Source organism: Devosia sp. Soil_C_22 (genome assembly GCF_057657195.1).
Genome location: NZ_JBDGIY010000001.1, coordinates 1,014,546 through 1,126,344, shown reverse-complemented (window position 1 = coordinate 1,126,344; position 111,799 = coordinate 1,014,546). Strand labels below are relative to the sequence as shown.

The following is a 111,799-nucleotide window of genomic DNA, read 5'->3' as shown; positions in this document are numbered from 1 at the left end:
CTGCCGGCGATCAGGGTCAGCAGCGCATTGGCCAGCACCCCCAGCCAGAGCGCCAGCTCCCAGCCCGAGGTCCAACCCGTAATGCCGCCCTCGACCACCAACAGCTTTGGCCAGAAGCCGAGAAACGGCGGCACGCCCGCCACTGCGAGCATCAGCACGAAGAACAGTATCGAAGGCCACGCCGCGGCGGCATAGAGACCGCCCATCTTGCGCGTGTCGGTCTGGCCGGTCATGTGCTCGATCAGCCCGGCGAGCAGGTAAAGGCCGGTCATCGTCAGCATCGCATGCAGCACGTAGGCTGCGGCGCCGGCCAGCCCCGCCACATTGGCCAGCGCGAGCCCCGCGATGGTCACGCCGATCCCGCCGATGAGAAGGAAGCCCAGCGCCCGCCGGAGATTGGTCTCGGCGATCGCTCCCAGCGGCCCGAGCAGCATGGTCGCAACCGCAACCACCGCGAGGATCGGCTCGAGCACCTCGCGGCTGGCCGGCAGGAGCATCGCCAGCACGCGGATCAGCGCATAGACGCCGACCTTGGTGAGCAAGCCGGCCATCAGTGCCGCAATCGCGGCGGGCGGTGTATGGTAGCTCGCCGGCAGCCAGTTGTTCACCGGGAAAGCCGCGGCCTTCATGCCGAATGCAAGCAGCAGCAGTGCCGCAATCGCGGTCACCACTGCCGGATCAGCCGCAGGCGCGACCCGCACGATATCGGCCATGTTGAGGGTGCCGAGCGTGCCGTAGATCAATCCCAGCGCGGCAAGGAAGATCGTCGTCGCGAGGAAATTCAGGAAGCCGTACTTCACGGTGCCGTCGAGCTGGGCGTTGCGTCCGCCCAGCACCATCAGCCCGAAGCTCGCGATCAGCATCACCTCGAACCAGACATAGAGGTTGAACAGATCGCCGGTGAGGAACGATCCACTCACGCCGGCGAGCAGCAGCAGCACCAGCGGATAGACGCCATCGCGCCGCGCCCGGTCGGGCATTTCGGCGCGCAGGTGGACCAGCAGCACCAGCGTGACGAAGGCGGCCGCCAGCGCGAATACGGCGCTCGCAATATCGGCAGTGAAGCTGATGCCAAATGGGGGTAACCAGCGTCCCATGGTCATCGACACCGGACCGAGCTCGACCACGCGCTGCACCAGCATGCCGTTCGAGAGGGTGATCACCGCGACGATGCCGAGCGCCAGCCAGAACTGAGCCTCCTTTGCGTCACGGAGCATGAGCAGCAACCCGGCGCCTGACAGCCCCAGTGCGACCGGCAGGATTACCAGCCAGTCGATGGGGAAAGTCGCAAAATCCTGCAGCACGCCGGGCATCAGTAGCTCATCGGCGGTTGCGGCCGGTTGGGCGGCTCGGCAAGCCGCATCCGGTCAGTGTCATCGGCCTCGAGCGACTGGTAGGCGCGGTAGGTCAGCACCAGCAGAAAGCTGAACATGGCAAAGCCGATAACGATAGCGGTGAGGATCAGCGCCTGCGGCAGCGGGTTGGCGGCGCCCGCGAGCGGCGCCGTTGCGCCCTCCGGCACGATTGGGGGCACGGTGCGCCCAAGCCGGCCGGCGACAAGGATCAGCAGGTTCACGGCGTTGCCAAGCAGCACCAGCCCGAGCAGCATGCGGATCAGCGCCCGCGACAGCAGCAGGTAGATCGCGGCGGTAAAGAACACGCCCGACAGCGCGGCGATGACATGCTCCATCAGCTGTCCTCCTCGTCCACCGCGAGGGCCAGCGCAACGGCGCTCAGCGTGCCGAAGACAACGAAATAGACGCCGATGTCGAACACCATGGGCGTGGAGATCGCGACTTCCACCACATCGAAGTCGAACGTCGTCCACAGCCCGGTGAGGAAGGGGACATCGAAGGCCAGCGACAGCGCCCCGGAGAGCGCCGCAAGCACCACGCCAAAGCCGGCAAAGCTGATCGGATGCGCGCGCAGGGCCCGCCGCGCTTCGTCAACGCCCATCGCCATGGCGTAAATGGCCAGTGCCGAGGCTGCGATCAGCCCGCCGATGAAGCCGCCCCCCGGCTCGTTATGCCCGCGCAGCAGGACGAAGGCTGAAAAGACCAGCATCACGGCCGTCAGCAATGGCGCGATGGTGCGGAAGATCAGCGAATTCATGCCGCGACCTTCCGCGTACGCTTCTGCTTACGTGCCGGCCCCGGCGGAGCGGCTTCCGACACAACTGCTCGACGCTGCCGCGCGCCGCGTATCAGGGCGAGGATGGCGACACCCGCGGTCATCACCACGGCGATCTCCCCCAGCGTATCCAGTCCGCGGAAGTCGACGAGGATGACGTTGACCACGTTATGCCCGTGCGCCACCGGCACGCTGTTGGCATTGAAGAATTCGGAAAGGCGCAGGTCGAGAGGCCGGTCGAGCACGGCCCAGAGCAGGCCCGTAAGGCCGATGCCGCAGAGGAGGGCCAGCGCGCCGTCCCGGGCCCAGTCCTCGAACGGCCGTCCGTCGGCGCGGTCAAGGTCCAGCCGGGTCATGACCAGGGCGAGGATCACGACCGACAGGATTTCGACCATGAACTGGGTGAAGCCCAGGTCGGGCGCACCGACCAGGAGGAAGAGCATGGCAATGGCGAGCCCTTGCAGGCCGAGCGCAAGAATGGCGAACAGCCGGCTGCAGGCAAAGACCACCGTCACGACGCCGATCACGGCGAGCGCGACGACGCCCCATTCGTAGAAGGTCAGGTCCGGAGAACGTGGCCAGATCGCCCGGCCATCGAGCAGCCACAGCGGCAGTATGGCCGCGGCCGCCAGTAGGGCAAAGACGACGACGAGATAGAGTTCGAGCCGCCCATGCTGCACCAGCCGAGTCAGCGCGCCCGCAAGCTGCACCAGGCCGAAATAGGCGGCATCGAAGCCCTTGTCGAAGGTCCAGCCGATGCCGTCCTGCAGGCGCCGCAGCATGCCGCGCAGGCGATCGAGCTGCCAGAAGATCAACCCCGCCAGTATCCATGTCGCGACCGACAGCCAGAAGGGCAGCCCGAGAAGGTCGACCCCGAGTCCTAGATGCGTTTCGACCTCGTTGCCGAGGATGGCGGCACTGGCCGGGGCCACCAGCAACTCGCCGGTCTGGGCAATAAACAAGCCGAGCAGGATGCCCAGTGCGCCGAGCACGATCGGGCCAGCCAGCATGGCCACCGGCGCATCATGCGGCGTTATCGGGGTCGGCAACGTCTCGCCCATGAACGGCTTGATCAGGATGGCAAGCCCCACCGCGCCCAGCAGCGCGTTGCCGAGCACGAGCGCAGTGAGCGCGAGCAGCGGAACGAGGTCGCCCAGCGCGAGGCCGAGATACATCTCTTCCTTGGCGAAGAAGCCGAGCAACGGCGGCAGGCCGAACATCGCCGCCGAGGCCATGATCGTGCCGATAAAGGTCAGTGCCATGGGCTCGCGCAGCCCGCCGAGAGCGGTGATGTCGCGCGTACCGGTGCCGTGGTCGATGGCGCCGACCACAAGGAACAGCCCCGCCTTGTAGAGCGCATGCACGAGGAAATAGAGCACAGCCGCGGTGATCGCGATTTCCGTGCCCGCGCCGAGCAGCAGCATGAGCAGCCCGAGCGAGGCGATGGTAGTGTCGGCGAGCATGCGCTTCATGTCGGTCTGGCGTAGCGCCGCCACCGCGCCGAATAGCAGCGTCACGCCACCAAAGCCCATCAGCGTCAGGTTCCAGATCGCCTCTCCCCCGAGGTGCGGCGACAGCCGCGCAACGAGGTACACGCCCGCCTGCACCATGGTCGCAGAGTGCAGGTAAGCGGACACCGGCGTCGGCGCCTCCATGGCGTTGGGCAGCCAGAAGTGAAACGGCCACTGTGCCGACTTGGTAAAGGCGGCGAGCAGCATCAGCCCGACCAGCAGCGGGTAAGCGGCGCTCGTCTGCAAGCCGCCCGCCGCGCTCAGTTCCCAGCTGCCGGTCGTGGCGAAGATCACCACTCCACCGGCGAGCAGCGCCAGCCCGCCAATACCAGTCACCACCAGCGCCTGGACGGCGGCACGGCGCGCTGCCTGCCGCGTGTGATCGTAGCCGATCAGCAGGAACGAGGTGACCGAGGTCAGTTCCCAAAACCCGTACAGCGCCACGAGATTGTCGGCCAGCACCAGCCCCTGCATCGCGCCCATGAAGGCCAGCATGAAGCCGAGGAAACGCCCCTGCCCGTGTCCCTTCAGGTAGGCGCTCACATAGATCAGGATGAAGGTGCCGATGCCGGCAATGGTCAGCGCGAAGGTGAGGCTGAGCCCGTCGACGAGAAAGCTGAGGTTCAATCCCCAGGATGGCGCCCACGGCCACACGAGCGCTATCTCGGCGCCGGCCGAGATGTGTCCGACGAGGCCCCACAGCGCGACGAATCCCGCGCCGGGAACCAGTGCGACGATCCAGCCGGTGACATCGCCGGCCACCCGATGGATCAGCGGAACCAGCGCCGCCGCCACAAAGGGCAGCAGCACGACCAGCAGCACCGCCATGTCGGGGGTCGTCTCCACCCGGCTCCGCCTCCAGTGAGGATTCGATTGACGTTCAACTTACCGGCCCCCACCGGCCCCGCAAGGCAAACCGGCTGCGGCGATGGCGCGCACCACAGCTTTGTGACAAGCCGGCGCGATTGCGAAACGCCGCTGCAATCGCCATATCTGCGGCACAAGGAGATCCCCCAATGAGTGAGACCTTCAAGGTTCAAAAGACCGAGGACGAGTGGCGTGCGGCCCTTTCCCCGGAGTTGTATCGCGTCGCCCGCGAGCATGGCACGGAGCGGCCGTGGTCGCACATCTACAACACCGAGAAGCGCGACGGGGTCTATCACTGCGCCGCGTGCGGTGCCGAGCTCTTCACCGCCGACACCAAGTACGAGTCCGGCTCGGGCTGGCCCAGCTTCTTCGACGCCATCCAGGGCTCTGTCGGCCAGACCATCGACCGCTCGCACGGCATGGTCCGCGTCGAGGCGCACTGCAATAATTGCGGCGCCCATCTCGGCCATATCTTCCCGGACGGTCCGAACCCGACCGGCAACCGCTTCTGCATGAACGGCACCAGCCTGAAGTTCGAGCCGAAGGCCTGATACGTCGCTGAGGCGCCCAACCGGGCGCCTCTCTTCTTCCGCGCTCGCGCCGCCGGCGCTATGAAGCGCTACCCTCCCCTACAGAGCGTTTGCATGCCTACTCCCCCGATCGCAAAGCGCCGCCAGCATGCCGCGACCCATCACGGCATCACCCGGCAGGATCCCTACCACTGGCTGCGCGCCGAGAACTGGCAACAGGTGATGCAGGAGCCCGAGACGCTCCCGGCCGATATCCGCAGCTACATCGAGGCCGAGAACGCCTATTTCGCGGAAAGCTTCGAGACGCCGCACCAGCCGCTGCTCGACACGATCTTCAAGGAGATCAAGGGCCGCATCAAAGAGGACGACAGCGGCATCGCCTCGCCCGACGGGCCGTGGGCCTACAACTCGCGCATGGAAGAGGGCAAGCAGTATCCCATACTCGTCCGCACACCGCGCCATGGCGGAGCAGAACAGATCCTGCTCGATTGCAATGTCGAGGCGGGAGAGAGCTATTTCGGCTTCGGCGGTGGCGACCATGATCCGTCGCATCGCTGGCTGGCCTGGAGCGCCGATCTTGCGGGCAGCGAGTATTACACGCTGCATATCCGCGACCTCGAAACCGGCAAGGATACCGGCGAGGTCATCGAGGACATTGCCGGCGGCGGCGTGTGGTCGGCCGATTCCAGCGCGATCTACTATTCCGAGTATGACGACAATCACCGGCCGTTCCGCGTACGCCGGCACGTCATCGGCACGCCGCAGGCCGATGACGAGATCGTCTACGAGGAGAAGGATCCAGGCTTCTTCGTCGGCGTCGACGAGACGCTGTCGCGCAACTACATCGTCATCGACGCGCATGATCATCAGACCAGCGAGTTCTGGCTGATCGATGCCCGCACCGGCGATGCACCGGTCTGCATCTCGCCGCGGCTCACCGATCGCGAATACGACGTCGAGGATCGCGACGGCGTCTTCTACATCCTCACCAACGCCGATGGCGCCGAGGACTTCAAGATTGTCACCGTCTCCGCCGACAACCCGGCGGCCGAGAACTGGGTCGATCTCGTACCGCACCGGCCCGGCGTGCTCATCCTCGACATCATCCTGCTGCAGCACCACCTCGTCCGCCTCGAGCGCTTCGAGGGCCTGCCGCGCATGGTCGTGCGAACGCTCGCGAGCGGCGAAGAGTGGACGGTGAAGTTCGACGAGGAAGCCTATGCGCTGGGCATGGCGGCCGGTTACGAGTTCGACACGACGACCATCCGCTTCACCTATTCCTCGCCCACGACGCCGTCGCGGACCTACGACCTCGATCTCGTCACCCGCGAACGCACGCTGGTCAAGGAGCAGGAGGTCCCCTCCGGCCATAACCCGGACGACTACGAGACCCGCCGCATCTTCGCCGAGGCAGCCGATGGCGAACGCGTGCCGATCACCCTGCTCTATCGCAAGGGCCTCGCCCTCGATGGTGCCGCCCCTGTCCTGCTTTATGGCTACGGGGCCTACGGTATGGCGCTGCCGGCCGGCTTCTCCGTGAGCAAGCTCAGCCTCGTCGACCGTGGCTTCGTCCACGCCACCGCGCATGTCCGAGGCGGCATGGAAAAGGGTTATGCGTGGTATCGCAACGGCCGGCGCGACAAGAAGGCCAATACCTTCACCGATTTCATCGCCGCTGCGGAAACGCTGATCGCGCTTGGCTACACGTCCAAGGGCCGGATCGTCGCAGAAGGGGGGTCGGCGGGCGGCATGCTGATGGGCGCCATTGCCAACATGCGGCCGGACCTGTGGGCCGGCGTCATCGCCGAAGTGCCGTTCGTCGACGTGCTCAACACCATGCTCGACGAGACCCTACCGCTCACCCCGCCGGAATGGCCCGAATGGGGCAACCCCATCGCCGACCTCGACGCCTATAGCCGCATCGCCGGCTACGCCCCCTACGAGCAGGTCGAGGCCAAGGCCTATCCGCCGATCTTCGCGCTCGCCGGGCTCACCGATCCGCGCGTGACCTACTGGGAACCGGCCAAGTGGGTGGCCAAGCTCCGCGTCACCAAGACCGACACAAATCCGCTGTACCTCAAGACTCATATGGACGCCGGCCATGCCGGCGCATCCGGCCGCTTCGACCAGCTCAAGGAGACGGCGCTGAGCTATGCCTTTGCGCTTTCATGTGTCGGATTGGACTAATTCATCCCAAACCGGGAATTGTTGAGCAAAGCCAAAGGGCCTATATCGGGTCCGAGCCCAGCAGCTAACGCATAAGACCCAAATTGGAGGCATCCAGAATGGCATACGAACTTCCCCCGCTGCCCTACGCTTACGACGCGCTTGGCCCCTACATGAGCGCCGAGACGCTCGAATTCCACCACGACAAGCACCATCAGGCCTACGTGACCAACGCCAACAAGCTGGCCGAGGGCAAGGGTCTCGAAGTGTTGCCGCTCGAGGACCAGGTGAAGGAAGTGTTCGGCAAGGATCCGGGCCTCTTCAATAATCTCGGCCAGCACTATAACCACGTGCATTTCTGGAACTGGATGAAGCCCAATGGCGGCGGCGGCGCCTCCAAGGTCCCCGGCGACCTGCTGAAGGCGATCGATTCCGATCTCGGCGGCTTCGACAAGTTCCGCACCGATTTCATCGCGGCCGGCACCACCCAGTTCGGTTCGGGCTGGGCGTGGCTGTCGCTGAAGGATGGCAAGCTGCAGGTCACCAAGACCGCCAATGGCGAGTCGCCGCTGGTGCACGGCGCGGCGCACCCGCTGCTCGGCGTCGACGTGTGGGAGCACTCCTACTACATCGACTACCGCAACGCGCGTCCGAAGTATCTCGAGGCCTGGTTCGACAACCTGGTCAACTGGGACCATGTCGCGCTGATGTACGAAGAAGCCAAGTAAGCGGCTTTCCAGCACAAGCATCAAGGCCCGCTCCGGCGGGCCTTTTCTTTTGCGGGGCATCGGCCGCCCGCTTCCCCCCGGCGTCACACAATGGTAACGATTGTTTAACCATAACCCGGGAGCACGTCGTGGCCGAACCGTCGCGTACCATTGCCGTGCTTGTCGCCAATCCGGCGCTGAGCTCGGTGCTGTCGATGGTGCTGGCCTCGGTGCCGAGCTTTCGCGTGCGCCCGTTCGAATCCGAGCACGCGCTGGTCACCTACATGCGGCTCGCGCCGGTCGATGTGGTGGTCACCGATTTCGACGCCGCCAATGCGCGGGCCGACCGGGTGACGCGCGATCTGCGCGCCGACGAAACGATCCCCTATCGTGGCTACCAGGTGATTGCGCTGGCGAGCGAGGTCTCCCCTGAGACGAAAAATCTCTGCATCGCCTCGGGTATCGACGAAGTCATCGTCAAGCCGATGTCGCCGCGCTACCTGCTCGAACGCGTGCAGTCGCGGCTGGCACGGGCCACAGCCCGCACGGCAACGCGGCCGGTTCGTCGCACGGCACCGACGCTGCTACGCCCGGATTTCTCGCAGTACGGCAACGTCATCCCGCTGTGGACGCGCGATCGGCCACTGCCGCAGCACTGAGGCGGCTCAGGCCGTCACGTTCAGCGCCCAGGCGACCTTGTTCCACAGGTCCTCGACATTGTCGGTGAACACCACGATCCTGTCAGCGTGGTTCACCGAGTGGCTCAGCACGTCTGTTGCCATGCCGCGCACGGCCTCGAAGGCGCGGTGGTGGTTGAGCAGCACAACCGGCTTCCTGCCGGCCCCTGCCCCAGCCCGCACCCAGGTGCGATAGAGCGCGGCCGCCGAGGCGAGCGAGCCGGGCAGCCCGACAAGGGCCTGCGCCAGTTCGCCGACGCGCAGCAGGCGCAGCTCCGGGTCGTCGATGCGCTCGACCGGCACTTCGGTCAGTGCCGGCGGCGAGACGAACTCGGCATCGGCAACGATCAGAACGTCGCCGCCGGCAGCCCGGGCGCTGGTGATCAGCGGGATGGCTTCGAGCGCGCCGTCGGCGAGGCAGATCAGTCGTGCCCCGTGACGGGCGAGGATGGTCCCGGCCTGGGTCATGATCGGCGCGCGCTCTGCATCGCCCGGTCCCTTGTCCGAGGCGAACACGGCGAGCGCGGGCCGGGCAGAAGCGACGTTACCGGCCACGGGTAAGTCCGCCGAGAATACCACGCAGCAGCGCTTTGCCGATGCCGTTGGCCAGCGTACGGCTCAGCGAATTGATCGCGGCTTCGGTGGGGGTCTGGCGTGTCGAACGCCGCGGCTGCGCCGCCCGCTCGGCCTTCTCACGCGCCGCCGCTTCCTTGGCGTCGGCCTTGGCCTGGGCCTCGGCAGCTTGGGCCGCCTGGCGCTCGGCGGCCTTCTTGCTCAGTACCTCGAAGGCCGACTCGCGATCGACCATGGTGTCGTAGACTCCCGCCACCGGCGAATTGGCGATCACCGCGCGCCGCTCCTCCGGCAGCAAGGGCCCCGACTGCGCCGATGGCGGCCGGATCAGCGTGCGAGCAACCATGGACGGGATGCCCTTGTCTTCCAGTACGGAAACCAGTGCCTCGCCTATGCCGAGCTGGGTAATCACCTCTTCCGTCGAGAAATCTGGATTGGGCCGGAAGGAGTCGGCCGCCATGCGCACCGCCTTCTGCTCCTTTGGCGTGTAGGCGCGCAGTGCGTGCTGCACGCGGTTGCTCAGCTGCGCCAGCACCGCATCGGGAATATCGGCGGGGTTCTGGGTGACGAAATAAACGCCCACGCCCTTGGAGCGCACAAGTTTGACCACCTGCTCGACCTTGTCGACCAGCGCCTTGGGCGCGTCGTCGAACAGCAGGTGCGCCTCGTCGAAGAAGAAGACCAGCTTGGGCTTGTCCGGATCGCCTACCTCGGGCAGCACCTCGAACAGCTCGGAGAGCAGCCAGAGCAGGAATGTTGCGTAGAGGCGCGGGGCGCGCATCAGCTCGTCGGCGGCGAGGATGGACACATAGCCCTTGCCGTCGACGCTGGTCCGCATCAGGTCCTGAATATCGAGCGCGCGCTCGCCGAAGAACTGCTCGCCGCCCTGCTGCTCCAGCACCAGCAGCGCCCGCTGCACTGCGCCGACCGTGGCAGTCGCGACATTGCCATAGGTCGTCGAGATTTCCTGCGCGTTGTTGGAGATTTCGACCAGCAGGGCGCGCAGGTCCTTCAAGTCCAGCAACAGCAGGCCGTTGTCGTCGGCGAACTTGAAGGCGATGTTGAGCACGCCTTCCTGGGTGTCGTTGAGATCGAGGATGCGGCTCAGCAGCAGCGGCCCCATCTCCGAGATGGTGGTGCGCACCGGGTGGCCCTGGCGGCCGAAAAGGTCCCAGAAGATGGTCGGGAACTTCGCCGCCGCGTAATCGGTAAAGCCAATCTCCTCGGCCCGCTTGGTCTGCCAGTCGACCATCTTGCCCATGGCGGCGATGCCGGAGAGGTCGCCCTTGATGTCGGCGGCGAACACGGGGACGCCGGCGGCGGAGAACGCCTCGGCCATCACCTGCAGCGTCACGGTCTTGCCGGTGCCGGTGGCGCCCGTCACGAGGCCGTGCCGGTTCCCATATTTCAGTGCCAGGTATTCCGGGCGGGTGCTGGTGCCGAGATAGGCCTTGTCGGGAAGGAGCATGACGCCTCGCTTGGATTCGGTGGGCTGTTGGAAAGTGTATAGCGGCGGGGGCCGGGGGTGCCAAACGAAAGCGCCGCCATAGCTTCTGGGGACCAAGGCCCGAGGCACCTTCCCATTGGCCCTCAAGTCTCTACAGTCACTGCATGCGCCCGACCCGACGCCACATTCTCATCGGCCTTGCCGCCCTGCCGCTGGCATCGGCCGTGCGCGCGCAATCGCTCGAACTGCCGCCCGACAGCCTTGAGGACCAGAGCAGCGCCCTGCAGGAAGCGCTGTTGCAGGCTGCCGCCGAGCGCCGGCGCCTGTTCCTGCCCCCGGGCACCTATTACGCACAGAACCTGCAGGTGCCGGGGGGCATCACCATCGAGGGCGTGCCGGGAGCTTCCATTCTCGCCGCCGCCGGCGATGCGCCGGTGCTGAGAATTGCCGGCAGCGCTCGTGTCGGGCTCGAGGGCATCACGATCACGCGCGGCAACGGTGGCCCTGCCGGGGCCGACCGCGGCCTTGTCGAGATCGAGGCCAGCGACCACGTCGTCATCGCCAACTGCACCTTCGTGGGCGGCGCGTCGAACGGGCTCGTCGTGCGTGATGCTGCGGCCGACATCACGCATTGCGATTTCACCGGGCACGCGCTGGCCGCCATTTTCGCGGTGGACAGCCGCGGGCTCAACATCACCTCCAACAGCGTTGCCAAATGCGGCAATGGCGGCATCCTGATCTGGGGCAGCCAGCCGCGTCACGATGGCTCGATCATCACCGGCAACAGCATCACCACCATCGGCGCCACCAATGGCGGCAACGGCCAGAACGGCAACGGCATCAGCATATTCCGCTGCAACAACGTGATCGTTTCGACCAACCAGATCGCCGACTGCGCCTTCGCGGCGGTGCGCCTCAACTCGACGACCGATGTCAGCGTCAACGGCAATATCTGCCGCAACTCCGGCGATGTGGCGATCGTCTCGGAGTTTGCCTTCTCGGGTTCGGTGATCGCCGACAACATTGTCGATGGCGCCGCCGCGGGCATCGCGATCACCAATCTCAACGAAGGCGGCCGGCTCGCCACCTGCAGCGGCAACATCGTGCGCAACATCCGCGAACGCAGTGAGGCCAATCCGGAGCGCCAGCCCTTCGGCATTTATGTCGAAGCCGAAACCACGGTGTCCGGCAACACCATCGACAACGTGCCGGGCATCGGCATCATCGCGGGCAACAACACCTTCCTGCGCGATGTCGCCATCACCGGTAACGTGCTCTACGGCGTCCACACCGGCATCGCCGTGAGCGTCGCGCAGGGGCCGGCGCCCGGGCCGGTGCTCATCACCGACAACCTGATCACAGACCCGCTCGACAATGCCATCGTCGGCCTCGTCGGTGATGACATGGTCAGCACCGATCTTGTCCGCGACGCCGCAAAATTCCCGCACATCACACTGTCGGACAACCGGGTGACGCCGCAGTCCTAGCGGGACAAGCTGGCATAGCCTATGCTGGCGACACGTAATGGAGCGACAGATGACCAAACAGTATGTCGTCGAGGCCTTCTGGGACGACGAAGCCAAGATGTGGGTCGGTACCAGCAGCGACATTCCGGGTCTCACGACTGAAGCTCGCACCCTCGATGCACTGGTTGCCCGTGTGAATGCCGTCGCGCCAGAACTGCTGGACGACAACGCTCATCTGGTGCCCGGCGGCCGGGCGGACGACGAAAAAATCTCGATTCAGATTCTCTCCGACGTCGCCTCGCATGCCGCGTAATGGTCAAAGGCTACTACCTGCAGCTCGTCGCGGCGCTGAAAGGTGCTGGGTACCAGTTCAAGCGGCAAGGTAAAGGCGACCACGAGATCTGGTTTCATCCCGCAACGGGGAAATCCGTCACCGTGGACCGCAACTCGCTCTCGCGGCACTTGGCCAACGCGATCATGAAACAGGCTGGCATCGACCGTCAGTTTTGAGCAATTGCGCGCGCTGGGCGCCTAAAGCCCCGCCCCCGCCGCCAGCCGCAGCTCGCCCACGTCGAAGCCGCGCACGTTGCGCACGACCTGCCTGGCGAACTTCTCCAGCACCGCTTGCTGGGCTTCATCGGGGTCGGCGTGGCGCAGCAGCAGCTCGGCGACCAGCGCCTGGCTCGCCAGCATGTTGCCGTCGTCGACTTTAAGCGCATAGCCCCAGCCCTTGTCGCGGATGGCGCCGCATTGCACGCCCTCGGCTCCGCCCTTCTGCATCACCCGGCCAGCGAAGGCCTCCATGACCAGCGTATCAAGATGACCCGTGCCTGCGACCAGCAGCGGATGACTGGTGGCCGCGTCGAAGATGCGCCTCGCCGCGTTGGCGAGATTGTCCGGCAGCCCCTCGCCCGTCGCCATGCGAGCGAAGCCGCGGGCGAAGGCGGAGAGCGGCGCCGCCCAGGTCGGGATCGAGCAGCCGTCGGTGCCGCAGCGATCCTCGCTCAATGGAGCGTCGAGCACTGTCTCGATCGCGCGGCGGACGGCGACCTGTACCGGGTGCCCGCGGCTCACGTACTCATGCGTGTCGACGCCCAGCGCCCGCGCCACGCTCAGCATGCCCGAGTGCTTGCCCGAGCAGTTATTGTGCAGCTGGCTCGGCTCCGCCCCCGCCCGGCGCAACGCTTCGCGAGCCCGGGCATTGCTGGGCTGGTGCGCACCGCATTCGAGGTCGTTCGCCGTCAGCCCGACATGGCCGAGAAAGCCGGTGACGCCGAGCACGTGCACATCCTCGCCGTGATGCGACGCACAGGCGAGCGCCAGCTCCTCGTCGGTCAGGCCGAACTTCTCGATCGCGCCCGATGTCACCATTGCCAGCGCCTGCATCGACTTGATCGCCGAGCGCGGGAAGACCGGCCGCGAAATATCGCCCGCCGACGCGATGATGTTGCCGTCCGCGTCCGAAATGACGAAGGCCGCGCGGTGGCGGTTCTCGACGAAATTGCCGCGCGTCTGCTCGATGAGGATAGGGTTAGCGTCCACGACGGCCTCGGTTGGAAGAAGAGTCAGCTGTTCCTAGAAAGCTTGCGGCCCCCAAGTCAATCCGCTGGGGCGGCGCCGGGCTGGCAGCGTCGTTGCGCCCACGCTATGACATGGCCATGCCCAAGCCCAATCCGCGCCATCCGAAATTCCCCATCCCCTCCGGCCCCGAGCTCCGCGCGAAGGGCTGGCGGCAGGAGGCGCTGCTGCGCCTGCTCGAGAACGTGCTGAGCGTCGGCGAGGACCCCGAAAAGCTCATCGTCTACGCTGCGCTGGGTAAAGCAGCGCGCAACTGGGCCGCGCATCGGCAGATCGTCGAAACGCTGACCACCATGGACGAGGACCAGACCCTCATCATCCAGTCGGGCAAGCCGATCGGCCTGTTCAAGACGCATGCGAAGGCGCCGCTGGTCATCATGGCCAACTGCAACATCGTCGGCCAATGGGCCAAGGCGGAAGTGTTCTACGAGCTCGAAAAGAAGGGGCTGATTGCCTGGGGCGGGCTCACGGCCGGGGCGTGGCAGTATATCGGCAGCCAGGGCGTCATCCAGGGCACCTACGAGATCTTCATGCGCATCGCCGAAAAGCGCTTCGGCGGCTCGCTCGCCGGGCGGTTCATCCTCACCGCCGGCATGGGCGGCATGGGCGGGGCGCAACCGCTGGCCGGCCGCATGGCCGGCGCGGCAATCCTCGATGTCGACGTCGATCCCGCCCGCGCCGCGCGCCGCAAGGAGATCGGCTATCTCGAGCATATCGCGCCCGACCTCGACGCCGCGCTGGCCATGATCGACGCGGCAGTGAAGGACAGGCGCGCGACCTCGGTCGGCCTCGTCGCCAATGCCGCCGATATCTATCCCGAAATCCTGCGCCGTGGCATCGTGCCGGACATCGTCACCGACCAGACCAGCGCGCACGACCTCGTCTATGGCTATGTGCCCAAGGGCATGAGCCTCGAGGAAGTGCGCCGGCTGCGGGTCGATGGCCAGGGCCAGCTGATGGCCGCGAGCCGCGCCTCGATCGCCGATCATGTGCGCGCCATGCTCGGCTTCCAGCAGGCTGGCTCGGAGGTGTTCGACAACGGCAACCTGATCCGCACACAGGCAAAGCAGGCGGGGGTCGACAACGCCTTCGATATCCCGATCTTCACCGAGGCCTATCTGCGGCCGCTCTTTGCCCGCGCCATCGGTCCGTTCCGCTGGATGGCCCTGTCGGGCGAGCCGGAGGACATTTCCCGCATCGACGACCTGGTGCTCGAGATGTTCCCGGACAACCGGATCGTCACCAACTGGATCAGCCTCGCGCGCCAGCATATCCCATTCGAGGGCCTGCCGGCCCGCATTGCCTGGCTCGGCCATGGCGAGCGCACCGCGCTGGCGCTGCGGGTCAACGAACTCGTGCGCGACGGCACGCTCAAGGGACCGGTGGCGTTCAGCCGCGATCATCTCGATGCCGGTGCCATGGCGCATCCCAACATCATGACCGAGAACATGAAGGACGGCTCGGACGCCATCGCCGACTGGCCGCTGCTCGACGCCATGCTGCTCACCGCCTCGATGGCCGATCTCGTCGTCATCCACTCGGGCGGCGGCGGCTATGCGGGCTACATGACTTCTGCCGGCGTGACGCTGGTGGCCGATGGCACCGCAGCTGCCGACGAACGGCTCGACCACGCGCTGACCAACGACACCGGCCTGGGCGTCATGCGCTACGCCGACGCCGGCTACGAGGACTCCAGGGACGAGGCCGCAAGAACGGGCCTCAACTGGTTCGACCTGTCGAAGGGCTGAGGCCGACTTATCCCCGCGCTCTCCACGCGTGATAGTTTCGCCCTCACCTTTCCGATGCGAGGTGCCGACGGGGCATCGCGGGAAGGGCTGGGTCCAGGGGCGAGCCGTCGCGTCTGGGGTGGGCGGTTCCTGCATCGCTTCGCGGTGCCGAACACCAAAAATCCCTTCGCAATGGGCGGGGCGAAAGTCCCACCGACTACCAATGCCGGTAGACCGGCAGAACAGGGACGAAGTCCCGCCCATGCCGCACCTCAGGGAGCGGCAAGACTGGTGAGAAACCCGGGAGCCGAGGCTCGCCGGGCTTTCAGTGTTGCCTCAGTTCCGCGGCGCGCCCACCTTGGCCGCCTTCTCATCGTCCCACCACCACACGGTGGGGAAGCCGATCGAGAATTCCGGCAGCGGATCGGGATGGCTGAAGCGGTCCCAGCGCGCGATACGGGCGTGGCGCAGCGTATAGGTCGGCACGGTGAAGTGATGCGCCAGCAGCACGCGATCCAGCGCACGGGTCGCGGCAATCAGCGTCTCGCGATCGTCGGCGAAGATGATCTTGTCGATCAGCGCGTCGATGCCGGGATCCTTGATGCCGGCATGGTTGGAGCTGTCGTTCTGGTCGGCGGCGGCCGAGCCCCAGAAGTAGCGCTGCTCATTGCCCGGCGACAGCGACTGGGCCCAGCCGCTGTAGATCACATCGAAATCGCGGTTCTGCACCCGCTCGATGTACTGCGCCGAGTCGACCGGGCGGATGGTGACATTCATGCCCAGGCGCTTGAGGTTGGTGACGAGGGCCTGCGCGATCGGCTCGATGGTCGGGCCGTTGAGCAGGATCTCGAAGGCCACCGGCGCCCCCGTCGGGTCGAGCAACTGGTTGCCCTGCAGGGTGTAGCCAGCGGCGGTCAGCAACTGGTTGGCAGTGCGCAGGTTCTCGCGCAGCTTGGTCGGATCGCCCGACACGGGATTGGCATACTCGGTGGTGAATACCCGCTCGGGGACCTTGTCCTTCACCGAGTTGAGGATTTCCAGCTCCTCGCCCTCGGGCAGCCCGGACGAGGCGAACTCGGTGCCGAAGAAATACGAGTTGATGCGATCGTACTGGCCGAAGAAGCGCAGCTTGTCGAGCTCCTCGAAGTCGAAGGCGTAAAGCATGGCCTCGCGCAGCGCTTCGTTTTGGAACAGTGGCCGGCGCTGGTTCGGGATGAACCCGACGAGCACGCCACTGTCGCGGTAGGGGTTCTCGAACAGCTCCTTGATCACCCTGCCGTCGGTAACAGCGGGGAAGGTGTAGTCATTCTGCCAGCGCAGCGCGAGATTCTCGTCCCACCAGTCGAACTGGTCGCCCTTGAAGCCCTCGAACTGGGCCGTCGTATCGAGGAAATACTCGTAGCGCATGGTCTGGAAATTGTTCTGGCCGATGTTGGCCGGCTCCGCATGTCCCCAGTAGTCCGGATCGCGCTCGTAGGTGATCGAGCGACCGGCGGTAAAGGTGGCGAGCTTGTACGGACCCGAACCGAGCGGCGGCTCGAGCGTCGACTTGCCGATGTCGCGCGGCTGCCCGTTCGGGCTCGTCCCCTCCCACCAGTGCTTGGGCAGCACCAGCAGTTGCCCCATGATCAGCGGCAGCTCGCGATTGCCGGTCTGGTCGAAGCTGAAGGTCACCTCGCCCGGCGCGTTGGACGCCGCGCCGGTGACATTGGCGTAGTAGTTGGCCTGGTTCGGGTTGAGCTCGATGGCCTTGTTGAACGACCAGATCACGTCGTCGGTGGTGATCGGCTCGCCGTCGGCCCACTTGGCCCGCGGGTTCATCCGGAAGGTCACCGAGGAATAGTCGGCCGGGTAGCTGAAGGCTTCGGCGAGGTTGCCATACTGGGTATTGACCTCATCGAGCGAGGGCGAGGTCAGCGACTCGTAGATCAGACCGAGGCCATCGGCGGGCTCCCCTTGCGGCAGGAGCGGATTGAACGTGTCGAAGCTGCCCATCGAGCTCAACCGCACCGTGCCGCCCACCGGAGCATCGGGATTGACGTAGTCGAAGCGCTCGAAACCTTCGGGATATTTCGGCTCGCCGAAGAAGGCGCCGGCATGGTGCCAGACGGGCGTCTCGGCCGTCTCCTGGCCGATGGCGGGCGTGACGGCGAGAAGAGCCGCGAAAGCGAGGGAGGCGAGCGATTTGCGGTGCATGAGGAGCCTCGTTTCGATGTCGTTGGAATTGAGCTTACGGGCGATTTCAGCGGGAATCGAGCCTCACTCCGCGACCGCGCCGGGGCTCGCCTCGGACTTGAAGGCCGCCGCAATGAGGGCGCGGGTGTAATCGGACTGAGGATGCTCGAACAGGTCGGTGGCCGCGCCATGCTCGACCACCCTGCCGTTGCGCATGACGATCAGCCGGTTGGCGAGAGCCCGGACCACCCGCAGGTCGTGCGAGATGAAAAGATAGGTGAGGCCGTGCCGGGCCTGCAATTCGCGCAAGAGGTCGACCACCTGGGCCTGCACGCTCATGTCGAGCGCCGACGTCGGCTCGTCCAGAACCACGAATTTAGGCTCGAGCACCATGGCACGGGCAATCGAGATCCGCTGACGCTGCCCGCCGGAGAACTCGTGCGGGTAGCGGAAGCGCGTCGCCGGATCGAGCCCGACTTCGGTCAGGGCCTGCACTACTTTCGCGTCGATCTCGGCAACTGCGAGTTGCGGAAGGTGGACCGACAGCCCCTCGGCAACGATCTCGGCCACCGACATGCGCGGGCTGAGCGAGCCGAACGGGTCCTGGAAGACGATCTGCATGTCGCGCCGCAGCGGCCGCATCGCCTGCCATGAGAGGCCGGCGAGGTCGCGGCCGAGATAGACGATCCGTCCTTCCGAGCTGATCAGCCGAAGCAGCGCCCGCCCCAACGTGGTCTTCCCCGAGCCGGACTCGCCTACGACCCCAACGGTCTCACCACGCCGGATGGCGATATCGACATCGTCGACCGCCTTCACATGGCCCACGGTGCGGCGGAACAGGCCGCGCTTGACCGGGAACCACACCCGCAGCTTCTCCGCCGCGACGATGGTCTCGGCATCGGGCAGCGGGGCCGGCGGTGCGCCCCTCGGTTCGGCGGCGACGAGTTTCTTCGTATAGGCGTGCTGCGGCGCGGCGAAGAGCGTCTCGGTCGGGCCGGATTCGACGATCAGCCCTTCGGTCATCACATGGGTCACCTCGGCCATCTTGCGCACGATGCCGAGGTCGTGAGTGATGAACAGGATAGCCATGCCACGTTGCTTCTGCAGGTCCTGCAGCAGCGCGAGGATCTGCGCCTGCACGGTGACGTCGAGCGCCGTCGTGGGCTCGTCGGCGATCAGCAGTTTCGGTTCGTTCGCCAACGCCATGGCGATCATCACGCGCTGCCGTTGCCCGCCGGACAGCTGATGCGGAAAGTCGTCGAGCCGCGTCTCCGGGTCGGGGATGCCGACCTCGGTGAGCAGCTCGATCGTCCGCTTCCGCGCTGCTGCCTTGCGCAGCCCACGGTGCAGCATCAGCGCCTCGGTGACCTGTCGCTCCACCGTGTGCAGCGGGTTCAGCGAGCTCATCGGCTCTTGGAAGATCATCGAGATGTCGTTGCCGCGTACACCGCGAATGGCGCGGTCACCGGCAGCAAGCAAATCCTGCCCCTCGAACAGCACCCTGCCCTTCGGATGCGACGCTGCCGGGTAAGGCAGCAGCTTCAGGATCGACAGCGCCGTCACCGACTTGCCCGAGCCGCTTTCGCCCACCAGCGCCACCGTCTGGCCGGGCTGGATATCGAAGCTGACGCCGCGCACCGCATGCGACAGCCCATGCTCGGTGACGAAGTCGACATGCAGGTCGTCGACGCTGAGCAGGGGCTCGCTCATAGCCGACCCGCAAAAGTCTTGCGCGGATCGAAGGCGTCACGCACGGCCTCGCCGATGAAGACGAGCAGCGTCAGCAGCACCGAGATCGTGAAAAAGCCGGTGACGCCCAGCCACCAGGCCGAGAGATTGTCCTTGCCCTGCGCCAGCAGTTCACCCAGCGAGGGCGAGCCCACCGGCAGGCCGAAGCCGAGGAAATCGAGCGCGGTGAGCGTCGTCACCGAGCCAGCGAGGATGAACGGCATGAAGGTCAGGGTCGCCACCATGGCGTTCGGCAGCATATGCCCGACCATGATGCGCCAGTTGGAAACGCCGAGCGCCCGTGCCGCGGCGATATACTCGAAGTTGCGGGCCCGCAGGAACTCGGCCCGCACGATACCGACCAGCGCCGTCCACGAGAACAGCAGCAGGATGCCCAGCAGCACCCAGAAGCTGGGCGCGATCACGCTCGAGATGATCAGCAGCAGGTAAAGTGACGGGATGGCCGTCCATACCTCGATGACGCGCTGCGCCACCAGGTCGACCCAGCCGCCGAAATAGCCCTGCAAGGCCCCCGCAGCGACGCCGATGATCGAGGAGAAGATGGTCAGCGTCAGGCCGAACAGCACCGAGATGCGAAAGCCGTAGATCAGCCGCGCCAGCACATCGCGGCCCTGGTCGTCGGTGCCGATCCAGTGCCAGTTGCCGATGGTACAGGACGGGTCGTTGACGCCCTGCGGATAGAGCCCGCAACGCTCCTCGGCGGTCTGCAGCCAGCTCGGCTTGCTCGGCGCCGCGCCGGTTAGGGACTCGTCGACGGTCGAGTAGGAGTAGCGGACCGGCGGCCAGATCATCCAGCCATTGGCAGCGATCTCATCGGCGATGAAGGGATCGCGGTACACCGTTTCGGCGAGGAAACCGCCGAACTTGCTCTCGGGGTAGTTCACAAAGGCCGGAAAAAGCAACTCGCCGCGATAGCTCGCGATGATCGGCCGGTCATTGGCGATGACTTCGGCGAACAGCGTCAAGATGAATAGAACGAGGAAGATCCACAGCGACCACACCCCGCGCTTGTTGGCCTCGAAGATCTTCAGCCGGCGGCGGTTGATAGGTGAGAGCCGCGACGGGGCGGAGCGGGCCTGCTCGGCCGGCGCGAAGGCGATGAAGGGCGTCCGGATGCCCGCAAGCGTGGCGTGCATCAGACTTCCCGCTTCTCGAAGTCGATGCGCGGATCGACCCACATATACATCAGATCGGAGATGAGCCCGATGACGAGGCCGAGCAGCGAGAAGACGTAAAGCGTGGCAAACACCACCGAATAGTCGCGGTTGAGCACGGACTGGAAGCTCAGCAGGCCGAGCCCGTCGAGCGAGAAGATCGTCTCGATGAGCAGCGAGCCGCCGAAGAAGGCCGAGATGAACGCGGCCGGAAAGCTGGCAATGACCAGCAGCATGGCGTTGCGGAACACATGCCGATACAGCACCTGCCGCTCCGACAGACCCTTGGCCCGCGCGGTCACGACGTATTGCTTGCGGATCTCCTCGAGGAAGGAGTTCTTGGTCAGCAGCGTCACCGTGGCGAAGCCGCCGATCGCCATGGCGGTGATGGGCAGCGTGATGTGCCAGAGATAGTCGAGGATTTGCTGATACCAGGGCAGGCTGGCGAAATTCTCCGACGTGAGCCCGCGCAGCGGAAAGATGCTCCAGAAGCTGCCGCCGGCGAACAGTACGATCAGCAGCACCGCAACGAGGAAACCGGGCAGCGCATACCCGACGATGACGATCGACGAGGTCCAGACATCGAAGCGCGAGCCGTCGCGCAGCGCCTTCGCAATCCCCAGCGGGATCGACACGCCGTAGCCGAGCAACGTCATCCAGACACCAAGCGTGATCGAGACCGGCAGCTTTTCGATGATCAGGTCGACGACCGAGATGTCCCGGAAATAGCTCTGGCCGAAATCGAAGCGGATGTAGTTCCACATCATCGACAAGAAGCGTTCGAGCGGCGGCTTGTCGAAGCCGAACTGCTTCTCGATGCGCTCGATGATCTCCGGCCGGAGCCCCTGCGCGCCGCGATAGCGCGATGTCGTGGAGTTGGCCTCGGCCGTGTTCTGCGCCTGCCCGAGTTGCTGACCGGCGAAATCGCCGCCCTCGCTGCCGGTCACGCGTTCGGTTGCACTGACATTCTGCCCGCTCATCTGCGCGATCATCTGTTCGACCGGGCCGCCCGGCGCGAACTGCACGATGGCGAAGGAGATGACCATGATCCCGAGCAGGGTCGGGATCATCAGCAACAGGCGTCTCAGGATATAGGCGCCCAAGTGGCGGCTCCGGCATGCGGGTCAGTCGGTGCTAACAACGGGAGCAGTGTTGGCCGCATTGCGGCAAATCACCAAGCGTTGATTGGCCATTGGAGAGTCACCGGCCGGTGAACTCAACACCTATCTCGTCGCCGACGGCGAAAATGCGGTCGTGCCTCGCCGCATAGTCGGCGAACGAGCATCAGACGTGGTTCCGCCAGCTATGCTGCGGGTTGTAGTCGAGCATGCGCCGCGCCTTGTCGATCGAGAGCAGCGTGCCGTTCTGCGACAGCTCGCGCTTGTGCGGGACGCTGGGAAACACCTCGGCCATCAGCGACATGTTCGAGCGGCTCATCACCGTATCGGCATTGGCGATGATGAAAGCCTCGAAGCCCTTGAACTCGGCCTCGATGCCGCGGCGCACCGCCTGAGCCCCGTCGCGGGCATCGATATAGCCCCACAGGTTCCATTTGCGCAGCTTGGGATCGGCATCAAAGCCAGGGAACTTGGCGTAGTCCTCGACGTCCATGACGTTGGAGAAGCGCAGGCCCACCATCTTCAGACTCGGATCCCAGCGGCAATACTGCGCCGCCATGGTCTCGTCGAGGAGCTTTCCGAGCGAATAGGCCGTCTCGGGGCGCGGGAAATATTCCTCGTCCACCGGCACGTAGGGCGGCGGCGTCTCGAAGGGAAGGCCGAGCACGGTTTCACTCGAAGCAAAGACGACGCTCTTGATGCCGGCGAGGCGGCAGGCCTCGAACACGTTGTAGCTAGTCGGCACGTTGTTGCGCACCGTGGCGCTGTTGGCGAACAGGCCCGGCGCCGGGATCGCGGCGAGATGGACGACCGCATCGAATGGGCCGCGGCGTTCGTCGATCCCGCCAAGCACGGCTTGCGCCACCTGGCCGAAATCGGTGAGGTCGATGCGCACCGTCGGGCAGACGGGATCGCGCGGCAGCACCTGGTCGACGTTGAGGACGGAGTAGCCGTTCTGCACCAGGTCCTTGAGCACGGCGCGCCCAAGTTTACCGCTGCCGCCAGTGACCAGAACCTTGGGCATTCTCCGCCTCCCCGCATTGGATGAATGGCTGACCGTAGCACGCGGCGCATGAAGGTAAATCCGTAACTGGTGGCATCGCGCAGCGGACACCTGGGTTAACAGCACCTGAATGCCGGTCTCACCGCCCGTTCAAAGCCGGGCGATCACGCTGGGCAGCATCGAACCTGTCGTTCGAACGGCCCTGACCCGGCGCCGGGCACGCTCCCGACGCGGCCGGACTTGCAACCGTTCCGGAGATGGAAATGAACCTCAAGCTGCTCACTCTCACCCTCGTGGCCCTGACTGGCATCGGCATGGCCGGCCTTGGCGCAACGACTTCGGCCTACGCCCAGGACCGTCCCAACGACCCAAACTGTCGCATCAACTGCAACAATGATGACAATGACGACGACGATGACGGCGGCAACGAGTGCTACGACGACTGCGACGGGCCGACCATTCCGGGCAACAAGCACGGCCTCGTGGAATGTTCCTCCGACGTCGGGGGCCTCGGTCATGTGAGCGCCGCGCAGATCCGGCGCGTCAACGAGGATGTGCTGATCGTCACGGTGTGCGACGGCCGGAACCTGATGGCGCAGCAAAAGGGCGTCGAGAACATCCGCTGGGCGATCAAGCGCAACGCTGTCATGCGGCTCGAACTGGCGGACAACGGCTTTGACGTCGGCGATGTCGTCGGCATCTCGATCAGCCAGCCAGAGGATGCGGTGCTCTACGTGCACTCCAACTGAGCCATCACCAGGTTCGAATGCGGCAAGGCGGGTGCTTCGGCATCCGCCTTTTTGCCCTCCGGAGGCCGTCGCGATGAATGCTTTCTGAATAGCGGGCTCAGTGCCGGTTCAAAGCTGCGACGCCATAGTCGGGACAACAGATCGAAACACCCCGGCCCCGAGAGGACGCCAAAATGAACAAGAACCAGGAAAAAGTGCTGATCGCCGCCCTCGCCGGGCTCGTGATGGTCGGCGCCGCCGCTTTCGCCGTGCAGCCCGCGCTGGCCGCCGGCTACCATGTCGAGAGCCCCGCCAACATCGTGGGCGTCAAGAAGTGGGATACGCTCAACGTCCGCAAGTGGCCCGCCTCCTACTCGCAGAAGGTCGGCGAGTTCGAGCCCAAGAGCTCGGTGTGGGTGGAGCGCTGCATTATCGCCCCGCAGGGTGGCTCGGACTGGTGCCTCGTCGAACAGCAGGACACCAAGGGCTGGGTCAACGCCAAGTTCCTCAAGGTCCTCTACGACTGGGACATCTGAGCCCCAACCAGCTTGCCTGACCTCCTCCGCCTGCTCCGGCGCCGATCTCCAGCGGCGCCGGTTTTCTTTTTTGGGCTACTCCCAGCCCTTGCCGGCCTTCTTCTTCGGCGACACACCGGCGAGCGCGTACTTCGCCAGCTCGATGCCCATGGCCTTTTCGACCGAAGGGTAGACCGCCGGGTCGAGGACCGAGGAGGAGAGCGGGATGATCTTCTTGGGGACGTGCAGGATGAAGATAAACATGCCTTCGCGCAGCTGGCCGGCGCTGAGCGGGGTGCCGGCGGCGTCGAGGGTCGAGATCACGTCCGGGAAAGTGGCGAGACGGTTCCCGCCGGCATCGTCGATCGCCATGTATTCGTTCATGGTGTGGATGGTGATGGCCTTGTCGCCCTCCCCCACCACGAAGCGGCCGACGTCGAAGGCTTCCTTGGTGTAGACGAGATCCTTCCTGGTCACCGTGCCCTTGGCGAGGATGGTGCCGCCGGTGGTCTTGACGATGGCATCGATGACAGCCGAGCCGCCCTTCGTCTCCGCCTCGATGATCGCCTCGCCGAGCTGGAGCGCCAGCGAGATGCCGCCCAGCGCGGCGTTGCGGCGCACATATTTGGCGCGCAGCGGATTGCGGCAGGAGGCGATGAAGCCACCCGACTGGTCGGCGGCGGTGCGCAGGATCGGCGAGACCTTTGCGGTCGCGCCCTTCACCACCAGCTCGATGTAGCGGTTCTCGGCGCGGTTGCCGCCGACGGCGGTCTGGATCATCGGCTCGGGCGAGCCGGCCATGCCGATCGAGCCCATGTCGCCGGTGGGATGCGCGCGAATGTCGCCGACCGCGTCGACCACCTTGGTGCCGAGGATCGCGCCGGGCAGCCAGGCATTGAGGGTCGAGCTCTTGCCGTTCTGGCCGATGATCAGGCCGCTCAGCTTTTCACCAAGCGCGTCCTGCAGCAGCTCGACGGCCTTCACGTAATCGCGGCCCTGCATTTCCCACGGCGTGGTCGAGGCCGGCGCGCCGATGGCGGCGGCGGTCGCCACCCAGTCTTTGGGCTCGAGCTCCTCGATATCGACGAGTTCGGGCTTGCCGATCGATACGGCGGCATAGCCAAGCATGCGGCCATGATCAGCCCAGCCGCCACCGCCGGCGGCGTAGACGGAACCGCCCTTCACGGCCGGCTCCACATCCTTTTCGGTCAATACGCGACCCACGGCAGTACACTCCTATCGAGGCTGAACCCCTCACCCGTCCCGGCTTCGCCGGTCCACCCTCTCCCCGACGGGGAGAGGAATTCCCGACTGCGCAGTCGGCGTTCTATTCTTCTCCCCGTCGGGGAGAAGGTGGCGCGAAGCGCCGGATGAGGGGGTGGCGAGCACTACAGCTCCCGATCCAGCCTCTTCACCGCCTCCAGCAGCACCGCGGCGCCAAGCGCCACGTCTGCCGTTTCCGCATATTCGTCCGGCGTGTGGCTGCGGCCGCCGAGGCAGGGGATGAAGATCATCGCTGCCTTGGTGATCCGCGCCATCCAGGCTGTGTCGTGGCCGGCGCCCGAAGCCATGCGGCGATGGCGCGCGCCCACGGCCACGGCTGCCGCGTCGAGCGTATCAAGCACGAAGCCGTCGCAAGGCGTTGGGAAATTGTCGGAAATGGTCAATGGTGGCTGTATCGCGACGCCGGTCTCGGCCGAGGTGGCCTGGGCCAGCACGGCGAGCTCGGCGACGAAGCTCTCCATGTCCTCGCGGCGCTCGGCGCGGGCGTCGACGAGCAGCCGGGCGCGGGACGGCACGACATTGGCGGCGCCGGGTTCGATCGAGAATTCGCCGACCGTCGCGGCGAAGTGGAACTGGCCTTGTGCGAGGCGCGTGCCCAGCGCCTGGATACCCAGCACCAGCCGCGCGGCGGTGGTCAGCGCATCCTGGCGCGAGCCCATCGGGGTGGTGCCGGCATGGTCGGCGCGGCCATCGACAATGATTTCGATACGGGTGATGCCGGCGATGGCGGTGACGACGCCGACGTCGAGGTGACCGTCTTCCAGCACCGGGCCTTGCTCGATGTGAAGTTCGAGGAAGGCCTTGATGTCGGAGCGGATCTCGCTGATGCCGGGATGACCGCCCACCTCGGCGATGCCGTCGCGCAGGCTGATGCCCTCGGCGGTGCGATCGAGCCATTCGGGCGGGCGCTTGCCGATCATGCCGCGGCTGCCGATGCAGGAGACGCCGAAGATCGAGACTTCCTCGGCGAGGAAATCGACGATCTCGAGATCATGCTCGAGCTCGACCTTCTGGTCATGCAGAGCGCGGGCGACTTCGAGGGCGGCCGAAACGCCGGCGATGCCATCGAAGCGACCGCCATCGGGCACGGTGTCGGAATGCGAGCCCAGCATGATCGTGCCGCGGCCGGGTTTGGTGCCGGCGCGGGTGCCGATCAGGTTGCCGGAGGCATCGATGCGGGTGCGAAGGCCCGCCGCCTCGAAGCGAGTGGTGAGCCACTCGCGGCCCTTGAGGAAGATCGGGGTGAAGGCGCGGCGGGTGTAGGGGCGATCCGGGTCGGTGATTTCGGCGAGGGAGGCGATATCCTCGGCGATGCGGGATTCCTGGGTAGGGAGGTTGTGGGTCATGGTGAGATCTGTGCTTGTGGCACCCCCCTCCCGGCCTCCCCCACAAGGGGGGAGGTGAAGAGTCGAGCTTGTGGTTCAATCGCGCCCAGCACACTGGCAGGCACCTCCCCCCTTGTGGGGGAGGTTGGGAGGGGGGAGGCCAAAAGCACCATCCTCACGGCCGCACCCACCGCCCTGCCCCCGGCTCGGCGACGTGGGTGCCGTCGAACACCGGCTTGCCGCGCAGCCATGTCCCGGCCACCGTCCAAGGCAGCTCGATGCCATCGTAGGGCGACCAGCCGACCACGTTGTGGCCCGAGCGCGCGGCGTCGTACACGACCAGCCGATCCACCAGCACGGTGATGTCGGCGTCCTTGCCGGCTTCCAGCGCGCCCTTGTCCTTCAGCCGGAAATGCCGCGCCGGGTTCTCGGCCATCAGCTTGGCCGCCCAGGTCAGCGGCACGTTGCGCTGCAGCGCGACCTTGACGAACAGCGGCACCATCGCCTCCAGCCCCGGGACGCCGGAGGCGTTGGCGAGCATGTCGGGGTTGGTTTTCCTATCCTCGGACCAACTGACGTGGTCGGTGGAAACGAGCGTGACATTGCCAGCCACCACCTGCCGCCACAGCGCCTCGACCTCGTCGCGCGGGCGGATCGGCGGGTTGATCTTAGCCTTGCCGCCCAGCCGGCGGACGTCGTTCTCCTCGTCGAGCACGAGGTAGTGGATGCAGCACTCGATGGTGGCGGCAAAGCCCTGGGCGCGGTAGCTGGCGGCGATGTCGTAGCCGCGGCTCAGCGAGCAGTGGACGACATGCGCTTCGCAGCCGGTGGCGGCGCCGGTCTCGTAGATCTGGACCGTCGCCAGCAGTTCGGTGAGCGGCGGGCGGCTCATCGCGTGGGCGCGCCAGTCGGTGATGCCGGCGGCCTTCACCTTGGCGATGGCGGCAAGCACGCTCTCGTCATCCTCGTTGTGGACGCCGGCGGTGAGGCCGGTCTTGGCGACTTCGGCGAAGGCTTCGGCCAGCAGCGGCGGGTTGATGCGCGGGAAGCGTACCGGGTGGGTGCCGAAGGTGGAGAACTTGAAGGCGGCGACGCCGGCCTTGGCCTGTTCGGCGATCTTGCTCACCCCGTCCTCGGGGTTGATGGTGCCGTAGAGGGCAAAGTCCACCCGTGCCTGCGGCGTGGCGTGCGCGACTTTCCGCTGCACCGCCTCGGCCGAGCAGACGAGATTGCCCTCGTCATAGGGCATGTCGACAATGGTGGTGACGCCGCCCGCCGCCGCCGAGCGGGTCGACCAGATGAAATCCTCCTGGTTCTTCTGGCTCAGCGAGTGGGTCTGCGCGTCGATGGCCCCGGGCAGGATCAGGCCCGTGCCGAAATCGTGGCGCTCATGCGCGTGCGGCGGCGTGCCTTCGCCGACATGGATCACCTTGCCGTCGCGGACAGCGATATAGCCGCCCTCGATGACCATGGAGGGCAGCACCACTGTGCCGGAGAGGACGAGATCGAAATCGGACATTTTGGCTAGATCACTCCAGATACACCGGGGCTCACCCCGGCGAAGGCCGGGGCCCATCCTGAGGTCTTTCGGCGCGCGGAGGAAGTGGCGACATCTCAGGATGGATTCCGGCCTGCGCCGGAATGACATCGTGGATGTGGCGTCACGCCCGACTCCCCTGCCCCGTGCGCCGCATCAGCCGGCGTTCGAGGGCGGAGAGGGCGTCGTAGATCAGCACCGCGATCACCCCGACGACAAGCCCGCCCTGCGCGATGAAGGCGACGTTGTTGCTCAGCAGGCCGGCGATGATGACCTCGCCCAGAGTCGATGCCGCGACAGTCGACCCGATGGTGGCAGTGGCAACCGAAATGACCACCGACAGGCGGATGCCGGCAAGGATCACGGGCGTCGCGAGCGGCAGCTCGACGCCGAACAGGCGTTGGCGGTCGGTCATGCCGACGCCGCGTGCCGCTTCGGTGACCGCCGGGGGCAAGGTGGTGAGGCCGGTCAGGGCGTTTTCGAAGATCGGCAGGAGGCCATAGAGGAACAGCGCCACCAGCGTCGGCGCAGTGCCGAAGCCGAGCACCGGCACGGCGAGTGCCAGCACCGCGACCGGCGGAAAGGTCTGGCCGATATTGGCGATGGAGCGGCTGAGCGGCAGGAACTCCGTCCCGAACGGCCGCGTCACGAGCACGGCCAGCCCGACGGCGATGGCGGTCGCCAGCACGGTGGCGATGGCGACGATGGTGAGGTGGCTGAGCGTGAGATTGAGCAGCGAATTCTGCGTGTAGATGGCCGGCTGGTTGTTCTGGGTCAGCGGCTGGAACACCCAGGCAAAGCTCTGCGGCGTCACGACGAAAGCCACGAGCAGCGCGAGGACGACCAGCCGGATGATGAGCCCGCGGCTCATTGCGGCCGGGCTCCGAGCTTTTCGAGCGCGGCCATGGTCAGGCGGCCGACGACCTTGCCCGACGGATCGGCGACCGGCACGGCGTTCCGGCCGGACCACAGCGCTTCCTCGAGCCCGTCGCGCAGCGTCTGCTCGGTGGAAACCGGCGGGCCCGAGGCCTCGCCCGGCTCGACGAAATCACCGATGCGGCGCAACGCCAGGAGGCGGAAGGCGCGTTCGCCGCTGCCGAGCAGCTCGCCGACGAAATCGGTCGCCGGCTTCACCACGATCTCGGCGGGTGTCGCGTATTGCAGCAGCTTTCCCTTATCCATCACGGCGATGCGGGTGCCGAGGTGGATGGCCTCCTCCATGTCGTGGGTCACCAAGACGATGGTGGTGCCGAAGCGCTTCTGGATGGCGAGCAGGTCTTCCTGCGCCTTTGCCCGGATGATGGGATCGAGCGCGCCGAAGGGCTCGTCCATCAGCAGCACGCTGGGCTCGGCGGCCAGCGCCCGGGCGACGCCGACGCGCTGCTGCTGGCCGCCGGACAGGGCGTTCGGCATGCGGTCGCGGAACTGGCTGGCCGGCAGCTGGAACAGCTCGAGCAGCTCGTCGACCTTGCGGTCGATCCGGGCCTTATCCCAGCCCATCAGCACCGGCACGGTGGCGATGTTCTGCGCCACGGTGCGGTGCGGGAACAGGCCATGGCCCTGGATGGCGTAGCCGATGCCGCGGCGGAGGATATGCGCGGGCACGGCGCGGGTGTCCTTGCCGTCGATCAGCACGGTGCCCGAGGTCGGCTCGATCAGCCGGTTGATCATGCGCAGCAGCGTCGTCTTGCCCGAACCGGAGGTGCCGACGATCACGGCAAGTTCGCCGTCGTTGACGGTGAGCGACACGCTGTCGACGACGCGCAGCTCGAGATAATCCTTGGTCAGGCCCTGGATCTCAATCACGACGCTCTTCCCTGGGTGAGACCATTTCGACGATGGCATCGAGCACGACGGCGGCGGCGAAGGCGAGCGCCACGGTGGGCACGGCGCCGAGCAGCACGAGATCCATCGCGGTCTGGCCGACGCCCTGGAACACGAACACGCCGAAGCCGCCGCCACCGATCAGCGCGGCGATGGTGGCGAGCCCGATATTCTGCACCAGCACGATGCGGATACCGGTGAGGATGACCGGAAACGAGAGCGGCAGCTGCACGCGAGCGAGCCGCTGCCAATCGGTCATGCCCATGCCCTTGGCGGCATCGTCGGCGGCGGGTGGCACGCTTTCGAGGCCGACCACGGTGTTGGCGACGACCGGCAGCAGCGAATAGGCAAAGAGCGCCACCATGGCCGGCGCCGCGCCGATGCCGGAAATGCCGAGCGCGGCGGCGAGCGGCACGTTCGCAGCGACCCAGGCAAGCGGCGCGATCAGGAGGCCGAAGAGCGCGATCGAAGGGATGGTCTGAATGACGTTGAGCACGTTCAGCACCGGGCCGCGCCAGGTTGGGCTGCGCTGCAGGACGACGCCCAGCGGCACGCCGACGACGGTGGCGGCCACGAGCGAGCCGAGGGCGAGGGCGAGGTGCGTCTGCGCCTCGCGCCAGAACGTGTCGCCGCGATTGGCATATTCGCGCAGGATCGAGAGGTCGTTGAGCGTGCCCGTGCCGAGCAGGATTGCAAAGAAGGCGGCGACGGCGAGGAGGACGCCGATGCGGACCAGCGGGCTCAGCTTCAGCCGCACGATGGCGTCGGCGGCGAGAAGCGCGAAGGCAAAGATCAGCAGCCAGAAGCCGGAACCGGGCGAGACGCGGGCGATCTTGTCGCCGGGCGGCGTGAGGAAAGTGCCGGCATGGCCGATGGCGATGAACAGCGCGGCGAGGATGGCGAGGCTGGTGGCGAGACGCCCCAGCACCGGGGTCTTCAGCAGCGCGACGACGATGCAGGCGGCGATGGCGAGCGCGAGGAGCGCCGCTTCCCAGCCCGGGAGCGCGGCGAACAGGCTCTTGCTCTCACCCAGCACGATGCGGTTGGCGCGGAAGGCGGCGAAGGGCAGGAAGGCGGCAACACCGGCAATGGCGGCGATGAGCACGCCGAGCTTGTCGATGGGGATGCGGCGCGGGGCTGTCATGGCGATGTCGGTCATGGGGAAGACCCCTCATCCGGCGCTACGCGCCACCTTCTCCCCGACGGGGAGAAGAATCCCGAAGCGCCGGTGAAAGGCACCATTCCTCTCCCCGTCGGGGAGAGGGTGGATCGGCCGAAGGCCGAGACGGGTGAGGGGTCGAAGCCCCGATCGCTCATGGTCAACCCAAGCATTTCAAAACATTAGGGGTGGGCAGCCCCGCTGCCCACCCCCAAAATGCATGCGCTGCGAGCGGCTTACTTCAGGAAGCCGTTCTGGGTCAGCCAGTCGACGGCGACGTCCTTGGCGGCTTCGCCACCGACCTGGATGCGGCCGTTGAGCGTCTGCAGGGTCGCTAGGTCGAGCTTTTCGAATACCGGCTTCAGCAGCTCTTCGATCTGCGGATTGGCCTGCAGCACCGATTCACGGATGATCGGGGCGGGCTCGTAGACCGGCTGCACGCCCTTGTCGTCGGTCATGACCACGAGGCCCGAGGGAGCGATGCCGCCGTCGGTGCCGTAGACCATCGCGGCGTTGACGCCGTTGGTCTGCTGGGCGGCGGCCGCGATGGTCGCGGCGGTGTCGCCACCGGAGAGGGTCACCAGCTGCTCGGGCTTCAGGGTGAAGCCGTAGACTTCCTGGAATTTCGGCAGCGCGGCCGGAGAGGAGACGAACTCGGCCGAGGCGGCCAGCTTGAACTCGCCGCCGCCGGCGATATAGGCGCCGAGCTCGGTGAAGGTGGTCAGCTTGTTGGCGTCGGCGACATCCTTGCGGATGGCGACGGCCCAGGTGTTGTTGGCCGGCGCCGGGGTCAGCCAGACGATCTTGTTGGCGTCGTAGTCGAGCTTCTTGGCTTCGGCATAGGCCTTGGCGGCGTCGTTCCAGAGCGGATCGTCGGCCTTTTCGAAGAAGAACGCGGCGTTGCCGGTGTATTCGGGATAGATGTCGATCTCGCCGGCGGTGATCGCCTGGCGCACCACCGGGGTGCCGCCGAGCTGGATCTTCTCGGTCACGGCGACGCCGTTGGCCTGCAGCACCTGGCTGATGATGTTGCCGAGCAGACCGCCCTCGGTATCGATCTTACTCGAAACGACGACCTGCGCATTGGCAGCCGACACCGTGAAGGCCAGCGCCGCGACCGCGCCGAGCAGTTTGGTGGAAAGCATGACGGACTCCTTGTTGCTCCGGCGCACCAATGTCCCTGCGGCCGGAATTGTCGCCCAACCTATACGGCCGGCCGCGAAAAGTCATACCTCGCGATACTAAGCCACCGGCCCTAAAGCGAAAAACTCGTCCAGTTCGGGAAGGTCGGCGAGAGAAATCAATTCCGCCATGCTGCGATCCGAGCCCAGCTCGCTCTCGATGATCTCGACCTCGACCGAGAGCGGCCGGTCGACCTCGTAGTAGGCGGCGTGGCGGCGGACCTTTTCATAGACGAAGCCCGGTACGCCGCTCGGCCGATCGCCGTGGATATCCATGGCCTGGGCCGAGAGCAGGCCTTCGAGCGCGGCGAGGCGGCGCAGGGCGCGGACCTGGCGCTCGAAGCGCTCGACCACCAGCGGCAGGAAGGCCGCTTCGTCCTCGATGCCGGCGGCGACCACCATGGCCTGCGCGGAGACCGGCACCGACATTGACAGGGCGCGAGCAAACAGCTCGCCGGCAAGCTTGATGATCGGGCCGAAACCGGTAGCGATGGCGCCGGGCGGCACGAGGTTGATCGGCAGGTTGCGACGGGCGCCGTTCGACAGCAGCACACAGCGGTTGAACGAGTTTCTCGCGGTATGCGCCAGCGCCAGCTGCGCGGTCTGGAGATAGATGGTGACGTCGAGCGGGAGCGAACCGCCCGAAGTCAGCACCTGCCCGTCGACCACCACCGGATTGTCGTCTGTGCGGCCGGTGGCAGCGAGAATGCTGCGACCGGCGATCAGCAGCGTGTCGAAGGTCGCGCCGAACACCTGCGGCATCATCCGCAGGCTCAGCGGATCCTGGACGTGGGTGGCATCGGGCCAATCCCAGCCCATGGCGTTGCGATAGAGCCAATCGCCCATGGCTGCCTCGCGCTCGGTGCCGACATGGGCGACGGCCTTCCACGGATCGCGCGACGCACCGAGCGCCCCGGCGGTGGTGAGGCTGGTGGCAAACAGCATGCGCACGGCGGAGGCGGCCGAGCGCACGGCCTCGGCGGCCGCGGCAAAGCCCACCGCATTGACGCTGATCGAGGCAAGACTGTCGCGCGGCGCCATGCGGCAGGGCATGAGGCCGGCTTCGGCGAGCGCGGCTTCCGCCGACATGCGCCGGTTCTGGTATACGGCCTCGCCGACGCCGGTGAGCACCGCGCCGATCTGGCCCATCAGCCCGATATCGGCGGTGCCGATCGAACCGGTGCGGCGGACGACCGGCACGACGTCCTTTTCGAGCAGGCCGAGATAGGCGTCGACCAGCCCGCGCGAGCAGCCGACGCGGCCGGTGAGCGCGGTGTTGACGCGAATGGCCATGGCGGCGCGGACCACGGAACTGGGGAACGGCGCGCCGGTGCCGAAGTGATGGGCGCGCACGAGGCCGAGGTTGAAGGCCTCGAGCTGTTCGGGCGACCACTCGACATCCTTCATGGCGCCGACGCCGGTGGTGGAACCGTAGACGGGTTCGCCGCGCGCGATCTTGTCCTCGAGCACTTTTCGCGCGGCATCGACGCGAAGCATCGCGTGCGGCGAGGCCGACAACGTCGTGGCGCGCTGGCCGATGCGAGCGAGGTCCCCGAAGGTCAGGGGCTTGCCGGAAAGTTCCAGGGAAAACAGGCCGGGCGCGGGTTCATGCATGTGATCCGGATTATCGGGTCGGCATTGGCGGCGCAATGGGTGGGCGGATGGGTGCAACCCCTCACCCGTCTCGGCCTGCGGCCGATCCACCCTCTCCCCGACGGGGAGAGGAATAGAGGTGATCACCGGGCAGCGGTATTCTTCTCCCCGTCGGGGAGAAGGTGGCGCGTAGCGCCGGATGAGGGGGGTTAGTGCTCGCCCGGCAGCGGATACCGCTCCACCTCGCGCAGCAGCTCGATGAACCCGTCCACCGCGGTCTCCGCGGTGATCCGGCCCTTGTCGGCGGTGGCGAGATGGGCCTCACCCGCCGCTCCCAGCGGATGGATGTCCGAGGCGATCCAGGCATAGCTCAGCATGCCGGTGGGGCGCAGGTACTTGTAGGCTTGCTCGTCGCGAGCCGCGACCGAGGGGAAGTCCTGCAGCTTGTCGGTGTTCACCAGTTCGGGCCGGAAGTGCATGACCAGCGAGGTTTCGCTGTCGCCGCCGTGGATGCCGTAGCGGTTCTCGACATCGGAATAGATGTCCTTGGGCCAGAAATGGCTCCAGCCCGCCTTCACCGCCAGCATGCCGCGCTGCACGCGCAGCTCGCGGGCGATGATGTCGAGCATCGAGACGTTGCCGCCGTGCGAGTTGACGAACACCACCTTGCGGATACCGGTGCGGGCAATCTCGAGCCCGATCTGGGTCCAGGCCTCGATCAGGTTGGTCGCCGTGCCGCTGATGGTGCCGTGCTGCCAGGTGTGCTCGTTCGACTTGCCGACCGCCTGCACCGGCAGGATGCGGATATCGAGATCGGCCGGGGCGCGTTCGACCAGGAGGTCGAGATGGCCCTGGTTGATGATGGTGTCGGTACCGACCGGCAGATGCGGGCCGTGCTGCTCGATGGCCGCGACCGGGAAGACGGCAATCGTCTTCATCGGATCGAGGCCGTGGAATTCGGTGGCGGAAAAGTCGTTCCACCAGATCTTGCGGTAGGTCATTGCTCTCTCGGGGCTCAGCCGGGCGTTGCCGCCACGGCCTCGATCTCGACCACGAATTCGGGTCGGGCGAAACCGGCGACGATCATCAGCGTCGAGGCCGGAAAAGGTTCTTCGAACAGGCCGTTGCGGACCTGCATGTAGGGCTGCAGATGCTCTCGCCCTGTGACATAGGCGTTGAGGCGGACGATGTCCTTCAATCCCATGCCGGCCTCGGCGAGAATCGCCTCGATATTGGCGAAGGCGAGCCTCGCCTGCCCGGCGCAGTCGGAGGGAATCGATCCGTCCGCTGCGATACCGAGCTGGCCGGAGACGAACACGAAGCGTGAGCGCGACGCGACTTCAACGCCCGGACTGTAGGGCGCAAAGGGCGGGTGGATGCTGGTTGGCGAAAGTGACTTATGCACAGGACCCCCGATCTATATGCTCAGCTAAGCGTCAAAAGGCTGGAAAGGAAAGCCCCTCGGCGAACGGCCTGCCCAAATCCTCGGCAGTTTTCGAACTGACGCATTTTTGGGCTTTCTTTTTTCGGAGGGGCACGAAATGAATGTTTCGGCGTGCCATCGCGGCACCAGCAGTTTGCCGACCGCCGTGGCTGGGGACAAGTCCGGGCGGAGTTCGTAACAGGGAGACTAACGATGACGGACCTCACCAAGCTCATTTCGGCGAGCATGGTAACGCTGGCACTGGGCGTGACCGGCGCGATGGCGCAGGACAAGGTGACCTTCGCCACCAACTGGCTGGCGCAGGCGGAACACGGTGGCTACTATCAGGCCGTGGCCGACGGCACCTATGCCAAGTATGGCCTCGACGTCACCATCGCGCAGGGCGGCCCGCAGGCGCCGATGCGCCCGCAGCTGGTGGCCGGGCAAATCCAGTTCTACATGGGCGGCACGACGACGGCGATCAACAGCGTGAAGGAAGGCATTCCGACCGTCACGATCGCGGCGATGTTCCAGAAGGATCCGCAGATCCTGATTTCGCACCCGGGCAAGTTCAAGGCGTTCCCGGAGCTCGCCGGCGCCAGCAAGTATATTCTCGCGGCCGACGCGCTCTCGTCCTACTTCCTGTGGATGCGGGCCGAATTTCCCGATTTCGTCGAGGAGAAATACGAGCCCTACCAGTTCAACCCTGCGTCGTTCCTTGCCGACGATATGGCGATCCAGCAGGGCTACCTGACCTCGGAGCCCTACTCGATCGAGCGCGAAGCCGGCTTCGCCCCTGATGTGTGGCTGCTCGCCGACCAGGGCTATGCGCCCTACTCGACCACCATCGAGACCATGAAGCCGTGGCTCGAGGAGAACAAGGACGTGGCCAAGCGCTTCGTCGAAGCCTCGATCATCGGATGGTACAACTACCTCTACGGCGACAACGCCGCCGGTAACGCCCTGATCAAGGCCGACAATCCGGAAATGACCGACGAGCAGATCGCCTATTCCATCGCCAAGATGAAGGAATACGGCATCCTGATCTCGGGCGACGCCGAGACCAAGGGCATTGGCTGCATGACCGACGCGCGCTGGAAGGCCTATTACGAAGAGGGCGTGAAGGTCGGCCTGTACGACGAAGGCATCGACTATACCCAGGCTTTCGACACCGAGTTCGTTTGCCAGGGCCTCGGCATGGACCTCGTGAAGTAACACGGCTATTCGAGCCATCGGCGTCGGCGATTCCGCCGGCGCCGTTCCGACCCTAACGTGGGCGACATCGCATTGACTGATACCTCACTCGCCGCCGCGCCGGCCACGAACACCGGTTCCGGTCGTCTCGTGGTGTCGATGCGCAAAGTCTCAAAACTGTTCTCGAACGGCACGCTAGCCCTCAAGGACATGTCGCTGGATGTCCAGCGCGGCGAGTTCCTGTCGCTGCTCGGCCCATCGGGCTGCGGCAAGTCCACGGCGCTTCGCATCATCGCGGGCCTGGGCGAGGCCTCGACCGGCACGATCGACTGGCCATCGAGCCAGCTCGACAATCGCGGCAAGCCCAAGGGCGATATCGGCTTCGTGTTCCAGGAACCGACATTGATGCCGTGGGCAACGGTGTTCGACAATGTCTACCTGCCGCTGCGCCTCAGCGGCGTCTCCAAGTCGGCAGCGCGGCCGCGCATCATGGACGTGCTGGCCTCGGTTGGCCTGTCGGACTTCACCAAATCCTATCCGCGCGAGTTGTCGGGCGGCATGAAGATGCGCGTGTCCATCGCCCGGGCTCTGGTAACCCAGCCCAAGCTGCTGCTGATGGACGAGCCCTTCGCGGCGCTCGACGAGATCACGCGCCAGAAGCTCAACGACGACGTGCTGCGCCTGTGGCGCGAGACCGGCATCACGGTGATCTTCGTTACCCACTCGGTGTTCGAGAGCGCGTTCCTCTCCAACCGCATCGTCGTGATGCGGGCCCGGCCCGGCCAGGTTTACACCGACCTGCCGATCAAGACCTCGCTCACCCGCGACAGCCACTACCGCACGTCCGAGGAGTATCGCGCCACCACCGACACCGTGTCGCGCGCCCTGCAGGAAGCCATCGAGATCGGAGCGGCCGGCAAATGACCGACGCAACCGCAAAATCCTCCGAAGCCGGCACCGACAGCGCCGTTGCCATCGTCGTGAGCAAGACCAGCCTCACCGAGCGCATCCTGCGCGTCGTCATTCCTATTGGCATGGTCGCGCTGGCCATCGGGCTGTGGCAGTTGCACATCACCGTCAACAACGTGCCGCACTACATCATGCCCGCGCCGGGCCAGGTGGTGGAAACGCTGTTCACCGACTGGGAGACGCTCTATCCGTCGCTGCTGGTGACGCTGCGGATCACGCTATTGGCGCTGGGACTCGCGCTGGTCGGCGGCGTCGGCCTCGCCATCATCCTCGTCCAGTCCAAATGGATCGAGCTCGCGATCTTCCCGTTCGCAGTGATCCTGCAGGTGACGCCGATGATCGCCATCGCGCCGCTCTTGATCATCTACATCAAGGATCCGCAGACGGTCCTGCTCACCTGCGCGTTCATCGTTGCCTTCTTCCCGATCCTCAGCAACATGGTCGCGGGCCTGAAGAGCGTCGACCATAACCTGCTCAACCTGTTCGAGCTGAACGGCGCGAGCCGCTGGCAGACGCTGATCCATCTCAAGCTGCCGTCGTCCCTCCCCTATTTCGCCGCGGCGCTGCGCATCGGTGGCGGGCTATCGTTGATCGCGGCGGTGGTGGCGGAGTTCGCGGTGGGCTCGGCGGGGCGCGGCTCCGGCCTGGCGTTCCGGCTGCTCGAGTCCGGCTACCGGCTGAACTACCCGCGGCTCTATGCGGCGCTGATCCTGCTGATGCTCACCGGCGTCGCCATTTTCGCGCTCACCAGCTTCATCTCCTGGCTCCTGCTGCATCGCTGGCACGAGAGCGCGCTCAAGCGGGAGAATTGAGGGTGCTGCGGCAATCAGTGCTGACTGATAGAGACGGCCCCCTCCCATCCTCCCCCATGAAGGGGGAGGTGCCTGCCGGTATGCCTGGCACGATCGAGCCGCAAGCTCGACTCTTCACCTCCCCCTTCATGGGGGAGGCCGGGAGGGCGCCGTCCGCCGGCTGCAATCCCCTCTGATGACCGCCGCTGCCCTCACCACCGGCACCGTCACTCTGACCAACGCGCATGTCCCCGCCGCCGCCATGGGGCGCATCGGCGACGGCTCGGTGGTGAAGGTCGATGTCGAGATTGCGGACGGGCGTATCGCCGCGATCCGTCCGGCTGGGTCGGCGCCGGTCACCGGCCCGGCGCATGACCTGGACAAGGGGCTGGTCCTGCCGGCCTTCGTCGATGTGCACACCCATCTCGACAAGGGCCATATCTGGCCGCGCAAGCAGAACCCGGACGGGACGTGGATGGGCGCGCTGCTCGCCGTCGGCACCGACCGCGAGAGCCTGTGGTCGGCGGCCGATGTCGAGCGGCGCTTCGATTTTTCGCTGCGCTGCGCCTATGCGCACGGGACCGCCGCCATCCGCACGCATCTCGATTCCGCACCGCCGCAGCACGAGATCAGCTGGGCGCTGTTCGAGCGGATGCGCGAGAAATGGGCCGGGCGGATCGAGCTGCAGGCCGTGGCGATCGTTGGGCCGGACACGCTGGTGAACCCAGCCGAGCTCGATGCGGTGGCCCGACAGGTGAAGGCCTCGGGCGGGCTGATGGGCGGCTCGGTGGCGGTTTATGACCGCAGCAAGGAAGCAATGCTGCGCGTGGTCGAGAAGGCCGGCGAACTCGGCATCGATCTCGACCTCCACACCGACGAAACCGGCGATCCCGATGCGCAGGCGCTGCTGCATCTCGCCGAAGCAGTGCTCGAGACGGGCTATACCGGCAAGGTGATGGCCGGCCATTGCTGCGTGCTGACGGTGCAGGACCAGCGGACGGTGAAGACCACCATCGACAAGGTGGTCGAGGCCGGGATCGCCATCGTCTCGCTGCCCATGTGCAACATCTACCTGCAGGATCGCGAGAACGGGAACGGCGCGGTGCGCACCCCGCTCCGTCGTGGCGTCACCCTGCTCAACGAGTTCAAGGCCGCCGGCGCTGAAGTGGCCATAGCGTCGGACAACACGCGCGACCCGTTCTATGCCTATGGCGACCTCGACGCGGTCGAAGTGTTCCGCGAGGGCGCGCGCATTTTGCATTTCGATCACCCGCAGGATGCGGCGTGGGACTGGGTGCGGGCCATCGGTTCGGCGCCCGCTGCGCATGCCGGCTTTGCCTACAAGGCGGTGATCGCGCCCGGCGCGCCGGCCGATCTCGTGTTGTTCCGCGCCCGCAGCTGGACCGAACTCAATGCCCGCCCGCAGATGGACCGCATCGTCCTCCGCAACGGCCGGGCGATCGACACCACCCTTCCCGATTACCGCGAACTCGACGACCTGATGGAGTAACCCCATGGACATTGCCGCTTTCCGCGCCGCGCTCGGCGATATTCCGGTGCAGGACAACCCGCGGATCGTGCAGCAGAAGAGCCGCGACCACTACTGGTACTCGCCGCGCCTCAAGCAGCAGCTCGAGGGCGTGACGGCCGAACTCGTGGTGTCGCCGCGCAGCGTGGACGAAGTCGTCACCGTGCTGCGCGAGGCGTTCAAGCACGAAGTGCCGGTCACCCCCCGCGGCGCCGGCACCGGCAACTATGGGCAGGCCATGCCGCTGTCCGGAGGCGTGATGCTCGACCTGATGAACCTCAACAAGGTGATCAAGATCGAGCAGGACCGGGTGCGCGCCGAGGCCGGCGTGATCCTCGAACAGCTCGACGAGCAGACCATCCACGCGGTGAATGGCGAGCTGCGCTTCCACCCCTCGACCTATCGCATGGCCTCGCTGGGCGGCTTCATCGCCGGCGGTTCGGGCGGGGTCGGCTCGATCCGTTGGGGCGGCTTGCGCAACTTTGGCAACATCCTCGGCCTCAAGGTCGTCACCTGCGAGGCCGAGCCGCGGGTGCTGGACCTCACCGGGCCGGACATCCTCAAGGTCGCGCATGCCTATGGCACCAACGGCATCATCGTCGAAGCCGAGATGCCGCTGACGGCGCATTACGACTGGGTCGACATGATGGTCGGGTTCGACTCGATCATGGAAGCCTGCGCCTTCGCCGAGCAGGTGGCGCTGCAGGATGGCCTCCTCTGCAAGGAAATCTCGCCGGTCGCGGCGCCGGTGGCGCATGATTATTTCAACCGCCACCGCCCCTATATCCGCAGCCGCGAGCAATCGGTCGTGCTGCTGATGGTGGCGCCGGCGGCAGTGCCGGCCATGGTCGACTTCATCGGCTTCCACGAGGGTGACCTGCTGGTGCGCACCGACACCATGGCGCCCGAGGAGAAGGCGAAGCTGCCACCGATCTACGAGCTGGCCTGGAACCACACGACGCTGCGCGGGCTGAAGATCGACCCGACCATCACGTACCTCCAGACCCAGTACCCGGACCTCGAGCACGTGAAGTGGGCGGTCGAGACCTTCGGCGACGAGATGCCCATGCATATCGAGATGACGCGCTTTGACGGCCGCGTCGTGTTCTCGGGCCTGCCGATCGTGCGCTACAGCTCGGAAGAGCGGCTCGAGGAGATCATCAAGCTGCACGAGGCCAATGGGTGCCTCGTCTTCAACCCGCACCGCTACACGCTCGAAGAGGGCGGCATGAAGCGGACCGACCGGGCGCAGCTGGCCTTCAAGAAGGAAGCCGACCCCAAGGGTATCCTCAACCCGGGCAAGATGATCGCCTGGGACGATCCGGACTTCGATTTCGAGTCCGGCCGCACGTGGCTGTTCACCGGGCTCTACACGCTGGGCAACGCGCAGACATGAAGGTTCTGGTCGTCCACGCCCATCCGGTCGAAACCAGCTTCAACCGCGCGCTGTTCAAGACGGTGTGCGAGACACTGCGAACCAAGGGCGACGAGGTGGATGCCCTCAACCTCTATGACGAAGACTTCCGGGCGGCGATGAGCGCTACGGAGCGGCTCGAGTATCACGACGTGCCGGGGAACCTGACGCCCGAGATCAAGCCCTATGTCGACCGCCTGCGCGCCTGCGACAAGATCGTGTTCGTCCACCCGGTGTGGAACTACGGCTACCCGGCAATCCTCAAGGGCTATTTCGACCGCATCTTCCTGCCCGGCGTCGCTTTCGTGCTCGAAGGCGGCGACACGCCCGACAAGGGCAAGCTGATCCCGGGCATGAAGAATATCCGCAAGGTCGCTTATGTCACCACCTATGGCGGCGACTGGTTCCGCACCAAGCTGATGGGCGACCCGCCCCGCACCCTCGCCATGCGCTGGGCCTGGGCGACGTTCGGCACGCTGATGCCGCCCAAATACATCGCGCTCTACGACATGAACAACCAGACCGAGGCCGGGCTGAAGGGATTCATCGAGAAGGTGAAGCGCGCGATGGAGCGGTTCTGAGGGTACGCGCCGCACCCCCTCTCTTGCGAAAACTAAGGACTTAGCTGCGCCAAGATCCAAGTTTTCGCTTTCTCCCCCGCCAAGGGGGAGAAGCCTTCCTCAAGCATCAGCGCTTTCAGCAACGCACCCTCTCCCCCCTGGCGGGGGAGACGCGAGACTTGCGAGCGCAGCGAGCTAGTCGCAGCAGAGAGGGGGTTCGGGAGCCACCGTGCGCCACCGAAAGGCCGGTGAATGTAGCACCCAGCCCCTCCGGCGGACCGACGAGACGGGCACCTGCCGATCCCGATGCTGCCTCAAATTCCTCGTTGCGACGAGGCGCCCAACGCCCGCGCCAATGCTGCGATGCGTTGCCGTTCCACGCCGGGCTGAACGCCGATATCGGCCAGCAGCCTGTCGTCGCCGATTTCACGATACATCCGGGCTTCCCACAGCCGGCGCCGCCAGCGCCGCCGCAACAGGCGGTAGCGTGCATGGACCTGATGGAGCGGCCGCCATGTCCGGCGTGCTGCGACGGTGATGATGTCGGTACCAGTGATGCTGGCCATGTCGTCCTCCATTGCTCAGCGTGCAGCAAGGCTAGCGCAGCGAGGCGGACGATCCTGTCGGTCGGACGATGGACGCCTTGGCGTCCTCCGGATGGGGGACGCGAGGCCGGCGATATGCCCGGCAACAGCCCGTTGCGCCAAGCTGTCATCCGGCTGACACGCAACGACAGTTTCCGCACAGGAGGCTTGTGGCAACCAAGGGTTGACGCGAGGCCACACGCGTCAGCGCGGGGGGCCCGAAATTGCCCGCGCGGAGGGTCGTGCGCGACGGCGCGCGACCCTCTTTCATCTGGTTGGGGTTAAAGCACCCACCAAGCATAAACGGCGACGATAGCGACGGTCACCGACACGAAGGCCAGCGCGCCGCGGATGAAAACCTGCCAGTCGTCATGAGGCGAGAGCATGCCCGCATATTAGCGGCGGACGCATGACGGATCGCTGATCTGGATCAACAGCCGCCTGACAGCTCGACCCGATCTCTTCCGCTCTTAATACTGCGATTTTGCAGTCGGTTGTCAGCCGAACTTCCAGCCACGCTTGAACTGGTAGAACACGTGCATGCCGATCTTGGTGTTCTTCTTCATGCGCGGAGCCCAGTGCGGATAGACATAGGTCGCGTGGTAGTGGGTCGAGTAGCCGACGTCGGCGATATACTCGCGGCCGGCGATCACGTCCTTGGCGATCTGCATCGCCTGGTCCCACGGCTTTTCCTCGTTCACGCGCTCCGGAATGCCGTCGCAGGCGAAGGAGAACTGGCAGGCGTTGCGCTTGCTCTGGTTCTGGTAAACCACACCGCAGATGGTGTTGGGATAAAGCTTGTGATGCACGCGGTTCATGACCACCTGCGCCACCGCGACCTGGCCGCGATAGCTCTCGCCGCGGGCCTCGAAATAGATGGCGGTGGCCATGCACCAGACTTCCTTGTCGGAATATTTCTTGCCCTTGGCGTCGTTCACCGAGCCATCGAAAACAGTGGCCGGCAAGTCGGCGCGGGCATAGGCGAGCTTTTGCGACATCGTGAAGGGTACGGGGGTGTTGTCGCCGGCGCCGGCCATCTGGTCGATGGCGTCGAGCGCCGGGGTCGTCAGCCTGGGATCGACCGCGGCGAGCGCCACCGCCTTGTCGCCGGGCGGTGCCTTGGTTTCGGCGACCACCGGAGCGCCGGGCGCCGGCACGTCGGGATTACGCAGCGCCGCAATGCGGGCGCGGATGCCTTCGAAGCTGGAGCTGAACTCGGCCAGCTTCACCTCGGGCCGGGCCCGATCCTGCTTCAGCGCCTTGTTGGTGCCGGCGAAGCTGCCGGACATGAAGATGTCGCCGATCGAGCCAGTGATAATGACGTCGGTGCCCGAGCGGGTCAACGTCGGACGCTCGGCGACAGGCGCCGACGGCGATGCGGTGAGCGGCGACGGGGCATGCGCTGCGCCGGTCAAACCAACGAATGAGAAAGCGGCCAGCAGCATTGCTGCGGAAGCCTTGAGCACGGCGAGCTCGCGATGAGCGCGGTGCATCGGGGTGGTCCGGTAGTGGGCCATCAGTACGCTTTACTATCCACACGGGTACGCAACACGACACGCCGGCATCCCTAAAGTGTGACGCAAATGCCGAACGTCGCGATAATGCAGTCTTAGGGTTAGCCGAGCGTAAACAGACCAAATCCGGCGTCAGGATGAGCCGGATGTGGCAGGGCGAGGGCATGCCAGCGGCGCATTGACGCGGAACGGGAACTCAGGCCTTGGGGCTGCCGAGGATCACTTCCCACACCGCGACGGTGTCGAGGATGTGCCCATCCCCATCGGCAATATCGATGTAGTTGGCCGAGTGATGAGTACGGGTCCAGGTCCCAGAATCGAGCAACTCGGAAATGACGCGAACGGCTTCTGCTCGCGCTCCACCGAGATCCGCGAGTTCTATGCCGTGATCGTCAGAAACCGATCGACCACGATCAATGATATGCAAAAAAAACGTCGTCATCGGCCAGGCAGCGCATCCATCCGCCGGATACCAACTTGTGCGTAGTCCGGGCAAATCACATCACAGCGCTATGCGCCGCGATGATGACTTTCCTGTGCATATTCTGGCTCAGACTATGGGGGCGGAAAACTTTGCCGACCCGCGCGATTTGCGCATCGGCGATGCGTTTACTATCGACCGCCGGCGCAACCGCCGCGGGCGGTTACTGCGCCAGGGTCAGTCGCGCCACGGGCACGCGATAGGGACTGCAGCTGACATAGTCGATGGCGAGGCGCGCGAAGAAGGAAAGCGACTCCGGATCGCCCGCATGTTCGCCGCAAATACCGATCTTGAGGCTCGGGTTGGCCTTCTTGCCGCGATCGATGGCCATGGCGATCATCTCGCCCACGCCCTTCTGGTCGAGCGTGACGAACGGGTCGAAATCGTAGAGCCCCTTGCGCTGGTAGGCCGACAGGAAAGCCGGCGCGTCATCGCGTGAGATGCCGTAGGTGGTCTGGGTCAGATCGTTGGTGCCGAAGGAGAAGAAGTCGACATGCTCGGCGATCTCCCCCGCCCGCAACACGGCGCGCGGCAGCTCGATCATGGTGCCGAAGCTGAAGCGCTCGCGCGCGGCCGCCGGCAAGCCGGCCTGCTCGACGATGGCGTAAGTCTGGCGCTTGACCTCCACCACCTCCGATACCGTCGAGACGAACGGCACCATGACCTCGAGCGTCACCGGCTCGGACTGGTGCGCCGAGGCGACGCGGATGCCGGCACAGAGCGCCTCGATCTGCATCTTGAGGATTTCGGGATAGGTGATGGCGAGACGCACGCCGCGATGGCCGAGCATGGGGTTGATCTCGGCGACGCGGTCGAGCCGGAGCCGCAGCGCACGAACCTCGATGTCGAGCGACTGCGCCGTCTCCTCGATGTCCTCGTCGCTACGCGGCAGGAACTCGTGCAGCGGTGGATCGAACAGGCGCACCGTCACCGGGCGCCCCCGCATGGCGGTGAAGATCTCGGAATAGTCGACGGTCTGGAAGTCGACGAGACCCTTCAGCGCCTCGGCGCGATCGTCGGCATCCTCGGAGAGGATCAGGCGACGCAGCGCGACGAGACGCTCGCGCGAAAAGAACATGTGCTCGGAGCGGGCGAGGCCGATGCCCTCGGCGCCGAAATTGAGCGCCGTGCCCACCGCCTCGCCGGTCTCGGCATTGGCGCGCACATTGATGCGGCGCGAGGCGTCGGACCAGTCGAGCAGCTTGCTCATCGCGCCGCCGATGTGAGGCTGGGCCAGCGGCAGCGCGCCGAGATAGACCGACCCATCCGAGCCATCGATGGTGATGCGGTCGCCCTGGCGGAACTCGCGCTTGCCGATCTTGCAGGTCAGCTCGGCGAGGTTGACGCTCAGCGTGCGCACACCGGCCACACATGGCTTGCCGGTGATGCGCGCGACGACACCGGCATGGCTGGTCATGCCGCCGCGGGCGGTGAGGATGCCGGTGGCGGCGCGCATGCCCTCGATGTCGGTGGGGCCGGTTTCGGTGACGACGAGGATGCAGTGGCGGCCGCGCGCCTTCATGCGCGCCGCATCCTCGGCGCTGAACACGATGATGCCGCTCGCCGCGCCCGGCGAAACGCCGAGGCCGGTGGCGAGGATGGTTGCGGCCTCGGGCGAGCGCAGGCGCGGGTGCAGCATCTGCTGCAGGCGGGCGGGCTCGATGTGGGTCACGGCCTCGCGCTGGGTCCACCGCCTGCGGGTGACGCGATCGACCGCGGCCTCGAGCTCGGCGGCAGCCGAAGCGGGGGCGACGCGGGCCGAGATCAGGCGCACCAGGCCGCCTTCCACCGACACGGTGCACGAGAGCGTACGGCCGGCGGCGGCGTCGAGGCTTTCGACGAAATCCGGCGCGGCGTTCGGCAACGGGCCGAAGGGGCCGCCATTGATCGGCGCCGGCCCCAGCAAACCGGACTGGGCGTCGCGAGTCAGGAACTGGCGGACATCGCCGTCGGCCATGGCCTGGACAATGACGATCTGGCGCTCGGGGCGCGGATCGAATGCGGCGTAGGAGCCGAAGGCATCGGAGATGGCCTTGCCGAGCGGACGGGCCGGATCGACCGAATCCACCTCGCGCGCCGGCGGGCTGAGGCCCGGTCGGGCCGGCATCAACCCGGCGCTGTGGGCTGCAGCGGAGGTGCGCACCACCAGTTGCGGTGGACGGCCATCGCGCCCCACTAGGCGGAACAGCGTCGCCACCCAGTGAATGCGCAGCCGGTCGTCGGAGCTCTTGCGCTCGTCGAGCAGCGCGTTCCAGGCGGCACGGGTAATGACGATGGTCGGCACGACCGGCAGCCCTGCCCCCGCCGCCTCGGCGAGCCAGTGCGCCTTGCCCACCAGCAGGTCGCGCTGGGCCGGTGAAAGGTTCGCCTTGCCCGTCGCGGGGGCGATTGCGAACATTTCCAATGCGAGGGTCACCGGGACACCTTCCGACCAGATTTCCGAATCATATTGCCGATCAGGCGATTGGGCCGCAACAGGAGTTCTGAGCGCGTGACGCCGCAGGCTCCGAGGCTTGACTTGCCGCCCCGTTGAAAGCATCTGCTCTGATATGCAAACAAGGCCGCACTTGGACATTACGCTGTGCGCCCCACGCGGTTTTTGCGCTGGGGTGGACCGGGCCATCCAGATCGTCGAGCTGGCGCTCGAGCGCTATGGCGCGCCGGTCTATGTGCGCCACGCCATCGTGCACAACAAATACGTGGTCGATGGGCTGAAGCAGAAGGGTGCGGTGTTCGTCGAGGAGCTCGACGAGATCCCCGATATCGGCGCGCCGGTGGTGTTTTCCGCCCATGGCGTGCCGAAATCGGTGCCGGCCGGGGCGAAAGAACGCAACATGTTCTTCCTCGATGCCACCTGCCCGCTGGTCAGCAAGGTGCATATCGAAGCGAACCGGCAGTTCGAGGCCGGGCGCGAAATCATCCTCATCGGCCATGCCGGCCATGTCGAGGTGATCGGCACCATGGGACAGCTGCCCGAGGGCGCCATCACCCTGATCCAGACCGTAGAGGACGCCGAAGCGTTCACGCCGCGCGACCCGGACAAGCTCGCCTATGTCACGCAGACGACGTTGAGCGTCGATGACACCTCGGCCATCGTCGAAGTGCTGCGTCGGCGCTTCCCGGCGATCAGCCTGCCGCACAAGGAAGACATCTGCTACGCCACCACCAACCGCCAGGAAGCGGTGAAGCACGTCGCCCCGCATGTGGAGGCGATGATCGTGGTGGGGGCGCCGGAATCGTCGAACTCGGTGCGGCTGGTCGAAGTGGCCAAGCGTGCCGGCTGCGAGAATGCCGCGCTCGTCGAGCGGGCCGACAGGATCGACTGGAGCCGGTTCGAGGGGATTTCGACACTCGGCATCACCGCCGGCGCCTCGGCGCCGGAAACGCTGGTGGACGAGGTCATCGAAGCCTTCGCCCAGCGCTTCGACATTTCCGTGAGCGCCAGTGGGGAGCAGCGCGAACGGATCGTCTTCAACCTGCCGCGCGAGCTGCGCTCTCCGCAGGGAGCCACCTCACCCGCATGACCGACCTGACACTTCTCGAAACCGACCGCCTCGTGCTTTCCGGCTGGCGGGCGGACCAGATCGATGACCTCTATCGCCTGCACGGCGACCCGACCGTCGCGCGCTATCTCACCGAACACGGCCAGCCGTGGAGCAAGCAGGAGATGGACACCGCGTTGACGCACTGGATCGCCCTGTTCGACCGCCAGAGGATGGGCAAGCTGCGCGTCACCCGCAAATCCGATGGCGTGCTTGTCGGCCGCTGCGGCTTTGGCGTCGAGGGCGAAGAGGAACTGCCGGAGATCGGTTATTCGCTCTACCCGGAATTCTGGGGCAATGGCTACGCCTACGAGGCGGCGGCCGGGTTGCGCGACTGGTACTGGCGCGAGACCGACCGGCCCTACTTCATCGGCATGGCCGACGTGCGCAACGAAGCGTCGCTGAAGGTGCTGCGCAAGCTCGGCGGGGTCTATACCCATACCGGCGACAACGACCATGGCCACCACTGCGAGTGGTATCGTTACGACCGGCCGGCAGCGGCATGAGCGCAGTGATCATCCACACCGACGGCGCCTGCTCGGGCAATCCCGGCCCCGGCGGCTGGGGCGCGGTGCTGCAATATGGCGATACGGTCAAGGAGCTGAAGGGCGGCGCCCAGCTTACCACCAACAACCAGATGGAGCTGACCGCCGCCATCGAGGCGCTGAACGCGCTGAAGCGCCCGTGCGAGATCGAACTCCACACCGACAGCAACTACGTCAAGGACGGGCTGACCAAGTGGATCCACGGCTGGAAGCGCAATGGCTGGCGCACCGCCGACAAGAAGCCGGTGAAGAACGCCGAGCTATGGCAGGCCCTCGACTCCGCCACCCAGCGCCACACCATCAACTGGCACTGGGTCAAGGGCCATGCCGGCGACCCGATGAACGAGCGCGCCGACGAACTGGCCAACGAAGGCATGGCGCCATTCAAGGCGGCCAAGCGGCAGGGGTTCATGCCGCCGGTTTAGGGGGCAGCGAGCCCGTACTGTTTCGCGTCACCTTCCATGCGTTCAAGAGCGACGGCGAGGCTGCGGCGGAGATCTTCGGCCAGCTCTGGCCCGATCCTCCTCCAGCTTTGCCCGATAGCCTCGCGCCAGGCGGGGCCCCGGTCCCAGGCGGTCATATAGGCTTCTGCGAGCGCATCGGTCTGCCGCGTCTGAACCATCGCCTGCATGAGTTCTTCTGCCTGCTGCAAATCCTTGCGGCTCTTGGCGAGACCGTCGTCGTCGGTAAGTCGGCGGGACGAGACGATCAGCTTGTGGATGGCGAAGCGCTCCGGCGCCGGCACGAGCACGGGCACGCCTGGGCCGTGTAGCAGCACCGCCCGGACCGGCCGGTAGATCAGGTAATCGAGAAAGCGCAGCGGCTGCGCCGAGGTGGCACCCAGGGCCGGCATGCTGGCCGGCCGATCGGCATATTCGTCCGAACCGGTATTGGGGGTGAGGAACTCGACCTTGTAGCCGGCGCGGTTGGCATATTGCGTCGTCGTGCGGCCGTCGGCGCGATGCGGAATCTCACGGAACGTCGCATCGACCTGCCGTAGGATGTCGAGGATCGACGGCATGCTGTCGTCCACGGCCTTGGCGATCGAGTGAAACTGGGCGAAATCCGCGTCACCCGTCTGCAGGATGGCGCCGGGCAAGCGAACGCCCAGCAGTGCCGCATAGCACTGGAAGGCCACGGTGCCGATCAACACACCACGAAGGCGGAAGAAACCGGCGCCGGCCAGGACCGCGACGATATCGCCGGCCAACGGCTGCGGACGCGGCAGGTAGGCCTCACGAACAAGCGTCGCGACGAGCCGCGAGCGTGCGCGATAGTCTTCCTTCAGGTCCTTGAACTGCTCGACCCGGCGCGTGACATCCGGATCATCGACCGGACCGACATAGGTGCGCTTCTTGCTGCCCGGCTTGCCATCGTCCTTCGCGGTGTCGAAGTACCAGTAGCGCCGACCACGGCTCTCCATGCTGATGAAGCGACCGTCGAGCGAAAACTCCGTAGCGAACGCCGCATCGAGGCTGCGTTGAGCAAGCTCGGAATAGAGTACCTGGTAGCTGGGATCGATTGCTTGCATCGTTATTACCACTTTCGCGAAAATGGTAATAACATAGCTTCAAGCCCGAAGCCAGCGCTATTACCACTTTCGCGAACCTGGTAATAGCAAGCGTTATACGTAAATCGCGAATTGCTTATAACGAGGCGGTGGCGGTGACTTGGCCCCCATCGCAGGCGGGAGGATAATCTGCCCATGCGCCACACCCCGCTCGCCGCTGCCATTGCCCTCCTCGCCACGCCGGCCCTGGCGCAGTTCCCGCCGCCCGGTGTCTATGCCTGCGTCGCCGAAACCGGCGAGAACCTGGGCGAACTCAGCCTGTTCGTGGCCGGCGACTATTCGTTCAGGAATGTCGACGGCAACAGTGCCAGTGGGCAGATCGCTTCGGCCGGGACGGACGTGAACCCGCTCTCGGGACCACTCAAGGAGATGGGGCTCGCCGGCTCATTCACCACCGACGCGTCCGGCAAGACTGCCTTCCAGCTCACCGGCGCCGACGGGCTCGAGGTGACCTGCAGCTAACCCCGCGAGAATGCACAGGCATTCGCAGTCCGACGCTTCCGCGACTCCCCTGGCCACACTAGGCTCCGCGCGGGGCAAGCAATTCACCTGGGGATAGTCGTGGGCATCAATCTGTTCCTTCACTCGGTACGCCTGGTTCTTTCGGACTGGCGTAACGCCTTGCGCATTTCGGGAATTCTCTACCTCATCTACGCGGTTGTGGGCCTCGCCGTCGCCCTGCTGTTCCCGGTGCCGTCGCAGCCGGAGCAGCTCGCAGCCGCGTCCGGCGGCGTGGCGCTGACCGGCATCATTTCAGGGCTCGTCTACCTGGTGATCTTCCTCTGGCTCGCCGTCGCCTGGCATCGGTACATCCTGCTCGACGAAATGCCGACGGGCATCGTGCCGGAATTCAACGGCAGCCGGATGCTGTCCTATTTCGGCTATAGCCTGCTGATCGGCGTCGTTGTGCTCGTCATTGCCATCGCGATGGGCATCCTCACCGGGATGGCGGGGATGGTGATCGGGCAACTGGCCATCATCGTTCCGCTGATCTTCTACGTGCTGATGCTGATCGCCAGCTACCGGCTGTCGCCGATGCTGCCGGCCGCGGCCGTGGGCAAGCCCATGAAGATCAACGAGGCATGGGAAGCGACGGCCGGCGCCAACGGGGCCATCGTGGTCCTCGCCATCGTCTCGGTGATCGCAGCGATCGTGATCAACCTGCCGGCGATCGGCCTCGCCTACCTCGGCGGCTTCTTTGCCTTTATCGGCCTGTTGTGGTCGCTGGTGGCCGGCTGGATCACCATGGTGGTGGGCGTGAGCCTGCTCACCACGATCTACGGCCACTATGTCGAAGGCCGGCCGCTCTCGACCGGCTGAGGCCGCTTACTCGGCGCCGCCGCCGGCGGTCTGCAGCCAGGCGGCGCCGCATTCCTTGGCCAGTTCGCGGATACGCAGGATGTAGCTCTGGCGCTCCTGCACCGAGATCACACCGCGCGCGTCGAGCAGGTTGAAGGTATGCGAGGCCTTCACGACCTGCTCGTAGGCCGGAACGGCCATGGTCTGGCGGTTGCCGGCGGCGCCCTTCTTCAGGATGGCGCGGCACTCGTCCTCGGCATCCTTGAAGTGACGGAACAGCATCTCGGTGTCGGCCGCCTCGAAATTGTATTTCGAGAATTCCTGCTCGTTCTGCAGGAACACGTCGCCATAGGTGACCTTGTCCTCGCCCTCGCGGCCGTTGAAGTTGAGGTCGTAGACGTTCTCGACACCCTGCACATACATGGCGAGGCGCTCGAGCCCGTAGGTGATCTCGCCCGGTACCGGCATGGTCTCGAAGCCCGCCACCTGCTGGAAATAGGTGAACTGGCTCACTTCCATGCCGTCGCACCAGCACTCCCAGCCCAGGCCCCAGGCGCCCAGCGTCGGGCTCTCCCAGTCGTCCTCGACGAAGCGGATATCGTGCAGCCGGCGGTTGAGTCCGATCTCATCGAGCGAAGCCAGGTAGAGGTCCTGGATGTTGTCCGGCGACGGCTTCAGGATCACCTGGAACTGGTAATAGTGCTGCAGCCGGTTGGGGTTCTCGCCGTAGCGCCCGTCCTTGGGACGGCGCGAGGGCTGCACATAGGCAGCCTTCCAGGGCTTGGGGCCGAGCGCGCGCAAAGTCGTGGCGGTATGGAAGGTGCCGGCGCCCATCTGCATGTCGTAGGGCTGCAGGATCACGCAACCCTGCTCGGCCCAATAGCGCTGCAGCGTCAGGATCAGCCCCTGGAACGAGTTCCGAGGGTCCATGTGGGCGGGCAGAGAGGTCATCGGCTGATGGTCCGGCGTGGGAATTGCGGGCGGAACCTAGTCGGCACATCCGTGCCGGTCAACGGCCCAGCCTGTCGGCGATGATCGAGCCGGGAACAGTCAGTAGGGCGCTATGGCCGAAAGCAGCATGCGCACCAGCGCTGCCTGGGTGCGTACGCCGGTCTTGTCGAAGATGCGGTTGAGGTGGGTGCGCGCGGTGGTGGCCGAGATCGCCATGCGCCCGGCGATCTGGGTGAGGCTCAGGCCCTCGGCGACGAGCGCCGCAACACGCTTTTGGGTGGGGGACAGGCCATAGATGGTCGCGGCCATGTCGAGCTGGCGCGCGTCGAGCCCGCCGACGCCGAACACGAGCAGGATCATGCCACCACTGGCGACGATCCAGTAAACGTTCACCGGCAGCCCCTCGCCGGCCTCGACCACGATCGGCACCGCGCCCTGGTGCGACATCAGCCCGCCGTCGAGTTTCTGGGCCCAGGCGAGCGTGGCGCGGAATTTCGTGTCGATAGCGGCGTTGCGGAAGCGTAGCCGGCCAGCGCGCACGACGAGATCGTCGCTGTCGACGAGCAGCGCCTCCGCCGCCTGGCTCGTCCATAATACGGCGCCGTCAGGGCCGAGGCGGATCATCGGGTCGCCGCGCCGACCGCCATTGCCGTCGAGAAAGCCAAGCAACGCGATCTTCCACTCGCCGTCGCGACGCTCGAAGATGCGCAGCTCGTGGACGAGGCCGGGACCGACATGGCCGTCATCCTCGTAGCCGGGATAGAGCTGGTCGTAGACCGCCCAGGCGGCATCGCCGACAATGCGGATGGTGACATTCTCGATGCGGGTATCGAAAGCGAAGTCGTCGCGCCGACCGGGATGATCGCGTCCGACCCGCGCGTTCAACTCGTCCCAGCCGCGACGCACGAATACACCGCCGGCGCGCCACCAGCCCCAGCGAGTGGTGTAGGCTTCGTGCACGAAGCAGTTTCGCCAGGCGTGGAAGTCGGCGGTCCACATGGCGATGCGGTTGGCATGCATCAATGCCAGAATCGCCGCCTCGTCATCCTCCTGCGACGCCATCGACCCCTCCCCTGCGTCGCGCGCAGGATATCACGGGCATGGCGCAGGCGGCTATTCCTCGGGCGGGCGGAACTTGCCGTCCTTGTCGCGCTTCAGGGTGATGACGTCCGGACGCTGGCGCTCGCGCAGGTCGCGCTCGTGCTTCAGCCGGTCCATGGCTTTGAACTCGCCACGCCAGTCGCGCCAGATACGCCACACGCCCCAGCCGATGAGAGCGAGCAGCCCCAGGACGATGAGGATGCGTACCAGCATCGCCTAGAGCCCGAAACGGGCCCAGGCCGCGCGGTCTTCGACCTGCGCGACGACGTCGCCGGCAAAGGCACCGAGGCCGATGCGCGGCAGGGTGAAGAGCCCACGCTTGGGGGCGATGTCGACCAGTTCGACCTTCTCGCCATAGCGCGAGCGCAGCACCTCGTGGATATCGCCCAGTCCGTCGATGAGGCCGAGTTCGAGGCCCTTGAGGCCACTCCAGAACTCGCCGGTGAACAGCGTATCGTCGCTGGCCTTCAGCCGCTCGCCCCGGCGGGACTTCACCCAGTCGATGAAGACCTGGTGCACCTCGGCCTCCATGGCCTTGATGCGTTCGACGTCCTCGGCCTTCTCGGGCAGGAAGGGATCGAGCGTCGATTTGTTGCGGCCCGACGTATGCACGCGCCGCTCGATGCCGAGCTTGTCGATGGCGCCGACCAGGCCGAAGCCGGCATAGATGACGCCGACCGAGCCGACGATGGAGGACGGATCGGCGATGATCTCGTCACCGGCCGTGGCGATGAAATAGCCGCCCGAGGCCGCCGCATCCTCGACGAAGACCAGCACCTTCCTGTCGTGCTCGGCGGCCAGGTCGCGGATGCGCTTGGAAATGAGCCGCGACTGCACGGCCGAGCCGCCGGGCGAGTTGACGATGATCGCGACTGCGGGCGCCGGCTTGATGGCAAAGGCGCGCTTGAGCAAAGGTGCCACGGTCTCGATGTTCAGCCGGCCGGGGCGCTGCTCGGCGGCGATGACGCCATGCAGGCGCACCAGCGGAATGCGCGGGCCGGACTGCCCCATCTGCCGCTTCAGCCAGGACCTCAGCCCCATTGCACCCTCGCATCGTCCAATGTCGCGGGCACATGTATGTGCCCATTCGCGCGATTACCAGATGAGCCGGCTCTGCCCGCGGAAGATGGCGTCGAACTCGGGCCGAAACGCGCGGCCCTCGGGTTCATGCAGCGCCCGCGCTGCCAGCAACCGGAACGGCGCACGCGAGCCCTTGATGCCACGCACCAGCACGCGGCTCGCCGGCTCGCCGTCGCGCGGCAGCAGCGGCAGCACCGTCACTGCGCCGAAACGCTGGATGAAGGCGGCGAGCAACGCCGGCAGCGCCTCGGCGACATGGATGAAGATGACCTCGCCCTCGGGCGCGGCATGAGTAGCGGACGTCTTCACCCAGCGGTCGATGTCGGCCTCGTCCATGTGCCGCGCGCCGGCGCGGGCGGGCGAGGGCGCGGACCCCTTCCCCCGATCGAAGAAGGGCGGATTGGCGATGACGGAGGTGAAATGGTCGGCGGCAAGGCCGGCCGCCGCGCGAAGCTTTCCAGGGGCGGTGAGATCGACGCCGATGGCCTTGGCGTGCCCGCCGAACCCGTTCGTCTCGAGGTTAAGATGCGCCAGGGCGAGCATCGCCGGGTCGGCTTCGACGAGAGTTGCGTTCAGATCGGACAGGTCGGACAGCGCCACCAGTGCGGCGGTGCCGACGCCTGCGCCCAGATCGAGCAGGCGGTTCGAGGCGGCCCGCACCGACGCCCCGAGCAGGACCGAATCGAGGCCGGCGCGGAAGCCCTTCGCAGGCTGCGACACGATGAGGCGACCGCCCAAAAAGGCGTCGCGCGTCGGCGTTTGATGTTTTACAAGATCGGTAGCTTCGTCTAGGGACATCGCAACCAAGCGACGGTTCGTGAGGCGCCCGACTATAGGGCGCATGGCGGCGACCTCAAACCGGGGATTTCATGGCTTTTTCGGCGGCAGCGGCAAACGAGGCGACGAGTGCCGGCGCGCTTGACCGGCTGGTCGACATGGTTCGGCCCGGCATGGAACGCGTCAACGCCATGATCCTCGACCGGGCGCAGTCGCATGTCGAGCTGGTGCCGGAAGTGGCGCGCTATCTCATCGACTCGGGCGGCAAGCGCCTGCGGCCGATGCTGACCATCGCGGCCTCCATGCTGTTCGGCAAGGCCGACGGCAGCGAGGTCAACTTCGCCGCCGCAGTCGAGTTCATGCACAACGCCACCCTGTTGCATGATGACGTTGTCGACGAGAGCGCGATGCGGCGCGGCCGGGCGGCGGCGCGGATGAAGTGGGGCAACCAGGCGAGCGTGCTGGTCGGCGACTTCCTGCTCGGGCAGGCCTTCATGATGATGGTCGATACCGGCAACGTGGAAGCGCTGCGGGTGATCTCGCAGGCCGCGACGGTGATCGCCGAAGGCGAAGTGCTTCAGCTCGCCAAGGCGCGCGATCTTGCCGCCAGCGCCACCGACTACGATCAGGTGATCGGGGCCAAGACGGCCAAGCTGTTCGAAGCGGCCACCGAAGTCGGTGCGATGGCCGGCGGCGCCGACGCAGCCGGCCGCAAGGCACTGCGTGAGTACGGCCGCGAGCTCGGCTTTGCCTTCCAGCTCGTCGACGACGTGCTCGACTATCGCGGCGAGAGCGGGCGGCTGGGCAAGAATACCGGCGACGATCTGCGCGAAGGCAAGATGACGCTGCCGGTGATTCTCGCGCTCAAGCAGGCCACGCCCGCGGAACGTGACGTAATCGTGGCAGCATTGGGCAAGGTCGGGACGGGCGAGACCGAACTCTCGCAAGTCGTCGCGATCTTCAATCGCCATGACACCCTGGGCAAGACGATCACCCAGGCGACCGAGCATGCCTGGCGGGCTCGGGAGGCGCTAAAGGCCCTTGCCCCCAGCGAAATGAAGGCGCTGCTCGGCGACATTGCCGACTTCACCGTGGCCCGCGCCTACTAGCGGCCGTTAAGGTCGGTTAACAGTCGACGGCACGAGTGTTGCTGTCCTGCAACTTTGCTAACCCTGCCCCATGCATGGCGAAAATGTGACTCGACTTCGGCGAGCCGGTGGTCGATTGCGAGTGCGGGGGATTACTCGGGAATGCGCAATAATGGAGTTTACCAAATGAAGAAGCTGCTGCTCGCCAGCACCGCGCTGATTGTTGCCGTGTCGGCGACCTCAGCTTTCGCGGCTGACCTGATCATCGAAGAGCCGGTTGCCATCGTCGACGTCGCGTCGACCGACTGGACCGGTGCTTACGTTGGTGCTCATGCCGGATTCGGCGCCGGCACCGTCGACTGGGATTTCACCGGCGCGCCGGATTCCGGTGACGAGTATGACATCGACGGCTGGTTGCTCGGTGTCCAGGCTGGTTACAACTGGCAGCTCGATGGCGGTTTCGTCCTCGGCGTCGAGGGTGACCTGAGCTGGTCCAACATCAGCGGCGAAGACGAAAACTTCCCCGATGATGAAGTGACTCGCACGATCGACTGGACCGGTAGCGTCCGCGGCCGCGCCGGTATCGCCTTCGACTCGATCCTGCTTTACGGCACCGCCGGCTTCGCATTCGCTTCGAGCTCGGCTGATGTATTCGAAGACACCTTCGGTGGTTCGGATAGTGCTACGCACGTCGGCTGGACCGCTGGTATCGGTGCCGAAGTGCTCGTGACAGAAGACGTTTCGCTGCGCGGCGAATATCGCTATACCAACTATGGCGAAGAAGATTACGATTTCGGTGGCATTCCGGTCACGACCGACTTCGACACCCACACCGTTACGGTTGGCCTGAACTTCCACTTCTAAGCGGAAGCGGATAGAATATCGCAACGGCCCCTTCGGGGGCCGTTGTCGTTTCTAGCCGGCCATCACCGGGGCGGCGGCGACCCAATAGCCGGGATGTCGTGCGCGCATGTCGTGCGCCGCCTGGTGGGCCTGGGCGGCTGAGCCGAAGAGGCCGAACACCGTACCGCCAGAGCCCGACATGCGGGCGAGTGCGCAGCCATCGACGGTGCGCATATCGCGCAGCAGCGTGCCGATGGCAGGCACCAGCGCAATGGCCGCGGGCTCGAGGTCGTTGCGGGTTTCCGCCAGCCACAATCCGAGCTGGGCCGGGCGGGTCAGCGGTTGCGGCAGCGCCGGCATGGGCGGGTTCTGCCGGCTTTCGAGGCGGCGGAATACATCGGCCGTCACCACCGGCACGAGCGGGTTGACCAGCACCAGGTGCGTCGCCGGAAAGCCGCGCAACGGATGCAGGATCTCGCCAACTCCCCGCACTTCGCAGGGCTGCGACAGCAGGCACGCCGGGACATCGGCGCCCAGCGACAGGGCAAGGTCGCGCAAGTCGGTGAGCGGATACTCGCCCTCGCCCAGCCGCGCCAGCAGCCGCAGCATGGCCGCCGCGTCGGCGGAACCACCACCGATACCGGCAGCGACAGGCAGGTTCTTGGTCAGCGCGATGTCGAGCCCGTCCGGCAGGCGGCCGGGCCAGCGCTCACGGAAGGCACGGACGGCGCGCATCACCAGATTCGAGTCGCCACTGCCAGCGGCGGCGGCGAAGGGGCCATCGACGGTCAGTCGATCGGCCCGGGCCGGACGCGCCACGAGCTCATCGCCGACATCGACGAAAACCACCAGGCTTTCGAGCTCGTGGTAGCCATCGGTGCGGCGGCCGGTGACGTGCAAGGCGAGATTCACCTTGGCGGGAGCCGCCTCGGCGAGGGCGGCCTCGACGTCCGCTGGCACCATGTTACGGCTTGGAGGCCGGCGTGGCGCCCTCGGCGACCGGCGCCGGCTTCAGGGCCGGCAGTCCGTCGGCGAGCTTTTCGGCGACGCGCGCCTTGACGTTGCCTTCCTTGTCCACCGACGCCGCGATGTTCCACTGGAAGCGCGCCTCGAGCTCGCGGCCCGCGCGCCAGTAAGCATCGCCGAGATGGTCGTTGATCTCGGGGTCGGTCGAGCGCAGCTGCACGGCGAGCTCGAGCTGCTCCACCGCCTCGTCGAAGCGGCCGAGCCGAAAGAAGGCCCAGCCGAGGCTGTCGACGATGTAACCGTCGTTGGGCGCCGCCGCGACGGCCTTCTCGATCATCTCGAGCGCCGGCAGCAGGTTCATGCCCTGGTCGACCCAGCTATAGCCGAGATAGTTCAGTACCTGTGGCTGGTCGGGGTTGAGCTCGAGAGACCGCTTGAAATCGGCTTCGGCCTTGGGCCACTCCTTGTTGCGCTCGTACGAGATGCCGCGCACGTAGTAGAAGCGCCAGTCGCCCGGGGCGTCGCCGCCGGCAACGGCCAGCGCCTTGGTATAGGTGTCGGCGGCCTCGGCATATTTCTGTGCGGCGCGCTGCATGTCGCCGAGCACCGAAAGCGCATCGAGATCATCGGGATTGGTCGCCACGATGTTGCCGAGCCGGCGCAGCGCCTCATCGCGATCGCCCATGGCGTCGAGATTTTCCGCGGCGCGCACCACGGCCATCGGCTTCATCGGCGAGGTTGCGGGAATCGAATCATAGAGCGCATTGGCCGCGTCATGCTGATCGGCGCTGTCGAGCAGTTGGGCATAGACGAGGTCGATCACGTCGGCCGACGGATCGAGATACATGCCCAGCCGCAGGAACACGGCCGAGATTTCGGGGCTGCCCTCACGCGCCAGCGCCACGCCGACCGAGTGGAACATCTCGGCGGCGCCGGCCTGGATGTCCTTCGCGAACGGACCGGGCCGCTGCTTCAGGTCGACCTTGGCCTTCACGGCGGCGACAAGCGGATGATCAATGCCCTGGGCCTCGAACTTGGCGATGACCTCCTCGGCCTCGTCGAAGCGGCCGGCATTGCCGAGCATGCGCGAATAGGCCTCGACGATACGGGCGACGAACGGATCGGCCTCCCAGGCCTTCTTGGCGAGTTCGAGCGCCTTGGTGCTGTCGCCCTCGATATCGGCCATCACCGCGCGGTGGAAGACGAGGAAATCCTCGAGCCCACCCTGCCCGATCTCGCCGAGCGCCGCGTCGGCGTCAGCGGTACGGCCGTCGCCGATCATGGCCCAGGCCCGCAGGATGCCGCCGGTAATGCCGGCAAAGGTGTCGCCACCGGCGCTTTCGAGCGCGGTGATCGCGGCGCCGTAGCGGCGCTCCTTGACCGCCTGCGCACCGATCACGAGGCTCGCGAGGTCATTGGGCGCGACCAGCTCGAGCAGGTGCTTGGCGACGCGGGCCGAATCCTCGATCTGGCCATTGGCGGCATAGGCGATGAAGCTGCGTTCGACGACGATCGGGTTCTCCCAATCCTCCTCGGCGGCGACGCGGAAATAGTTGGCGGCCTCGTCGGTGCGCAGGTCGGTCAGCGCCTGGCGGCCGGCGAGATAGTTGCCGGTGACGGTGTGGCCGGCGATCGGAATATAGCTCGAGGTTTCAAGCGCGAACGCGCTGCCCAGCGTGAACACGGATGCAAGCAGGGCGGCGGCGGACACGAGACGGGCTTTTGGGCTCACGAGGCGCTGAATCTCCGAGGACGGGCGAGGCCCGATTAGCCCAAGGAACATGGGCGATTTTGCGACTGCGCCGCAAGGGGCAGGCACAATGAAGTGACGGCGTTGTTGCGGTCCCGCGCGTGTAGCCGCCCCCTCCACCGCCTGCGGCGGTCCCCCTCCCCCGTAAACGGAGGAGGATTACTGTGGCACTATCTCGCCGTGATCCTCCCCCCGCCTAGCGGGGGGAGGGACCAGCGAAGCTGTAAAGGGGGCGGCGACAAGCACCGCACCACCCCTACATCCCCGAGTAGTTCGGGCCTGAGCCACCCTCAGGCGGCACCCAGGTGATATTCTGGGCCGGATCCTTAATATCGCAGGTCTTGCAGTGGACGCAGTTGGCTGCGTTGATGCGGAACACCGGCGCTCCGCCCTCTTTCGCGACTTCGTACACGCCGGCCGGACAGTAGAGCGGCGCCGGCTCGCCATAGCGCGGAAGGTTGTCGCGGATCGGCACAGCCGGATCGGCGAGCTTCAGGTGTACCGGCTGGTCTTCGTCGTGGCTGAGATTGCTGAGATAGACCGAGGCCGAGCGGTCGAAGGTCGTCGTCCCATCGGGCTTGGCATAGGTCCTGGGCGTCACCTCGGCGAGCGGCTTCAGCTTGGCGAAGTCCGGCTTGCCATGGCGCAGCGTGCCGAACGGCGCGACGCGGAACAGCGCCCGGAACCACATGTCGAAGCCACCAAGCACTACGCCCGCGAGCGTGCCGAAGCGCGACCAGAACGGCTTGACGTTCTGCACCGGCGCGAGTTCGGCGCCGATGCCGGTCGCCAGCACGCGCGCGTTGAGATTGTCGAGCGTATCGAAGGCGCGGCCGGCGGCAATCGCCTCGGCCACCGCTTCGGCCGTCGCCATGCCCGAACGGATGGCGTTGTGGATGGCCTTGAGCGCCGGCACGTTCATGAAACCCGCGGCACAGCCGATCAGTGCGCCGCCCGGAAAGGCGAGGTCCGGGACCGACTGCAACCCGCCCGAGGTCAGCGCCCGCGCGCCATAGCTGATGCGCCGCCCGCCCTCGAGCAGTTTGGCGATCGCCGGATGCTGCTTGAAGCGCTGAAACTCGCCGAAGGGCGAGAGCGTCGGGTTGTCATAGCTCAGGTGCACGACGAAGCCGAGATAAAGCCGGTTGTTCGCCGCATGATAGGCAAAACCACCGCCTGAGGTCGCCATGTCGAGCGGGTGGCCGAGATAGTGGTCCACTCGGCCCGCCTCATGCGCGCCCGGCGCGATCTCCCACACTTCCTTCAGTCCGAGCCCATATAGCTGCGGCTCGTGGTTTTCGCTGAGGCGGAATTGGCGGACCAGCGCCTTGGCGAGCGAGCCGCGGGCGCCCTCGCCGATCAGCGTGTACTTCGCCTTAAGCGCGATACCGGCGGCATAGGTCGACTTCGGCTGGCCATCGGCGCCGACACCGAGGTCGCCGGTGATGATGCCCTCGACGCGCCCGCCCGGGCCGGTCAGCACATCGACCGCCGCTGTCATGGGGAAAATGTCGACGCCGAGGTTCTGGGCCTGCTCGCCCAGCCACTTGACCAGTTCGCCGAGGCTGACGATCACCGCGTTGGGCGTCTTCATCTGCGGCGGGATCATCAGATCGGGCAGCGGGATGTCGGTGCCGGGCGTCAGAAAGTGGAAGGTGTCGCGCGTGACGTCCGGTCCGACCGGCGCGCCCATGTTGCGCCAGCCCGGCAGCAGCGCATCGAGCCCGACCGGGTTCATCACCGCGCCCGAGATGATGTGTCCGCCCAGCTCGGCCGACTTTTCCACCACCGTGACCGCCAGATCGGGAGCCACCTGCTTCAGCCGGATGGCGGCGGCAAGGCCGGCGGGACCGGCCCCGACGATCAGCACGTCGGTTTCGAGCAGCTCACGGCTTCCAGCTTCGGCCAAGGGGAAAAGTCCAATGCAGGTGGCAGGAAAAGGCGGGCCGTGACATAACAGAAGCGATGTCCTCAAATCGACCGCAAAGTGAATCCGGGCCAGCCGAACTGCTGGCAGCCCTCGAGTGGTATCGCGCCGCCGGGGTGGATTTCGCCGTCGGCGAGGACCCGGTCGACCGCTTCGCCGCCTCGGCCGCGCCGTCGCGCGCCCGGCCCGCACCGGTGGCACCTGCCGTAGCTACCGTGGCCAACGCAGCGCCCGCTCCGGCCGCCGCACCCGTCGCGCTATCGCTGTCCGCCGATCCGTCCGAAACCACCGCCCTCGCCGCCAGCGCCAACACGCTCGATGAGCTGCGCGCCATCATGGACGCCTATGAGGGCTGCACGCTGAAGAAGCGCGCGACCCAACTGGTGTTCGCCGATGGCAATCCCGAGTCGGAGATCATGTTCGTGGGCGAAGGCCCGGGCGAGCAGGAGGACCTGCAGGGCAAGCCCTTCGTCGGCCGCGCCGGGCAGCTGCTCGATCGCATGCTGGCCGCCATCGGCCTCGACCGCACCAAGGTCTACATCGCCAACATGGTGCCGTGGCGTCCGCCGGGCAACCGCGACCCCTCGCCCGAGGAAATGGCGCTCTGCACCCCGTTCCTGCTGCGGCAGGTGGAGCTGGTGGCGCCCAAGTTCCTGGTGACGCTGGGCAACGTGCCGACGAAATCGCTGTTCCAGACCGGCAACGGCATCACCCGCATGCGCGGCCAGTGGCGCGACCTCACCATCGGCAACCACCCCGTCCGCGCCCTCGCCACACTGCACCCGGCCTACCTGCTGCGCACCCCCGCCAGCAAGGCCCTCGCCTGGCAGGACATGCTGAGCCTCAAGGTGGCGATAGCAGAGAGTATCCACGCATAAAATCGCGACGCGGAGCGGCTCACGAGCTACCGAACCTGCGGAAATAAAGTATCCGCGTAGTCGCCTATTGAATATCGCGCGCACCCCAGCGAAAGTCGCAGTCACCGTCGCTCTTGGGGTCCACAGTAATGCTTGCAGAGTCCAGCCCAGCCCCTGAGAAGCTTCCACGAGACCGGCCCAAGGTCCTGATCATAGCCGAGGCCGCCAATCCCGAGTTTGTTAGTGTACCATTGGTCGGTTGGTCACTTGCCAGCGCCCTTCGCCCCCTCGTCGATGCTCACATCGTTACGCAGGTGCGCAACCGGGACGCACTCATCCGGGCAGGATTAGTCGAAGGAACTGATTTCACGGCGATAGACTCGGAGAGGATCGCGAGACCGCTATGGCGGTTGGCATCCTTCCTGCGAATGGGCGAAGGCAAGGGCTGGACGACCGTGCAAGCGATAGCGTCTCTGGCTTACCCATACTTCGAGTCTCTCGTCTGGAAGCAGTTTGGCAAGCGCATCCGGGCGCGCGAGTACGATGTCGTTCACCGTATCACGCCCTTGAGCCCGACGGTTGCGAGCTTACTGGCCCCAAAGTGCCAGAAGGCAGGTGTGCCATTCGTACTAGGGCCGTTGAACGGCGGCGTGCCATGGCCCCGCGAGTTTGAATCCGAGCGCAGACGAGAGCGCGAGTGGCTTTCCTACGTCCGCAGCGCCTACAAGCTTCTGCCGGGTCCACGACGAACCATGGCATCGTCCGCTGCCATCATTTGTGGCTCGCGCCACACGCAGTCGGAAGTGCCAGCCAAGCATCGCCATCGCAGCATCTACCTGGTGGAGAATGCCATCGACCCCAAGCGCTTCTTCCGGTTGGCGATACCGGGACGTAGTGGAAGTCCACTGCGGGTCGCCTTCTTGGGCCGGATGGTCCCTTACAAAGGCCCCGACATGCTCATTGAGGCCGCACTGCCGCTTGTGGACAGTGGCTCGGTGCAACTCGAGATGATCGGCGATGGGCCCTTGCTTCCTGCGATCAGGGAAATGGCGGCGTCGAGGAGCGGGATCACCTTTCACGGTTGGCTCCAGCACGAGAAGATTCAGGACATTCTGGTCAACTGCGACCTGTTGGCTCTCCCATCGGTGCGGGAGTTCGGCGGGGGCGTTGTGCTGGAGGCGATGGCCCTCGGCGTCCCGCCGCTTGTCGTCGATTACGCTGGGCCAGGCGAACTGGTGAATGACGACAGGGGTTTCAAGGTCCCATTGACCTCCAGACAGGCACTGATCGGCGCGCTCCACCAGCAGATCCGGCAGATCGCCGAGAATCCCTCACAACTGGCTGCCAAAGGAGACGCAGCGAGAAGCTGGGTGCTGTCGACCGCGACCTGGGACAGCAAGGCCGGTCAGGTGGTTCAGGTCTACGACTGGGTCATGAAGCGACGCGAGGACAAGCCGGACTTCTCGGGTCTATTCCGCTAGCCGGCTGTGCGAGGCGAACGCGACAGACCGTCACAGGCGTCGTTCAGCCCAGACCAGCGACGGCATCACCCTCCATCCGGCCCACCTCCCTGCCAACAGGCACGGGCCCGGAGCGACATGCTGAGCCTGAAGCAGGCGACGGAGGCTCTCGGGCGAGAGCCACGGCTCGATTTGTCGCCGAACGTCGCCATCAGCGTGAATTGTCGTCGAGTTGCATCATTTCCGCCCACCCAACCATCCGGCCCGAGTTGAAGGGTGATGCCTGATGCCCGGAGCGTCGCAAGATCGGCGACCACGGCATCGAGCGGCGGCGCTTCGTAAGGTTCGGGATCATGGTCACCGAGACTTAAGGCTGGGCATGAAAGATTATTCTCTGCCCTTGATTGTGCCGCCCGAATTTGGTCCGACTTCGTAGGCAAGCGCCTTGGACCCCAAGCACGCAGAAAGCGCCGATGTCCTCCGCCCTCAAGATCTACGCCCTGTTCATCGGCTCGGCCCTGCTCATGTTCGGCGGCGGCCTGCAGGGATTGCTGCTCTCGGTGCGTGGCGCCGAGGAGGGGTTCTCTCTGGCGGCGCTGGGTCTTATCGGCACCGGCTGGTCCGTCGGCTTCGTGGCCGGCTCGATCACCGTGCCGTTGCTGGTGAAGCGCGTCGGCCATATCCGGGCCTATTCGATCATGGCGGCGATCGGCACCATCACCATCCTGCTCAACCTCCTGTGGATCCAGGATATCGGCTGGATCGTCCTGCGCGCCGCCTCGGGCTTCTGCTTTGCCGGCGCGGCGATGATCGTCGAGAGCTGGCTCAACGAGGTCGCCGACAACAAGAGCCGCGGCACGATCTTCTCGATTTATTCAACCATCAACATGGCCGCCTCGACGCTGGGGCAGCTCGCCATGTCGGTCACCGGCACGTTCGGCTTCATCCCCTTCGTCGTCGGCGCCATCAGCTTCATCTGCGCGCTCTTGCCCACGGCGCTGACCTCGACGCCGCAGCCGCGGCCGATCTCGTCGGCGCGGCTCGATGTCGTGCTGCTCTACAAGACCTCGCCGCTCGCCGTCATCGCGGCTTTTGCCTGCGGCATGTCAAATGGCACCTTCGGCACGCTGGCGCCGGTCTATGGCTATGCGCAGAAGCTCGACCCCTCGACCATCGCCTATCTCTTCGCCGTCACCGCCATCGTCGGCGCCGTGGCGCAGACCCCGTTCGGCCGGCTGAGCGACCGCATCGACCGCCGGCTGGTGATCGTGGGCCTGAGCGGCTTTGCGGCCGTCATCGGGCTGTTCACGATCCTGCTCAACCCGAGCAACGGGCCGCTGATGTTCGTGCTGTTCGGCCTCTATGGCCTCGGCGCCTATCCGCTCTATGCCATCGCCGTGGCGCACGCGAACGACTTCGCCAAGGAAGGCGAGTTCGGGCGCGTGGCCGGGGGCATGCTGCTGATCCTGGGCATCGGGCTCGCCATCGGCCCGATCATCGCCAGCTGGGTGATGAGCACCATCGCCCCGGTGGGCCTGTTCATCGTCACCGCCACCTTCCACGGCGCGCTCGCCGTCACCGCCTTCCTGCGCATGAAGGTGCGGCCGGTGCGCAACGACGCCGGCCGCATCCGTTTCCGCGCCATGAACGCCGAAAAGCCGATCTCGCCCGGCACCGTGACGCTCGATCCGCGCGCCGACGAGACGCAGGAGAACCTCGAGCGCACGGCCAAGTCCGCGCCAAGCGTGCCGGCCGAGGACCCCGAGATCATCGTGCCCGATCCGATCGAGCCGGTGGTGATTGCGCCCGAGCACCGCAAGCCCGATGCTCCCGGCGATTCCGAGAAATCGGACAAGCCCAAGCCGGAGTAGCCATGTTCAAGTCCGAGCTCGACCAGAGCAAGCCGTTCACGCCGCTGTCGATCGCGGTGCTCGCCGTGTCCGACACGCGCACGCTCGAGACCGATACGGCTGGGGCGCTGCTCAAATCACTGATGGAGGGCGACGGTCACAGCTGCTTCGAGCGCGCCGTGGTGCGCGACGACATCCACCAGATTCGCGCCAAGGTGATGGAATGGGTGGTGAACCCGGATGTCGATGCCATCATCACCACCGGCGGCACCGGCTTTTCCGGCCGCGACGTGACGCCCGAGGCGCTGGAGCCGCTGTTCCAGAAGCGGATGGACGGCTTCTCGGTGCTGTTCCACCAGTACTCGGCCACGACCGTCGGCACTTCGACGCTACAGTCGCGGGCCACCGGCGGGCTGATCGGCACGACCTTCGTGTTCGTGCTGCCCGGCTCGCGCGGCGCCTGCCGCGATGGCTGGGAGGGCATCTTGCGGGCCCAGCTCGACAACCGCCACAAGCCCTGCAACTTCGTCGAGCTGATGCCGCGGCTCGCAGAGCGCTGAGCGGAACGCTCGCAGGGCGAACGCGTTCTCCGCGAGAGGAGAGCGCCCATGATCCGCAAGCTCAAGTCCGGCGAATACCGGCTCTACTCGAAAAAACCCGATGCCAAGACCGGCAAGCGCCGGAACCTCGGCACGTTCGACACGCGCGAGGCGGCCGAAAAGCACGAGCGCGAAGTGCAATACTTCAAGCGCCACTGACAAAACCCGGCAAGCACGGTAAATTCCCACCATGGCCAAGGACGAGAAAATCGAGGTGAAGCTGACGCGCAAGCAGAGCGCGCCGCGCAACCTCGCGGCTCGTGCGCTGAAGGAAGGCCAGTTCCAGCCCAAGGTGGAGGAAGACCCCAAGGGCTACCGCCGGCACGCCAGGCATCGCCGCGATCCCGAACTTGACGCCGAGGACGAGCCATAACCGACATTCGGTTAAATCACACGATTCGCTGAATTCTGGTTCATTCGCCGATTCAACCGGCGCTACGAAGCCCTTGCAGAAACACGTTCATTACCGGTTCAGGCGCTGCCTATTCAGTTGAAGCGCCAGTGCGGCGGTGCCAAGATTCGGCATCGACCCTGGGCGGCTCACTGCGGAGGGGCTCCATGACCGGCCTGATCATTCTTGCGATCGTCGTTGCGGCGATCGGCTACGCGATTTTCGTCTACAACGACCTCGTCAGCAAACGGCAGCTGAAGGAGGAAGGCTGGTCGGGCATCGACGTGCAGCTCAAGCGCCGCACCGACATGATCCCCAACCTGATGGAGACGGTGAAAGGCTACATGGGCCACGAGCGCGAGACGCTCGAAGCCGTCACCCAGGCCCGCGCCGCGGCCACCGCCGGCGCCAATGCCAGCCCGGCCGAACGCTCGGCGCTCGAAGGCGCCCTGTCCGGTGCGCTCGGCAAGCTGCTCGCCATCGCCGAGGCTTATCCGGACCTCAAGGCCAACACGACCTTCCTCGAGTTCCAGTCGGCGCTGCAGGGCGTCGAGGACGAAATCCAGCTCGCCCGCCGCTACTATAACGGCTCGGTGCGCAACCTGAACACGGCGGTCGAGAGCTTCCCGTCCAACGTCGTCGCCAACGCCTTCAAGTTCGAGAAGGCCGAGTATTTCGAGCTCGAGAACGAAGCGGACCGGGCTGTGCCGCAGGTGAAGTTCTAGCCATCGCTGCGGAGGCATCGTGGCCGAAAGATACCCCCACCCCTGTCCCCTCCCCGCAAGGGGGAGGGAGACGCTCACACTGATGTCTGTGACTGACGAAGACTTGCGAGCGCAGGTCACCTCCCCCCTTGCGGGGGAGGGACAGGGTGGGGGGTATGTTTCCCGCACCGTCATCGCCGTCCTGCTGGCGCTCCTCACCCTGCTTCTCCTCCCCCTCCCCGCCCTCGCCCGCGAGGCCATCACCTCGCTCTCCTCGGTCGTCGAGCTGCGCACCGATGGCTCCGTGGAGGTCCTCGAAACCATCTCCGTGATGGCGGAGGGCTACGAGATCCGGCGCGGCATTTATCGCGACCTGCCGCTGATCCTGATCAACCCCGACAATTCGCGGCTGCGCTCCACCCTTGATGTCATCGCCGTGTCGCGCGACGGCCGCAACGAGCCGTACAAGGTCGAGAACCTGAGCGCGGGCTACAAGCGCATCCGCATCGGCGATCCTGATGTCACCCTGAGTTACGGCGTCCATACCTACACCATCCGCTACACCATGAGCCGCATGGGCCGGACCTTTGCCGACCATGACGAGCTGTTCTGGAACGCCACCGGCAATTACTGGAACTTTCCGATCGAGCGGGCCGTGGCGACGATCAAGCTGCCGCCGGGCGCGGTGATCCAGGATCTCGTCGGCTATACCGGCCGTGTCGGCTCCACCGAGCGGGCGGTCGAAATCACCCGCATGTCGGACACCATGGCGAGCTTTCGCGTCACCCGGCCGCTGGCTTCGGGCGAAGGCGTCAGCGTGGCCGCATCCTTTCAGAAGGGCATACTCGCCGAGCCGGAGGGACTGGACCGCCTCGGCTGGTGGCTGAGCGACCATCGCGACGTCGTGTTCCCAGGCATCGCGGTGGCGCTGGTGCTGCTCTACAACCTGCTCGCCTGGAGCCAGGTCGGACGCGACCCCAAGAAGGGCACGATCATCCCGCTGTTTCACCCGCCCAAGGGCTTTTCGCCCGGGCTGGCGCACTGGGTGCACCGGATGGGCTGGGAGAAGAACGGCTGGACCGCCTTCACCGCGGCGATCTTCGACCTCGGCGTCCGCGGCCTGGTGAAGATCGACAATCCGGGCAAGACCCTCACCGTTACCACCACCGGCAAGGCGGCGCCGGCCGATCTCGGCCCGGCCGAGCAGATCGTGTTCAATCACTTCGCCAGCAAGGGCAGCGTCACGATCAACACCACTAACGGCCCCAAGCTCAACGAGACGCGTGGCCAGTTCGTGTCGGCCATCGAGGGCGAGAACCGGCAGGCCTATTTCAACAACAACTTCGGCTACGTGCTGTTCGGCATTGGTTTCTCCGTTGCGGTGCTGCTCGGCCTCGTGCTGTTCGACATGATCGACCCGGTGACGCTGATCTTTGCCGGTGTCGCCGCGGTGTTCGTCGGCATCCTCACGGGCGTGCTCAAGAACCTGCTGACCGCGCCGCTGCTCGGCCGCATCGTCATCATCATCTGGGCCGTGATCTTCGGCGGCAACCTGATCGGCTCGTTCGGCAGCATGCTCAGCGGGCTCAACTTCGATACGCCGGTGATCGGCGTGGTGCTGATCGTCCTGATCAACGTCATCTTCGCCGTGCTGATGCGCGCGCCCACCGTGCAGGGCCGCAAGGTGATGGACCAGCTCGACGGCTTCCGCATGTACATGGACACCGCCGAGAAGAACCGGCTCAACCTCGTCGGCGAGCCGCCGATGACGGTCGAGCGCTTCGAGCGTATCCTGCCCTATGCCATCGCGCTTGACGTCGAAAAACCGTGGTCCGAGCATTTCGAGGCCGAGCTCGCCCGCAATGCCGTCGCCGATGCGAGCGGCAGCTACCAGCCGGGCTTCTATTCCGGCCGCTCCTGGTCAGGCAGCTCGGGCGGCTTCTCCAATGCCGTCTCCTCGGTGGCGACCGGCATGAGCGCGGCGATGATCGCGGCGCAACCGAGTTCATCGTCCGGCTCGGGCTTTTCGGGCGGCGGAGGTGGAGGCGGATCGGGCGGCGGTGGTGGCGGAGGTGGCGGCGGCGGGTGGTAGGCTCAGCACACCGATGCCCGCAGCAACGCACCCTCTCCCCCTTGGCGGGGGAGACGCGAGACTTACGAGCGCAGCGAGTTAGTCGCAGCAGAGAGGGGGGCCACCGGCACACCACCGCACCCCCTCTCTTGCGAAAAACTAAGGACTTAGCTGCGCTAAGCTCCAAGTTTTCGCTTTCTCCCCCGCCAAGGGGGAGAAGCCTTCCACAACCACCGCGCCCTGCCGCAACGCACCCTCTCCCCCCTGGCGGGGGAGACGCGAGACTTGTGAGCGACAGCGAACTAGTCGCAGCAGAGAGGGGGTTGCGGCGGCCACCACCCTCCGCAATGGACAATCCCCCCTGCCCTTGCTAGTCCTCCCGCGCCTCGAACGCCGGACCAAAAATGCCCGAACTCCTCGTCGAACTGTTCTCGGAAGAAATCCCCGCGCGCATGCAGCGGAAGGCGGCCGAGGACCTCAGGAAGGCCGTCACCAATGCGCTGGTCGATGCCGGCCTCGTCTACGAGGGCGCCAAGGCATTCGTGACGCCGCGCCGGCTGGCGCTGACGGTCACCGGCCTGCCCGCTCGATCGCCCGATACGCGCGAGGAGCGCAAGGGCCCGCGCGTCGGCTCGCCGCAGCCGGCCATTGACGGCTTCCTCAAGGCCGCGGGCCTGAGCTCGATCGAGCAGGCCAAGATCGAGTCCGATCCCAAGAAGGGCGAGTTCTACGTCGCCCATATCGACAAGAAGGGCGCCGAGGCGACCGAGATCCTCTCGGCCATCCTGCCCAAGGTGATCAACGGCTTCGACTGGCCGAAATCCATGCAGTGGGGCAATGGCGGGCTCACCTGGGTGCGGCCGCTCCGCGCCATCACCGCGACCTTCGGCACCGACAACGACGAGCCGATCGTCGTGCCGTTCAAATCCAACACCGTGGCCAGCGGGCAGACCACCTATGGCCACCGCTTCCTCGCGCCCGAACCGATCCGCGTGAAGCGGTTCGACGACTATGTGCAGGCGCTGGAGCGGGCCAAGGTCGTGCTCGACATCGATCGCCGCAAGGAGATCATCAAGACCGACGCTGACAACCTCGCCTTCGCGCAGGGGCTGACCGTCATCCACGACGAGGGCCTGCTCGAGGAAGTTGCCGGCCTCGTCGAATGGCCGGTGGTGATGATGGGCACGTTCGACCCAGCCTTCCTCGAAGTGCCGGAAGAAGCGATCATCGCCACCATCCGCGCCAACCAGAAGTGCTTCTGCCTGCGCGATGCGTCGGGCAAGCTCGCGCCCAACTTCATCATCATTTCCAACCAGGTCGCCGAAGACGGCGGCGCAACGATCGTCGCCGGCAATGAGCGCGTCATCCGCGCCCGCCTGTCTGACGCGCGCTTCTTCTATACCACCGACCTGGCGCTGCCGCTCGAGCACGGCCTGCCCAAGCTCGAAGAGAGCGTGTTCCACGCCAAGCTCGGCACGCAGTTCCAGCGCGTCGAACGGCTGGTGAAGCTGGCCGGTGAGATCGCCCCCAAGGTCGGCGCCAACCCCGAGCAGGCCAAGCGCGCCGCCATGCTGGCCAAGGCCGACCTCGTTACCGGCATGGTCGGCGAGTTCCCCGAGCTGCAGGGCACCATGGGCCGCTATTACGCGCTGGCGCAAGGCGAACCCAACGCCGTCGCCAACGCCATTGCCGACCACTATAAGCCGCTCGGCCCCACGGACCTCGTGCCGGGCGAGCCGGTCGCCATCGCCGTGGCTCTGGCCGACAAGCTCGACACCCTCACCGGCTTCTGGGCCATCGACGAAAAGCCGACCGGCTCGCGCGACCCGTTCGCATTGCGCCGTGCGGCGCTGGGCGTGATCCGAATTTTGCTGGACAATCGTCTGCGGGTTTCGATGGTTGATATGCTTGCTGCAGCCTTCGACAGGCGCGCTGAGCAGGCGGGCAGAGATAGGAAGAGGAAGATCGACGATGCAGTCGACGCCCTTGAGGCCGCTTTCGGAGCGACGGTCGGTTTGGGTAACGTACAGGAACAATTCCAACGGCTAGGCGATGAGGAAGCGGACAAGCTGATCAACGCTCTCCTCAACCTACTAGGGTTCGTTTCTGAACGACTGCGGGTACAGTTGCGGGATCAAGGTGCGCGTCACGATCTCTTTGATGCAATCGATCCTGAAATCGCGGACGTGGTCGAAGTCGTAGAACGCGTCGACGCTCTGTCGAATCTCCTCGGCTCCGAGGACGGCAAGAACCTGCTCGCCGGCTATCGCCGCGCCGCCAATATCCTCAGCGCCGAGGAAAAGAAGGACGGCCGGAAATACGATGCGCCGGTGATCGAGGAGCAGCTGAAGCTCGATCAGGAAATCGGCCTCGCCGATGCGATCATGAAGGCCGACGCGGCCGTCGCCGCCAAGGTGAACGCCAACGACTATCACGGCGCCATCGCGGCCCTTGCGACGCTGCGCCAGCCGGTCGATGCATTCTTCGAGGCGGTGCTGGTCAACGACGCCGACCCGGCCGTCCGCGCCAACCGGCTCAACCTCCTCGCCAAGCTGCGCGACACGATGCGCCTGGTGGCGGATTTTTCGAAGGTTGCGGGCTAAGCCGGTCATCGGCCCACCCACAGCGGGTGGTATTGAGTTGCACGATACCTCCCACCCACAGGGTCACCCCGGCGCAGGCCGGGGCCCATCCTGAGGTCTCTCCGACCTTCACCGATAGCAGCGGCCATCTCAGGATGGATCCCGGCCTGCGCCGGGATGACACCGCGCGTATGGCGCGCGCTGGGTTCAGCCGAACGTCACATTCCCCTCAGCATCCATCGCGAATCCCGGGTTCCAAGCAATCTCCCACGCATGGTCGTCCGGATCAGCGACGTAGCCGCGCAGCCCGCCATGCAGCGGCGCATCGGCCGGCCGAATGATCTTGCCGCCCGCGCCCGCGAGCGCCGCGATCAGCGGCTCCACCTCATGCTGCTCGACCACATTATGCGCCAGCGCGAACGGCGCCGGTCCGCGCAACCCGCTCCGCCCCATATCCACCTCGAGCGAGGCCAACAGGTAGGTGCCGAGCACCAGCCCGTTGAGCTGGTAGAAGACGATCTCCTCGTTCTCGAACACCGGCGTCCAGCCGAAGCCCTCGACGTAGAACCGCCTGGAACGCTGGAGATCGGTGGTCCCCAGCGTGATGACCGATACGCGCTGCTGCATGGGAAGACTCCTTCGTCCGCACCCTAACGCAAAAACTAGGAAACTTATCCCCGCACGTTCGTTCTTGTTCTGTTCTCATTGGGATGCTATTCCTAATGGAACGTTACCCCACGCGAGTCGCGTTGGGGTGTTGGAGAACAGCCATGCGGCTCACCGCACCGAATTTCGAGCAACTGGAGCGCCTCAACGGCACGCGCGACGCCGACCTGATCGCGCGGCGCTATGTCGATCCGGCGCTCAATCGCGGCCGTGGCGCGCAGACCAACAAGGGCAGCCGCTACGACAAGGAAGCGCGCGTCGAGTTCGACGATGGCTGGGGCATGGTCGAGGACCTGAAGCCGTTCGAGACCATCGAGCATATCGAGCGCGCCCGCACCATCATCACCCGCAACGAGAGCCCGGATATCGGCTTTGATCGCTCGATCAACGCCTATCGCGGCTGCGAGCATGGCTGCTCGTACTGCTTTGCGCGCCCCACGCACGCCTATCTCGGCCACTCGCCGGGGCTGGAGTTCGAGCGCGACATCTACGTCAAGACCAATGCGGTGGAGCAGCTGCGGCGCGAGCTGGCCGACAAGCGCTACAAGCCCAAGCCGATCGCCATGGGCACGAACACCGACCCGTACCAGCCGGCCGAGCGCAAGCACAAGCTGACGCGCGGCATCCTCGAGCTGCTGCTGGAGACCAGGCACCCGGTGACCATCACCACCAAGTCGGCTCTGGTGGTGCGCGACCTCGATATCCTGAAGCCCATGGCCGAGCTCAACCTCGTGCGCGTGGCGCTGTCGATCACCAGCATGGACCACAAGCTCAGCCGCAAGATGGAGCCGCGGGCCTCGACGCCGGAAAAGCGCCTCGAAGCCGTGCGGCTGCTGTCGGAAGCCGGCGTGCCGACCATGGTCATGGCCGCCCCGATGATCCCGGCGATCAACGACATGGAGCTCGAGCGCATCCTCGATGCCGCGGCGGCCCAGGGCGCGCTCGACGCCAGCGCCATCCTCGTGCGGCTGCCGCTCGAAGTGCGCGACATCTTCCGCGAGTGGCTGCTGAGGCATTTCCCCGACCGGGTCAGCCACGTCATGAGCCTCATCCGCGACGCCCGCGGCGGCAAGGACAACGACCCGAACTTTCACACCCGCTTCACCGGCGAGGGCCCGTACGCGACGCTGATCCGCCAGCGCGTCGACATGGCCAAGGAGCGCTACGGGCTGAACAAACCCATCCCGCCGCTGCGCACGGATCTGTTCGTGCCGCCACGGGTGGACGACGGGCAGATGAGCTTGTTCTGAGATCCGTGCCTGTGGCCGCCCCCTCCACCGCCTACGGCGGTCCCCCTCCCCCGCTTCGCAGGGGAGGATCGCGGCGAGATCGTGCCACAACAATCCTCCCCCGTGCACGGGGAGGGGGACCAGCGAAGCTGGTGGAGGGGGCGGCCACACGCACCGACTCTTCCTCACGATCGCCGAATTCCTGGCGCTGATGCTGGCCCATGAAGCAACCGGCAGATGATGTGACCACCACCCTGCTTGCGTCCGCGTCGCAACTGGCGATGCTTGACGACATGCCTGCCGATTCGCTGCTCAAGCCCGTCCCCGAGATCCGCACCGTGCCGGACATGAAGTTCGAGCGTGCCGCCATCCGGCGCGGGGCGACGATCGTGTGTGGGGTCGACGAGGCCGGGCGGGGACCGCTGGCCGGACCGGTGGTGGTTTCGGCCGTGGTGCTCAATCCGCGCCGGGTGCCGCAGGGGCTCAACGATTCCAAGCAGCTGACCGCCGACGAGCGCGAGGAGCTCTACGAGGAGATCATGCGCAAGGCGGTGGTCTCCATCGCCGTGATGCCGCCGTCGGTCATCATGCGCATGAACATCCTGCAGGCTTCGCTCTGGGGCATGCGGCAGGCGGTCCTCGGCCTCACCGTGAAGGCGGATCATGTGCTGGTCGACGGCAATATCGTGCCCAAGGACCTGCCCTGCGCCGGCCAGGCCATTGTCGGCGGCGATGGGCGCTCGGTGTCGATCGCAGCGGCTTCGATCGTCGCCAAGGTGACGCGCGACCGCATGTGCCAGATCATGGATTGCGAGGAGCCGCAGTTCGGCTTTGCCAGCCACAAGGGCTATGCGGCGCCGCAGCACCTCGCCGCGCTGACCACGCACGGGCCCGGCCGGCACCACCGCATGGACTTCGCGCCGTGCATCGAAGCGGCCAGGCAGAAATCCATCGCAGCCGAATAAGCAGCACGCGGGCCTTCGCTGCCGCGACGCGCAGCCGTGTGCGGGCTTAATCTCTCGTTCATCCTCCCGCTTAAATCCCCTTTAACCCTAACGCCTTACAACCGAACCCGTTAGTATTGCGTCAGGGTTCGAGTAATGTTGCGTACCGCGCGTATGGCGGAATCCGCCAATGCGGAGGGGAGCTCGCTCCCCATCGACACCATCCTCGTGGGCGACTGCGTTGCCCACATGAATGCCTTGCCGGCCGGCTCGGTTGACCTGATCTTTGCGGACCCGCCCTACAATCTCCAGCTGGAGCAGGGCCTCACGCGCCCCGACCAATCCAGGGTCGATGGCGTCGATGACGACTGGGACAAGTTCGACAGCTTTACCCACTACGATGTGTTCACGCGCGCCTGGCTGAAGGCGGCTCGGCGCATCCTCAAGCCCGATGGCGCCATCTGGGTCATCGGCTCGTATCACAACATCTTCCGGCTCGGCGTCGCCCTCCAGGATCTCGATTTCTGGATGCTCAACGACATCGTGTGGCGCAAGGCCAACCCGATGCCGAACTTCCGCGGCACGCGCTTCACCAATGCGCACGAGACGCTGATCTGGGCCTCCAAGAGCCGCGACAGCCGCCCGACCTTCAACTACGAGCAGCTCAAGCTTTCCAACGACGACGTGCAGATGCGCTCGGACTGGCTGTTCCCGATCTGCACCGGGGCGGAGCGGCTGAAGAACGACAACGACGACAAGCTGCACCCCACGCAGAAGCCCGAGGCCCTGCTCTATCGCGTGCTGACCGCGACGACCAGGCCGGGCGACGTGGTGCTCGACCCCTTCTTCGGCACCGGCACCACCGGCGCGGTAGCCAAGAAACTCGGCCGGCACTTCATCGGCATCGAGCGCGAGGACACCTATGTGGCGGGCGCGCTGAAGCGGATCGCGGGCATCAAGCCGTTCGGCAACAACGTCATCGAGACCGCCGTGTCGAAGCGCCAGGCGCCGCGCGTCGCGTTCGGCTCGCTGGTCGAGATGGGGCTGATCACGCCGGGCACCGAGCTCTACGACGACCGCCGCCGCTGGAGTGCGACCGTACGAGCCGACGGCTCGCTGGTCTCGGGCAGCCACATGGGCTCGATCCACCGGGTCGGCGCGCTGGTGCAGGGCGCCGAGGCCTGCAATGGCTGGACCTTCTGGCATGCCAATAATGGCGGCCGCCTCGCCCCCATCGACGATTTCCGCAGCCAGGTGCGCGCGGAAATGGAACGCCTTTCGGCCTGACCTGACCTCCATCACAGGCTGCTTCCGCCGCCGGCGCCAGAAGGTGCCGGCGGCGCTGCTTTTGCCGCTAGCGCAGCCAGATCCACCAGACGAGCGCGGCGGTCACCGCGAGCCAGATGGCGCCGATGATCGCAAGCCCGACATAGCTCGTCGGCTTGCTGCGCGCCGCAGCCTGTTGCCGGAACTCGGCCATCAGTTCGGGCGGGATCAGCTTAACCACCAGCAGGATGCCGAGCGGCACGATCAGCAGGTCGTCGAGATAGCCGAGGATCGGCACGAAATCGGGGATCAGGTCGATCGGCGACAGCGCGTAAGCCGCCACCACGCCGGCAGCGGCCTTGGCGTACCACGGCACCCGCGGGTCGCGCGCCGCGATCCACAGCGCCACGACATCGCGCTTCAGCGCCCGTGCCCAGGATTTGATCTTGTCGAGCATGCGGCCATCTAGCGGTGCTGCGGATGGGGGCGCCAGCCCGACCTCAAGATAATATCCGGCGGCGGGTTGCGGAACCAAGCGCGCGTCCCGACATTATCGCTGCATAGGTTCGACGCCCTCAAGAACGCCAATACCTCCAACCTTCAAACGCCGCGCTCTCCAGACGCGGCGTTTTTCTTTGCGCTCTATTCGACCCCGGCCGTAACCAGCACCTTGCGGAACACGCTGGGCAGCGCCTCGTTGTCGAGTTCGCGCGGATCGGCCCACCAGCCCTCGTCGAGCGTCTCGGTCGCCGCGACCCGCGCGGACCAGACCTCGAGCTCGAGCCGGAAATGGGTGAAGACGTGCACCACCTGCCCGCTATGCCGCCACTCGGCCGCGATCGGATGGGCCACCGGCCGCGGCGCGTCGGTCCAGTCCGAGCCCGGCGTCTCGGTCATCTGCGCCAGGAGGCCGGTTGCCCCGCGCGTCCGCAGGTACACATCGCCGTCGCCGTCGCGCATCACGAAGGCATGGCCGTAGCGCGTGGGCCGGTCGGCCTTGGCCGCCTTCACCGGATAGAGCAGCGGATTGCCCTTGGCGCCGAGGCATCCGGGCTCGAGCGGGCAGATCAGGCACGAGGCCTTTTTCGGCGCGCAGATGGTGGCGCCGAGGTCCATCATGGCCTGAGCGAAGTCCCCGGCCCGCTCCGGCACCGCCGCCTGCACGGTGGCGCGCACCTCGTCCTTGGCGTCGCGCACCGGCACATCGAGCGCGATGTAGCGGGCAATGACGCGATCGACATTGCCGTCCACCACGGCGACCCGCTCGTCGGCGGTGATCGCGGCGATGGCGGCGGCGGTGTAGGGGCCAACGCCCGGCAGGCTCAGCAGTTCGGCCGAGCCTGTGGGAAAGCGCCCGCCAAAACTCTCGACCACCGCCACGGCGCAGGCGTGGAGGTTGCGGGCGCGGGCGTAGTAGCCGAGCCCGGCCCACTCGACCAGCACGGCCTCGAGCGGCGCGGCGGCGAGGTCGGCGACGGTCGGCCACAGCATGAGGAAGCGGGCGTAGTAGCGACCGACCGCTGCAACGGTCGTCTGCTGCAGCATGATTTCGCTGAGCCACACCCGATAGGGGTCCGGCGCGACGCCGCGGGCGCGGTCCGCCGGCCCTGTGCGCCAGGGCAGCGTGCGGGCATGCCGGTCGTACCAGGCAAGCACAGCTTCGGCATCGAGCGGAACGGGGTTTTGCAAGGGCGACGCTTTTGACATGATCGGGCGACAGATGACGCGCCGGCCTCCGGTGCGCAAGCGAACACGGGAAGTTGTTACCAGTGGCCGACGACGCCAAGCGCAAGGGCAAGAAGGACGACGGCCCCCCGAAGCGGCTCAACCGCGCCGTTGGCGTGGGCGAAGCGCTGGGCGGCGTGCTCGATCCGGCGCTGAAGAAGCGCGGCTTTGCCACGCGCGACCTCATCGCCCACTGGTCGGCGATGGCGCCCGCGCCCTATGACCGGATGGCGCGCCCGGACAAGCTCAACTGGCCGCGCGGCGAAAAGGGTGCCGAGGGGGCGGTGCTGCACCTCTGCTGCCACCAGGGCCATGCGCTGGCGTTGCAGCACGAGGGCCAGAAGGTCGCCGCCGCGATCAACCGCTATTTCGGCTACGTACTGATCGGCCAGGTCCGGCTCAGCGCCGCGCCCTTCGAGATCGAGGCGCCAGTGCCCGAGACCGTTCCGGCCCTGACCGAGGTGACGCGAGCACGTATCGGGCGGACGGTGGAGAAGGTCGCCGACCCCGGCGTGCGCGAGGCATTGCGCGAGCTGGGGCAGGCGATGGCGCGGCGGAAATAGTAATCCTCCCGCCCACCACCCCTATTACCGGCTGTCACCCCTGCGAAAGCAGGGTCCAACTCGCAGCTCGCGCTGGCGGTGCGATGGATCCCTGCTTTCGCAGGGATGACAGCTGGCGCGTAGGGCGCCTGCCGACCCGTCCTTATCCTCCCCCGTTCACGGGGGAGGGGGACCGCCGCAGGCGGTGGAGGGGGCGACGGGAAGCACCGGCGTATTGGCCGCCCCCTCCACCAGCTCCGCTGGTCCCCCTCCCCCGCTACGCAGGGGAGGATGAAGAGTGCCCCACTCCGACCTCACCGTTTGTTCATCTGCGGTTGTGCTTGTCGCCGCTAAGCTCGGCGCGATATAGGGCAAAGCCCCAAGAAACGGAGAACACTCGTGGCCAACCGTCGCAACCTTCTGATCGGCTCCGGCGCCGCTGTCGCGCTCGCCGCCACGGGCACGAGCCTGAGCTTCCTGTTCGGCGCCACCGGCGCCCTCGCCCAGCAGTTCGACGTCGCCAAGCTGATGGCGCCGGCCGGCGGCGTTGCCGACCACCCGCAGGGTCCGGCCGACGCCAAGGTGACCGTGATCGAATACCTGTCGCCCACCTGCCCGCATTGCAAGGCGTTCCACGACACGGTCTATCCGCAGCTCAAGACCGAATATATCGACACCAACAAGATCCAGTTCATCGGCCGCCCGTTCATGCGCAACGTGCTCGACGCGGTGGTGTTCATGCTCGCCGAGGCCGCCGGCCCCGAGCGCTACCACGACGTGATCGACACGTACTTCAATACCCAGGAGACCTGGGCCACCTCGAACACGCCGAACGATGCGATGTTCACCATTGCCCAGCAGCTCGGTTTCACCAAGGAAAGCTATGACGCTGCCTTGACGAATCAGGCCCTGTTCTCTGGGCTGGAAGCCTTGCAGAAGCAGGCGCTGGACGATTTTGGCCTGACCGGCACGCCGACCTTCTACGTGAATGGCAAGAAGCTTTCTGGAGAGACCACGTTTGAGGCTTTCAAAGCCGAAATCGATCCGCTGCTTGCATAAGTCACTCGCCTGCCGAGGCGCGTGATGAAGTTCACGCGCCTCAAGCTCACCGGCTTCAAATCCTTCTGCGATCCTACCGAGCTCTATCTCGAGCCCGGCTTGTCCGGCGTCGTCGGCCCCAATGGCTGCGGCAAATCCAACCTCGTCGAAGCGCTGCGCTGGGTGATGGGCGAAAGCTCGTACAAGGCGATGCGTGCCTCGGGCATGGATGACGTGATCTTTTCCGGTTCGGGCAGCCGGCCCGGTCGCAACACCGCCGAAGTCACCCTCGTTCTCGACAATTCCGACCGCACCGCCCCGGCGCCGCTCAATACGGCCGACGTGCTGGAAGTCACCCGCCGCATCGAGCGCGAACAGGGGTCGGTCTATCGCGTCAATGGCCGCGAGGTCCGCGCCCGCGACGTGCAGCTGCTGTTCGCCGATGCCTCGACCGGCGCGCACTCCCCTGCCCTTGTCCGCCAGGGCCAGATCGGCGAATTGATTGCCGCCAAGCCCGTGCAGCGCCGTGCCCTGCTCGAAGAGGCCGCCGGTATTTCGGGCCTCCATTCACGCCGGCATGAGGCGGAGCTGCGGCTGCGCGCCGCCGAGCAGAATCTTGAGCGCGTCGATGACATCATCGCGCAAGTCGAGCAGCAGCTCGAAACGCTGAAGCGGCAGGCGCGCCTCGCGGTGCGCTACCGCGCTTTGTCGGGCGACATCCGCAAGGCCGAGGCGACGCTGTTCCACATCCGCTGGATCGCGGCGCGCTTCAACGAGAAGGACGCAGAGGCATCGCAGGCCAAGCTGGTGCGCGACCTGGCCGACGCCCAGCATGTCGAGCTCGAAGCGCAGAAAGTCGTGTTCCTCGCCGACAAGGCGCTGGCCCCGCTACGCGAGAAGGAGGCCGCCGCCGGTGCCGCGTTGCAGCGCCTCGTCATCCACGCCGAGCAGCTCGACGCCGAAGCCCGCCGCGCCGAAGCCCGGCTCGGGGAGCTCAACGAGCGTCTGCGCCAGATCGGGCAGGACGGCGAGCGCGAGAAAGCACTGGTCGGCGAAAGCGATGACGCGCTGAAACTCTTGGCCGACGAACGGACAGCGCTCGAGGCCGAGGCGGCCAACGAAGCCGCTGCACTCGAAGCTTCCCGCGCCACCGCGGAAGCTGCGCAGGCGGAAGTCGCCAAGGCCGAAGGCGAAGCCCGCGCCGCTGCCGAAGCACTGGCGCAGCTCCGCGCCCGCCGCTCCGCCGCCGAGCGCAGCGTGGCCGAAGCGCGCGGACGCGTCGCCCGGATCGAGAGCCAGATCGCCGATGTCGTGCGCGAAGCTACCGCCATCGCGCAGCGCCTCGACGCCGACGCGACGCTGACCGCCAAGCGCGCGGCGCTCGAGGCAGCCCAGACCGAAGCCAAGACCGCCGAAACCGAGGCGATCGCCGCCGAGACCGCCGCCGTCGCAGCGCAGGCGGCCGCCGATGCGGTCCGGCCCGAGCTGCAGCAGATCGAGGCGGCGTTGAACCGGCTCGAAGCCGAAGCGCAGACGCTGAGCCGCATCATCAACACCGGCGCCAGCAAGTGGCCGGCCGTGGTCGATCAGCTTAAGGTCGCGCCCGGCTACGAAACTGCGCTCGGCGCCGCGCTGGGTGACGATCTCGACGCCAGCACCGACGCGAACGCCCCGCTGCATTGGGCCGGTGCTGCCAGCACCGACGACCCCGCCCTCCCCTCCGGCGCGACGCCGCTGTCACAATTCGTCTCGGGCTCGGGCCTCCTGAAACGCCGGCTCGACCAGATCGGCCTTGTGGAACCCGCCGACGGCGCGCGGCTGATGGCGCAGCTGAAGCCCGGCCAGCGGCTCGTCACCAGGCAGGGCGGCCTGTGGCGCTGGGATGGTTTTGTCGCCGCTGCCGACGCCCCGACCGCTGCGGCCGAGCGGCTGGCGCAGAAGAACCGGCTCGCCGAGCTCGAAGCCGAACTCGCCGACGTCCGCGCCCAGCGCAATTCCCGCCGCGCCGATGCCACCGCGCTCACCGAAGCGCTGAACCGCGCCCGCTCCGAAGAGCGGCTGAAGCGCGACGCCTGGCGCAACGCCCAGCGCGACATTGCAGCCGCCCAGGCCGAAGCAGAGAAGGCACAGCGCGCCATCGCCGACCTCAGCGCCCGCCAGACCGCGCTCGAAGAGACCCGCCTCCGCCTCGAGGCGGGCCGCGCCGAGGCCGTCACCGCGCTCGAGGACGCAGAGCGCCTGCTCGCTGAAAGCGCCGACGAGACCCAGGCCGCCTTCCTCGCCGCTTCGCGCCAGTCCATCCTCTCCGAAGCCCGCCAGCGCGCCGACGATGCGCGGGTCAAACTCGGCGGCTTCGAGTCGGCCGCCCGCATGCGCGCCTCGCGCCTCGGCCAGATCGTCGCCGACGGCGCCGCCTGGAGCCGCCGCCGCGAGGGTGCCGCGACGCAGTTGGCGACGCTCGAAACTCGCGTCGCCGAGGTGAATGCCCAGATCGCCTCCCTCTCCGCCTCGCCCGAGGATTTTGCCGAGCGCCGCCGAGTGCTCGATACGCAGATCGGCGAGGCGCGCGTCGCGCACAAAAGCGCCACCGATGCTCTGGCCGAAGGTGACGCGCGCTATCGCGACGCCGACAAGGCGCAGCGCCTCGCCCACGACGCGCTGTCCGGCTTCCGGGCCGAACTGGCGCGGGTCGAGGAGCGCATCAAGGGCCTCGTCGCGCAGCGTCACCAGATCGAGCGGCAGGTGCACGAGACGCTCGGCATCGAGGCGGCGCAGACCGCCAACCTCGCCGGCATCAAGCCCGAGCACCCGCTGCCGCAGGAAACCCAGGTCGAATCGCAGGTCGAGCGGCTGAAGGCCGAGCGCGAGCGCCTGGGCGGGGTCAATCTCGGGGCCGAGAAGGAATCGGAGGAGGTCCGCGAAAAGCTCGACGTCATGGTCACCGACCGCGACGACCTGATCGCCGCCATCGCCAAGCTGCGCGCCGGCATCCAGAGCCTCAACCGCGAGGGCCGGCAGCGGCTCAACGAAGCGTTCGAGAAGGTCAACGCCCACTTCCAGGAGCTGTTCACCTCGCTGTTCGGCGGCGGCACGGCCGAGCTGCAATTCGTCGAAAGCGACGATCCGCTCGAAGCCGGCCTCGAGATCATCGCCCGCCCGCCGGGCAAGAAGCCCTCGACCATGACGCTGCTGTCGGGCGGCGAGCAGGCGCTCACGGCCATGTCGCTGATCTTTGCGGTGTTCCTCACCAACCCGGCGCCGATCTGCGTGCTCGACGAGGTCGATGCGCCGCTCGACGACGCCAATGTCGAGCGCTTCTGCAACCTCCTCGACATGATGACCCAGCGCACCGAGACGCGCTTCCTCGTCATCACCCACAACCCGATCACCATGGCCCGCGTCGATCGGCTGTTCGGCGTCACCATGGCCGAACGCGGCGTCAGCCAGCTGGTCTCGGTCGACCTCAAGGGCGCCGAAGCCGTGCGCCAGGCAAGCTGATGTGAGCGCCCGCGACTACAATCTGCCGCAATCGAGGCGGCGGGAGTTGCGATGACTGAATGTCACACCTGTGATCAACACCAGAAAGCACAACAGATTCAATCCCTTAGTATATCCCACCCAGCCTTGACACCCATTTTGGCCACCACTATGTTGCGCGCGACTTCGAGGGGCTCAAAACCAATGAGGCTCGGCGACGTCGGGGGAGCGGCATGAAAACTCCGCGCAAGACCGAACGTCCCGTGTCCGGCAGCACAGCCGGGCCCCTGACTTCCGACCTTCAGGCCCGCATCCAGCAGGCCAGGAGAGAGGAGCACCTGGCGGGTGACAAGGAATTTGCCTCCGCCTCGCGCGACATGTCCCAGTTGAGCCGTGGTCTGCGGCTCGGTTCGGAATTCGTCGCTGCAGTCCTGGTCGGCGCGGGTCTCGGTTACCTGCTCGATATGTGGCTGCATACCAGCCCGTGGCTTTTCCTGGCCATGATGCTGCTTGGATTTGTCGCCGGTGTGCTCAACGTAGTGCGCGCCGCGGCCCGAATGAACCAGGCGGTCTTGCCGCCGACGGACGCCCCAGGCGCTCCGGACGACAAGAATGAATGAAGGCTCCAGCCTCAGGGTGTCATAGTTGGCCGATCCGAATGTAGTCGACCCGATCCATCAGTTTGCGATCACGGATATCGTTCCTTTCGGCACCAGCGGTCTTGGTGTCACCAATGCCGCCCTGTTCATGATCCTGACGACGGGTCTGATCGCCGGCTACCTCATCCTCTCCACCCGCCGCCGCGCGCTGGTGCCGAACCGGTTCCAGCTGCTCAGCGAAATGCTCTACGAGTTCGTGGCGGGAATGGTGACAGACTCAGCGGGCAAGGAAGGGATGAAGTTCTTCCCGTTCGTGTTCTCGCTGTTCATGTTCGTGCTCGTGGCGAACCTGTTCGGCATGGTGCCGCTGTTCTTCACGGTCACCAGCCACATCATCGTCACCTTCGCGCTGGCGTTGCTCGTTTTCGTCGTCGTCGTGGTCTACGGCTTCGTGCGCAACGGGCCGAAATTCCTCAAGCTGTTCGTGCCGTCGGGCGTGCCGGGTTACATCCTGCCGCTGGTGGCGATCATCGAAGTCATCTCGTTCTTGTCGCGGCCCATCTCGCTCAGCGTTCGTCTGTTCGCCAACATCCTCGCCGGTCACATCACCCTCAAGGTGTTCGCCGGCTTCGTGGTGACCATGGGCGGGCTCGGGTTCCTGGGCTGGCTCGGCGCGCTGCTGCCGCTGGCGCTGACGGTCGGCATCACGGCTCTCGAGTTCCTCGTGGCGGTGCTGCAGGCCTATGTGTTCGCGCTCCTGACCTCGATGTATCTCAACGACGCGATCCACCCCGGACATTGATTTCCCATCGCCGGTGGTCGCGGTGACCATCCGGCCCCCAACCCGCAGCAAAAGTGCTGCCAAGGAGACTGAAGAATGGAAGCTGAAGCCGCAAAGTTCATCGGTGCAGGTCTGGCCTGTTTCGGTATGGCTGGTGCCGCCATCGGCGTGGCCAACATTTTCTCGAACTTCCTGTCGGGCGCCCTGCGCAACCCGGCGGCCGCTCCCGGCCAGTTCTCGAACCTGATCTTCGGCTTCGCCGTGACCGAAGCTCTGGGCATTTTCTCGTTCCTGGTCGCCCTGCTGCTGCTCTTCGTGGTCTGATCCACGAGCCGACGGCCAACGACTAGCATTGGAGGCTCCGGGTCCTGATCCGGAGTCTTCGGGCCATGAAGGGTTATGAGATGGCGGGCACAGCCCAAGAAATCACTGAAGTCGCGCAGGCTGACGCGCTGCAGGAAGGCGTGGTCGTCGAAGAGCACGCAACCGAAGGCGCGGCCGAGCATGGCGCAGCTGACGCTGCCCACGGCGCAACCGAGGCGCATGCAGGCACCGAGGCGCACTCCTCGGCCTTCCCGCCCTTCGATCCGGCGGTGTTCGGCGGCCAGCTGCTCTGGCTGGCGATCACGTTCGGTGCCCTCTACATCATCATGAGCCGCGTGGCCCTGCCGCAGATCGGCTCGATCCTCGAGACGCGGCGGACCCGTATCGACGGCGACCTGCGCGAGGCCGAGCGCCTGCGCCAGGAAACCGAGAAGGCGGCTGCGGCCTACGAGGCGGCTCTCGCCGAGGCGCGCAAGAACGCCCAGGCGATCGCCGAAGAGACCCGCGCCGGCATCAAGGCCGATATCGACGGCCGCCGTGCCGACGTCGAAGCCTCACTGGCCAAGCGCGTCGCCGAGGCCGAGGCCCGGATCAACGCCGACAAGACCGCGGCGCTCGCCAATGTCGGGGCCATCGCGGCCGAGACGGCGCAGGCCGTGGTCGCCAAGATCGCCGGCAACGTCACCGCGGCGGAAGCCAAGGCCGCGGTCGCCGCGGTCTCCAAGGAGTAAGGCGCATGTGGAGTTTCGGTTTCGACGCCACCACCGGCGCCACGCTCTGGGCCCTCATCGCGCTCTTCATCTTCCTTGGCATCGTCGTCTATCTCGGCGTGCACAAGCAGATCGCCAAGATGCTCGATGAGCGCATCAAGAAGATCGAAAGCGACCTTGCCGAAGCCGAGGCGCTGCGTGCCGAAGCCAAGGCCATGCTCGAGGACTACGCGCGCCGCCGCGAGGAAGCCGAGAAGGAAGCCGAGGAGATCGTCACCGCAGCCCGCGAGGAGGCCTTCCGCCTCACCGCCGAGGCCAAGGAATCTCTCGACGCCATGGTCGCCCGCCGCGAGAAGTCGGTGACCGACAAGATCGCCCAGGCGGAAGCCCAGGCAGTCGCCGAAGTCCGCGCCCGCTCGGCCGACCTCGCCGTCGAAGCCGCCCGCGTGCTGCTCGAAAAGCAGGTCGCGACCAAGGGCGGTGCGCTGGTCGACCAGGCCATCCAGGATGTGGGCGCCCGGCTGAACTAAGCCTCGCTGCGATATTGAAGATTGGGCCCGCGCGAGCGGGCCTTTTCTTTTGCGGGATGTGGTGGAACGCACACCCTCGCCTGCCGCCCCACCCCCTGCCAACCTCCCCCATCAAGGGGGAGGTGCCGCATCGGGCATGTGGCGCGTTCTAGCCAATCTACCGGCCCCACCTTCCCCTTGATGGGGGAGGCAAGCGAAGCTTGTGAGCGTCAGCGAACTAGCGCAGCTCGGAGGGGGTGGGCTACAGGCTCTGCCGGTGCGAGCCTCACTTACACTGCGGACTACCCGCGAGGGGCAAACGTCTCGCCGGCACGTCGCTTCATCCCCGAAAGGGGATGGGTTCTTTTGACAAACTCCGAAGCCCAACGGCTGTCGGATGAATCGGCGTGTCCGGCAGTGGACCACGGACCATACCACCCCGCCTCCCTCCCCCTTGCGGGGAGGGATTGAGGGTGGGGGTGGTGCGGTGATCACGGATGGACCCCCACCCCCAACCCCTCCCCGCAAGGGGGAGGGGAGCCTGCCGGTGCGTGAGGTACGATCGAAGCCAAAGCCTCGTCTCTTCACCTCCCCCTTCATGGGTGAGGCCGGGAGGGGGTCGTCTGCCTCAGCAAGCCCCCGCCCCTACTCCGCCGCCTGCGGCAGCTCTTCCGGCCGCTCCCACTTGAGCACCGGCGAGCGGGCCGCCCGCGTCTCGTCCAGCCGCCGCCGCGGCGCCCGCGTCGGCGAGCTCGTGAACCGGCCCGCATCGGTCTTCGCCGCCGTGGCCAGTTCCAGCATCACGTCGCAGAAGCGATCCAGCGTCTGCTTGCTCTCCGATTCCGTCGGCTCGACCAGCATGGCGCCATGGACGACCAGCGGGAAGTACATGGTCATGGGGTGGAAGCCTTCGTCGATCAGCGCCTTGGCGAAATCGAGGGTCGAGACCCCCGTGCCCTCGAGGAAGCTGTCGTCGAACAGCGCCTCGTGCATGCAGGGCTGGCCGGGGAACGGTACCGAGAAGGCATGCTCGAGCCGGGCCTTGATGTAGTTTGCGTTCAGCACCGCATCCTTGGCCGCCTGCGCCAGGCCATCGCCGCCATGGCTCAGCATGTAGGTGAGCGCGCGGACATACATGCCCATCTGGCCGTTGAACGCCGTGATGCGGCCCAGGTGCTGGCCTTCGGCGTGCTCGACGAGCTCGCCGGCACGCACGAACGGTACGGGCGCGAACGGCGCAAGCGCCTCCGACAACACCACCGGGCCGGCGCCCGGGCCACCGCCGCCATGCGGGGTGGAGAAGGTCTTGTGCAGGTTGATGTGCATGGCGTCGATGCCGAGGTCGCCCGGCCGCACCACGCCCATGATGGCGTTGAAATTGGCGCCGTCGCAGTAAAAGAACGCGCCCGCCTCGTGCACCGCAGCCGCGATCTCGATGACTTCGGGCTCGAACAGCCCGCAGGTGTTGGGGTTGGTCAGCATGATCGCGGCAACGTCCGGCGACAAAGCCGCCTTCACCGCCTCGACGTCGACCGTGCCGTCGTCACGCGCCGGCACGGCCTTGACGCTGTAGCCGAGGAAGGCGGCGGTCGCCGGGTTGGTGCCGTGGGCGCTTTCGGGCACCAGCACGACCTTGCGGTGGCCCTGCCCGGCCGCTTCCTGCGCCGCCTTGATGGCCATCATGCCGGCCATTTCGCCATGCGCGCCGGCCTTGGGTGTGAGGCAGACGGCCGCGGTGTTGGTCAGCGTCATCAGCCAGTGCGCGAGCTCGTCCATCAGGGCCAGCGCGCCCTTGACGGTGGAGACCGGTTGCAGCGGGTGGATATCGGCGAAGCCGGGCAGCCGCGCCATCTTCTCGTTGAGCCGCGGGTTGTGCTTCATGGTGCACGAGCCGAGCGGATACATGCCGCTGTCGATCGAGTAGTTGAGGCGCGACAGCCGCACATAGTGACGCAGCGCCTCGGGCTCGGTAAGCCCGGCGAGGTCGATCTCGCTCTTGCGCTCGAAGCCGCCGAGGAAGCCGCCATCGATCTCGACATCCGGCAGGTCGACGCCGGAGTGCTCGGTATCGCCGATCTCGAACAGCAGCGGCTCATTGGGCAGAAGCGACGAGCCGGAGACGGAAGCGAAGTCCGAGGTGCCGACGCCGGTGGGACGGCCTTGCGTGTTCATGGCCATCAGGCTTCTCCGTTCAGGGCTGCGTCGAGGCAGTCGGCGAGCATCTCGATATCGCCGTCGGTGGTGAGCTCGGTCGCGGCCAGCACGATCAGGTTCTCGACCGCCGGATTGGTCGGCTCGAGGCGGCTGACCGGGACGCCCGCGAGCACGCCGGCCTGCGCCAGCATCTCGACCACCGGGGCGGCTGGGACGGGCAGCCGGATGGTCATCTCGTTGAAGAAGCTCTTGTTGAGCACCTCGACGCCGGGGACGGTGCCCAGCATCCGCGCCAGCCGCACCGCATTGTGGTGATTCAGCCGCGCCAGCTTCTTCAACCCGGCCTCACCCAGCAGCGACATGTGTATGGAGAAGGCGAGCGCACAGAGCCCCGAATTGGTACAGATGTTTGACGTCGCCTTCTCGCGGCGGATATGCTGCTCGCGGGTCGACAGCGTCAGCACGAAACCGCGATTGCCATCGGCATCGACGGTCTCGCCGCAAAGCCGCCCCGGCATCTGCCGGATGAACTCCTTGCGCGTCGCCATCAGGCCGACATAGGGCCCGCCAAAGTTCAGCGCATTGCCGATCGACTGTCCCTCGCAGACGACGATATCGGCCCCCAGCGCACCCGGCGCCTCGATGAGCCCGAGCGACACAACCTCGGTGACCACCACGATCAGCAGGGCGCCGGCGGCATGGGCCGCTTCGGCGGCAGCCTTGAGGTTGCGCAGGTGGCCGTAGAAGTCGGGCGTCTGCACCACGATGGCGGCCGTGTCGGCGTCGATCTGGTTGAGGATATCGCCCTGCCCCTCCGGCGAGGCCGGCAGACACACGAGATCCGGCCCGTCGCCGAGATAGGTGCGAACCACGTCGCGATAGTGCGGGTGGAGGCCACCGGAGAGCACGATGCGGTTGCGCCGGGTCAGGCGCCGCGCCATCAGCACCGCCTCGGCGGTGGCGGTCGAGCCGTCATACATGGAGGCATTGGCGACCTCCATACCGGTCAGGTGCGCCACCTGCGTCTGGAACTCGAACAGCATCTGGAGCGTCCCCTGCGAGACCTCCGGCTGGTAGGGCGTATACGCGGTCAGCCATTCCGAGCGCTGGATCAGGTGGTCGACCGTCGCCGGCACATGGTGCCGATAAGCGCCGGCGCCGATGAAGAACGGGCCGTCGCCGGCCGCATGGTTCTGGCTCGAGAGCGCCTTCATGTGCGCTTCGACGAGGAACTCGGGCGAGTGTTTCGGCAGGTTCACCGGCTCGCGCAGCAGGGCATGGCCGGGCACGCGGGCGAACAGGTCCTCGGCCGTCTTGGCGCCGATGACGGCGAGCATGTCGGCCCGCTCGTGCTCGGAATGGGGGAGATAGCGCATCGAAATCCTCAGGCAGTCAGCTTGGCGTAGGCGTCGGCATCCATGAGGCCGTCGAGCTCGCCGGCATCGTCGAGCGCGAGCTTGAAGATCCAGCCGTCGCCCTCGGGCGAGGAGTTGATCAGCCCCGGATCGCCGGAGAGCGCGTCGTTGACGGCGGTCACCGTGCCGGAAACGGGTGAGTAGATTTCGGAGGCGGCCTTCACCGACTCGACCACCGCGGCCTCGTCGCCGGCCTTCAGCTTCTGGCCGACCTTGGGCAGTTCGACGAACACGATGTCGCCCAGCTGCTCCTGGGCATAGGGCGTAATCCCCACGGTGCCATCGGCGGTGATGTACTCGTGGTCCTTGGTGAACTTGGTCATTTGCTGGGTTTCCGGACGTAGCGGTGGGGAACGAAGGGAGTGGCGACGGCTTCGGCAGGCTGGGCCTTGCCGCGGACCATCACCTGCAGGCGGGTGCCGGGGGCGGCGTGGTCGGGCGACACGAAGCCGATGGCGATGGCGCGGTTGAGCGAGGGCGAGAAGCCGCCCGAGGTGACCTTGCCGATCTCGGCACCGTACTGGTCGAGGATCGGCGCGCCTTCGCGCGCCGGCGCGCCATCGACGAACAGGCCGACCCGCACGCGCTCGAGCGCGCCGCCGATCTCGGCCAGGATGCGCTCGGCGCCGGGGAAGTCGGCGGCCTCGCGGCGGCGCTTGGAGATGGCGAAGTTGAGCCCGGCCTCGACCGGCGACACGGTCTCATCGAGGTCGTGGCCATAGAGCGGCAGCCCGGCCTCGAGCCGCAGGCTGTCGCGGGCGCCGAGCCCGATCGGCTTCACCCGCGCGTCGGCGAGCAGCGTGTCCCACAGGGCTGCGGCATGCTCGGGATCGACGAGGATCTCAAAGCCGTCCTCACCGGTATAGCCGGAGCGCGAGATCACGAGCTTGGTGTCGCGCCAGTCGAACGAGGCGTAGTGCATGAAGCCGAGTTCGGCCGCGGCCGGCACGATGGCGTCGATTACCGCGGCGGCTTCGGGGCCTTGCAGGGCGAGCAGCGCCGCGTGGTCGGAGCGGTTCAGCGTGCCCTTACCCTGCGCGGCGGCAGCGATGCGCTGGAAATCTTCTTCCTTGGTGCCGGCATTGACGACGATGTAGAGCGCCCCGCCCCAGCCTTCCGCGGCCGGCCGGGCGATCATCAGGTCGTCATAGGTGCCGCCCTCGTCGTTGAGCAGCAGCGTGTAGCGGATCTGGCCCGGCTTCAGCCCGGCAATGTCGCCGCAGACCAGCGGCTCGACGATCGCGGCGACCGCGACATGGTCGGCCTCCCCGTCGCCGGATTTTTCGTCCAGCACGAGAAAGCTCGGGCCCATGTGCGACACGTCGAACAGGCCGGCATGCTCGCGCGTCCATTTATGCTCGGCGATGATGCCGGCGGGATACTGCACGGGCAGCGAGTAGCCGGAGAACGGCACCATCCGCCCGCCCAGCGCGACATGCTTGTCGTTGAGGACGACGGTCTTGAGATCTTCGGTTGCCTGATCGGCCATTGGGGACACCCGGGGTTGACTGCACGACAACACAACGAAGCCACCGCCCCATTGCGTTCCGCGCCCCCTCTGTCCGCTAACCTGAGAGATTTCCCGGCCGCCTATGGGCCGGTTGCTCCTTCGGTGAGGCGAGATCGCCTGCTTTCCAGAGTGTAGTCCAACTGCGGTCCCTGTTGCCTGAGAGTTTCCGGGGCGGTTGCTCCTTCGGCGCCGGAGTGAACCGGTCTCTCCCGCAGTCATTGGTGAGTTAGGATGGGATGGTGGTGCGAGTCAATCGCGGGGCGCAAAAGCTCCCACATACTCGACGTCATCCCGGCGCAGGCCGGGGATCCATCCCTCGATGCCGCAACCAACTCCGATGGCCGGAAGACCTCAGGATGGGGCCCGGCCTTCGCTGGGGTGACCCGGTGGGTGGAGGCGAGGTCCGAGGCGAGCCCTACTTGTCGAAGCCGACCCAGAACACGATGTTCTCGCCGCCCGTATACGGTACGGCAACATTCTCGACCACCTTCACGAACTCCTCCGACTGGTTCGGCGGGGTTATGGTGACCGGGATATCGTAGCGCTCGGAGAACATCGGCACGCCGTCGCGCTCCACCGAGAAGCGCACCGGCACGTTGACGTTGCTCTGATTGCCGGCCGGACCGAGCAGCAGGCGGCCGACCATGCCCATCTTGACCGTGATCAGTCCGTTCGAGACCACGCAGTTGCGCGACTGCTTCTCGATCACGGCCTGATAGTTCAGCGAACGCGCGTCGCCCCGCCTGCCGTTGCCGTAGCTGAACCAGTTCTCGCCGCCCTCGCGCACCTTGATCGGCGGACATTCGGTGGCGATGGCCGGCATCGCGGCAATCGAGCCGGCCTGCAGCTCGGCGGCCGTAGGGTTGGCAGTCTGCAGCGTCGAAGCATTCGGCGAGGCGGCCGGAGCGAACATGTTGCCCATCGAGCAGGCGCCCAGCGCCAGCGACAGCACCGCGACAGAAACGATGCGCGCGCCCGACACCGTCACCAATTCAGCAAACCGCATGCGTCCGGCTCCTTACGCACTAACCTGAGATGCCTGCAGCGCCATGAGCACCGCGGGCGCGCCGCTGACGGTCACCCCTGCCACATCCTGCACGAACAGATCCTTAACGATGCCGTCCTCGAGGACCATGGCGAAGCGGGCGAAACGTTTGCCCATGCCGGGGATCTGCCTGGACAGGCCGAGCGCATCGGCGAGCGCGCCATCGCCATCGGCGATGAAGTCGACCTTGCCGAGGGCCTCGGAGCGCTCGGCCCAGGCGCGCACCACATGGTGGTCGTTCACCGCGCCGCAGACGATGCGGTCGACGCCTAGCGCCTGGAATTTCGCGACATTGGCGACGAAGCCCGGCAGGTGCGAGGTATCGCAGGTCGGCGTGAAAGCACCCGGAACGGCGAAGAACACCACCCGGCCCTGGCCCAGTACGGCATCAGAGGTCATATCGACCGACTCGGTGGGTCCGACGAGCTTCGTCGGAACAGACGGCATGGTGTCGCCGCGCGCAATCGTCATCGGTGTGCTCCCCAAATTCTGCGGTGCCCGCTGCACCGGGCAGCGGACCTTATTTCAGTCGTCCTCAGGCGTCGACCCGGCGGACGTGATCCGCCGTTCGACGGAGAACGGGCCCATATCGGTCATGAATGTCAGCCGGACGGGCTTGCCCTCCACGTCGCGGCTACCTTCTCCCCCGAGCAATGGCAGGAGGACTAGGTTTCCATCCGGGCTTTTTTGCGGCGCGCCGAAGAGTTGGCCGCCCTCCCCCGCATCGGCGATCAGCGATAGCGGATCGACCTTGCCGCCGTCTAGCTTCACCGACAAAGCATTGGCGGCGCTGTCATATCCGACCCAGGCGATCGGATCATGGGCTTCCTGCCAGGGCAGCGGCGTCAGCGCCACGGCCTGTGCCAGCCGCAGATCCTGCGCCCGGTCGGGCGAGGCGAGATCGAGCGGCAGGACAAAGGAAATGCTGACCGGCACGCAGATATCGGAGCAGACGCCCATCAGCACCGCGACCTTGAGGTCGGCCGCGTTGCCGTCGAGCTTCAGCTGCACCGGCAGCACGGTGGGGCCGCGATAGACGAAATCGACATAGCCGCTGTTGGCCTCGATGGCCGGATAGGGCCAGAGCACCTCGTTGCCGGCGACCCCGGTCGAGCCGGCGAAGTCGAAGGTCGTCGGAATGCCGGTCTCGCCCGGCACGCGCCAATAGGTGTTGGTGGTGACCGGCATGTCGAGCTCGAGGCCGATCAGCGTCGTGCCATCCGGCTTCAGCACGTTGGACGAGATCAGCCGCGCCCGCGCCCCGGGGCCGACATCCTGCCACGGGGTTTCCCCAGCCAGGGACGGGCCTGCAAGGGCGGCAATAAGCGGTAGCACCAGCATTCGCATGGGCTTTGCGATATCGGAGCAGTGGCGAAATTGAAAGCTGGATAAGGACATCGTGAAGCTCGGCTTTCCAGCTTGCCGCGCGGGGGATAAACTGGCGGCTACCATGGCACTATTGCGTGCCGGGAGAGATGCGATGGACTCCCTCAAGGGCCAGTTCCTGGTGGCCATGCCCGATATGGGCGACGATAATTTTCGCGAAACCGTTGTCTACCTCGTCGGGCACGGTGACGAAGGCGCCATGGGCCTGGTTGTGAACCAGAGCGTCGAGGACATGCGCTTTGCCGATATCCTCGAAGAACTGCAGCTGGGCGACAAGGACGAGCTGATCCAGCTCACCGACGACGTGAAGAATCGCCAGGTGCTGCGCGGCGGCCCGGTGCAGAAGAGCCGTGGCTTCGTGCTGCACTCGTCGGACTATTTTCGCGTCGGCAATTCCTACGAGGTCAACGACGATATCTGCCTCACCGCGACGCTGGATATCCTCAAGGCGATGGCCTTCAAGAACTCGCCCACCGAAGCATTGTTCGCGCTGGGCTATTGCGGCTGGGCGCCGGGGCAGCTGGAAACCGAGATCCAGGCCAATGGCTGGCTCACGGTGCCGTTCTCACGTGAGCTGCTGTTCGGCCTGCCAATCGAGCATCGCTACGACGCGGCACTCGCCAGCCTCGGGATTACCCGGGCGAGTTTGAGTGCTTCGGCGGGACACGGCTGAGCAGTCAGCACCGCAGCAGCCCAACCCACGGTGTCATCCCCGCGAAAGCGGGGATCTCTGTTTTCGGAGCGTGCCACAAAACTGAGATTCCCGCTTTCGCGGGAATGACCCGGTGAGAGTGGTTCAATGGTCGATGCGGCTTAGCGAAAACTGCGGCTACCGCCCGCTCAGCTGGCTCTGCAGGCGCTTGCCGAATTCCTGCCCGGTCATCGCCGCGCCGAACGCAAAGCCCTGCGCGAACTGGCAGTTGAGCTGCTGCAGCCGTTCGATCTCTTCGATCGTCTCGACACCCTCGGCGATGACGCTGAGGTCGAGTTCGCTGGCGAGCGTGATGATCGAGCGGATGATCGGCACCTGGGTGTGGCTCATGCCGCTGTCGTCGCTCAGTTGCACGAAGGGCGCCGGGATCTTGATCGTGTCGAACGGGAAGCGGTGCAGGTAGCTCAGCGAAGAGTGGCCGGTGCCGAAATCGTCGAGCGCGAGGCGCAGCCCCATCTGACGCAGAGCCGCCAGCACATAGGCCGAATGCTCGGGGTTGCTCATCACCTGGCTCTCGGTGATCTCGAGCTTCAGGTGCCGGGCGATCTGGCGGTGGTCGGACACGAGCGCGCGCATATCGTTGAGCAGCGACTCGGTGGCGAGTTGCGCCGGCGACAGGTTGACCGAGACGAAGAAATCCTCGGGCAGCGGCAGTGACGCCGCCCATTCGCGGGCCTGGCCGGCGGCCTGCTCGAAGGCAACGCGGCCGAGCCGTTCGATCAGGCCAGTGCGCTCCGCGAGCGGCACGAACTCTTCCGGCGCGACCACGCCACGTTGCGGATGGTTCCAGCGCATCAGCGCCTCGCAGCCGGCAATAGTGCCCGAGTGGATATCCATGATCGGCTGGAACTGTACGGCCAGTTCGCCGTGACGCAGCCCGCGGTCGAGGTCCTCCTCGCCAGCCTTGGAGTAGGCGGCGATGGAACGGGCGGAGGCGCGGAAGGCCTCGATGCGGTCGCCGCCGAGGCGCTTGGCGTAATACATGGCCAGTTCGGCATCGCGCAGCACGTCGGGGGAAGCGACCGGATTACCGTCATAGATGGTAACACCGATCGAGGCCGTAAGGCTCAGGTCGCGCTCACCGAAATTGAATGGCGACTTCAGCGCCTTGCGGATCTGCTCGGCCGTCTCGGCGATCTTTCCGGCCGCGGCCTCTGACGCAAGGATGACGCCGAACTGGTCGCCGCCGAGCCGCGCGACGGTATCGAGCGGGCGCATGACGCGGGCGATGCGGCGCGAGATGGCGAGCAGCACCGAGTCGGCCGCCGAATGCCCGACGCGTTCCTCGAGCTCGGTAAAGCGGTCGATATCGATGAGGAAGACGGCCGGCTTGATGCCGTTGGGCAGGCGGGCGCGCACCAGGGCGCGCTCCAGCCGATCGAGGAAGAGCTGCTTGTTGGGCAGGCCGGTCAGCGTGTCGTGCACGGCATCGTGCAGCAGGCGGTCGCGGCTGGCGCGATCCTCGTTGACGTCCTGCAGCGTGCCGACGATGCGGTTGGCCTGGCCGTCCGAGCCGAGCACCGGCTTCACACGCATGCGGAAGGTGCGGAAGCTGCCATCATGCGCGGCGAGCCGGATATCGGCCGAGACCTTGCCACGGCGCAGCTCGACCAGCGTATCGAAGGCGGTGCGGAAGCGATCGCGATCTTCGGGGTGGATGCGGTCGAGCCAGCGCTTGATCGAGCCACGCAGCGCTCCCCTGCCTTCGCCAAGGCGCGTGCCGAGCTCGTCGGACACGGTCACTCGGTCGCGCTCGATGTTCCAATCGAAGACGAAGTCGCCCGAGCCGGTGAGCGCCAGCGCGCGGCGCTCGACCTCACTGAGCGTGCCGATCGACACCTGTCCTTCGGAGAACGCGTGCTGCACCGCGGTGAAGCCGAGCAGCATGACGATGAGCACGAGACCGCCGGCCACGGCGGGCTGGGCCACGTCGTTCGACACCTGCCCCGTCACCACCAGCCAGGCGTAGAACAGCCAGGCGATGTAGATGATCCAGGTCGGCACCAGCAGTACGGCACGGTCGTAGCCGCGCAGCGCCAGCAGCAGGATGAGGAAGAAGCCGGTGACGCCGAGCAATGCCAGCACCAGCCGAGCCACGGTCGCGGCAATGGAGGGCTGGAAGAAGGCAAAGCCAAACAGCGCGAGAAACACCACGACGAGCGCCAGCGCCAGATGGATGAAGCGCAGGTGCCAGCGGTGGAGGTTCAGGTAAATGAACAGGAAGCCGAACAGGGTCGTGGCTATGCCAGCCTCGGCCGCGGCCCGGAATGGCTGCACCGCACCGTTCGATATGCCCAGCAAGGGACCGACGACACCGAAATCGACGAGCAGATAGATCAGCACGGCCCAGGAGAAGGCGGCCGTCGCCGGGAAGACGCCGCGTCCCCGCACCACGAACATCACCGTGAGGAACACCGCCGCCAGTGCCGCGACGCCCAGCACCACGCCGCGGAACAGCGTGAACGAGTTGACGTAGTCGCGATAAGCGTCGGGCCGCCAGAGATAGAGCTCGGGCAGCGAGCCGTTCGACAGCTCGGCCACGAAAGTCACCGTCGCGCCGGGGTCGATCACCACCTCGAACACGTCGGCTTCGCGGTCGGCGAGGCGGACGGGACGGATACCGGCGCTGGGGGTCAGCACCTTGATGCGCTCGGCGCCGAGATCGGGGCGGAACACGCCGGAGCCGGGCAGCCGGAAGAAGGGCGCGACCAGCAGGCGTTCGAGCTGCACATCGGAATCGTTGCGTAGCGCGAACAGCGCCCAACTCGGGTTGGTGCCGTTCTCGGAAGCCAGCACCTCGATGCGCCGGATAATGCCGTCTTCGCCGGCGGCGGTCGACAGCTGCACGCGGCCGTTCTCGCCCGGCACGATGTCGGCCACGCCCGTAAGGTTCACGGCGTTGACGTTCTCGGGCGCGGTGATGACCTCAAAGGCCGCCACCGGGAGCGATCCGATCAGCATGAACGCAAGACACATCGCGAGATGTAGGATGTGACGCATCAGCTGGGGGAAAGCCTTGCCGCAGGTTCGATTGGGCACCCTAGGTATCGGGCTTTCCCATTGTGGACAAGCGCTCACGACCGGGACCGCCTGCTGGCGGCGTCGTAGCGCTCTCGGGTCAGACCGAACAGCACGTGGTCCGCCCACTTGCCGTCGATCTGCAGATAATGCTCGGCGTAGCCTTCCTCGGAGAATCCGTTCTTTTCAAGGACACGGCGGCTCGCGACATTGTCGGGCAGGAATGCCGCATGGACGCGGTGCAGCCCCAGCGTCTCGAAGCAGAACGGCACGACGAGGCCCACCGACTCGGTCATGTAGCCCTTGCCGGCAAAGTCGTGGCCCATCCAGTAGCCGAGATTGACGAACTGGGCGGCCCGCCGTCGGATGTTGGAGAGCGTAATTCCACCCACCAGCTGGTCGTCGGCGCGCGTGAAAATGAAGAAGGAATAGTCGGTCCCCGACTTGGCTTCCTCGCGGCCGCGCTTCAGCCGGGCCGAGAACACGCGCTGGCTGAGATCGGCCTCGGTCCAGCGCGGCTCATAGGGTTTCAGGAATTCGCGGCTCGCCCGCCTGAGGTCGCGCCATGCCATGTAGTCGCCGGCGCGCGGCGCCCGCAGCAGCACGCGCTGGCCGGTGAGCATCGGGGTATCGTCGCGGGCGAACCAGGTGAGCATCATGCCGGCATCACCATGCAGTCAGTGCTTCAGCTGCGCCGCGATGTCGCGATAGTCGGGAAGCTTGTCCACCGGCCCGATGCCGGCGAGCGATACGTTGCCGGCGTCGAGGATCTGGCGGGCCACCTGCTTCACCCGATCGGCGGTAATGCGGTTGATGCGCTCGACCGTTTCCTGCAGCGGAATGGTGCGGCCCCAAAGAATCTGCTGGCGGGCCAGCTGACCGGCGCGCGACGACGGGCTCTCGAGCGACATCAGGAGCCCGGCGCGAATCTGGTTGCGCACCCGGATCACCTCATCCTCGGTGATGGTCTCGGTGGCCTTGCGCAGCTCATCGAGCACCACCGGCAGCAGCTCCTCGACCTCGTCTTCGCCGGTCGAGGCGGCGACGCCGAAGATGCCGGAATCGGCGAAGGCCCAGTGGAAGGCATAAACCGAGTAGCAGAGGCCGCGTTTCTCGCGCACTTCCTGGAACAGCCGGCTCGACATGCCGCCGCCCAGGATCGAGGCAAGGATCTGCACGGCGTAAAAGCCGTCCGAGTTATAGGCGCGGCCTTCCATGCCCAACACGATATGGGCCTGCTCGTGGTCGGAGACAAGCCGCTGCTCACCCCCGACATACGCGGCCTTGGTGGGCGGCGGCGCGCCGGTGGCCTTGAGGTCGTGGAAGCGATTGTTGGCGATATCGACGAGTTGGTCATGATCGACATTGCCGGCCGCGCACAACACCATGTGGTCGCCGACGTAGTTGCGATCCATGTAGGCGCGGATCGAGTCGGGGCTGAAGCTGTTCACCGACTCGACGGTGCCGAGGATGGTGCGGCCGATCGCCTGGTCGGGGAACGCCGCCTGCTGGAACAGGTCGAAGACGTGGTCGTCGGGATTGTCGCGCGCCGCGCCGATCTCCTGCACGATCACCTGCTGCTCGCGATCCAGTTCGTGCTGTTCGAACAGCGAGTTCTGGAGGATGTCCGAGAGGATGTCGCCGGCGAGCGCCACATCCTCCTTCAGCACGCGGGCGAAATAGCCGGTGTGCTCCACCGAGGTCGCGGCATTGAGGTCGCCGCCGACATTCTCGATGGTCGAAGCGATCTCGAGCGAGTCGCGGGTCTTGGTACCCTTGAACGCCATGTGCTCGAGCACGTGCGAGATGCCGTGCTCGGCTTCGGTTTCGCTGCGCGAGCCGGCCTTGACCCAGATGCCGAGCGACGCGCTTTCGAGGTGCGGCATGTCGTCGGTAAGGACGGTCATGCCATTGGGAAGCGTCGTACTCCGGACCGTCACTTGTGCTCCTCCAGCACGCGGGTCCGTGCCGAAATGAACTGCTCGATGCCGCCCTGATCGTTATCGAGGACGGTAAGGCGTTCTTCCCGTTGGTAAAGATCAGACAACCACGCCGGGAGAGCCGGTTCAATGCCCGCCGCAGCCTTCACCGCCGCCGGGAATTTCGCCGGATGCGCGGTGGAGAGGGTCACCACCGGCGTGTCGCCACCGGTGAACTGGCGCGCAACCGAGACGGCGACTGCGGTATGCGGATCGAGCAGATAGCCCGAGGCGGCCTGGACCGAACGGATCGTCTCGGACGTCTCCGCCTCGCCGGTGCGGCCGGCGGCGAAGTCGCGGCGAATGGCGGCGATGGCGCCGGCCGGGACGGTAAAGCCGCCCGACTGCTTCAACCCGCTCATCATGGTCTTGACCGCATCGGCGTCACGGCCGGCGGCCTCGAACAGCAGGCGCTCGAAGTTGGACGAGACCTGGATATCCATCGACGGGCTGATCGTCGGGCTGACGCCGGTCACCTCGTAGCGGCCGGTCTCGAGCGTGCGCGCGAGAATGTCGTTGGCATTGGTGGCAATGACCAGCTGCCGGATCGGCAGGCCCATGCGCTTGGCGCAATAGCCGGCAAAGATGTCGCCGAAATTGCCGGTGGGGACGACGAAGGTCACCTCGCGATGCGGCGAACCGAGCGCCGCCGCAGCGGTGAAATAGTAGACGATCTGCGCGACGATGCGGCCCCAGTTGATGGAATTGACGCCGCTCAGCTGCGTTGCATCGCGGAAGCGCTTGTTGTTGAACAGGCCCTTCACAATGTCCTGGCAGTCGTCGAACGTACCGCGCAGCGCGATGTTGTGCACGTTGGCGTCGAGCACCGTCGACATCTGCCGGCGCTGCACTTCCGACGTGCGCCCCTCCGGATGGAGGATGAAGATGTCGGTGGTATCGCGGCCGCGGAAGGCCTCGATGGCGGCCGAGCCGGTATCGCCCGAGGTGGCGCCGACAATGGTGGCCCGGGCGCCGCGCCGGGCGAGGATATGATCCATCACCCGGGCGAGGAACTGCATCGCCACGTCCTTGAACGCCAGGGTCGGACCGTGGAACAGCTCGAGCACGAAGTGCCCCGGCTCGAGCTCGACCAGCGGGGTCACGGACGGGTGACGGAAGGTAGCGTAGGCTTCGTCAACGATGCGGCGAAGCTCGGCGTCGGGGATTTCACCCTCGATGAAGCGGCTGATGATGTCGAAGGCGACATCGGCATAGGGCTGGTTGGCGAAGGCCGCGATCTCGGCCGGGGTCACCTGGGGCCAGTGTTCCGGAACGTAGAGACCGCCATCGGACGCAAGGCCCGCGAGGACTGCGTCTGAAAATCCGGGCACGGCCGCCCCGCCGCGCGTAGATACGAACTGCATGTAGGGGAAGCGCCCCGTGTGTCTTGCGCGTGCCTGCCGTACACGCGGGATTGGGATTGCGCCGCACCCTATTGAAACTGCGGCTGCGTCGCAAGTTTCATGGCTTGGCGTCGGTGGGCAGCTGTTGCCGGCGCACCCAGAAGAACAGCAGGAACGGCACCAGCGTGGCAAAGCCGAACCACGTAATGGCATAGCCCAGATGGTTGTTGGGGAAGCTCAGCACCGTCTCGCCCCCTTGCGGCAGGGCCCCGGCCGGGCCCGCAGGCAGGTCGATGGTGAGCGGCGCGATGTCGGCGGGCGCCGTACCGCCCATGCGGGCCAAGCGCACCGGATCCCGGACCCACTCGACTCGCTTGGCGGAATCGGGCGCCGGGGTGAAGCTGCCGACGGCTTCGGGCGAGCGGGCAAGGCCGGTAAGGCTGATGAGCCCCGGCTCGGCGGCACCGCCGCCGGCGAAGGCCTGCGCCGAATCCTGCGGGACGAAGCCGCGGTTGACGAAGATCGTGCCACCCGCCGCGAGATCGAGCGGCGTCATCACCCAGTAGCCCGGGCCGCCATACTGGCCGCGCTGGTCGCCGAGGCTGGTGAAGACCAGCACGGTATCGGCCGGCCGGTAAGTGCCCGAGACGATGACCGGGCGATATTCCCAGGCGGACGGATCGAGCGCCGGCCATTCGGCGGCCGGCGGGAGCGGCTCGGGCGGCAGGTGCATGCGCTGCTCGACGGCGGTGATCAGGCGTTCCTTCTCGCCCAGCCGTTCGAGCTGCCAGACGCCGAGCGCGGTGAACAGCACCATGAGCGCCAGCATCAGCGCGATGAAGCCCCAGAACAGGCGCCGGCGACCAGTCGGACGGGTCGCCTCAGCCATCGAAGCGGCCCTGTTCGGCGCGGTGGCGGTACTGCAGCGCGATCATGGTCGCCTTGAAGGGGCGGAGCAGCAGCAGCGACAGGATCACCGTACCGGGAATCCACAGCAGCAGGTGCACGAACGGGGGCGGATGAAACAACCCTTCGACCGCGGCGGCGGCGCCGACGATGAGGATGCCGACGATGAGGATGATGAATACCGCCGGACCGTCGCCGCTATCGGCGAAGGAGAGGTCGAGGCCACAACTTTCGCAGCGCGGCAGCACCTTCAGGTAGCCTGAAAAGAGCGGGCCTTCACCGCAACGTGGACAGCGGCAGGCGAGCCCCGTGGCAAAGGGAGATGGCAGGTGCTCGGGAACGGGATCGGTCATGCGCGGCGGTTTAGCACAAATGCGTCTTGTCGGATGCGGTATTCTGGCGCGGTAGCGGGCAACGAAAAGGCGCGGCCGAAGCCACGCCTTTCCAGATCATGCCCTTGGTCGAAGCGGTCCCGAGACTCCGGCGTCAGTAGGGCCCCCCGCCGTCGGATCGTGAAGCGCCCTAGTGGCTGAGCGCCACGCCCCAGCTGCCCCAGACGTAGACCGAGGCAAACAGGAACAGCCAGACCACGTCCACGAAGTGCCAGTACCAGGCGGCGAACTCGAAGCCGAGGTGGTGCTCGGGGGTGAACTCGTCGCGCATGGCGCGGAACAGGCAGACGATCAGGAAGATCGTGCCGACCAGCACGTGGAAGCCGTGGAAGCCGGTCGCCATGAAGAAGGCGGCGCCGTACAGGTTGGCGTCAAAGGTGAAGCCGGCCTCGGAATATTCCAGCGCCTGCACGCAGGTGAACAGCACGCCGAGCGCGATGGTGATGGCAAGGCCCCAGACGAGGCCGCGCTTGTCACGGTGCAGCAGCGCGTGGTGCGCCCAGGTGACCGCGGTGCCCGAGGTCAGCAGGATCAGCGTGTTGAACAGCGGCAGGTGCCACGGGTTGAACAGTTCGATGCCCTGCGGCGGCCAATGCCCGCCGGACCACTCCACGCGCGCATACTGCTCGGGCGCGGCGAAGTTGAAGAAGCCGTCGAAATAGGCCCAGAACCAGGCCACGAAGAACATCACCTCGGAGGCAATGAACAGGATCATGCCGTAGCGCAGGTGGATCATCACCACCGGTTTGTGATCGCCGGCCTTGCCCTCGCGGATCACGTCGGCCCACCAGGCGTAGAAGGTGTAGAGCACGCCGATGAAGCCGATGATCAGGATCCAGGGCGGGGTCAGTTCGTGGAACCAAAGCACCGCACCCAGGGCCATGACGAAGGCCGAAATCGAGCCGACAATCGGCCAGGGGCTGGGTTGGACCAGGTGGTAGTCGTGGTTGGCGTGGACGGCCATGTCAGCTTCCCTCGGTATCGGCGGCGTAGAATGTGTAGGACAGGGTGATATCGCGGACCGTGTTGAGGTCCGCATTCTGGTCAAGGTCGGGGTCGACGAAGAAGACGATCGGCATCTCCACCGTCTCACCCGGCTGTAGCGTCTGCTCGGTGAAACAGAAGCACTCGATCTTGTTGAAGTAGATGCCGGTCTGCTCGGGCGTGACGTTGAAGATCGCCTGCCCGGTGACCGGCTTGTCGGAATTGTTGGTGGCGATGAAGTTCACCGTGTCGACCGTGCCCAACTTATCGGTGATGGGCTTGGCCGGCGTGACCGTCCAGGGCAGGCCGGACTCGACGTTGGAGTCGAAGCGCACCGTGATCTCACGGGCGATGACGCCCTTGGGGTTGCCGTCGGAAACCTGGGTGGTCCCGCCAAAGCCGGTGACCTGGCAGAAGAGCTGATAGAGCGGCACGGCCGCATATGCCGCCCCTACCATGAGCAGCACAAAGCCGGCCAGCATCAGCGCCAGCCGCCTGTTCTTGGGATTGCCGTGCGGAAGCGTCGTGTCGGTCATCAGAGCGGCCGCTCGAACACGGCCGGACCCAGCTTGACGATGGTCAGCACATAGAAGGTGAGAACGATCGCGCCGAGCACCAGCGCCAGCGCGATGGAGCGCCTGCGGCGACGGGCAGTCAGTTCGGCCATTTTCGCCGGATCGAGCGGCTTTTGCGGTTCAGTCATCAGAGCCATCCCACTACCTGCGCGATATGGTCGGTCATCAACGCCAGGAAGATGATCGCGAGGTAGCTGAGCGAGTAGGTAAAGAGCGAGCGGCCGGCGCGTTTCATCGGCACCGTCTCGGTCGTGCGGAACAAGGCCCAGGCGAGCCAGACGAAGCCGGCGCCGGTGAGCACGGCTGTCACCGTGTAGATGGGGCCCATGAAACCGGTGAAGCTGGGCACGAAGGTCGAGCCGACCAGCAGCAGCGAATAGATCAGGATCTGCGCCTTGGTTACCCGCTCGCCCGCGACATTGGGGAGCATGGGGATGCCGGCGGCGCCGTAGTCGCCCTGCTTGTAGAGCGCCAGCGCCCAGAAGTGCGGCGGCGTCCACAGGAAGATGATGAGGAAGAGGACGATCGACTCGATGCTGATCGTACCGGTAACGGCGGCCCAGCCGATCATCGGCGGGAAGGCGCCGGCGGCGCCGCCGATCACGATGTTCTGCGGCGTCGAGCGCTTCAGCCACATCGTGTAGATGACGGCGTAGAAGAAGATCGTGAAGGCGAGCAGCCCGGCGGCAAGCCAGTTGGTGGCGAGCCCGAGCAGCAGGACCGAAAAGGCCGAGAGCACGAGACCCAGCGCCAGAGCGTGGTCGCGCGGCATGCGGCCGGCCGGTATGGGGCGGTTCGCCGTGCGGCTCATGACCGCGTCGATATCGGCGTCGTACCACATGTTCAGCGCACCGGAGGCCCCTGCCCCGATGGCGATGCAGACCACGGCGACGAGGCCGACGAACGGATTGATGCCGCCGGGTGCGAGCATCAGCCCGACGAAGGCGGTGAAGACGACCAGCGACATCACGCGCGGCTTGAGCAGCGCCACGTAATCCTCGACCCGCGCCTCATGGGCGCGGGGGGCGAGGTCGTGGCTATGGTGCTGCACGTAGGCCAATATGGGTCGCCTTGATGATGCGGGGCGCGAACGCCCCGCAGGATGACTTAGTGGTTCGCCGAGCTGTCGATGCGCGGCAGCGTCTGGAACTGGTGGAACGGCGGCGGCGAGGACAGGGTCCACTCCAGCGTCGTCGCCCCATCGCCCCACGGATTGGCCGGAGCCGGACGCTTCTTACGAGCCGCTTCGAACAGCAGGTAGAGGAAGAGCACGAGGCCGACGAAGGTGATGTAGTAGCCGATCGAGGACACCATGTTCCACAGCGCGAAGGCATCGGGATAGTCGACATAGCGACGCGGCATGCCGGCCAGACCGAGGAAGTGCTGCGGGAAGAAGATCAGGTTCACGCCCACGAAGGTGATCCAGAAATGGGCGTTGGCCAGCTTCTCGCTGTACATGATGCCGAACATCTTCGGGAACCAGTAATACCAGGCCGCGAAGATCGAGAACACGGCACCCAGCGACAGCACATAGTGGAAGTGAGCCACCACGTAATAGGTGTCGTGCAGGGCGCGGTCGGCACCGGCATTGGCGAGCACCACGCCGGTGACGCCGCCGACGGTGAACAGGAAGATGAAGCCGATCGCCCACAGCATCGGGGTACGGAAGGTGATCGAGCCGCCCCACATGGTGGCGATCCAGGAGAAGATCTTCACGCCGGTCGGCACCGCGATGACCATGGTGGCGGCCACGAAGTAACGCTGCACATCGAGGCTCATGCCCACGGTGTACATGTGGTGGGCCCACACGACGAAGCCGACGGCGCCGATCGCGACCATGGCGTAGACCATGGCAAGATAGCCGAAGATGGGCTTGCGCGAGAAGGTCGAGATGATGTGGCTGACCACACCGAAGCCCGGCAGGATCATGATGTACACCTCGGGGTGACCGAAGAACCAGAACAGGTGCTGGAACAGGATCGGGTCGCCGCCGCCTTCAGGCGAGAAGAAGGTGGTGCCAAAATTGCGGTCGGTCAGCAGCATGGTGATCGCGCCGGCGAGGACCGGGAGCGACAGCAGCAGAAGGAAGGCCGTCACCAGCACGGACCACGGGAACAGCGGCATCTTGTGCAGCGTCATGCCCGGGGCGCGCATGTTGAAGATCGTGGTGATCAGGTTGATCGAGCCAAGGATCGAGCTCGCGCCGGCGATGTGCAGCGATAGAATCGCGAAGTCCATGGCCGGGCCGGGCTGACCGGTGGTCGAGAACGGCGGGTAGATGGTCCAGCCGCCGCCGGTGCCGTACATGCCCGACGGACCCTCGAAGAACAGCGACAGGATCAGCAGCAGGAAGGCAAAAGGCAGGAGCCAGAACGCGATGTTGTTGATGCGCGGGAACGCCGTATCGGGCGCACCGATCATCAGCGGCGCGAAATAGTTGGCAAAGCCGCCCATCGTCGCCGGCATGACCACGAAGAACACCATGATCAGCGCGTGCGCCGTGGTGAACACGTTGAACATGTGCTTGCCGGCATCGAGCGCGACATCACCCTCGAGACCGTAGGCCATGGCCGCAAGGCCGTGGAAATACTGGATGCCTGGCTGCATCAGCTCGAGGCGCATGGCGCCAGACAGCAGCGCACCGATCACGCCCGCGGCGAGCGAGAACACCAGGTACATGATCCCGATGTCTTTGTGGTTGGTGGAGTAGACGTAGCGACGCCACCCGGTGATGTGCCCATGGCCGTGCGCAGCGTCGTGCGCATGTCCATCATGGGCTTCCAGGGCGTGAGTATCGGCCATTTGGTGCGATTCCTTCTATATTCGTCGCTTGGCGTCAGCTGAGAGCCGGCAGGGTGGCGTTGGCGTCATCGATCGAGCCGGCCTGGAACGCGGCCATCCAGGCCGCGAATTCTTCCTGCGTCACGACACGGATGGCAATCGGCATGAAGGCGTGATCCTTGCCGCACAGTTCGGAGCACTGGCCGTAGAAGATGCCGGTTTCGCGGGCGTTGAACCAGGTCTCGTTCAACTTGCCCGGCACGGCGTCGATCTTGATGCCGAAGGACGGCAGCGCGAAAGCGTGGATCACGCCGATCGGGTCGGCGGTGACCTGGACGCGCACCGTGGTGTCCACCGGCACGACGAGCTCGTAGTTCACCGCCAAGAGGCGCGGCTGGCCCTTGGCGGCCGCTTCCTCATCGGTGAGCATGTTGGACGAGAAAGTCTTCTGCTGATCGACATACTCATAGTCCCAGTACCACTGCTGGCCGGTCGCCTTGACCGTCAGGGCGGGAGCGGGAACCTCGACATCGCCGAACGAGAAGATGTTCGAGCCCAGATACTTGCGCTGGCCGTCGGGGATGGTCAGCTGGTCGGTCAGCACCGAGAAGGACGGGATGGCGATGATCACGAGGATCAGGATCGGTGCCACCGTCCAGACGATCTCGATCAGGGTGTTGTGCGTGGTCTTGGACGGGGTCGGGTTCGAGCGCGCGTTGAAGCGCACGATGCACACGACCAGCAGCACCAGCACGAGCAGCGTGATCAGCCCGGCGGTCCACAGCAGCGGGCCGTCGTGGAAGGCGTGGATCGAGTCCATGATCGGGGTCACGGAGGGCTGCAGGCCGATCTGGCCCGGCACCGGGTGCCCGGGAGCCGACTGCGCGAGAGCGGCCACCGGAGCGATTGCGAGGGCGGCGGCTCCCAGCGAGCCGATCGAAGTCAATAGTCTGCCGGTCACCTAAAACCCCCTTGAGATCCCGTCTGGTCCGGAGTTCGAGCGCGGGTTGAGGCTGACATACGCGGCATAGCAAAACGCCGCCCCGACTCAACCTCGGAGCGCTAAACTTGGAACGTGTCTAAACCACATTGGTGACAGCAAGGCAATTGAACCTGCTATGGGCACACTGCGTCAAAACGCACCTTAGCACAGGTCGATCGCTCGCCTCATGCTCGCCTTGATTGGCAGGCGTCTATCGCCCTCCCTGCCCCACGGCGAGTTGACAGCCGCCCGGGGCTAACCGATCAAGGAGGCGACCCGCCGACGCGCGGGGATTCGCAATGCAGAGCAGAAGAGTCTTTTCAGTGCGGCAATCCTTCATCGGCAGCTTGCTCGGTGTTCTCGCCTTTGTCGGCTTCGGCCTCGGCACATCGCCGGCGGCAGCCCAGGGCGTGGTGAAGGCCCAGTATGGCGACTGGCAGATGAGCTGCGACACGCCGCCCGGCGCCAGCTTCGAGCAGTGCGCCCTGATCCAGAACGTCTCGGCCGAGGACCAGCCCAATGTCGGACTGTCGGTGATCGTGCTGCGCACCGCCGACCGGCAGGCGCGCCTGCTGCGTGTGCTCGCGCCGCTTGGCGTGCTGCTGCCCAACGGGCTCGGCCTCAATATCGACGGGGCCAGTATCGGCCGCGTCGCCTTCGTGCGCTGTCTGCCCAATGGCTGCGTCGCCGAGGTGGTGCTGGACGACACGCTGATCGAGAAGCTCACCACCGGCAAGAGCGCGATCTTCTTCGTGTTCAAGACGCCCGAGGAAGGCATCGGCATACCGGTGTCGCTGAACGGCTTCAAAGACGGCTTCGCCCAGCTGCCCTAACAGGACCTTCGCATGGCGCCCCGACATCGTGTGATGCGGCTGAGCGAGGCCCATGTCGAACGGATGGCGCTGCTCGTCACCGCGGATGAGGCCAGTGCCGATGGCCAGATGGCGACCGACGAGGACTATGCCCAGTTCACGCGCGACATCCTCGCGGGCAGCGACGGCTCCGACCAGGTCTGGGTGTTCGCCTATGGCTCGCTGATCTGGAAGCCGGCCTGCGAGTTCGTCGAGATCCGTACCGGGTTGCTGCGCGGCTGGCACCGCGCCTTCTGCCTTGGATGGAACACGCGGTTCCGCGGCTCGGACGCCAATCCGGGCCTGATGCTCGCGCTTGATCGGGGCGGAGCCTGCAAGGGCGCGCTCTACCGGCTGCCGCCCGGCAAGGCCGCCGAGAATGTCGAGCTGCTGTGCCGGCGCGAGATGGGCCGCAAGCCCTCGGCGTTTCCGCCGCGCTGGGTGACGGTGGCGACCGAGCAGGGCCCGATCCGCGCCTTCACCTTCTGCATGGATCGCAACTCGGGCCGCTACGTCTCGGGCCTCAGCGAGGCGCAGGTCGCCGATGTGCTGGCCAGGGCGGTCGGCAGCCGGGGCTCGATGGTCGAGTATCTCTACAATACCGTCCGCCATCTCGAGGACATGGGCATCTACGATTCCCACCTGTGGCGGCTGCAGGAGCTGGTGGCCGAACGGCTCGATGCGATGGGCTGAGCTCGGGCCCCGGAGCCCATCCCCAAACTCGGTGTCATCCCAGCGAAAGCTGGGATCCAACGCGCCACCAGCACGGGCCGAGAGTTGGGCCCCAGTTTTCGCTGGGGTGACAGCCGGTGGGAAGAAGGCGCGCTCGAACCCGACTGAAGGGCCCAAAAACAAAAAAGCCGGGTCCGAAGACCCGGCAGTTCATCAGGAAACAAGGCCGGTGGGTGAACCGGCCCGAAGATGGCACAATCTGGGATTGGCCATAGCGTGGGCTCGAAACGCAGGCGATGGCCTACAGGTTGAGCCAATGGCGTGAACTCTCGGCCCGCTTCTGCGCCAGCTTGAAGCCGGGGCGCTGGCTGGGGCTATCGAGCGCTTCGAACAGATCCTGGCGGTTGATGCCGAGATCATCAAGACGATGAACGTCGTACTCGAGAAGCGACTCGAGGGCGATGCGGCGGGCTCGCTGAGCGCGGGCTTTGGCGAACCAGTTCACCAGGGCGCTGAACGGATGCGTAGACGCGGCAGCCATCGACGGCCGCTCGCTCGAAAGCAAGTGGACCATGGTCCTTCTCCGATTTTGAACGGGCCGCAGCAGGGAGCGCCGCGGCAGTGGTGGCGATGCCTGACCGCCGATGAGGCTCGATATGAGCCCTTGCCTTCCATTCGTCCAACAAATAGATTTCATCTAGATCATCAAATTTCGTGATGGAGACGCGGATGACCACTCCCCTCGATCTCGACCAGTTGCAGAGCTTCTGCGCCATTGCCGACTGCGGCAGCTTCACCGAAGCCGCCCGGCGGGTGAACAAGACCCAGTCGGCGGTGTCGATGCAGATCAAGCGGCTCGAGGAACGCCTCGGCCAGCCGCTTTTGACGCGCGACGGCCGTTCGGTGTCACTGACCGAGTATGGCGATGCGCTCTACTCGCGGGCGCGCCGCATGTTGCGCATCAATGCCGAGATCATGGACGTATTCTCGGACGGCGACCTCAAGGGCTCGATCCGCTTCGGCGTGCCCGACGATTACGCGGTGCGACTGCTGCCGGTGATCCTGTCAAGCTTCCAGCGCACCCATCCCAAGATCGTGGTCGATGTGCGCTGCCAGCCGTCCGAGGAATTGCTCGAGGGGATGAAGAAGGGCAAGTACGACCTCATCGTCTTCACCCAGGGCACCAACCATGAATATGGCGAGCTGTTCCGCACGGAGCGGATGTTCTGGGTCGCCTCGCATGGCGGGCAGGCGCTGGCCACCGAGCCGCTGCCGATTGCGGGCGGACTGCAGTGCTGCTGGAAGGAAAACGCCATCGAGGTGCTGAACCGCATCGGGCGCGACTATCGGATCGCCTATACCTCCTCGAACGCCATGGCGATCGCCAGCGCCGTACTGACCGACCTCGCGGTCGGCTTCCTGCCCGAAAGCGCGCTGCAGCCGGGTATGCGGGTGATCGCCGAAGATCGCGACCTGCCCCGCCTGCGCGATGCCGAAATCGCCATCATGCGCGCCAGCCATGCCTATGGCGGCATCTACGATGCGCTGGCCAGCCACATCGTCGCCTCGATGGGCAATCTCGATGGCCAGGACAGCCTGCCGATGGCCGCCGAATAGCCGCGCTCGGTTGACACCCCTCCCGCCCGGGCTCAAAGTAACGGGCGGAGAGGTGTATAATGCGGACAAATATTGTTTTGGTCGCTGCGAGCCTGTTCCTTGCGACAGGCGTCGCGGCGCAAGATACGCCGACCTCGCTGAAAATCCCCGGAAATCTGGTCGAAATGGCGGCTGGCGATGCCAACAGCTATGTGCTGTTCGTGCAGCGCTTCCTCGCTGACAGAGGCGAGTATGCCGGGCCCGTTGATGGCCTGCTGACCCAGCAGACCATCAGTTCATTGAACGCCTTTTGCCGCAGCGCCGGGATCGGCGATGCATGCATGCGTGGTCCATTGCTGCCCGAGGCGATCGCAGCGGTTCAATCAGCCATCGGCACGGCGGCAGGCGGATCGGCCACCACCGAAGCGTCGGCGCAGCCTCCGTCCACTACGCCGGATGCCGCGGTGGTGAGGCCACTGGTCGCGGCGAGCGAGCCCCTGTCCCTTCCGGACGGCTGGACGCTGGAGGAGAGCGGCGGGCCCGGCGCCACGGGCATCGAGGCCGAGGTGGTTGCCGCGGGGGCCAATGACGCGACGATCCACTTCGTCGGCACTGCTACCCGGCAGGGCTATATCAACGTGCTGACCGGCACGGGTGAACCGGCAGAGCCCGGTACGTGGGTCGCCGAGCTGTCCGGCCGGCAAGACCGACCCAGCCCCGACGGCCAGGGCGAACTCTACCTGCGGACCGCGATGTTCCAGGAGTCGGTCTATCTTGGAGAGCTGTTCAAAGGCGTGCCGCTGAGCGACGCCGGCGACGAGCAACAGGTGACGGGATCGGGCCAGCCTCGGCCAGACGCCACCCGTCTCGCCCCCTATGTGCAGCTGTTTGTCGAGCCCGGCCAGCAGGTGAACGTGGTGGTCCACATCGCCGACCCGAGCTTCGCCCGGGCGCCATAGAGCGGGAACGCTTAACGTTTGAGGCGGTCCACACACTCTGGCGTCATCCCCGCGAAGGCGGGGATCCAGCGGCCGCACGCTCGGCGCCCGGACTGGGTTCCCGCCTTCGCGGGGATGACATTGCGGGTGGGGCGCCTGCCCCGGTCTGATCGAGAAGTGCTCTAGATCTCGGCTTCGTCGAAGATGCGGCCGAGATCGCCCGCCCATTCGCCGTTGTATTTGTCGAGCCAGCGGTCGGCCTGGGTCTTGCCGAGGTCGAGCGTCTGGTTGAGCGGCTTCAGGAAGATCGTCTCGTCATTGCCGCCCTGCACGTACTTGCGCCGGCGCAGGCCATCGCCAGCGAGATCGACGACAATCCGGGCGATGTCGGCGACGGTGCCGGCGCGGAACGGGGTGTGGATCGCCGTGCGCGGCACCTCGTTGCGCAGCGTCTGGCGCTCCGCCTCGGTCCAGTCGCTGACCAGGTCCCAGGCCGCGTCGAGCGCTTCGTCATCATAGAGCAGGCCGACCCAGAGGGCCGAGAGCGCGAGCACGTGGTCGCGGTCGCCCATGTCCGCGCCGCGCTGCTCGAGGAATTGCTTCAGCCGCACCTCG

The 111,799-nt window shown here is 66.1% G+C and carries 106 protein-coding genes, 1 pseudogene and 1 riboswitch (2 of these 108 only partly in view); of the genes and pseudogenes, 48 read left to right on the top strand and 59 right to left on the bottom strand.

Translation table 11 applies throughout. From position 1 onward, the window contains the following. The 4 genes in view from AC3A6I_RS05220 to mbhE are tightly spaced (each overlapping or abutting the next) and all read right to left on the bottom strand, a layout consistent with a single transcriptional unit that may run on beyond the window. Nucleotides 1–1,313, bottom strand: partial view of a proton-conducting transporter transmembrane domain-containing protein gene (locus AC3A6I_RS05220; protein WP_487542278.1) — the 5' portion only. Its footprint begins 253 nt before the window's first position; only the first 1,313 of its 1,566 coding nucleotides appear in the window; the start codon lies at nt 1,311–1,313; its stop codon lies beyond the left edge, outside the window. Beyond that, on the bottom strand, nt 1,313–1,690 hold the full coding sequence (locus AC3A6I_RS05215) for a Na+/H+ antiporter subunit C (protein WP_487542276.1): 378 nt from the start codon (nt 1,688–1,690) through the stop codon (nt 1,313–1,315). Before AC3A6I_RS05215 ends, AC3A6I_RS05220 begins: the two co-directional genes overlap by 1 nt. Continuing rightward, nucleotides 1,690–2,112, bottom strand: a complete 423-nt coding sequence (locus AC3A6I_RS05210) for a Na+/H+ antiporter subunit B (protein ID WP_487542274.1) — start codon at nt 2,110–2,112, stop codon at nt 1,690–1,692. Before AC3A6I_RS05210 ends, AC3A6I_RS05215 begins: the two co-directional genes overlap by 1 nt. Beyond that, complete coding sequence (gene mbhE / locus AC3A6I_RS05205; protein ID WP_487542273.1) at nt 2,109–4,487, bottom strand: hydrogen gas-evolving membrane-bound hydrogenase subunit E; 2,379 nt, start codon at nt 4,485–4,487, stop codon at nt 2,109–2,111. Before mbhE ends, AC3A6I_RS05210 begins: the two co-directional genes overlap by 4 nt. A 170-nt stretch (nt 4,488–4,657) precedes the next feature. Here mbhE and msrB point away from each other — a divergent pair, with 170 nt between their 5' ends. The 4 genes from msrB (at nt 4,658) to AC3A6I_RS05185 (ending at nt 8,570) form a co-directional block, all read left to right on the top strand. Further along, on the top strand, nt 4,658–5,059 hold the full coding sequence (gene msrB / locus AC3A6I_RS05200) for a peptide-methionine (R)-S-oxide reductase MsrB (RefSeq protein ID WP_487542271.1): 402 nt from the start codon (nt 4,658–4,660) through the stop codon (nt 5,057–5,059). Nucleotides 5,060–5,152: 93 nt separating this feature from the next. Next, complete coding sequence (locus AC3A6I_RS05195; RefSeq protein ID WP_487542269.1) at nt 5,153–7,225, top strand: S9 family peptidase; 2,073 nt, start codon at nt 5,153–5,155, stop codon at nt 7,223–7,225. A 98-nt stretch (nt 7,226–7,323) separates the two neighbouring features. Beyond that, nucleotides 7,324–7,932 (top strand): superoxide dismutase, encoded by a 609-nt coding sequence (locus AC3A6I_RS05190; RefSeq protein WP_487542267.1) that lies wholly within the window; start codon nt 7,324–7,326, stop codon nt 7,930–7,932. Between the two features lie 128 nt (nt 7,933–8,060). Beyond that, nucleotides 8,061–8,570, top strand: a complete 510-nt coding sequence (locus AC3A6I_RS05185) for a response regulator (RefSeq protein ID WP_487542265.1) — start codon at nt 8,061–8,063, stop codon at nt 8,568–8,570. A gap of 6 nt (nt 8,571–8,576) precedes the next feature. Here AC3A6I_RS05185 and AC3A6I_RS05180 read toward each other — a convergent pair whose 3' ends face one another. After that, entirely contained in the window at nt 8,577–9,143 is a 567-nt protein-coding gene (locus AC3A6I_RS05180; protein WP_487542264.1) for a hypothetical protein, read from the bottom strand. Then, nucleotides 9,133–10,629 (bottom strand): helicase HerA-like domain-containing protein, encoded by a 1,497-nt coding sequence (locus AC3A6I_RS05175; protein ID WP_487542262.1) that lies wholly within the window; start codon nt 10,627–10,629, stop codon nt 9,133–9,135. Before AC3A6I_RS05175 ends, AC3A6I_RS05180 begins: the two co-directional genes overlap by 11 nt. Before the next feature lie 143 nt (nt 10,630–10,772). Here AC3A6I_RS05175 and AC3A6I_RS05170 point away from each other — a divergent pair, with 143 nt between their 5' ends. Genes AC3A6I_RS05170 through AC3A6I_RS05160 form a run of 3 tightly spaced genes read left to right on the top strand, consistent with a single transcriptional unit; the run spans nt 10,773 to nt 12,584 of the window. Further along, complete coding sequence (locus AC3A6I_RS05170; RefSeq protein ID WP_487542260.1) at nt 10,773–12,095, top strand: TIGR03808 family TAT-translocated repetitive protein; 1,323 nt, start codon at nt 10,773–10,775, stop codon at nt 12,093–12,095. A gap of 49 nt (nt 12,096–12,144) precedes the next feature. Further along, nucleotides 12,145–12,387, top strand: coding sequence for a DUF1902 domain-containing protein (locus AC3A6I_RS05165; RefSeq protein WP_487542258.1), 243 nt, complete (start codon nt 12,145–12,147; stop codon nt 12,385–12,387). Then, nucleotides 12,387–12,584 (top strand): type II toxin-antitoxin system HicA family toxin, encoded by a 198-nt coding sequence (locus AC3A6I_RS05160; protein ID WP_487542256.1) that lies wholly within the window; start codon nt 12,387–12,389, stop codon nt 12,582–12,584. The genes AC3A6I_RS05165 and AC3A6I_RS05160 overlap by 1 nt, the downstream gene beginning before the upstream one ends. A gap of 21 nt (nt 12,585–12,605) precedes the next feature. Here the strand turns inward: AC3A6I_RS05160 and AC3A6I_RS05155 are convergent, their stop codons facing one another. Continuing rightward, complete coding sequence (locus AC3A6I_RS05155; RefSeq protein WP_487542254.1) at nt 12,606–13,616, bottom strand: asparaginase; 1,011 nt, start codon at nt 13,614–13,616, stop codon at nt 12,606–12,608. Nucleotides 13,617–13,732: 116 nt separating this feature from the next. Here AC3A6I_RS05155 and ertB point away from each other — a divergent pair, with 116 nt between their 5' ends. Beyond that, entirely contained in the window at nt 13,733–15,400 is a 1,668-nt protein-coding gene (gene ertB / locus AC3A6I_RS05150) for a thiourocanate hydratase (protein ID WP_487542252.1), read from the top strand. 315 nt (nt 15,401–15,715) lie between these two features. Here ertB and AC3A6I_RS05145 read toward each other — a convergent pair whose 3' ends face one another. From AC3A6I_RS05145 to AC3A6I_RS05125, 5 genes are all read right to left on the bottom strand, one after another. Next, nucleotides 15,716–17,575: an extracellular solute-binding protein gene (locus AC3A6I_RS05145; RefSeq protein WP_487542251.1), complete on the bottom strand. Its 1,860-nt coding sequence runs from the start codon at nt 17,573–17,575 to the stop codon at nt 15,716–15,718. Nucleotides 17,576–17,638: 63 nt separating this feature from the next. Beyond that, entirely contained in the window at nt 17,639–19,264 is a 1,626-nt protein-coding gene (locus AC3A6I_RS05140; protein ID WP_487542249.1) for an ABC transporter ATP-binding protein, read from the bottom strand. Continuing rightward, the gene (locus tag AC3A6I_RS05135) at nt 19,261–20,439 is read right to left on the bottom strand and encodes an ABC transporter permease (protein ID WP_487542247.1); all 1,179 of its coding nucleotides are present in this window, start codon (nt 20,437–20,439) and stop codon (nt 19,261–19,263) included. Before AC3A6I_RS05135 ends, AC3A6I_RS05140 begins: the two co-directional genes overlap by 4 nt. After that, the gene (locus tag AC3A6I_RS05130) at nt 20,439–21,560 is read right to left on the bottom strand and encodes a microcin C ABC transporter permease YejB (RefSeq protein WP_487542245.1); all 1,122 of its coding nucleotides are present in this window, start codon (nt 21,558–21,560) and stop codon (nt 20,439–20,441) included. Before AC3A6I_RS05130 ends, AC3A6I_RS05135 begins: the two co-directional genes overlap by 1 nt. 181 nt (nt 21,561–21,741) lie before the next feature. Next, the gene (locus tag AC3A6I_RS05125) at nt 21,742–22,599 is read right to left on the bottom strand and encodes an NAD-dependent epimerase/dehydratase family protein (RefSeq protein WP_487542243.1); all 858 of its coding nucleotides are present in this window, start codon (nt 22,597–22,599) and stop codon (nt 21,742–21,744) included. 242 nt (nt 22,600–22,841) lie between these two features. On the opposite strand from AC3A6I_RS05125, the gene AC3A6I_RS05120 reads away from it, so the two are divergent. Together AC3A6I_RS05120 and AC3A6I_RS05115 are read left to right on the top strand one after the other, a co-directional pair. Further along, nucleotides 22,842–23,327: a hypothetical protein gene (locus tag AC3A6I_RS05120; protein WP_487542242.1), complete on the top strand. Its 486-nt coding sequence runs from the start codon at nt 22,842–22,844 to the stop codon at nt 23,325–23,327. 173 nt (nt 23,328–23,500) lie between these two features. Further along, nucleotides 23,501–23,842 carry an SH3 domain-containing protein gene (locus AC3A6I_RS05115; RefSeq protein WP_487542240.1) on the top strand — a complete coding sequence of 114 codons (342 nt, stop codon included), beginning with the start codon at nt 23,501–23,503 and terminating at the stop codon, nt 23,840–23,842. A gap of 75 nt (nt 23,843–23,917) precedes the next feature. On the opposite strand, the gene ertC is transcribed toward AC3A6I_RS05115, so the two are convergent. The 10 genes from ertC to AC3A6I_RS05065 all read right to left on the bottom strand — a co-directional run bounded on the left by ertC (nt 23,918) and on the right by AC3A6I_RS05065 (nt 35,129). Further along, nucleotides 23,918–25,045 carry a thiohydantoin desulfurase gene (gene ertC, locus AC3A6I_RS05110; protein ID WP_487542238.1) on the bottom strand — a complete coding sequence of 376 codons (1,128 nt, stop codon included), beginning with the start codon at nt 25,043–25,045 and terminating at the stop codon, nt 23,918–23,920. A gap of 164 nt (nt 25,046–25,209) precedes the next feature. After that, on the bottom strand, nt 25,210–26,451 hold the full coding sequence (locus AC3A6I_RS05105) for a Zn-dependent hydrolase (RefSeq protein ID WP_487542237.1): 1,242 nt from the start codon (nt 26,449–26,451) through the stop codon (nt 25,210–25,212). A 154-nt stretch (nt 26,452–26,605) separates the two neighbouring features. Next, a complete protein-coding gene (ertD, locus tag AC3A6I_RS05100) occupies nt 26,606–27,949 on the bottom strand; it encodes a hydantoin-5-propionate amidohydrolase (RefSeq protein ID WP_487542235.1) in 1,344 nt (447 codons plus the stop codon). Nucleotides 27,950–28,091: 142 nt separating this feature from the next. After that, nucleotides 28,092–28,838 (bottom strand): ABC transporter permease, encoded by a 747-nt coding sequence (locus AC3A6I_RS05095; protein WP_487542233.1) that lies wholly within the window; start codon nt 28,836–28,838, stop codon nt 28,092–28,094. Continuing rightward, nucleotides 28,835–29,773: an ABC transporter ATP-binding protein gene (locus AC3A6I_RS05090; protein ID WP_487542231.1), complete on the bottom strand. Its 939-nt coding sequence runs from the start codon at nt 29,771–29,773 to the stop codon at nt 28,835–28,837. The genes AC3A6I_RS05095 and AC3A6I_RS05090 overlap by 4 nt, the downstream gene beginning before the upstream one ends. After that, nucleotides 29,766–30,950 (bottom strand): ABC transporter permease, encoded by a 1,185-nt coding sequence (locus AC3A6I_RS05085; RefSeq protein ID WP_487542229.1) that lies wholly within the window; start codon nt 30,948–30,950, stop codon nt 29,766–29,768. The genes AC3A6I_RS05090 and AC3A6I_RS05085 overlap by 8 nt, the downstream gene beginning before the upstream one ends. Nucleotides 30,951–31,186: 236 nt before the next feature. Continuing rightward, the gene (osmF, locus tag AC3A6I_RS05080) at nt 31,187–32,095 is read right to left on the bottom strand and encodes a glycine betaine ABC transporter substrate-binding protein OsmF (protein ID WP_487542227.1); all 909 of its coding nucleotides are present in this window, start codon (nt 32,093–32,095) and stop codon (nt 31,187–31,189) included. A 96-nt stretch (nt 32,096–32,191) separates the two neighbouring features. Continuing rightward, nucleotides 32,192–33,745 carry an aromatic amino acid lyase gene (locus tag AC3A6I_RS05075; RefSeq protein WP_487542225.1) on the bottom strand — a complete coding sequence of 518 codons (1,554 nt, stop codon included), beginning with the start codon at nt 33,743–33,745 and terminating at the stop codon, nt 32,192–32,194. 188 nt (nt 33,746–33,933) lie between these two features. Continuing rightward, a complete protein-coding gene (locus AC3A6I_RS05070) occupies nt 33,934–34,725 on the bottom strand; it encodes a creatininase family protein (protein ID WP_487542224.1) in 792 nt (263 codons plus the stop codon). Between the two features lie 14 nt (nt 34,726–34,739). Further along, nucleotides 34,740–35,129: a RidA family protein gene (locus AC3A6I_RS05065; RefSeq protein WP_487542222.1), complete on the bottom strand. Its 390-nt coding sequence runs from the start codon at nt 35,127–35,129 to the stop codon at nt 34,740–34,742. Nucleotides 35,130–35,360: 231 nt separating this feature from the next. Here AC3A6I_RS05065 and AC3A6I_RS05060 point away from each other — a divergent pair, with 231 nt between their 5' ends. The 6 genes from AC3A6I_RS05060 to AC3A6I_RS05035 all read left to right on the top strand — a co-directional run bounded on the left by AC3A6I_RS05060 (nt 35,361) and on the right by AC3A6I_RS05035 (nt 41,624). Next, complete coding sequence (locus tag AC3A6I_RS05060; RefSeq protein ID WP_487542220.1) at nt 35,361–36,362, top strand: ABC transporter substrate-binding protein; 1,002 nt, start codon at nt 35,361–35,363, stop codon at nt 36,360–36,362. 138 nt (nt 36,363–36,500) lie between these two features. Next, nucleotides 36,501–37,265: an ABC transporter ATP-binding protein gene (locus AC3A6I_RS05055; RefSeq protein ID WP_487544984.1), complete on the top strand. Its 765-nt coding sequence runs from the start codon at nt 36,501–36,503 to the stop codon at nt 37,263–37,265. Then, complete coding sequence (locus tag AC3A6I_RS05050) at nt 37,262–38,122, top strand: ABC transporter permease (RefSeq protein ID WP_487542219.1); 861 nt, start codon at nt 37,262–37,264, stop codon at nt 38,120–38,122. The genes AC3A6I_RS05055 and AC3A6I_RS05050 overlap by 4 nt, the downstream gene beginning before the upstream one ends. A gap of 175 nt (nt 38,123–38,297) precedes the next feature. Next, a complete protein-coding gene (locus tag AC3A6I_RS05045; protein WP_487542217.1) occupies nt 38,298–39,611 on the top strand; it encodes a cytosine deaminase in 1,314 nt (437 codons plus the stop codon). A 4-nt stretch (nt 39,612–39,615) separates the two neighbouring features. Continuing rightward, the gene (locus AC3A6I_RS05040; RefSeq protein WP_487542215.1) at nt 39,616–41,025 is read left to right on the top strand and encodes an FAD-binding oxidoreductase; all 1,410 of its coding nucleotides are present in this window, start codon (nt 39,616–39,618) and stop codon (nt 41,023–41,025) included. Beyond that, a complete protein-coding gene (locus tag AC3A6I_RS05035) occupies nt 41,022–41,624 on the top strand; it encodes an NAD(P)H-dependent oxidoreductase (protein ID WP_487542213.1) in 603 nt (200 codons plus the stop codon). Before AC3A6I_RS05040 ends, AC3A6I_RS05035 begins: the two co-directional genes overlap by 4 nt. A gap of 293 nt (nt 41,625–41,917) precedes the next feature. Here AC3A6I_RS05035 and AC3A6I_RS05030 read toward each other — a convergent pair whose 3' ends face one another. The 4 genes and pseudogenes from AC3A6I_RS05030 to AC3A6I_RS05015 all read right to left on the bottom strand — a co-directional run bounded on the left by AC3A6I_RS05030 (nt 41,918) and on the right by AC3A6I_RS05015 (nt 46,598). Next, a complete protein-coding gene (locus AC3A6I_RS05030; RefSeq protein WP_487542212.1) occupies nt 41,918–42,169 on the bottom strand; it encodes a hypothetical protein in 252 nt (83 codons plus the stop codon). 515 nt (nt 42,170–42,684) lie between these two features. Next, a pseudogene (locus AC3A6I_RS05025) lies at nt 42,685–43,101 on the bottom strand (cell wall hydrolase); the annotation flags it as partial. 796 nt (nt 43,102–43,897) lie between these two features. Continuing rightward, entirely contained in the window at nt 43,898–44,143 is a 246-nt protein-coding gene (locus tag AC3A6I_RS05020; protein ID WP_487542210.1) for a DUF6894 family protein, read from the bottom strand. A gap of 202 nt (nt 44,144–44,345) precedes the next feature. Further along, a complete protein-coding gene (locus AC3A6I_RS05015; protein ID WP_487542209.1) occupies nt 44,346–46,598 on the bottom strand; it encodes a putative PEP-binding protein in 2,253 nt (750 codons plus the stop codon). 133 nt (nt 46,599–46,731) lie between these two features. Here AC3A6I_RS05015 and ispH point away from each other — a divergent pair, with 133 nt between their 5' ends. Genes ispH through rnhA form a run of 3 tightly spaced genes read left to right on the top strand, consistent with a single transcriptional unit; the run spans nt 46,732 to nt 48,694 of the window. Beyond that, nucleotides 46,732–47,706 (top strand): 4-hydroxy-3-methylbut-2-enyl diphosphate reductase, encoded by a 975-nt coding sequence (gene ispH, locus AC3A6I_RS05010; RefSeq protein ID WP_487542207.1) that lies wholly within the window; start codon nt 46,732–46,734, stop codon nt 47,704–47,706. Beyond that, nucleotides 47,703–48,230, top strand: coding sequence for a GNAT family N-acetyltransferase (locus AC3A6I_RS05005; protein ID WP_487542205.1), 528 nt, complete (start codon nt 47,703–47,705; stop codon nt 48,228–48,230). Before ispH ends, AC3A6I_RS05005 begins: the two co-directional genes overlap by 4 nt. After that, on the top strand, nt 48,227–48,694 hold the full coding sequence (rnhA, locus tag AC3A6I_RS05000; RefSeq protein ID WP_487542204.1) for a ribonuclease HI: 468 nt from the start codon (nt 48,227–48,229) through the stop codon (nt 48,692–48,694). Before AC3A6I_RS05005 ends, rnhA begins: the two co-directional genes overlap by 4 nt. Here rnhA and AC3A6I_RS04995 read toward each other — a convergent pair. Beyond that, nucleotides 48,691–49,800, bottom strand: a complete 1,110-nt coding sequence (locus tag AC3A6I_RS04995; RefSeq protein ID WP_487542202.1) for a nucleotidyltransferase family protein — start codon at nt 49,798–49,800, stop codon at nt 48,691–48,693. The genes rnhA and AC3A6I_RS04995 overlap by 4 nt on opposite strands. Before the next feature lie 174 nt (nt 49,801–49,974). On the opposite strand from AC3A6I_RS04995, the gene AC3A6I_RS04990 reads away from it, so the two are divergent. Then, nucleotides 49,975–50,301, top strand: coding sequence for a hypothetical protein (locus tag AC3A6I_RS04990; protein ID WP_487542200.1), 327 nt, complete (start codon nt 49,975–49,977; stop codon nt 50,299–50,301). A 99-nt stretch (nt 50,302–50,400) separates the two neighbouring features. Further along, on the top strand, nt 50,401–51,159 hold the full coding sequence (locus tag AC3A6I_RS04985; RefSeq protein ID WP_487542198.1) for a hypothetical protein: 759 nt from the start codon (nt 50,401–50,403) through the stop codon (nt 51,157–51,159). Between the two features lie 6 nt (nt 51,160–51,165). On the opposite strand, the gene AC3A6I_RS04980 is transcribed toward AC3A6I_RS04985, so the two are convergent. The 5 genes from AC3A6I_RS04980 to AC3A6I_RS04960 form a co-directional block, all read right to left on the bottom strand. After that, nucleotides 51,166–52,089: a glycine--tRNA ligase subunit alpha gene (locus tag AC3A6I_RS04980; RefSeq protein ID WP_487542196.1), complete on the bottom strand. Its 924-nt coding sequence runs from the start codon at nt 52,087–52,089 to the stop codon at nt 51,166–51,168. Between the two features lie 99 nt (nt 52,090–52,188). Next, the gene (locus AC3A6I_RS04975; RefSeq protein ID WP_487542195.1) at nt 52,189–53,151 is read right to left on the bottom strand and encodes a LuxR C-terminal-related transcriptional regulator; all 963 of its coding nucleotides are present in this window, start codon (nt 53,149–53,151) and stop codon (nt 52,189–52,191) included. A 51-nt stretch (nt 53,152–53,202) separates the two neighbouring features. After that, entirely contained in the window at nt 53,203–53,403 is a 201-nt protein-coding gene (locus tag AC3A6I_RS04970; protein WP_487542193.1) for a hypothetical protein, read from the bottom strand. A 3-nt stretch (nt 53,404–53,406) separates the two neighbouring features. Beyond that, nucleotides 53,407–54,231: a S49 family peptidase gene (locus AC3A6I_RS04965; RefSeq protein ID WP_487542191.1), complete on the bottom strand. Its 825-nt coding sequence runs from the start codon at nt 54,229–54,231 to the stop codon at nt 53,407–53,409. A 54-nt stretch (nt 54,232–54,285) separates the two neighbouring features. Further along, on the bottom strand, nt 54,286–54,990 hold the full coding sequence (locus tag AC3A6I_RS04960; RefSeq protein WP_487542189.1) for a tRNA1(Val) (adenine(37)-N6)-methyltransferase: 705 nt from the start codon (nt 54,988–54,990) through the stop codon (nt 54,286–54,288). A 149-nt stretch (nt 54,991–55,139) separates the two neighbouring features. Here AC3A6I_RS04960 and AC3A6I_RS04955 point away from each other — a divergent pair, with 149 nt between their 5' ends. Continuing rightward, nucleotides 55,140–56,156: a polyprenyl synthetase family protein gene (locus AC3A6I_RS04955; RefSeq protein ID WP_487542187.1), complete on the top strand. Its 1,017-nt coding sequence runs from the start codon at nt 55,140–55,142 to the stop codon at nt 56,154–56,156. 165 nt (nt 56,157–56,321) lie between these two features. Then, the gene (locus AC3A6I_RS04950) at nt 56,322–56,999 is read left to right on the top strand and encodes an outer membrane beta-barrel protein (protein WP_487542185.1); all 678 of its coding nucleotides are present in this window, start codon (nt 56,322–56,324) and stop codon (nt 56,997–56,999) included. 51 nt (nt 57,000–57,050) lie between these two features. Here the strand turns inward: AC3A6I_RS04950 and AC3A6I_RS04945 are convergent, their stop codons facing one another. The 3 genes from AC3A6I_RS04945 to AC3A6I_RS04935 all read right to left on the bottom strand — a co-directional run bounded on the left by AC3A6I_RS04945 (nt 57,051) and on the right by AC3A6I_RS04935 (nt 61,603). Next, nucleotides 57,051–57,941 (bottom strand): 4-(cytidine 5'-diphospho)-2-C-methyl-D-erythritol kinase, encoded by an 891-nt coding sequence (locus tag AC3A6I_RS04945; protein ID WP_487542184.1) that lies wholly within the window; start codon nt 57,939–57,941, stop codon nt 57,051–57,053. A 1-nt stretch (nt 57,942) separates the two neighbouring features. Continuing rightward, nucleotides 57,943–59,676, bottom strand: a complete 1,734-nt coding sequence (locus AC3A6I_RS04940) for a tetratricopeptide repeat protein (RefSeq protein ID WP_487542182.1) — start codon at nt 59,674–59,676, stop codon at nt 57,943–57,945. 274 nt (nt 59,677–59,950) lie between these two features. Next, entirely contained in the window at nt 59,951–61,603 is a 1,653-nt protein-coding gene (locus AC3A6I_RS04935; RefSeq protein WP_487542180.1) for an electron transfer flavoprotein-ubiquinone oxidoreductase, read from the bottom strand. Nucleotides 61,604–61,659: 56 nt separating this feature from the next. On the opposite strand from AC3A6I_RS04935, the gene AC3A6I_RS04930 reads away from it, so the two are divergent. The 9 genes from AC3A6I_RS04930 to glyS all read left to right on the top strand — a co-directional run bounded on the left by AC3A6I_RS04930 (nt 61,660) and on the right by glyS (nt 72,156). Further along, nucleotides 61,660–62,499 (top strand): uracil-DNA glycosylase, encoded by an 840-nt coding sequence (locus AC3A6I_RS04930; protein WP_487542178.1) that lies wholly within the window; start codon nt 61,660–61,662, stop codon nt 62,497–62,499. Nucleotides 62,500–62,906: 407 nt separating this feature from the next. Continuing rightward, on the top strand, nt 62,907–63,959 hold the full coding sequence (locus tag AC3A6I_RS04925; RefSeq protein ID WP_487542177.1) for a glycosyltransferase family 4 protein: 1,053 nt from the start codon (nt 62,907–62,909) through the stop codon (nt 63,957–63,959). Nucleotides 63,960–64,411: 452 nt separating this feature from the next. Then, entirely contained in the window at nt 64,412–65,809 is a 1,398-nt protein-coding gene (locus AC3A6I_RS04920; protein WP_487542175.1) for an MFS transporter, read from the top strand. 2 nt (nt 65,810–65,811) lie between these two features. After that, a complete protein-coding gene (gene moaB, locus AC3A6I_RS04915) occupies nt 65,812–66,348 on the top strand; it encodes a molybdenum cofactor biosynthesis protein B (RefSeq protein WP_487542173.1) in 537 nt (178 codons plus the stop codon). A 48-nt stretch (nt 66,349–66,396) separates the two neighbouring features. Next, the gene (locus tag AC3A6I_RS04910) at nt 66,397–66,546 is read left to right on the top strand and encodes a hypothetical protein (protein ID WP_487542171.1); all 150 of its coding nucleotides are present in this window, start codon (nt 66,397–66,399) and stop codon (nt 66,544–66,546) included. Nucleotides 66,547–66,577: 31 nt separating this feature from the next. Beyond that, nucleotides 66,578–66,760 (top strand): DUF7230 family protein, encoded by a 183-nt coding sequence (locus AC3A6I_RS04905; RefSeq protein WP_487542169.1) that lies wholly within the window; start codon nt 66,578–66,580, stop codon nt 66,758–66,760. A gap of 194 nt (nt 66,761–66,954) precedes the next feature. Next, entirely contained in the window at nt 66,955–67,503 is a 549-nt protein-coding gene (locus tag AC3A6I_RS04900) for a LemA family protein (RefSeq protein WP_487544983.1), read from the top strand. 82 nt (nt 67,504–67,585) lie between these two features. Further along, nucleotides 67,586–69,574, top strand: a complete 1,989-nt coding sequence (locus AC3A6I_RS04895; protein WP_487542168.1) for a DUF2207 domain-containing protein — start codon at nt 67,586–67,588, stop codon at nt 69,572–69,574. A 383-nt stretch (nt 69,575–69,957) separates the two neighbouring features. Next, nucleotides 69,958–72,156 (top strand): glycine--tRNA ligase subunit beta, encoded by a 2,199-nt coding sequence (gene glyS, locus AC3A6I_RS04890; RefSeq protein WP_487542166.1) that lies wholly within the window; start codon nt 69,958–69,960, stop codon nt 72,154–72,156. A 186-nt stretch (nt 72,157–72,342) separates the two neighbouring features. Here glyS and AC3A6I_RS04885 read toward each other — a convergent pair whose 3' ends face one another. Continuing rightward, nucleotides 72,343–72,762, bottom strand: coding sequence for a VOC family protein (locus AC3A6I_RS04885; RefSeq protein WP_487542164.1), 420 nt, complete (start codon nt 72,760–72,762; stop codon nt 72,343–72,345). A gap of 143 nt (nt 72,763–72,905) precedes the next feature. Here AC3A6I_RS04885 and AC3A6I_RS04880 point away from each other — a divergent pair, with 143 nt between their 5' ends. The 3 genes from AC3A6I_RS04880 (at nt 72,906) to AC3A6I_RS04870 (ending at nt 76,261) form a co-directional block, all read left to right on the top strand. Then, nucleotides 72,906–74,051 carry a PA0069 family radical SAM protein gene (locus AC3A6I_RS04880; protein WP_487542162.1) on the top strand — a complete coding sequence of 382 codons (1,146 nt, stop codon included), beginning with the start codon at nt 72,906–72,908 and terminating at the stop codon, nt 74,049–74,051. Nucleotides 74,052–74,323: 272 nt separating this feature from the next. Next, on the top strand, nt 74,324–74,995 hold the full coding sequence (gene rnhB / locus AC3A6I_RS04875) for a ribonuclease HII (RefSeq protein ID WP_487544982.1): 672 nt from the start codon (nt 74,324–74,326) through the stop codon (nt 74,993–74,995). Between the two features lie 135 nt (nt 74,996–75,130). After that, nucleotides 75,131–76,261: a DNA methyltransferase gene (locus AC3A6I_RS04870; protein WP_487542160.1), complete on the top strand. Its 1,131-nt coding sequence runs from the start codon at nt 75,131–75,133 to the stop codon at nt 76,259–76,261. Between the two features lie 67 nt (nt 76,262–76,328). On the opposite strand, the gene AC3A6I_RS04865 is transcribed toward AC3A6I_RS04870, so the two are convergent. Together AC3A6I_RS04865 and AC3A6I_RS04860 are read right to left on the bottom strand one after the other, a co-directional pair. Further along, nucleotides 76,329–76,697, bottom strand: a complete 369-nt coding sequence (locus tag AC3A6I_RS04865) for a YkvA family protein (protein WP_487542158.1) — start codon at nt 76,695–76,697, stop codon at nt 76,329–76,331. A 185-nt stretch (nt 76,698–76,882) separates the two neighbouring features. After that, nucleotides 76,883–77,947 (bottom strand): A/G-specific adenine glycosylase, encoded by a 1,065-nt coding sequence (locus tag AC3A6I_RS04860; protein WP_487542156.1) that lies wholly within the window; start codon nt 77,945–77,947, stop codon nt 76,883–76,885. A gap of 62 nt (nt 77,948–78,009) precedes the next feature. Here AC3A6I_RS04860 and AC3A6I_RS04855 point away from each other — a divergent pair, with 62 nt between their 5' ends. The 8 genes from AC3A6I_RS04855 (at nt 78,010) to AC3A6I_RS04820 (ending at nt 85,966) form a co-directional block, all read left to right on the top strand. After that, nucleotides 78,010–78,528 carry a DUF721 domain-containing protein gene (locus tag AC3A6I_RS04855; RefSeq protein ID WP_487542155.1) on the top strand — a complete coding sequence of 173 codons (519 nt, stop codon included), beginning with the start codon at nt 78,010–78,012 and terminating at the stop codon, nt 78,526–78,528. 378 nt (nt 78,529–78,906) lie between these two features. Continuing rightward, entirely contained in the window at nt 78,907–79,566 is a 660-nt protein-coding gene (locus AC3A6I_RS04850) for a DsbA family protein (RefSeq protein WP_487542153.1), read from the top strand. A gap of 24 nt (nt 79,567–79,590) precedes the next feature. After that, nucleotides 79,591–83,043 carry a chromosome segregation protein SMC gene (gene smc / locus AC3A6I_RS04845; protein WP_487542151.1) on the top strand — a complete coding sequence of 1,151 codons (3,453 nt, stop codon included), beginning with the start codon at nt 79,591–79,593 and terminating at the stop codon, nt 83,041–83,043. A 212-nt stretch (nt 83,044–83,255) separates the two neighbouring features. After that, a complete protein-coding gene (locus AC3A6I_RS04840) occupies nt 83,256–83,642 on the top strand; it encodes an AtpZ/AtpI family protein (RefSeq protein ID WP_487542149.1) in 387 nt (128 codons plus the stop codon). Nucleotides 83,643–83,667: 25 nt separating this feature from the next. Continuing rightward, nucleotides 83,668–84,423, top strand: a complete 756-nt coding sequence (locus AC3A6I_RS04835) for a F0F1 ATP synthase subunit A (RefSeq protein ID WP_487542147.1) — start codon at nt 83,668–83,670, stop codon at nt 84,421–84,423. Nucleotides 84,424–84,498: 75 nt separating this feature from the next. Beyond that, complete coding sequence (locus AC3A6I_RS04830; protein WP_273956686.1) at nt 84,499–84,726, top strand: F0F1 ATP synthase subunit C; 228 nt, start codon at nt 84,499–84,501, stop codon at nt 84,724–84,726. A 65-nt stretch (nt 84,727–84,791) separates the two neighbouring features. Continuing rightward, nucleotides 84,792–85,457, top strand: a complete 666-nt coding sequence (locus AC3A6I_RS04825) for a F0F1 ATP synthase subunit B (RefSeq protein ID WP_487542145.1) — start codon at nt 84,792–84,794, stop codon at nt 85,455–85,457. A gap of 5 nt (nt 85,458–85,462) precedes the next feature. Further along, nucleotides 85,463–85,966, top strand: coding sequence for a F0F1 ATP synthase subunit B family protein (locus tag AC3A6I_RS04820; RefSeq protein ID WP_487542143.1), 504 nt, complete (start codon nt 85,463–85,465; stop codon nt 85,964–85,966). A gap of 624 nt (nt 85,967–86,590) precedes the next feature. Here AC3A6I_RS04820 and gcvPB read toward each other — a convergent pair. The 7 genes from gcvPB to AC3A6I_RS04785 all read right to left on the bottom strand — a co-directional run bounded on the left by gcvPB (nt 86,591) and on the right by AC3A6I_RS04785 (nt 93,410). Continuing rightward, nucleotides 86,591–88,123, bottom strand: coding sequence for an aminomethyl-transferring glycine dehydrogenase subunit GcvPB (gcvPB, locus tag AC3A6I_RS04815; RefSeq protein WP_487542142.1), 1,533 nt, complete (start codon nt 88,121–88,123; stop codon nt 86,591–86,593). After that, nucleotides 88,123–89,475, bottom strand: a complete 1,353-nt coding sequence (gene gcvPA, locus AC3A6I_RS04810; RefSeq protein ID WP_487542140.1) for an aminomethyl-transferring glycine dehydrogenase subunit GcvPA — start codon at nt 89,473–89,475, stop codon at nt 88,123–88,125. Before gcvPA ends, gcvPB begins: the two co-directional genes overlap by 1 nt. A gap of 8 nt (nt 89,476–89,483) precedes the next feature. After that, nucleotides 89,484–89,837 (bottom strand): glycine cleavage system protein GcvH, encoded by a 354-nt coding sequence (gene gcvH, locus AC3A6I_RS04805; protein WP_487542138.1) that lies wholly within the window; start codon nt 89,835–89,837, stop codon nt 89,484–89,486. Continuing rightward, entirely contained in the window at nt 89,834–91,003 is a 1,170-nt protein-coding gene (gene gcvT, locus AC3A6I_RS04800) for a glycine cleavage system aminomethyltransferase GcvT (RefSeq protein WP_487542137.1), read from the bottom strand. The genes gcvH and gcvT overlap by 4 nt, the downstream gene beginning before the upstream one ends. 154 nt (nt 91,004–91,157) lie before the next feature. Beyond that, a riboswitch (glycine riboswitch) is annotated at nt 91,158–91,246 on the bottom strand. A gap of 193 nt (nt 91,247–91,439) precedes the next feature. After that, nucleotides 91,440–92,030 (bottom strand): hypothetical protein, encoded by a 591-nt coding sequence (locus AC3A6I_RS04795; protein WP_487542135.1) that lies wholly within the window; start codon nt 92,028–92,030, stop codon nt 91,440–91,442. A gap of 12 nt (nt 92,031–92,042) precedes the next feature. Then, nucleotides 92,043–92,540, bottom strand: a complete 498-nt coding sequence (locus AC3A6I_RS04790) for a redoxin family protein (RefSeq protein WP_487542133.1) — start codon at nt 92,538–92,540, stop codon at nt 92,043–92,045. Nucleotides 92,541–92,594: 54 nt separating this feature from the next. Further along, nucleotides 92,595–93,410: a protein-disulfide reductase DsbD domain-containing protein gene (locus AC3A6I_RS04785; RefSeq protein WP_487542131.1), complete on the bottom strand. Its 816-nt coding sequence runs from the start codon at nt 93,408–93,410 to the stop codon at nt 92,595–92,597. Between the two features lie 139 nt (nt 93,411–93,549). Between AC3A6I_RS04785 and AC3A6I_RS04780 the strand changes: the two genes are divergently transcribed. Further along, nucleotides 93,550–94,128: a YqgE/AlgH family protein gene (locus AC3A6I_RS04780; protein ID WP_487542129.1), complete on the top strand. Its 579-nt coding sequence runs from the start codon at nt 93,550–93,552 to the stop codon at nt 94,126–94,128. Between the two features lie 156 nt (nt 94,129–94,284). On the opposite strand, the gene AC3A6I_RS04775 is transcribed toward AC3A6I_RS04780, so the two are convergent. The 12 genes from AC3A6I_RS04775 to coxB all read right to left on the bottom strand — a co-directional run bounded on the left by AC3A6I_RS04775 (nt 94,285) and on the right by coxB (nt 107,106). After that, on the bottom strand, nt 94,285–97,107 hold the full coding sequence (locus AC3A6I_RS04775; RefSeq protein ID WP_487542127.1) for an EAL domain-containing protein: 2,823 nt from the start codon (nt 97,105–97,107) through the stop codon (nt 94,285–94,287). Between the two features lie 134 nt (nt 97,108–97,241). Beyond that, nucleotides 97,242–97,844, bottom strand: a complete 603-nt coding sequence (locus tag AC3A6I_RS04770) for a GNAT family N-acetyltransferase (RefSeq protein WP_487542126.1) — start codon at nt 97,842–97,844, stop codon at nt 97,242–97,244. An 18-nt stretch (nt 97,845–97,862) separates the two neighbouring features. Beyond that, a complete protein-coding gene (locus AC3A6I_RS04765) occupies nt 97,863–99,125 on the bottom strand; it encodes a M16 family metallopeptidase (RefSeq protein WP_487542124.1) in 1,263 nt (420 codons plus the stop codon). Next, the gene (gene thrC, locus AC3A6I_RS04760) at nt 99,122–100,528 is read right to left on the bottom strand and encodes a threonine synthase (protein ID WP_487542123.1); all 1,407 of its coding nucleotides are present in this window, start codon (nt 100,526–100,528) and stop codon (nt 99,122–99,124) included. The genes AC3A6I_RS04765 and thrC overlap by 4 nt, the downstream gene beginning before the upstream one ends. Nucleotides 100,529–100,625: 97 nt before the next feature. After that, entirely contained in the window at nt 100,626–101,396 is a 771-nt protein-coding gene (locus AC3A6I_RS04755) for an SURF1 family protein (protein WP_487542122.1), read from the bottom strand. Beyond that, nucleotides 101,389–101,766, bottom strand: coding sequence for a DUF983 domain-containing protein (locus AC3A6I_RS04750; protein WP_487542120.1), 378 nt, complete (start codon nt 101,764–101,766; stop codon nt 101,389–101,391). The genes AC3A6I_RS04755 and AC3A6I_RS04750 overlap by 8 nt, the downstream gene beginning before the upstream one ends. 169 nt (nt 101,767–101,935) lie before the next feature. Next, nucleotides 101,936–102,769 (bottom strand): cytochrome c oxidase subunit 3, encoded by an 834-nt coding sequence (locus tag AC3A6I_RS04745; RefSeq protein ID WP_487542118.1) that lies wholly within the window; start codon nt 102,767–102,769, stop codon nt 101,936–101,938. Between the two features lies 1 nt (nt 102,770). Then, entirely contained in the window at nt 102,771–103,325 is a 555-nt protein-coding gene (locus AC3A6I_RS04740) for a cytochrome c oxidase assembly protein (RefSeq protein WP_487542116.1), read from the bottom strand. Beyond that, nucleotides 103,325–103,501, bottom strand: coding sequence for a hypothetical protein (locus tag AC3A6I_RS04735; RefSeq protein ID WP_487542114.1), 177 nt, complete (start codon nt 103,499–103,501; stop codon nt 103,325–103,327). Before AC3A6I_RS04735 ends, AC3A6I_RS04740 begins: the two co-directional genes overlap by 1 nt. Further along, the gene (locus AC3A6I_RS04730; RefSeq protein ID WP_487542112.1) at nt 103,492–104,424 is read right to left on the bottom strand and encodes a heme o synthase; all 933 of its coding nucleotides are present in this window, start codon (nt 104,422–104,424) and stop codon (nt 103,492–103,494) included. The genes AC3A6I_RS04735 and AC3A6I_RS04730 overlap by 10 nt, the downstream gene beginning before the upstream one ends. Nucleotides 104,425–104,471: 47 nt before the next feature. Further along, entirely contained in the window at nt 104,472–106,166 is a 1,695-nt protein-coding gene (ctaD, locus tag AC3A6I_RS04725) for a cytochrome c oxidase subunit I (protein ID WP_487542111.1), read from the bottom strand. A gap of 34 nt (nt 106,167–106,200) precedes the next feature. Further along, a complete protein-coding gene (gene coxB / locus AC3A6I_RS04720) occupies nt 106,201–107,106 on the bottom strand; it encodes a cytochrome c oxidase subunit II (protein ID WP_487542109.1) in 906 nt (301 codons plus the stop codon). 320 nt (nt 107,107–107,426) lie between these two features. On the opposite strand from coxB, the gene AC3A6I_RS04715 reads away from it, so the two are divergent. Then, complete coding sequence (locus tag AC3A6I_RS04715) at nt 107,427–107,960, top strand: invasion associated locus B family protein (RefSeq protein ID WP_487542107.1); 534 nt, start codon at nt 107,427–107,429, stop codon at nt 107,958–107,960. A gap of 12 nt (nt 107,961–107,972) precedes the next feature. Further along, a complete protein-coding gene (locus AC3A6I_RS04710; protein ID WP_487542105.1) occupies nt 107,973–108,671 on the top strand; it encodes a gamma-glutamylcyclotransferase in 699 nt (232 codons plus the stop codon). Nucleotides 108,672–108,951: 280 nt separating this feature from the next. Here the strand turns inward: AC3A6I_RS04710 and AC3A6I_RS04705 are convergent, their stop codons facing one another. Next, a complete protein-coding gene (locus tag AC3A6I_RS04705; RefSeq protein WP_487542103.1) occupies nt 108,952–109,224 on the bottom strand; it encodes a hypothetical protein in 273 nt (90 codons plus the stop codon). 155 nt (nt 109,225–109,379) lie between these two features. Between AC3A6I_RS04705 and AC3A6I_RS04700 the strand changes: the two genes are divergently transcribed. Then, nucleotides 109,380–110,267, top strand: a complete 888-nt coding sequence (locus AC3A6I_RS04700; protein ID WP_487542101.1) for a LysR family transcriptional regulator — start codon at nt 109,380–109,382, stop codon at nt 110,265–110,267. 59 nt (nt 110,268–110,326) lie between these two features. Next, complete coding sequence (locus AC3A6I_RS04695) at nt 110,327–111,205, top strand: hypothetical protein (protein ID WP_487542099.1); 879 nt, start codon at nt 110,327–110,329, stop codon at nt 111,203–111,205. A gap of 161 nt (nt 111,206–111,366) precedes the next feature. On the opposite strand, the gene AC3A6I_RS04690 is transcribed toward AC3A6I_RS04695, so the two are convergent. Next, nucleotides 111,367–111,799: the 3' end of a glutamate--cysteine ligase gene (locus AC3A6I_RS04690; protein ID WP_487542098.1), read on the bottom strand. 932 nt of this gene lie beyond the right edge of the window; the window shows 433 of its 1,365 coding nt (coding positions 933–1,365); the start codon falls outside the window, past its right edge; its stop codon occupies nt 111,367–111,369.

Excerpts from the sequence above, each read along its gene's own strand:
- AC3A6I_RS05215 (WP_487542276.1), bottom strand. The coding sequence starts at position 1,690 with ATGGAGCATGTCATCGCCGCGCTGTCGGGCGTGTTCTTTACCGCCGCG.
- AC3A6I_RS05210 (WP_487542274.1), bottom strand. The coding sequence starts at position 2,112 with ATGAATTCGCTGATCTTCCGCACCATCGCGCCATTGCTGACGGCCGTG.
- msrB (WP_487542271.1), top strand. The coding sequence starts at position 4,658 with ATGAGTGAGACCTTCAAGGTTCAAAAGACCGAGGACGAGTGGCGTGCG.
- AC3A6I_RS05195 (WP_487542269.1), top strand. The coding sequence starts at position 5,153 with ATGCCTACTCCCCCGATCGCAAAGCGCCGCCAGCATGCCGCGACCCAT.
- AC3A6I_RS05190 (WP_487542267.1), top strand. The coding sequence starts at position 7,324 with ATGGCATACGAACTTCCCCCGCTGCCCTACGCTTACGACGCGCTTGGC.
- AC3A6I_RS05175 (WP_487542262.1), bottom strand. The coding sequence starts at position 10,629 with ATGCTCCTTCCCGACAAGGCCTATCTCGGCACCAGCACCCGCCCGGAA.
- AC3A6I_RS05170 (WP_487542260.1), top strand. The coding sequence starts at position 10,773 with ATGCGCCCGACCCGACGCCACATTCTCATCGGCCTTGCCGCCCTGCCG.
- AC3A6I_RS05165 (WP_487542258.1), top strand. The coding sequence starts at position 12,145 with ATGACCAAACAGTATGTCGTCGAGGCCTTCTGGGACGACGAAGCCAAG.
- AC3A6I_RS05160 (WP_487542256.1), top strand. The coding sequence starts at position 12,387 with ATGGTCAAAGGCTACTACCTGCAGCTCGTCGCGGCGCTGAAAGGTGCT.
- ertB (WP_487542252.1), top strand. The coding sequence starts at position 13,733 with ATGCCCAAGCCCAATCCGCGCCATCCGAAATTCCCCATCCCCTCCGGC.
- AC3A6I_RS05145 (WP_487542251.1), bottom strand. The coding sequence starts at position 17,575 with ATGCACCGCAAATCGCTCGCCTCCCTCGCTTTCGCGGCTCTTCTCGCC.
- AC3A6I_RS05140 (WP_487542249.1), bottom strand. The coding sequence starts at position 19,264 with ATGAGCGAGCCCCTGCTCAGCGTCGACGACCTGCATGTCGACTTCGTC.
- AC3A6I_RS05135 (WP_487542247.1), bottom strand. The coding sequence starts at position 20,439 with ATGCACGCCACGCTTGCGGGCATCCGGACGCCCTTCATCGCCTTCGCG.
- AC3A6I_RS05125 (WP_487542243.1), bottom strand. The coding sequence starts at position 22,599 with ATGCCCAAGGTTCTGGTCACTGGCGGCAGCGGTAAACTTGGGCGCGCC.
- AC3A6I_RS05120 (WP_487542242.1), top strand. The coding sequence starts at position 22,842 with ATGAACCTCAAGCTGCTCACTCTCACCCTCGTGGCCCTGACTGGCATC.
- AC3A6I_RS05115 (WP_487542240.1), top strand. The coding sequence starts at position 23,501 with ATGAACAAGAACCAGGAAAAAGTGCTGATCGCCGCCCTCGCCGGGCTC.
- AC3A6I_RS05105 (WP_487542237.1), bottom strand. The coding sequence starts at position 26,451 with ATGACCCACAACCTCCCTACCCAGGAATCCCGCATCGCCGAGGATATC.
- ertD (WP_487542235.1), bottom strand. The coding sequence starts at position 27,949 with ATGTCCGATTTCGATCTCGTCCTCTCCGGCACAGTGGTGCTGCCCTCC.
- AC3A6I_RS05095 (WP_487542233.1), bottom strand. The coding sequence starts at position 28,838 with ATGAGCCGCGGGCTCATCATCCGGCTGGTCGTCCTCGCGCTGCTCGTG.
- AC3A6I_RS05085 (WP_487542229.1), bottom strand. The coding sequence starts at position 30,950 with ATGACCGACATCGCCATGACAGCCCCGCGCCGCATCCCCATCGACAAG.
- osmF (WP_487542227.1), bottom strand. The coding sequence starts at position 32,095 with ATGCTTTCCACCAAACTGCTCGGCGCGGTCGCGGCGCTGGCCTTCACG.
- AC3A6I_RS05075 (WP_487542225.1), bottom strand. The coding sequence starts at position 33,745 with ATGCATGAACCCGCGCCCGGCCTGTTTTCCCTGGAACTTTCCGGCAAG.
- AC3A6I_RS05070 (WP_487542224.1), bottom strand. The coding sequence starts at position 34,725 with ATGACCTACCGCAAGATCTGGTGGAACGACTTTTCCGCCACCGAATTC.
- AC3A6I_RS05060 (WP_487542220.1), top strand. The coding sequence starts at position 35,361 with ATGACGGACCTCACCAAGCTCATTTCGGCGAGCATGGTAACGCTGGCA.
- AC3A6I_RS05055 (WP_487544984.1), top strand. The coding sequence starts at position 36,501 with ATGCGCAAAGTCTCAAAACTGTTCTCGAACGGCACGCTAGCCCTCAAG.
- AC3A6I_RS05050 (WP_487542219.1), top strand. The coding sequence starts at position 37,262 with ATGACCGACGCAACCGCAAAATCCTCCGAAGCCGGCACCGACAGCGCC.
- AC3A6I_RS05045 (WP_487542217.1), top strand. The coding sequence starts at position 38,298 with ATGACCGCCGCTGCCCTCACCACCGGCACCGTCACTCTGACCAACGCG.
- AC3A6I_RS05040 (WP_487542215.1), top strand. The coding sequence starts at position 39,616 with ATGGACATTGCCGCTTTCCGCGCCGCGCTCGGCGATATTCCGGTGCAG.
- AC3A6I_RS05035 (WP_487542213.1), top strand. The coding sequence starts at position 41,022 with ATGAAGGTTCTGGTCGTCCACGCCCATCCGGTCGAAACCAGCTTCAAC.
- AC3A6I_RS05030 (WP_487542212.1), bottom strand. The coding sequence starts at position 42,169 with ATGGCCAGCATCACTGGTACCGACATCATCACCGTCGCAGCACGCCGG.
- AC3A6I_RS05020 (WP_487542210.1), bottom strand. The coding sequence starts at position 44,143 with ATGACGACGTTTTTTTTGCATATCATTGATCGTGGTCGATCGGTTTCT.
- ispH (WP_487542207.1), top strand. The coding sequence starts at position 46,732 with ATGCAAACAAGGCCGCACTTGGACATTACGCTGTGCGCCCCACGCGGT.
- AC3A6I_RS05005 (WP_487542205.1), top strand. The coding sequence starts at position 47,703 with ATGACCGACCTGACACTTCTCGAAACCGACCGCCTCGTGCTTTCCGGC.
- rnhA (WP_487542204.1), top strand. The coding sequence starts at position 48,227 with ATGAGCGCAGTGATCATCCACACCGACGGCGCCTGCTCGGGCAATCCC.
- AC3A6I_RS04995 (WP_487542202.1), bottom strand. The coding sequence starts at position 49,800 with ATGCAAGCAATCGATCCCAGCTACCAGGTACTCTATTCCGAGCTTGCT.
- AC3A6I_RS04990 (WP_487542200.1), top strand. The coding sequence starts at position 49,975 with ATGCGCCACACCCCGCTCGCCGCTGCCATTGCCCTCCTCGCCACGCCG.
- AC3A6I_RS04980 (WP_487542196.1), bottom strand. The coding sequence starts at position 52,089 with ATGACCTCTCTGCCCGCCCACATGGACCCTCGGAACTCGTTCCAGGGG.
- AC3A6I_RS04975 (WP_487542195.1), bottom strand. The coding sequence starts at position 53,151 with ATGGCGTCGCAGGAGGATGACGAGGCGGCGATTCTGGCATTGATGCAT.
- AC3A6I_RS04970 (WP_487542193.1), bottom strand. The coding sequence starts at position 53,403 with ATGCTGGTACGCATCCTCATCGTCCTGGGGCTGCTCGCTCTCATCGGC.
- AC3A6I_RS04965 (WP_487542191.1), bottom strand. The coding sequence starts at position 54,231 with ATGGGGCTGAGGTCCTGGCTGAAGCGGCAGATGGGGCAGTCCGGCCCG.
- AC3A6I_RS04955 (WP_487542187.1), top strand. The coding sequence starts at position 55,140 with ATGGCTTTTTCGGCGGCAGCGGCAAACGAGGCGACGAGTGCCGGCGCG.
- AC3A6I_RS04950 (WP_487542185.1), top strand. The coding sequence starts at position 56,322 with ATGAAGAAGCTGCTGCTCGCCAGCACCGCGCTGATTGTTGCCGTGTCG.
- AC3A6I_RS04945 (WP_487542184.1), bottom strand. The coding sequence starts at position 57,941 with ATGGTGCCAGCGGACGTCGAGGCCGCCCTCGCCGAGGCGGCTCCCGCC.
- AC3A6I_RS04930 (WP_487542178.1), top strand. The coding sequence starts at position 61,660 with ATGTCCTCAAATCGACCGCAAAGTGAATCCGGGCCAGCCGAACTGCTG.
- AC3A6I_RS04925 (WP_487542177.1), top strand. The coding sequence starts at position 62,907 with ATGGGCGAAGGCAAGGGCTGGACGACCGTGCAAGCGATAGCGTCTCTG.
- AC3A6I_RS04920 (WP_487542175.1), top strand. The coding sequence starts at position 64,412 with ATGTCCTCCGCCCTCAAGATCTACGCCCTGTTCATCGGCTCGGCCCTG.
- moaB (WP_487542173.1), top strand. The coding sequence starts at position 65,812 with ATGTTCAAGTCCGAGCTCGACCAGAGCAAGCCGTTCACGCCGCTGTCG.
- AC3A6I_RS04910 (WP_487542171.1), top strand. The coding sequence starts at position 66,397 with ATGATCCGCAAGCTCAAGTCCGGCGAATACCGGCTCTACTCGAAAAAA.
- AC3A6I_RS04905 (WP_487542169.1), top strand. The coding sequence starts at position 66,578 with ATGGCCAAGGACGAGAAAATCGAGGTGAAGCTGACGCGCAAGCAGAGC.
- AC3A6I_RS04895 (WP_487542168.1), top strand. The coding sequence starts at position 67,586 with ATGTCTGTGACTGACGAAGACTTGCGAGCGCAGGTCACCTCCCCCCTT.
- glyS (WP_487542166.1), top strand. The coding sequence starts at position 69,958 with ATGCCCGAACTCCTCGTCGAACTGTTCTCGGAAGAAATCCCCGCGCGC.
- AC3A6I_RS04885 (WP_487542164.1), bottom strand. The coding sequence starts at position 72,762 with ATGCAGCAGCGCGTATCGGTCATCACGCTGGGGACCACCGATCTCCAG.
- AC3A6I_RS04880 (WP_487542162.1), top strand. The coding sequence starts at position 72,906 with ATGCGGCTCACCGCACCGAATTTCGAGCAACTGGAGCGCCTCAACGGC.
- rnhB (WP_487544982.1), top strand. The coding sequence starts at position 74,324 with ATGCCTGCCGATTCGCTGCTCAAGCCCGTCCCCGAGATCCGCACCGTG.
- AC3A6I_RS04870 (WP_487542160.1), top strand. The coding sequence starts at position 75,131 with ATGTTGCGTACCGCGCGTATGGCGGAATCCGCCAATGCGGAGGGGAGC.
- AC3A6I_RS04865 (WP_487542158.1), bottom strand. The coding sequence starts at position 76,697 with ATGCTCGACAAGATCAAATCCTGGGCACGGGCGCTGAAGCGCGATGTC.
- AC3A6I_RS04860 (WP_487542156.1), bottom strand. The coding sequence starts at position 77,947 with ATGTCAAAAGCGTCGCCCTTGCAAAACCCCGTTCCGCTCGATGCCGAA.
- smc (WP_487542151.1), top strand. The coding sequence starts at position 79,591 with ATGAAGTTCACGCGCCTCAAGCTCACCGGCTTCAAATCCTTCTGCGAT.
- AC3A6I_RS04840 (WP_487542149.1), top strand. The coding sequence starts at position 83,256 with ATGAAAACTCCGCGCAAGACCGAACGTCCCGTGTCCGGCAGCACAGCC.
- AC3A6I_RS04830 (WP_273956686.1), top strand. The coding sequence starts at position 84,499 with ATGGAAGCTGAAGCCGCAAAGTTCATCGGTGCAGGTCTGGCCTGTTTC.
- AC3A6I_RS04825 (WP_487542145.1), top strand. The coding sequence starts at position 84,792 with ATGAAGGGTTATGAGATGGCGGGCACAGCCCAAGAAATCACTGAAGTC.
- AC3A6I_RS04820 (WP_487542143.1), top strand. The coding sequence starts at position 85,463 with ATGTGGAGTTTCGGTTTCGACGCCACCACCGGCGCCACGCTCTGGGCC.
- gcvPB (WP_487542142.1), bottom strand. The coding sequence starts at position 88,123 with ATGGCCATGAACACGCAAGGCCGTCCCACCGGCGTCGGCACCTCGGAC.
- gcvPA (WP_487542140.1), bottom strand. The coding sequence starts at position 89,475 with ATGCGCTATCTCCCCCATTCCGAGCACGAGCGGGCCGACATGCTCGCC.
- gcvH (WP_487542138.1), bottom strand. The coding sequence starts at position 89,837 with ATGACCAAGTTCACCAAGGACCACGAGTACATCACCGCCGATGGCACC.
- gcvT (WP_487542137.1), bottom strand. The coding sequence starts at position 91,003 with ATGGCCGATCAGGCAACCGAAGATCTCAAGACCGTCGTCCTCAACGAC.
- AC3A6I_RS04795 (WP_487542135.1), bottom strand. The coding sequence starts at position 92,030 with ATGCGGTTTGCTGAATTGGTGACGGTGTCGGGCGCGCGCATCGTTTCT.
- AC3A6I_RS04790 (WP_487542133.1), bottom strand. The coding sequence starts at position 92,540 with ATGACGATTGCGCGCGGCGACACCATGCCGTCTGTTCCGACGAAGCTC.
- AC3A6I_RS04785 (WP_487542131.1), bottom strand. The coding sequence starts at position 93,410 with ATGCTGGTGCTACCGCTTATTGCCGCCCTTGCAGGCCCGTCCCTGGCT.
- AC3A6I_RS04780 (WP_487542129.1), top strand. The coding sequence starts at position 93,550 with ATGGACTCCCTCAAGGGCCAGTTCCTGGTGGCCATGCCCGATATGGGC.
- AC3A6I_RS04770 (WP_487542126.1), bottom strand. The coding sequence starts at position 97,844 with ATGATGCTCACCTGGTTCGCCCGCGACGATACCCCGATGCTCACCGGC.
- thrC (WP_487542123.1), bottom strand. The coding sequence starts at position 100,528 with ATGCAGTTCGTATCTACGCGCGGCGGGGCGGCCGTGCCCGGATTTTCA.
- AC3A6I_RS04755 (WP_487542122.1), bottom strand. The coding sequence starts at position 101,396 with ATGGCTGAGGCGACCCGTCCGACTGGTCGCCGGCGCCTGTTCTGGGGC.
- AC3A6I_RS04750 (WP_487542120.1), bottom strand. The coding sequence starts at position 101,766 with ATGACCGATCCCGTTCCCGAGCACCTGCCATCTCCCTTTGCCACGGGG.
- AC3A6I_RS04745 (WP_487542118.1), bottom strand. The coding sequence starts at position 102,769 with ATGGCCGTCCACGCCAACCACGACTACCACCTGGTCCAACCCAGCCCC.
- AC3A6I_RS04740 (WP_487542116.1), bottom strand. The coding sequence starts at position 103,325 with ATGACCGACACGACGCTTCCGCACGGCAATCCCAAGAACAGGCGGCTG.
- AC3A6I_RS04735 (WP_487542114.1), bottom strand. The coding sequence starts at position 103,501 with ATGGCTCTGATGACTGAACCGCAAAAGCCGCTCGATCCGGCGAAAATG.
- ctaD (WP_487542111.1), bottom strand. The coding sequence starts at position 106,166 with ATGGCCGATACTCACGCCCTGGAAGCCCATGATGGACATGCGCACGAC.
- AC3A6I_RS04715 (WP_487542107.1), top strand. The coding sequence starts at position 107,427 with ATGCAGAGCAGAAGAGTCTTTTCAGTGCGGCAATCCTTCATCGGCAGC.
- AC3A6I_RS04710 (WP_487542105.1), top strand. The coding sequence starts at position 107,973 with ATGGCGCCCCGACATCGTGTGATGCGGCTGAGCGAGGCCCATGTCGAA.
- AC3A6I_RS04705 (WP_487542103.1), bottom strand. The coding sequence starts at position 109,224 with ATGGTCCACTTGCTTTCGAGCGAGCGGCCGTCGATGGCTGCCGCGTCT.
- AC3A6I_RS04700 (WP_487542101.1), top strand. The coding sequence starts at position 109,380 with ATGACCACTCCCCTCGATCTCGACCAGTTGCAGAGCTTCTGCGCCATT.
- AC3A6I_RS04695 (WP_487542099.1), top strand. The coding sequence starts at position 110,327 with ATGCGGACAAATATTGTTTTGGTCGCTGCGAGCCTGTTCCTTGCGACA.